This window comes from Bacillus sp. SW14 (assembly GCF_047608225.1).
GTDB lineage: Bacteria > Bacillota > Bacilli > Bacillales > Bacillaceae > Bacillus > Bacillus subtilis_G.
Genome location: NZ_JBLKRW010000001.1, coordinates 540,597 through 655,939, shown reverse-complemented (window position 1 = coordinate 655,939; position 115,343 = coordinate 540,597). Strand labels below are relative to the sequence as shown.

The following is a 115,343-nucleotide window of genomic DNA, read 5'->3' as shown; positions in this document are numbered from 1 at the left end:
CTTTAAAATAGGGACTAATTCGGGATGACTATGACCGAGTCTCTCATTAACATCCCAAAATATTGGTAGCAAGAAAAACAATAATCTAATTACGGCCTGCAACAAAAATTGATAATCCCTAATCAGTACACTGATCGTTGAATTAAACAGACTAAAAGAAAACATAAAAGCAATCATACAAATAAAGTAATAAATATATTGTAACCAATGTAAACTCGGAAAAATACCATTTACCAGAAGTGCAATAATGTAAATCAGCATCATGATAATAAAACTAAATAAGTTAGACGCAATAGCCACTGATGGTAAAGAACTAATCGGAAAGTTCATTTTAGACACCATATTAATGCGCCTAAATACACTGTTTGAACCATCAAGTATGGTAGGACTGATAAAAAACCATGGGATTAATCCTGCCAGCATCCAAAGAATAAAGGGCACTTCGCCCACTCCAGTTGTAATGGGACCACCTTTTCTAATCCCTATGCCAAATACAAACCAGTACGCTAGCATTTGGATAAGCGGATTTAAAAACTGCCATAAGACTCCTAGATAATTCATTTGGTATTTAGATTTGGTTTCATAAGCCGCCAATCTTAAAATTAAAGGAAATGACGTTATTTGCTCTCTGAGTATTCGCAACAAATCATTCATTTTTTATCTTCCTTAGACTTAGTTGTTTTTTGGGGAATCTTTCTGTTTTAGATATTGAAAGCACCGCTGATTATTGTAACAGATCCTGCGTTTTTTTTCACTTCTCAACAAGTATCTAAAAAGCTGCCGAAGTATCGACAGCTATTCATGCTACAAAATAACGGAAATTATTTAGCTTTAAATACAGTAGCAACAACCTTTTCCGATGAACGTCCTGACTCTAAATAGCAGAATTTCTCATAAAAAGGATCAAAAGAAACTGGAAGCTTATAGTTTGGTGATGAGATTTCCTTTATAGCCTCAATCGTTTCTTCAGTTGTTTTTACTAATGGACCAGGAGCTTCTTTTTCAAAGTCAAAATAGAAACCACGCAACTTATCTCGGTAAGTTTCAATATCAGGTACAAAGAAAAGCATTGGACGTTTTAAATTTGCGTAATCAAAGAATACTGAAGAATAATCAGTAATTAACATATCGGAAAGCATATATAATTCTCGAATATCTTCATAAGCAGAAAAATCAAATGCAAATCCTTCAAACGGCCCTAAATCAAAATTCTCAGCTACCAAATAGTGCATTCTCAAAATCACGATATATTCATTACCTAGCTCCTGTCTAAGCTGATGTAAATCTAAATCGAGATCGAACTTATAACGCCCTTTTGCATAGAATTGATCATCTCTCCATGTAGGAGCATATAGAATGACCTTTTTATCAATAGGAATATTTAATCTTCGCTTAATCAATAATATTGTTTCTTCATTGTTATCATTATGAAGAAAATCATTTCTAGGATAACCGGACTCGATCATTGTTTTGTTAAATTGAAACGCGCGTGCAAAGATTTCAGATGAATATCCATTTGGCGAAATCAAGTAATCCCAATTAGAAGCTTCCTTGATAAAATTCCTTTTGTATTTTTTTGTGTTTGTACCAGGCATATGAACTTCTTCCATATCCATTGCAAGTCTTTTTAACGGCGTGCCATGCCATGTTTGTAAATATGTTGTGTGTTTAGGTTTTGGAATCCATAATGGAAGCCTGCTGTTAACAACCCAGTACTCAGCTCTTGCCATAGCGAATAGCCATTTTATTGAGAGCCGACTAATATAAGGAATCCCCTTTTCATCAAATGGTGTTGAATATTGTTTATTTACACTCCAGTACATTTTATACTCAGGGTGATTTTCCCTCATATACTCATAAATCGCTCTTGGATTACAGCTGTATTGTTTCCCGTTAAAACTTTCAAAAATGACTGTTTTACTTTTAACTGGCATTCTGCTAGCCATCATGAATAATGATTTGTATGTTTTCGTGATAACCTTGTTTCTCATTTTTGAGATTTTTTTTAATTTTGATAAAAATTGCTTTTTCTTTCCTTTAACAAAATATTTAATTCTTGTATGAAGACTATAGTCATTTACTCTAATACCTAGGGTCTGTTTTTTCTTTCTCTTAAAGACTTCATAACGAACCGGTGCCTTATTAGACTTTATAACACTTACTAAGCCTTTTAATTTGTTTTTTCGATCTCCTAGAACAAGAGCGGTGCTGTTAAACTGAATATCTGTTCTGTCTTTGTCTGTACATATATATTCCATGAAAAGACGATAAACATAACGTTTTTCATTTGAGAAAGGAATTTCTTCCAGAGGTACTTTCACTTCAAACTCATACAATTCCGGGACAAATCCGTCTGTCCTCATGTTTTCAAGCCCAAGTGTTTTTCTATTAAGCTGGACTGGAAACTTTTCTTCAATAGGTGTTTCTCCGGCCTTTTTTAAAATAAGATTCAAGTCTTTTATCCGGTATTGATTTTCGGAACTGAGGTAACCTGCATAGCCTGTTATGCTTATTTCTTCAGAATTAATCCCAATTTGATTAAACCTTATGATTTTGGCCTCTCTTTTCACCTTAATAGAAAAATTGCCTTTATCAGTTTTGTATGGTAAAATTAAAAGTTCTGCAGTTTGATCAACATGAAAGGCGCGCTCCATTGAATCCACTTCAGAAGAAAGACGCATCAATAGTGGTTCATGCCCCTCAGCTTCATATTTTTTTCGGAATTCAATATAAAAATCATATGTTTGTCCCATTTCAATAGTCATAGGAAAAACATGAATGTTCACATCAGCTTTATACTCAAATGATCCAGTGTTTTGAAGCGAAAATTCAGACTCTGTTCCTGAACGTCTCTCTTTCAGCTTTAAAAATAGCTGATGATCCTCTAAAAATTGTTGTTCTGAATCAATTGAGATCAACATTTCAAGATTTCCCAAATTGTTTTTCAAGCTCTTCAAAATACAATTAATCACAGTGTTTTCAATCATTGCTTTATTCTGCTCCTCTGTATAAAAGCTCTTTCCTTTTTTGCTTCCTTTTATTAGTGTCAACTACTAAAGACATTCCCCAGCAAAATATTAACTCTCTTTTATTTCCGTGATCCTCCAAGAGAAATTCCCTTTAACTGTTGTATAAGGCTCTACTCTATAGCCATTATCAGTCACTATATTGTATTCTGACAACTTTGTTTCTTCACTCGAAAGTCTGCGCATTGTTTTAATATGGCCATTTGCATTGAAAAGAATATAAAAATCAATGACTTGAGTTTTATTAGCTGCTATCTTTTCAATATTTGCATCTTTTTTCAGATCAATTACAAAGAACTGATCATTTTGTAAGTTTGTTGAAAAAATTTCAGCCTTATTCTTTCTGTCCAAGCCCACTAAGCTTACTTCAATACAATCCTCATGATCAAAATTCTCAATGTCAATTTCTATTTTGCTTTTATCAGAATCCTCGTTATAAGAACTAATAGATGGATCCTTTTTCCCAATCTTTTTAGAGAGCTTCTCTCTCTCTACCCGCACCTCAATCATCTGATTAAGAGCAAAAGCCCAATTTTCAATATAGTTGGGTTTTGAATATTTTTCAGCCATTTTAAAGGCTTGTTCTGAAAATTTCCGGTGAGTACTTTCATCTTTCATTAAAGAGATAATGGCTTGTCCCAATTTCTCTATATTATATTGTTCAATGACATATCCGTTTACTCCATCAGTCACTAAACTCCTTGCTCCGTAATCATAATCATACGTTACAACTGGACACCCGTTGCTCAGCGCCTCCATATTTGAAAGACCGAAGCCTTCAAAGTGAGAAGTTGAAATGGTTAGCCAAGCTTTTTGAAACTCTGAGTCAGGATTATCTGTATAACCTTTCAGAAAGACATTTTTTTGCAGTTTGGTATCTTCAATCTCTTTTTTTATTTTTTCAAAATCTTCGCCTGATCCGAATATATCAAGTTTTGCTTCAGGAATTTCTTTTACGACAAGACTAAAAGCCTTTACTGCATGTATCAAATTCTTCATAGATGCAAGTCTTGAAATAATTACAGCTTTGTATTTTTCACTCGGCACATTCAATACATCGGGATTAAGCGGTTTATCAATTGTATGCGGAGTAAAGAAAAACGTCTCTTGTTCCCCTGAAATTAATTTAAAATCTTCTAGCTGTTCCTCAGTTATAAAAAAGACAGCATCCAAATTATACATCTGACTAAAAACTTCTTTATAACGTCCCTTAATTTGATATTTGTTGTTACCGTAATGTTTATTATGAATGATTGCTCCATAATACGAAGAAGGGGATTTTTTCACTTTAAAAACATGTTTGTCTTGCGGCCTGCTGTCTACTAAGAACAACTTAGGTTTATCATTTTCGTTTTGCAAATATTCTATCCAATATTGGCGGAGTTCCGCTTCATCTTTTACTTTTATCTCACCCTTTGGGGAGTACCAAATAATATGAGATAATTGAATATCTTTTTCTTCATTGTTCCATACATAGAGTTTGTCTAAATATACTTGATTTTTTTCATTAATATATTCCTGCAGATACATCTTATTTAACTGCACATCATAATGAGTAACAAGAACTAAATTTCCGTTCTTCGTATATTCCTCTCTCTTTGTATGTTGATTTTTATCGTTCCAATAGTCGACATAACGGACAGTCTCCTCATCTCCATAGTAAACTACAGAAATTTCATTGTTCTTCTTACCAAACAATCTTGTCACAGTTTTTACAAACTTCCCCATTCCAGCTTGCTTTTTTACCTGATCAAGGCCTATCCATTCGTCGTAGGATCTTTTGCCATTTGTTCTTTCACTTAAAAAATCCTCAAATAGATTAATAACACTCGTGAATTTTTTATCAATCTTACCATTGCTGTATAAATCGTCAATCTTTGAGGACAACTCTAGATCAAAACGAAACGTTAAGAAAAATGTATTCTGGTTACACTCTTCCCCAAATAATTTAGAACGCAATAGTAATGATTTCGTCAGACCGCCATAATTACTTGGCAGACCACCAGAGATAAAATAATAATTCATATCAGGAATTTGTTTTATATTAGATTCACTCACAGCATGTAAAGACAATATCTTACTTCCTTTCGGCATTTAGAATATATGATCATTGAATCTAAATCCACCGGATACATTAGCCCACAAAAACCAATGTAAGCATCAAAAAGTACTTCTTATTTCAATAAGAAGTACTTTTATTAGATAATAAACATTGATATCAGGATCCTAAATTACAAACCAGCAATTTCCTCTTTGATCTTTGTTGTAGAGATGCCTTCAGTTCTCGGAAGGTAAACAACCTCACACTGATCTTTGAGAAAGTCGAATTTACCTTCCCAGTCATCCCCCATAACAAAAACATCAATATTATGATCAATAATATCTTGTTTTTTTTGTTCCCAATTTTTCTCAGGGATTACTTCATCCACATATCGAATAGTTTCTAAAATTAATTTACGGTGTTCATAACTGTGATAAGCCTTTTTTTGCTTTTGTAAATTGAATTCATCCGTTGAAATAGCAACAACTAAATAATCGCCAAGCTGTTTTGCACGCTCAAGCAATTTAATGTGACCCCAATGCAATAAATCAAAAGTTCCGTATGTGATGACTTTTTTCATTTAAGAAACGCTCCTTCCTAATGTTAAACACTATTAAAAACACTACTGTCGTTAGCGATTAAATTCTCAAAACCCTGCAATTGTATTCCTTATATCGACATATTTCTCGTATGTCTTCACTGATCATCAATTATAGCATACCGCCTAAAAAAGGTTAAGTACTCACGCGGAGAAAAACATTCCAAAATATGTAATGACATTCAAACTCCATTAGCATCAAGGATTGTTATTCATTCGTTCATTCAATTGTAAAATTGGAAACATATTTAAATTTAATGTAAAGAGAATGTTAAGCCTTTGTTGATGATTTATGTTAAAATATAAGCTAGGCTGATTTTAAGTTTAAATCTTTTAATCTATATAAATAGAATCTTCTCAGGAAGGAGGAGCCAGACATGCAAACAGAGACAATTCATCATATTCCTTATGTTAACAGCAACTTAACATCATTCATCAATTACCTAGAGAAAGATTATATTGATCAGAAGATGGGTGCTGTTATTTCCACCGTAAACCCTGAAATTGCTTATGCAGCAATTAAAGATCCAGACTACTTTGGTGTACTCTCTTCCTCAGACTTCATTTTGCCTGATGGTATCGGTGTAGTCATGATGTCACGTTTGACTAACAACAGGCTTCAGTCTCGAATCGCAGGTTACGATGTTTTTAAAGAACTTCTCGGTTTAGCTGACAAAAAGAAAAAACGTATATTTCTGTACGGAGCAAAGAAAGATGTTTTAAAAGGTGTTGTATCCAAAATCTCATCTGAATACCCAAACATTCAAATCGCAGGTTATTCAGACGGTTATGTTCATGATCGCACTATAGTCGCAAAACAAATTGCAAAAGCAAATCCAGATATGGTATTCGTAGCTTTAGGGTATCCTCATCAAGAGAAATTCATTCATAACTATAGACACTTGTTCCCTAAAGCTGTATCTATAGGTTTGGGAGGAAGCTTCGATGTATTTAGCGGCAATGTCAAACGGGCTCCTTCCTGGATGATACGTTTAAATTTAGAATGGTTTTATCGTTTAATTTTGAATCCATGGCGATGGAAGAGAATGCTTAGCATACCACAGTATGCTTTAGCAGTTTTAAAAGAAGAAAAAAGCAAAAAAACTTTTTATCCAAAGCATGATAAAGATCAAACAAAGCATATATAAATCGGAAATTTTTATATAAATGGATTGATGAAAATGAAAATAAGATCACTTTTGGCGAATTGCTATATGTACTTTTTATCGGTAATCGCCTTTTTTCTCCAATGGGTGAAACCTGAAAACAATGTGACCCTCCTTATCTCATTTGAAGCAAACGCAAAAGCGATTTTGGAGGAATATGAACAAGGTCAATACTCATATAACCTTAACATCCTATATACTCAGCAGGCATCCTCTATCGCCGAGAGATTCCCTAATGTAAAATCATATTTATTACTGGAGAAAAAACCCACTCACCTCATTAAAGCTATATACCTGATGTTTAACAGCAAAATAGTCATAACAGATAATTATTTTCTATTGACAAGTGTGTTAAATAATCGAGAGCAAACCAAATGTATACAAGTATGGCATGCAAATGGATCACTTAAAAAATTTGGTTTAGAAGACATTACAAACATGCAACGGACTAAAACTGATATTAAAAGATTCAAAAAAGTATACAGCTCGTTTGATTATTTAACTGTTGGCTCAGAAGAAATGGCAAATATCTTCAAAAAATCATTCGGAATTGAGAATCATCAACTATTAAAAATAGGTGTGCCTTTAACAGACCCTTATTACAGGGAATATAAAAAGGACATTTCAGAAACTCTAAAAGCACAAAACAAAAAAATAATTTTGTATGCACCAACGTTTAGAGATTATGATATGTACTCAATTCAATTGCCTTTTACAGAAAAACAATTAATTCATGAGTTAAAAGAAGAATATGTTTTATTTGTTAAACTCCATCCTGCAATTCAAAACAATATCACTAATAAATTTACTAGTGATTATATTAAAAATGTTTCTAATTATGCCTTATATGATTTACTCATGGCTGCAGACATATTAGTCACTGACTATTCTTCTGTTCCATTTGAATTTTCTATTTTAAATAAACCCATTCTTTTCTATACTTATGATTTACCACTTTATCAAGAGAAACGTGGATTGATCGATAATTACCTTTCTATAATACCTGGGAGAGCCTGTTATGACAGTAAATCATTAATAAATGAAATAAAAAACTCATTTAATAATTGTAAGATAAAAACTTTTTCTAATAACTGGAATAAGTACTCCAAAGGGTATTCAAGTAAAAATTTGTTAAAATTTATAGAAAATTTAACAAGCTAAGTAGTAAATACACTTGTTCAAAAAGGAACAAGTGTTCTTTTTTTACCTTGACAACCGAACATACGTTTGCTTTAATGTATTTAGTTGCTGATTGCAACAAATAAAATAGAGGTGGTAGATTTATGAGAAAAAAAGAACTGTTTGATTTCACCAGCATCACTCCAAAATTATTTACTGAACTTCGTGTAGCAGACAAAACTGTACTTCAATCATTCAACTTCGATGAGAAAAACCATCAAATTTATACAACCCAAGTGGCAACTGGAATGGGAAAAGACAACACCCAAAGCTATCGCATAACTCGTCTATCTTTTGAAGGTTTACAGTTAGACAGCATGCTGCTAAAACATGGAGGTCACGGAACAAATATTGGCATCGAAAACCGTAATGGTACTATTTATATTTGGTCACTATACGATAGACCAAATGAAACAGGCAAAAGTGATTTAGTTTGTTTCCCTTACAAAGCAGGTGCGACTTTAGATGAAAATTCTAAAGAACTTCAGCGATTCACAAATCTCCCTTTAAATTATAGGGTCACACCTGCTCTTGATTTGAAGAATAGACAGTTGGCACTTAGACAGTACAATACAGATAATAATAAACAGTGGGTAACAATCTTTGATCTGGACGATGCAATAGCGAATAAAAACAATCCTCTTTATACTATTGATATCCCTGACCAACTGCATTATTTACAGGGCTTCTTTTTAGATGACGGTTATTTGTATTGGTATACAGGTGATACAAATAGCAAAGGCTATCCAAATCTCATTACTGTATTCGATTCGGCTAATAAAATAGTGTTACAAAAAGAAATTACTGTTGGCAAAGACTTGTCCACTAGATATGAGAATAATTTCCGTGAACCGGAAGGCATCTGTATGTACACTAATCCTGAAACAGGAGCAAAATCATTAATGGTGGGTATTACAAGCGGGAAAGAAGGAAGTCGTATAAGCAGAATTTATGCATATCATTCCTACGAAAACTTTATGAATCATGTACCAATTCTTCGATCCCCTTTATTAAAAACAGTGGGTCACCAAGATACACCTCCAGAAAGATTTCAACCATATATTCAAACCTTCATTTTAGAGTATAATGCGTCAAACAAAAAATGGATGGTTCCGACTTCAGGTTATTTACCATCTTACACATCAAATTTAGTTCGGAATATTACAATCAACACAGAAGGAAACTTGCAAATTACATTAAATGAACGTTATATTAGTTTACTGCATCAATCGATTGAAGGAGATTTCCGATTAAAACAAAAGGATATCCGTATGGGATCTTGGTATTTTGCTGGCGGAGAAAAATCAAATGTACTTGAAATAGGTTTTATTAAAGGAAGTACAAAAATCAGACCTGATGATGCAGCCATCTCAAATGCTTCAAGGATGAGTATTTTTATGATTGTTGCAGACAAGATTGAGATGTGATATACAAATAGGCTGACGCTATTAAATAGCTTCAGCCTATTAATATGATTATAGCAACTTTCTATTTTACTGGTATTCCGGAACATCAAAGTAAAGCGTATAACCGTCCAGCAATGAATACAGGCTGTACATGCGGTTTACTTGTTTGTACGCCCAGCCGATGTCGGTTGCGTATTGGTGTGCCGCTGTGGCTGACCATCTCATTTTGTATAGTGTGTCCTGGTTGTAGGCTGTGTTGTGAATATATGAAGAGCCTATGAATTGGGCCCCGCCGATAATGGCCGCTTCTGGTGTGAACCAGCCTTGTTCGTACGCGTATTTAGCGCCGTAGTAATTCGGATTTCTGTCGTATGCGCCTATTCCGTACATGTTATATACAGTTTTTCCGTTATAGGTTAAGCCGTTGGCTAAATCAGATGTTCCGTTTCCTGTTTCAAGGAGAGCGTGTGAGATTAAATAGAGCTCGTTGATGCCGTATTGTTTGGCGGCATCGATAAATGCCTTTGCTTCCCCTGTCAGAATGCCTTTGCCCGCAAGCACTTTCTGATTGACTTCAGTGATGCTGAGCCCGGCTGTCTGTGACAGCTTGAGAAATTGGAAATAGTATTTGCTGTCTCTGGAAAATTTATTCGGATCCACGTATTGAACCACTTCATCACTGCTTGCGTTTCGCCAGCCCAAATTGATTTTGGCCCAGCCGTTTGTCTGGCCGATGATTTTCACCTTATCGCCTTTTTTAAATTGGCCGATTACGTTCGTCGGGATGACTGCCGGCGTTGACCGGATATTCAGTACGTCAGCTGTGACTGTTGAAGTTGCTGTATGAATATAAGTGAGCGATACGTAAGCCGCCCCGTCTGTTTGCGGGCTTACTGTCATTTGTTTTTGGACCATATCACGAAGCGAGAGATTATAATTTGTTTTCATGATTTGCGGCCCGTTTTTGATTTTTACGATAGATGATGTCCATCCGTATAATTGTTTCAGCTTCGCTGCTGCCGCAGCAGCTGCATCGTTACCTGTGAACTGTTCGTTTAAGCTGATTTTATAAAGGCGATTGGTCTTGGTTGTGTAACTCGGGCTTAAGTTTTGGGCTTTCAGATAGGTTACCCCATTGTTCAATGCTGTTTTGCTGCTGATCTGGGCTGTTACGATTTTGTATTGTGTATATGCCGTCTTGCCTGTTTTTGCTGTTGTGCCGGCGGCATTATTTTGTTTGAAAAACGCTAAAACACGATCAATATCTTCTTGGCTGATGATGGCTTCAGTTAGCATTTGATAGCTGCTCGCTGCGGTCTGACCGGTTTTCTGTCTTGTTGCTGATATGTGATTCGATTGAAAGAATGTAAGTGCTTGATTGGCTTTGGCTGTACCAAGCAGAGATTCAGTTGTGATTGTAAACGTGTTAGCGATTTGTTTTTTGATTGTTTTCGCAGATACACTCAGCTGATGTTTTTTTAATATGTTCAAGCCCTTTGTCACTTTTACTTGATCTGATGTTTCTTCTGAGATGAGCTGATATTGGTTTTCTGCTGTTGTTCCAGTTGCTTTTTTCGCTGCCTTTACTTTTTTCTGAACAAAAAAGGCTGCGGCTTTGTTTGCCTGCTTCTCGCCTAAAATTTTTGCTGTCGTTATTTGATAGGCTGTAGATGTTGTCGTTTTTCTGATGCTGGATGATGTGCAGCGCCACTTTTTCTTTTTAAAGAAGGTGTCCACTTTTTGCAGTTGCTGTTTCGTTAAACCCTTCATATTCACAATATATGATGTGCTTTTGCCAACCTTTTGATAACTGCCGGATACGCCGGTGTTTTTCTTGATTTGGCTGATGGCGTCCTTGACTGTATTCAGCCCTTTGAAATAAGCTGATTGGACATTGTATGTCTCAGCAGTTGTTTTTTGATTGATTGGCTTGTAGCTTCCTGTAATACCGGTGGTTTGTTTCAATTGAGTTAATAGATTCTTGGCATTCGCTTCGCCTGATACGGCGGCTGTAGTGAATGTATAATAGGCTTGTCCTTTCACCGTTTCTTTTAATGAAGCCTTAAGCCCCGATTCCTTTTGGAAGGCATTTTTGATCTGCTCTGCTTTGCTGTCTCCAACGATTGCGCCTGACTGAATGGTTGTGACAGACACCGTATGTGAGACGGGCTGATACGAGCTTTTAATTCCCGTTTGCTTAGCCAGACTCTGGATAAGCGCCTTCACTTTTGTCTCATCAGGGATTTCTGATGTTATGACGTTCACATAGGGCTGGGCTGTTCCGGATGCTTTTACAGTGCCAGACACTCCCGTCTCTTGTTTAAGCTTGGCCAGCAATGTGTTTGCCTGCTTTTCACCCGAAATGGCGCCTGAGGTGATGGTGACATACGGCTGCTTGCTTCCGACAGGACTTGACTTGCCTGAAATCGCTGTCTGTTTGGCGAGTCCGCTCAGTATTGCTTTCGCTTCTGCTTCGCTATGAATGCCAGCAGCGGAAATTTGGTAAGTCGTTGTAGTGCCTGCAGCTTGATAAGAAGCATCCCAGCCAGTGTCTTTTTCCAGCTTGGCGGCTGCCTGTGCGGCTTGGCTTTCTGTACTGAACGTTTTAGCCGGTTCTATCTCATATATCGAGTAGTCCTTATAGGCTGCAGCCTGTGCGGCAGAACCGGATATGGAAAAAAAGGCAAGGGACGCGGCGGACAGAAGCATCGGTGCGATTAATCTCTTTTTCATTCCTTCTCCTCTTTCATATTCAATGAGTATATAAAACTAGTTTATTTATCGGCACGCGTACACTTCATTTACAGGTGAATCCCTTCCATTTTTTAATAAAAAAAACTTAATCTCGAAGTGAGATTAAGTTTACATATGAGACACGATCAGTGTACAAGTTCCTTTAATCGTAAAATCGGGCATTTGAGCGGGCAAGATCAAGTGATTGCCTTTTTTGAGCGGACATGTTTTGTCTTCATACATCAGTGAACCGCTTCCTTCAATCACGCTGCAAAGCAAGAAGGCTTCATCCTGAGACAGCTCAGCCTCGCCATTTATGTCCCATTTATATACCGAAAAATATTCCCCTTGGACAAACGTTTTAATGGTAATTCCTTTTCTTGATTCGGTCGATTCATCTATATACCCGTCCACATGAGGAACTGTGGCCGCATTGACCGCTTTGGCAAAATGAAGCTCTCTCTGACTCCCGTTGTGATCAAGCCGATCATAGTCGTACACCCGGTATGTGGCATCTGAATTTTGCTGTGTTTCTAACACCAGTGCCCCTTTACACAATGCGTGCAGCGTTCCGCTCGGCACATAATAGAAATCACCAGGTTTAATTTTGATTCTTCGCAGCAGGCCTTCCCAGTCACCGCTGTTGATCATTGTGACAAGTTCTGTTTTTGAGCGGGCCGTATGCCCATAAATAATCTCCGCGTTTTCTTTACAGTCAATGATGTACCAGCATTCCGTCTTGCCGAGTTCTCCCTCTTCGTTTTCTCCGGCATAATAATCATCAGGGTGAACTTTTATCGACATATCTTCCTTCACGTCCAGGAGTTTTGTCAGAAGCGGAAATCGGTCCCCCTCCACGCCGCCGAATACTTCACGGTGCTCTTCCCAAAGCTCGATCAATGTCTTTCCTCTATACGGGCCATTCGCTACAGTGCTCGGTCCTTTTGGATGACCGGAAATGGCCCAGCATTCCCCCGTCATTTCGGAAGGAATACCGTATCCAAATCTATCTCGTAAAGCGGTGCCGCCCCAGATTTTTTCTTTAAAAACAGGCGTTAGAAAAATCGGTGATTGCGTCATGATCCGTACCCCTCCCCTGTAAATAGCTGATCATTATTTTCCCGGTGCGCCCCCCTTACAAACGCCCGTATAAGCTGTCTTATTCCTAAGACAACATATGTATAAAGCATCATCTTTTGACAACCCCTTTAAGAAAACGCTTCCTTTATATTATATCACGTCGAAAAGAAGCTTTGTTTCAGCCTTTTCCTTGAGAAGAATAATTCTCCTTTTTTGATACAAATTAATAAAAACCGTCAATCTGTTTACAAAGGAGAAAAACTATGCACATCGACTCTGATCTCCAGAACAACTTAGATGCATTGAAAAAAAAATGGGGACAAAACGACGATATGATGTTCTATTCATTTGCTTTTGGAGACAGCAGACGGAAGGCGTGTTTACTGTATATTGACGGTCTGACAGAGAATAAAATGCTGGCGCAATACGTCATTTCTCCTTTACAAAGAGAGGCGTTAGCCCATAAGGAAGGCTCGATTGAAGACTTATCCGCCTTTTTTTTCGGTTTTCACCATAGCGTTGTCTCTGAAATGAAAGAAATAGAACAGCTCGTTTTTACAGGGCATGCCGTTTTGTTCGCTGATGGCTATCGCGAAGGATTAGCTTTTGACACGAAAACATTAAAAACACGCAGTCTTGAAGAGCCCTCCTCCGAAATCGTGGAACGCGGTGCGAAAATAGGATTTATTGAAAAGCTGCGGACAAACACAGCGCTTTTGCGTGAACGGACAAGTGATCCTAACCTCGTCATAAAGGAAATGATTCTCGGAAAAAGGACGAAAAAGAAAATCGCTGTCGCTTATATTCAAGATATTGCTCCTGATTATGTCGTCAAGGAAGTGTTTAAAAGGCTGAACTCAGTCAAAATCGATGATCTGCCGGAATCGGGCACACTTGAACAGCTGATTGAAGATGAACCGTTTTCGATCTTTCCCACGATATTAAGCACTGAACGGCCTGATCGGGCAGAAGCTTCTCTATTAGAAGGACGGGTAGCCATATTGGTAGATGGCACCCCGTTCGCTTTGATTGTGCCGGCTACGGTTGATGAATTCATTCATTCGCCTGATGATTACAGCCAGCGCTGGATTCCGATGTCACTTATACGCCTTCTTCGGTATTCCAGCATTTTGATCACCATTTATTTGCCCGGTCTGTATATTTCGCTCGTTTCTTTCCACACTGGGCTGTTGCCGACCCGAATGGCGATCTCCATTGCAGGCAGCAGGCTTAATGTGCCATTCCCGCCTTTTGTAGAAGCTTTTTTTATGATCTTTACGATCGAGCTGATCAGAGAAGCCGGATTGAGACTGCCAAAGCCAATCGGTCAGACCATTGGCCTTATCGGCGGAGTTGTCATCGGACAGGCAGCTGTTCAGGCGCAAATCGTCAGCGCCCTTATGGTCATTGTCGTTTCTGTCACAGCACTGGCATCTTTTACCGTTCCTTCATACGCCTATAACTTTCCTCTGCGGCTGATACGCATTACTGCAATGATAAGTGCAGCAGTACTTGGCATGTATGGCGTCGTTATGGTTTTCCTGTTTGTGATCGGCCACTTGATGCGCCTGAAAAGCTTCGGGCAAGATTACATCATTCCGATCATGGCACAGCCCGGACAGGATTTGAAGGACACCGTCATCCGTATTCCCACGAAGTTTTTTAAAAGAAGACCGACACGAAATGATCCCGAAGATAACATCAGACAAAGGTGATGGCTATGAAAAAATCAGAGCATAAGCTGACTTTTATGCAGACGCTTATTATGATAAGCAGCACACTGATCGGTGCCGGGGTCCTAACCCTTCCCCGCTCAGCTGCTGAAACCGGCAGTCCAAGCGGATGGATTATGATCCTGCTGCAGGGCGTTATTTTTATTATGATCGCTCTGCTTTTTTTACCTTTCCTTCAAAAAAACAGCGGAAAAACTCTTTTTAAGCTCAACAGCATCACGGCTGGAAAATTCATCGGCCCACTATTGAATTTGTTTATCTGTCTATATTTCATTGGGATTGTTTGCTATCAAGCACGGATTTTGGGAGAGGTCGTCGGATTCTTTCTGTTGAAAAATACGCCAATGTCAGTTGTCGTTTTTATATTTCTCGCAGTTGCCATCTATCATGTGGGCGGAGGCGTTTATCCCATTGCAAAGGTATACGCTTATATTTTTCCTATGACTCTTATTATTTTTATGATGCTCCTGTTGTTCAGCTTTCGCTTATTTCAGCTTGATTTTATCCGGCCTGTTTTTGAAGGAGGCTATCAAAGTTTTTTCTCTTTATTCCCAAAGACGCTTTTATATTTCTCAGGATTTGAAATCATATTTTATCTCGTCCCGTTTATGAGAGATCCGAAGCAAGTGAAAAAGGCTGTTGCTTTGGGCATCGCGACTTCCACAGTGTTCTACAGCATTACGTTGTTCATTGTGATTGGCTGTATGACTGTGGCAGAGGCAAAAACAGTGACTTGGCCGACCATTTCCCTCATTCACGCATTAGAGGTTCCGGGTATTTTTATTGAACGATTCGATCTGTTTTTACAGCTAACCTGGACAGCCCAGCAATTTGCCTGTATGCTCGGTTCCTTCAAAGGCGCCCATATTGGATTAACAGAAATTTTTCATTTGAAAAATAAAAACAATCCATGGCTCTTGGCTGCAATGCTGGCTGGGACGTTTTTCGTAACGATGTATCCCAAGGACCTGAATGAGGTATTTTATTATGGAACACTTCTCGGATATGTATTTTTATTTGTGATTGCAATCCCATTCTTCACCTGGTTTTTAAGCTGGGTACAGAAAAAACTGGGGAGGGGGCAGCTTGGATGAAGATCATAACAAAACTCGCAGTCATGTTTCTGATGCTGCAGGTTCTCTCGGGATGCTGGGATGTCAAAAATATTGAGAAATTATCCTTCGCAAGAGGACTGGCAATCGATGAGACAGATGATCATCAGTATAAATTAACGTACCAAAACCTTCTTCCCCAAAGTGAAGACAGCCAAGCATCCGGAAAACCCGAATTTGTTCATGTGACATCCCAAGGGAAAACCATTCTGGAAGCAGTCAGTGATGTATCTGTCAAGGACCCTCCTATTTATAGCGATCATTTAAAATTGATTCTTTTGGGAGAAAAACTGATGAGGAACCAAAACATAGATCAAGTCTTTAACCATTTTATTCGGGATGACGAGCTACGGCGAAGCAGCTATTTGATGGCAGCCAGAGGGAAAGCGGCTGATATCTTTACAAAAGGAAGCCCCAGCCAGCAGCAGCCGATGCCCACTGAAAAACTGATTGATTTGACAACTCATAGAGGATATAACGGTAAGATTATGAGGCCGCTTCGCATCGGCAGGGCTTCTGTCTATAGCCAAAATGGCTACAGTTTTCTCATTCAAGCCGTGAAAAACCAAAAGGGAAAAGCAACGTATGACGGGGCGGGCATTATCAAAAGCGGCAGCAATAAACTCGTTGGATTTCTTTCACCAAATGAAACACAAACGCTGACGTGGGTCGTGGGAACGATTCAAGGCGGCGTTATGCCGACGAAAGTTAAAGGACATCCGATTACGTTTGAGATTAAAAAGTCAAAAACGAAAATTAAACCGTCCATTGAAAACGGCAAGCCAGTCTTTCGAATTTCTGTCAAAACAAAGGGCATCCTGACAGAAGACCAAAACCCGAATGAAAACTCCTTTAGTAAGAGCTATTTGAGCAGGCTGGAGAACATTTTTGAGAAAAAGCTTGAACGCGATATAAAGAAGGTCATGGATAAACTGCAGCATGAGTATAAAACCGATCCGGTCTTTTTATCCGAACACATTCGGGTTCAATACCCAGAATACTGGCATAAAGTAAAAGGACATTGGGATGACCTATTTTCAGAGGCTGATTTCACATACGATATTTCTTTCAAAATCATTAACTTCGGCACAGTAGGAAAGTGAGCAATCAAAAGGGTGCGCATGATCGCGCACCCTTTTTTATGTTGTTTCGGCCGTCTGCTGTTTCCCAGCCGATCCCCCCTGTCCGTTTTTGTCCCGTAAATCCTGCTCAATTTCTTCAAGGCTTTTCCCCTTCGTCTCTGTCACTTTAAACCAGACAAACTTGAACGCCATGATGCCGATCGCGGCATAGATCAGGAATAAATAACTGATGCCGATTGCCTCCATTAATATTGGATAGGTTAGTGAAACAATCAGTGTCCCAACGTGCAGCATCAAGGTCGATACCCCAGTGCCGATTCCTCTGACATGGAGCGGAAACAATTCAGGAAGCATCACCCAGACAACCGGTCCCCAGCTGACCGCAAAAACAACGATAAACACGCCTAAGCAAATGACTGTCGTCCATGAGGCAGCCGCGGTGTTATCGAAAAAGAGATTCACCAGAGCGAGAACGATCAAGCTGATCACCATCCCGGCATTCCCGAATAACAATAGCGGCTTTCTCCCGATCTTGTCGATAATTTTTATCGCTACTAATGTCATGAGCACATTAACTGTGCCGATTCCGACCGTTCCTAAAATCGAAGCGGAGTTTCCAAATCCGACGTTTGTAAAGGTCTTTGGCGCATAATAGATGATCGTATTCGTTCCGATAAATTGCTGTAAAAACGCCAGTCCCAAGCCGGCAATCAGGGCGGGGCGAACCCATGGATCGAACAGCTCCTTCAGACCGCCTTCATCCTGCTTTTCCGCCTCTTGAATATCATGTATTTCCTGATCAATATCTTTTGTGCCACGCAATTTTTCAAGAATCTTTTTCGCTTTGCCTTCTTCGCCATTCGTAAACAGCCAGCGCGGGCTCTCCGGCATGAACAAAATGCCAATCAGCAGGAGCAGAGACGGCACAGTAGCCAATCCAAGCATCCAGCGCCACGCTTCGGCATCGGCAAATATGTAATTGACAATGTAAGAAAGCAGAATGCCGACCGTGATCATCAGCTGATTCAGCGATGACAGCGCCCCGCGCTTATGCTTTGGCGCCAGTTCAGATAAATAGAGCGGCACGATCGTCGTCGAAGTCCCCACTGCAAGTCCTAATATAATGCGAAACAGCACCATGACTCCCGTATTCGGGGCGAGTGCCACACCCAGACCGCCTATACAAAACAGCAGCGCGGCCGCCATAATCGCTTTTTTTCTTCCGAAACGGTCAGTCAGCTTACCGGCCGTTCCTGAACCTAATATCGCCCCAACCAATAAAGAGCTGACAACAAGCCCTTCTGTAAAGGCATTTAATCCTAAATCCTTTTTCATAAATAAAATAGCGCCGGAAATCACTCCGGTGTCATAACCGTATAACGCGCCTCCAAGAGCGCCAAAAAAATAAAGCCATATATTCGACTGCTTTTTCATAACAATGACTCCCTTTCTCCATTCAGCTTCAATGACATTGTTGCGAAGTTTATTAGAAATCTTTTAGCCTCTTTTTCCGGCCATTAAACCTTTTCGTTTTGCAGCCCCTAAGTTTCCAATCATTTACTTGCATTTTTTTCAACGTCATCGAAACATTTTATCTGCTAGAGCGTCCAATATAAGGTGATTCATCACATTTAAAATATCAACTTTCAAGAACAGGAACTTATAAATATAGGAATATTTATCGAAAAATGTCTTTTGAAGAGTTGTCCCATGGCAAAATAAATGGTACTCTTCAAATACTAAAGAAACGAGAGGATATTGATATGGAAGAACGAACGCACCGCAGAAAGAAAAAGAGACGACTTAGAAAATGGGTGAAAATCGTTGCCGGTTTGATGGCATTTCTAGTCATTGCGGCAGGATCTGTCGGCGCCTATGCTTATGTCAAGCTGAACAATGCGTCAAAACAAGCGCATATTGATTTGAATGAGAATGGTCAATCCGTTAAACGTATTAAAGAATTTGACCCGAAAAAAGATTCTTTTACTGTACTGCTTCTCGGTATCGATGCCAGAGATGCAAATGGCGAGACAGTTAATGATGCCCGGAGTGACGCCAATGTATTGGTTACGTTTAACCGAAAAAACAAAACAGCTACAATGTTGAGCATCCCTAGAGACTCCTATGTAAATATTCCGGGTTATGGCTATGATAAATTTACTCATGCTCATGCGTATGGAGGTGTAAAACTCACGGCCAAAACAGTGGAAGATCTGTTGGATATTCCAGTAGATTATGTAGTAGAAAGTAACTTTGATGCCTTTAAAGATGTTGTTGACGAGTTAAATGGTGTGAGAGTAGATATAAAAAGTGAAAAAGTTGCGAATCAAATCAAAAAAGATACAAAAGGGAAAGTTGTCTTAAAAACCGGTGTTCAGACTCTTGATGGTGAAGAGGCACTTGCATATGTAAGAACGCGAAAAGCCGATACAGATTTTCAACGTGGCCAAAGACAAATGGAAGTATTAAATGCAATTATTAAAAAATCCAAGTCCCTAAGCTCTATTCCAGCCTATGATGATATTGTTGATAGTCTAGGGGAAAATTTAAAGATGAATTTATCTTTAAATGATGCCATCGGTTTATTTCCTTTTATAACATCTTTAAAATCAATTGATACTGAACAGCTTACGGGATCAGACACGTACCTCTATAGCTCACGTGAGGGTAAAAAACTGTATTATTTGCAGCTTGATAACGAAAAACTTGAAGAAGTTAAAACTGAACTAAAGGATGCCCTAAATAACTGATTTGAACGGAATGGCAAAGGTCATTCCGTTTTTTTTGCCCATTTTTGTTGAAAATGATCAAAGTAACGTTTAGCCTGATAGATATGGTTAATGTTTCGCAGGAAAGCTGAACATACTACTCGAAGCAGCTTCATTTTTAAGGAGGTACCCTACATATGAAATGTATTGCGATTGATTTAGACGGAACATTACTGAATAAGGAAAGCGTCATTTCTGCTGAAAACAGAGCAGCGATCAAGCGGGCCATTGATGCCGGCATCCTCGTCACCATTTGCACGGGAAGAGCAACGTTTGATGTAAAAGCGCTGCTGGAAGATCTGGATATCCCTATCATTGCGGCAAATGGCGGTACGGTTCATGACAAAGGCTACCGCCTGATCAGCCGGACATTAATGGATCAGGAGGCCGGTAAGGCTATCGCTGATTACTTACTGTCGAAAAACATTTACTTTGAGGTATATACAGATGACCATCTGCTTTCTCCTTTTGATGGTGAGGATAAGCTGCATGCGGAGCTTGATATTCTAAAGAGCGCAAATCCAAGCGAAAAGACCGATGAATTGTGGCAAGGAGCCATGACTCAGTTCAAGCAGTTTGGCATTAAACGGATCCCTCATATCGAATCGGTTTTTGACGGCAGCGAAAACATTTATAAGCTTCTTTGCTTCTCCTTTGATATGGACAAGCTGAAACAAGCGAAGGAAGAGCTGAACCATCATAAAAAACTGGCACAAACCTCTTCTGGAAAACATATTATCGAAATCCTGCCGGCCTCTTCAGGAAAAGGACGCGCGCTGACAGAGCTGGCTGAAATATACGGAATTGAAACACAGGATATCTATGCGATCGGCGACAGTCCGAACGATTTGTCCATGTTTGAAGTCGCCGGACACCGTATCGCTATGGAAAACGCGATCGATGAATTAAAAGAAAAAAGCACCTTCGTCACAAAAAGCAATGACGAAAATGGTGTGGCTTACTTTATTGACCAGCTTCTTTCCGGCCAATACGCATAAAGAAAAGACTCCAGAGATTCTGGAGTCTTTGTCCTGTTATTGCACCCGTATGCTTCCCGCATATTTATCTTTCCAATACGTGCTCGTGTTCATATTGGTGATGGTCACGCCGGTTGATAATGTGACATGAACAACTTGTCCGTTTCCGATATAGATGGCGGGATTTAAGCTTGTTGATTGGAAGAACACAATGTCTCCCGGTTTCAGATCCGCCTTCTCAATCATACTTCCGGCTTTGAACTGGCTTGTTGCGTATCTAGGCAGGGAAATACCGGCTGCTTTCTGGTATACATACTGGACAAATCCGGCTGTATCAAATCCTGTCTCTGGAGCAACTCCGCCCTTTTTGTAGGGAACTTCTCCGACATAAAGCGTTGCCTCGGACACAATCGGATTTTCTTTCGTGATTGCCAGATTGTCAAATCGGCGAATGCCTGTCATCTTCGATATCCAATAATCCTCTGACAAGTAGGAAATGGTTACTTTTTCTGACCGGCTTGCCTGAATAAATCTTCCTCTGCCAGCATAAATGCCTGCATGTGAAATTCCCGTTTTATACGTATTGCTGAAATAGACGACATCACCCGGCTGTATGTTCTGAGGGGCTACCTTCTCTCCCACTGCCCACTGCTGTTCGGCTGATCGCGGCAGATAAATGCCGAGTGCCTGTTGAAACACATATTGCACGAGTCCTGAGCAATCAAAGCCCTCTGACGGTGTGCTTCCGCCAAATACATATGGAATGCCGATATATTTCTCGGCCTCCTGAACGACAGGGACATCAGCAGTTGCCGGATCGGCTGCGATTCGTTTCGCCCCGATATAAGATCCGCTCCAATAGCTGCTCGTTTTGTAATTGGTGATGATAACCCCTTTTGATTGCGTACTGTGAATCATTTGGCCGTCTCCAATGTAAAGAGCAACGTGTGTCGGAGCAGTCCCGCTGCTTCCCTCTTTCTTGAAAAACAAAACATCGCCCGGCTGCAGATTTTCCGGTTTTACGGCCGTTCCGACTTTATACTGGTCGTTCACAGATCTCGGCAGATGAATATCAGCCTTACTGAAAACATATTGAATCAATCCCGAAGGATCGAATCCCTCTTCCGGCGTTTCACCGCCGTATTTATACTGATATCCAAGCAGTTTTTTCGCTTCGCTGATCATCAGTTCAGATGACGTATCAGCCTCCGCAATCCCCGCTTTTGTGATAATTGAACCCAAAAAACAAATGATAACCGCCACAAGCAAAAACTTCTTCCAGTTTGCCAGTGTGTTCACTTTTATTATCTCCTCCTCTATTTGCAGTTTTAACATCGGTATTTTTTTGAATATGTTAAGAGACTTTTTGATATTTTTACAGAATGAATATGCTGGGCAAATAAAAAGAGAATGCCTCATGAGACACTCTCTTTTTTGAATTATTTATTGGCGTTTGCCGGTTCTTCCTGCTGTTGGATTTTGTGCATTTCCGTATCAATTTTCTGCTTTTCCTGATCTGTCAGATGATCATTGAATTTAAAAGCTGACATAAACATGAATACGATAGCTACGGCAACAAACGGCCAGATAACTTTGACAAATTTCATTTTTATCACTCCTATTATTTAGATTTTAGTTTGTCGCTATGATCAACATCAAACGTCAATTTTCCGTCTTCTACTTTCCATGCGAAATTAGAATCTTTCGTGAGTTCGCGAATAATCGTTTTTTGTTTAAGGCTTCCTTTTTTCACCGGTGCGGGCGTCGCTTCATGGATATCAATCGGCATCACTTCAAAGCGGCCTGTTCCGTTTTTCTTCAGGTGATACTGAACCAATGCGCTGTCTCTCGTTCTCGTCCAGCCCTGATCAAAGACAAAGTTTCCGAGGCTGTAGAAAATCACGGTTCCGTTATAAACTTCAATCGGTTCTAAGACGTGCGGGTGATGGCCTACAATGATATCAGCTCCCGCATCAGACATAGCTCTTGCAAGCTGGCGCTGACGGTCGTTTGGATCGTTGTCATACTCTTGTCCCCAGTGTGACTGCACAACGACGATGTCTGCATGTTTTTTCGCTTCTGAAATCATAGGGATAAAGATTTCAGGATCTGCGGGCAGTACGCCCGGCGTATTCTTTTTAGCCGCGAAGCCTTTTCCAGACACGTCGGTAAAGCCGAGCGTCGCAATGGTTACTCCATTGACTTCCTGGTACGAGATATTCTTCTTCGCATCGCTAAAGCTGTATCCCGCTCCAACGATATCAAGGTTTTGCTTCGCAAATTCTCCTAGTGTATCTTTCATGCCCTGAGCGCCGTAATCCATTGCGTGGTTGTTTGCGCTGTTGAGAACCGTAAAGTTCATATCCTTCAAGACTTTCACTGATTCCTTATTCGTCTGCATATGAATTTCTTTTTCTGCTTGTTTGTAATTCTTTTTATAGGTTACCGGATTTTCAAAGTTTCCGGCTACATAATCAGAGGCTTTAAAGAGCGGTTCAACATACTGAAAAATACTGTCTGCCCCTTTTTGATCCGTTACTTTTTCAACATAGCGCCCCATCATAATATCCCCGACAAATGAGGCTGTGAGAACGTCGTCAGAATACGTTTTGACTTTCGGCGTTTCTGCTTTTCCCGCCCACATAAACGCGAACATAAGTACAAAAACGATCGGAATGGCAATAAATACGTGCTTATTGGTTTTCTTTTTTTGCTGTTTTGTCAGCTTCAGCAGCTTTTCATGAAAGCTCAGTTCTTTTTTCATCGTTTGACACACCTTACATTAAATTAAGTAGTAAACAAACATGATAGCAAAGGTCGCTCCGCTCAATAGCAGCGTGCTTCCGAACGTAATGGTTAATCCTTGTTTCTGAATGGTATTGGCAATTAAACCTGGCACGATGATGCCGATTCCTCGAAATTCCGCGATTTCAAATGGTACAATCGGGTATAGAAAATCAAACGCGATTTTCAGGACGATCCCTGTTATCAGCATGGCAGCGAATTTTCTGCGTCCGTACAAAATCATAAATTTCGATAAACCGTATTTCACAATCACATAAGTGAGCAGGCTCACTAGCAAAACAAGTAATATAAAGACCGGCTGATTAAACACAAGTCCTAAATATCCCGGTACAACAAGTCCTGCCGGGACAATCCCTGTTTTTTCCGCAAAAATTAAACTGAGTAGTACACCTAAAATGAGTGCGATGTATAAATCTGATCCGAACATGTCTGCATTTCCTCCTAGCTTACGAGCTGCTTAACCTTGTATTCGTGGATTTTTTCAATTAAAGGCTCTGCGGCGCCATGAATATTGCCGACGCCATATATGACACGGTTGTGCATTCTTTTCTTTAACAATTCCATAATTTCTTCTGTAGACTTGTACTCTAAATCATGCAATTTGTCTGCAGGAATTTTGCCTTCTTCATAGGCTTTTACGATTGGCTCTGTTGTTTCACCGATTAAGATCAGTTCACTTGCTTCAATATAAGGCAATACGTCATTTGCGAATTGCTGTGTCCGATCGACACGGTCTGCCCGGCAGTTCATAATAATGATTGGATCATCAGTTGGGTAACCGATTTCTTTTACACGTTTCCATATATTCAAAGTAGAAGAAGCGTCGTTTGCGGCAAACCCATTAACAAAGTGCCCAGGCTTGCTCGGACTAATCAGCGGGAGAATTCTCATTGCTCCCGGATCTGGCGGCGCATTCAGCATTCCTTTAAACGCTGTTTCTTCGTCAATGCCGAGTGCTTGAGCCACACCCAGTGCCAGTGAAGCATTATCAGGAAATACCATGTATTCAAATTTACGCAAATATTCATCTGTAATTTTTGAGTTATCAGCAATGATGACTTTTGTGTTTCGTTCTTTTGCTTTTTGTTTAAAGAACTCGGTATATTCACTATCTGTAATGACAAGATGGCCATTATAAGGAATAGTAGCAGTAAACGCTTCCGCAATTTCATCGAGCGTCGGCCCCATGACATCCATATGGTCTTCTAAAACGTTGACAATCACGCCGATATTGGCTTGCAGCAATTCGTCCTGAAAGATAATCTGATAATCCGGGTTAACCGCCATGCATTCACTGACAATAGCGTTGGCCCCTCTTTCTACTGTTTCTTTCATGACTTCTTTTTGTTCACCGATATTCGGCCCCTGAGGTTTCCGTTTGATCGGCTTTTCCTCCGGAGTATCCCAGTAAATCATTCTTGCGTCCGTTCCTGTCGTTTTCCCGACAGTTTTGTAACCGGCTTCTATTAATATTCCGGTTGTCAGCCTTGTCACAGTGGACTTTCCTCTGATGCCGTTAATATTCACTCGAACAGGGAGGGCATCAATGTTTTTCTGATGTCGTCGTTTTTCTAATATTCCGATGACCAGTATGACAGCACAGGCTATAATGAGTAACCACATTGCTTTTCGACATCTCCTTCTATATTGTTGTAAATTCATTCATCAGTATATAGAATCACTATGAATTCTCAATCGGCATTATGTAGCATAATCTTCCCTAACCCACTAAGCCAAACTTCTCTTTTGAAAGAGATTTTGTACCTACAAACTGCTTTCTAAATTTGGAAAACGGCAGGACTTACACCTTATCTCTTTTTTTAAAAATCAAAAGGAATGCGCTTTCATTTTCCTCCTGATATCCTTATGGACGTATAGTCACCCCCCGCTGTTCGCATTTAATATGTATTTCAAATCAATCTTTTTTTCAGCGTGTGATATCAAGATTTTCCTGTTATCATGCGTATTTCCGGTTCTTATGAACACAAAATGGTTTTATTCTATTTCTTAAGGATAAGGCCATCATGTCATCCTTTCTGCATGGAAGAGGCAATATGAGGCCTATTCCAAAAAGACTATTGGGGTCATCAATGAAAATGTTAAATATACGGGTCTGAATTCTCTAACATTATTAAACATTTTCTGGGCGGATAGTCTATTCTCTTTCTTCTCATTTACAGGTCTAAACGCATGACTTTGAAACAATTTTAATAAAACTTAATATTTGTTCAAGAAAACTTCATCCAGATTTGTGAAGACTTTGTCAAAAAAAGAGTGAAAACCTTAAATTTCACAATTATATATACAATTTACAATAGATTTCTTTTGATATTTTTATTGCCAACTTCAGATCGCTCATGATAATCTATCTATGTAAACGGTTACATAAACGAGGAGGAGCTGTTTTGGCTACAATTAAAGATGTCGCCGGAGCGGCGGGCGTTTCTGTTGCGACGGTTTCCCGCGTCCTAAATGACAGCGGCTATGTACACGAAGAAACGCGAACGCGTGTCATAGCGGCGATGGAACGGCTGAACTATTACCCAAATGAAGTCGCCCGATCTCTTTACAAAAGAGAATCCCGGCTGATCGGGCTTTTGCTCCCGGATATCACAAACCCTTTCTTCCCCCAGCTTGCCCGCGGTGCTGAGGATGAATTGAACGGGGAAGGCTATCGCCTTATTTTCGGTAACAGTGACGAGGAATTGAAAAAAGAACTTGAGTACCTTCAAACCTTTAAGCAAAATCATGTCGCAGGCATTATTGCCGCAACGAATTACCCGGACCTTGAGGAATACAACGGCATGAATCACCCAGTCGTTTTTCTGGACAGAACACCTGAAGGCGCTCCTTCTGTGTCCAGTGACGGCCGCACCGGGGGAAAATTAGCGGCCGAAGCCATCATTCACGGAAAAAGCCAGCACATTACGCTCTTGAGAGGCCCCGCTCACCTGCCGACCGCTCAAGATCGCTTTCACGGCGCTTTAGAGATCTTAAAGCAGGCTGAAGTTGATTTTCAGGTCATCGAGACGGCTTCATTTTCTTTCAAGGATGCGCAATCGATGGCGAAGGAGCTGTTTGCCGCTTATCCAGAGACAGACGGTGTGATAGCGAGTAATGATATTCAAGCCGCTGCGGTTTTACATGAAGCTTTGCGGCGCGGAAGAAAGGTGCCGGAGGATATTCAAATTATCGGCTATGATGACATTCCGCAAAGCGAGCTGCTGTTCCCGCCCCTGTCTACAATTAAACAGCCCGCATATGATATGGGAAAAGAAGCGGCCAAACTGCTTTTGCGTATCATCAAAAAACAGCCCCTGACAGAAACGGCAATTCAAATGTCCATCACCTATATAAGAAGAAAGACGACAAGAAAGGAAGATCACGATGCGTAATATTTGTGTAATTGGTAGCTGTTCTATGGATTTAGTGGTCACCTCGGACAAACGCCCAAAAGCCGGTGAAACAGTACTTGGCACGTCGTTTCAGACTGTGCCGGGCGGTAAAGGAGCCAATCAGGCCGTTGCTGCTGCCAGACTTGGGGCTCACGTGTTTATGGTCGGTAAGGTCGGAGATGATCACTATGGCACAGCCATTTTGGATAATTTAAAAGCAAACGGCGTTCGCACCGACTATATGGAACCGGTTACACACAAAGATAGCGGAACCGCCCACATAGTGCTTGCCGAAGGTGATAACAGCATTGTTGTCGTCAAAGGTGCGAATGATGATATCACTCCATCGTATGCGATAGATGCGCTTGAACAAATTGAAGTTGATATGGTCCTGATTCAGCAGGAAATCCCCGAGGAAACAGTTGATGAGGTGTGCAGATACTGCCATTCTCTCGATATCCCGATTATGCTCAACCCGGCACCGGCCCGACCGCTGAGACAGGAAACAATTGACCACGCCTCCTATCTCACGCCAAATGAACACGAGGCGTCAATATTATTCCCCGGGCTTACCGTTTCTGAAGCCTTGGCGCTGTATCCGGCAAAGCTCTTTATTACGGAAGGAAAACAGGGCGTCCGTTATTCAGCCGGAAGTAAAGAACGGCTTATCCCTTCCTTCCCCGTTGAGCCCGTTGATACAACCGGAGCCGGTGATACGTTTAACGCAGCCTTCGCCGTGGCTCTGGCAGAGGGAAAAGACATTGAAGCCGCATTGCGGTTTGCCAATCGCGCCGCTTCCCTTTCTGTCTGTTCCTTCGGTGCCCAAGGCGGAATGCCGACAAGAAAAGAAGTAGAGGAGCTGTTGTCATGAAAAAACACGGAATACTGAACAGCCATCTTGCCAAGCTTTTAGCCGACCTTGGCCACACTGATAAAATTGTCATTGCAGATGCGGGGCTGCCTGTTCCTGATGGCGTTTTGAAAATTGATCTTTCACTGAAGCCGGGTCTTCCGGCTTTTCAAGATACCGCGGCGGTGCTCGCAGAAGAAATGGCGGTCGAAAAAGTCATTGCTGCATCTGAAATAAAAACTGCTAATCAGGAGAATGCCAGATTTCTAGAGAACCTTTTTTCTGAACAGGAGATTGAATACCTTTCTCACGAGGAATTTAAGCAGCTGACAAAAGAAGCAAAAGCCATTATAAGAACAGGCGAATTCACACCATATGCCAACTGCATCCTGCAGGCGGGTGTGCTTTTCTAGAAAGGAGGATGGAACATGCAGATTGAAATGAAAGACATTCAAAAAGCATTCGGAAAAAACCAAGTACTGTCAGGCGTTTCCTTTCAGCTCGTGCCTGGCGAGGTTCACGCATTAATGGGAGAGAACGGCGCCGGCAAGTCCACGCTTATGAACATTCTGACAGGCCTGCATAGATCGGATCAAGGGCAAATCCGCATAAACGGAAACGAAATGTATTTTTCCAATCCGAAAGAAGCGGAACAGCATGGAATAGCCTTTATCCATCAGGAATTGAATATCTGGCCGGAAATGACCGTTCTTGAGAATTTATTTATCGGGAAAGAGATAGTCTCCAAGCTGGGCGTTTTACAAACAAGAAAAATGAAAGCGCTAGCAAAAGAACAATTTGACAAACTGTCTGTCTCTCTTTCTCTTGATCAAGAAGCTGGCGAGTGTTCCGTCGGACAGCAGCAAATGGTCGAAATCGCAAAAGCGCTCATGACAAATGCCGAGGTGATCATTATGGATGAGCCTACCGCTGCTTTGACGGAACGGGAAATCAGCAAACTCTTTGAGGTCATTACAGCGTTAAAAAAGAACGGCGTATCCATCGTATACATTTCACATCGCATGGAAGAAATCTTTGCGATTTGCGACAGAATCACCATCATGCGTGACGGAAAAACGGTAGATACAACAAACATCTCTGAAACCGATTTTGATGAAGTCGTCAAAAAAATGGTTGGACGCGAGCTGACTGAACGATATCCAAAACGGGCTCCTTCACTCGGTGACAATATATTCGAGGTGAAAAACGCCTCCGTAAAAGGACGTTTTGAAGATGTCAGCTTTTCTGTTCGTTCCGGTGAGATCGTTGGTATTTCCGGATTGATGGGGGCCGGCCGGACAGAAATCATGAGAGCGCTATTCGGCGTTGACAGGCTGGACTCGGGTGAGATATGGATCGCTGGAAAAAAGACGGTCATTAAGAACCCGCAGGATGCGGTAAAAAAAGGGCTCGGCTTTATTACAGAGAACCGCAAAGATGAAGGGCTGCTGCTCGACACTTCAATTCGCGAGAATATCGCCCTGCCCAATCTGTCCAGTTTTTCTCCTAAAGGCCTCATTGATCACAAGCGGGAAGCTGAATTTGTCGATCTTTTAATCAAACGCCTGACCATCAAAACGGCATCACCGGAAACGCACGCACGCCATTTATCAGGAGGCAACCAGCAAAAAGTTGTGATTGCCAAGTGGATCGGGATCGGACCAAAAGTGCTCATCTTGGATGAGCCGACCAGAGGTGTGGATGTTGGCGCGAAACGGGAGATTTATTCGCTGATGAATGAGCTGACTGAGCGCGGCGTCGCCATCATTATGGTGTCATCAGAGCTGCCGGAAATTCTCGGGATGAGCGATCGCGTTATCGTTGTCCATGAAGGCAGAATCAGCGGAGAAATCCACGCGCAGGAAGCAACACAAGAACGAATTATGACACTTGCCACGGGAGGGCGGTAATATGAAAACGGAACAGCTGCAAACAGAACAAAAACGGATTCACTTCGACGGAGTCATGCAAAAACTCGGCCCGTTTCTCGGTTTATTTATTCTCGTTATCATTGTATCTATTTTAAATCCCAGCTTTCTTGAACCACTGAATATTTTAAACCTGCTTCGCCAGGTCGCCATTAACGGATTAATCGCGTTCGGCATGACTTTTGTGATTTTAACAGGCGGCATTGATCTTTCTGTCGGCGCTATTCTTGCCCTGTCCAGCGCTTTAGTCGCAGGGATGATTGTATCCGGTCTCGATCCGGTTCTTGCGATCATTCTCGGCTGTATCATTGGTGCCGTACTCGGCATGATCAACGGACTATTGATCACAAAAGGAAAAATGGCGCCCTTTATCGCCACGCTTGCGACCATGACTGTGTTTCGCGGGCTGACGCTTGTGTATACAGACGGAAACCCGATTACCGGACTTGGCACAAACTACGCTTTTCAGCTGTTCGGACGCGGTTATTTTTTAGGCATCCCTGTACCGGCCATTACAATGGTTCTCGCCTTTGTCATCCTTTGGGTTCTTCTTCATAAAACACCGTTCGGACGCCGAACGTACGCAATTGGAGGCAATGAAAAAGCCGCGCTTATTTCGGGCATTAAAGTAACACGCGTGAAAGTAATGATCTATTCATTAGCCGGGCTTTTATCCGCCCTTGCCGGCGCCATATTGACCTCCCGTCTGCATTCAGCACAGCCGACTGCCGGAGAATCGTATGAACTGGATGCAATCGCGGCGGTCGTCTTAGGCGGGACCAGCCTCTCCGGGGGCCGCGGGCGCATTATCGGCACATTCATCGGAGTGCTGATTATCGGCACACTGAATAACGGGCTCAACCTGCTTGGTGTCTCATCGTTTTATCAGCTGGTTGTCAAAGGGATTGTCATCTTAATTGCGGTATTATTAGACCGCAAGAAGTCAGCATAGGAGGGTTTTTTATATGAAAAAGGCTGTATCCGTCATTTTAACGTTATCATTGTTTTTATTAACTGCCTGTTCGCTTGAACCTCCCCATTGGGCAAAGCCGGCAAACTCGGGGAACAAAAAGGAATTCACCATCGGTTTATCCGTCTCAACACTTAATAATCCCTTTTTTGTCTCATTAAAAAAGGGCATCGAAAAAGAAGCTGAAAAACGGGGAATGAAAATCATCATTGTCGATGCACAAAATGATTCATCGAAACAGACGAGTGATGTGGAAGATTTAATTCAGCAAGGTGTCGATGCATTGTTAATCAATCCGACTGATTCTTCGGCGATCTCAACGGCAGTAGAATATGCAAATTCAGTCGATGTACCCGTCGTAACAATCGATCGTTCCGCGGAACAAGGAAAAGTAGAAACCCTCGTTGCTTCCGATAATGTAAAAGGCGGTGAAATGGCCGCAGAATTTATCGCCGACAAGCTTGGAAAAGGTGCAAAGGTGGCAGAACTTGAAGGCGTGCCCGGCGCTTCTGCCACGCGGGAACGCGGTTCAGGATTTCATAACATTGCAGATCAAAAGCTCGACATTGTCACAAAACAATCAGCTGACTTTGACCGCACCAAAGGCCTGACTGTCATGGAAAACCTGCTGCAGGGACATCCGGAAATCCAAGCTGTTTTTGCTCACAATGATGAAATGGCGCTCGGGGCTCTCGAGGCAATTAACAGCTCGGGAAAAGATATTGTAGTGATCGGTTTTGACGGCAATAAAGATGCACTCGCTTCGATTAAAGATGGAAAGCTCTCAGCAACTGTCGCTCAGCAGCCTGACTTGATCGGTAAACTGGCTACAGAAGCGGCAGATGATATTTTACACGGAAAAAAGGTGGAAAAAATGATATCCGCGCCTCTCAAACTTGAAACACAAAAATAATTGCCGCGGACCAGATCTTTTTCTGGTCCTTTTTCATGTTTAGGAATCTGTGAAAACGTGAATAGCGAAATAGAATGAATTATTTCTCTACGTGAGGAGAGGAACGAAATGAACAAAACGACAAAAGTATTATCAACTCTCGCACTTGCAGCTGGAATGACTGCGGCTTCTGCAGGGGGCGCAAGCACGATCCATGCACAACAGCCAGAAACAACTGTAAGCATTGATGATTTATACAGCTATCCGATTGATTCCTATTTGGTGTCAACAGAGGCTCTAAATGTCAGAACGAAGCCTTCCGCTTCAAGCCATAAAGCAGCCATACTGCACTTGGGCGACAGCTTAAAGCTGATTTCCTTCGCAAACGCTGACTGGGCAAAGGTTCATTATAAAAACGGCAAAACAGGCTTTGTTTCCACTCATTACATTGTAAAAGCAGCTACAACAGTAAAAACGAAAACAAAAACGCAAGTTTATACATCCGCTGAAGGAAAAAGCATCAAGACTCTTCCGGCAGACACAAGCGTTTCTTTTTTAGGCTGGAGTAAAACGAAAAAAGGCGGTTTTGATTTTAATTGGGTATTCGTTGATTACGGCGGTGCGACAGGCTATATGAAAACAAAGGACTTACACATGACAAAATAACTGAAAGGGATTCCGTTTTTCATGCGGAATCCCTTTTTTCTTCGCAGATCAAGGATTGATTTGTCATATTCCCAAGATATTTCTCAGGAAATATTGTCGTATGCCGTATCGAAATCATACATGATCAACGGTATTTTTGTTCACGTTAAAAGATGGAGGTGTAAGTATGGATCAATTTGAAGCAGCATATGAAACGTATAAAGACCGGCAAACAATCGCGGAGCAGCAAGCTGTTCCATCTGGAAAAGAAGAAATTATTGCAGTCAGAAGAAATGAGGAAGACAATATAATCGCAGTAAAAACGAACACAGGAAGAGAGCTCGACTATCCCTCTGCACTGTCAGAAGCAAAAGCGGGAAAACTCGCTCATGTTGATGTCTTCCATAAATACGGACGAGACATATTGCGAAGTGAACCGGACGGTATAAGAGAAAACAACCTGTCCGAGCTGCCGGATTTTTAATTTTAAAAGAGCCCTGTCGCACGCTGGACAGGGCTTTCTTTTAAGCAAACGGCTGCTGGATGTATTCGGCTAACCGTTTTGCACTGAGGGAAATATCCTCTCCGTTTGCATATTTCACGCCATAGAACACATATGGCGGCAGATATTTCATGCCGATTAGATTGCTTGTGGCCTGAAACGGTTTCAATAGCTCACTGATTGAGTAATGATTTGCTCCGCCCGCTTGATATTTTTCCGCTTCGCTCCCCGTTGATACAGCTAGCATCAGCTCTTTGCCATGCAGGGCTTTTCCTTCTGAACCAAAGGCCCAGCCGAAAGTCAGCACAAGATCCTGCCATTTTTTTAAGAGCGGCGGAGAGCTGTACCAATAAAGCGGAAATTGGAAGACAATCCGATCGTATTCCTCGCACATCTGCTGCTCCTTCGCAACATCTATCGCTTCATCCGGGTATTCCTTATAAAGCTCCCGTACTGTGATATTGTCATGTTTACTCAATTCCTCTGCCCATGCCTTATTAACAACCGAGGTTTCCATATGAGGATGAACTGCCAAAACCAATATTTTCATTAGAACACACCTTTACCGTTTTGACGTTATTTTATCTAAAATCAGGAAAATAGCCAAATAAAAAGAAAGCCCTGTACAAAGAGGCTTTCTTTTTTCTGTTATTCTGGGCTTCCTTCAGTTGTTTCAATATCTTTAGCAAAATCAGGGTTATCCAGATTCGCATTAAAGAAATCCGCTGTATTGGGAAGTCTCAGGTTCATGTTCATTTTTTGTGAAATCGTAACCGTGCAATCCTCAAGCACATAGTCAAAAACGTGTCCGCCTGAATTTCGTCCTTCGTCAATGAAGTGCAGGTGATAGCCAGAAACGGCGATTCCATTTGCATAAGCTGGTGTCAGGAAACCTACGATTGTTCCTCTCACATTGTCGAAGTTGAAAATCGGCTGCGTTTTGACCGCTTCAACCATCGGCACGTAAGGTTTTTCTTGCAATTCTACCGTTCTTGTCTGCACTTTTTTAAACAATCCGTCAATGCGGATCGCATAAAATAAGTTTTTGCTTGGGAGAATGCTGATGATCTCTTTTTCAAATTCTTCACGTGGCATTTTCGCATCAATTTTGTGCGTTATGTCCGGTGTAAAGAACGTAAATGAACAGAACGGAGAACGGTCCCCGTTTTGGACCGGTGTTGCAGTTCCGTCTGAACGGAGACGGTAAAATTCGCCGTCAAACCCAATCAGCTCTCCGTCAAGCTTGTTAAAGGTTCCGATACCGAAGTCTCCGTATTTTGGGATCTCTGACAGTTCAAAATCCCCGTCATATACCCCGTCTAATAGAGAAGTCATTGTTGATACTTGATAAATCTGGCTCACAGGCTGCTCTTTTTGACCGCGGCTGAGCACTTGTATGTTGCTTTCGCGTTTCATAATTCCCTTCACTCCTTTTGTTTAGTGCTGTATCAAACAGTGTCGTGATGCGCAGAGTGCTAGAGAGCTTTCGTTTTCAAGAGTTCCCCGAATTCTTTCGGAAGCTTGTCACTTGCTAAATTAATGTTATCACTGTAGTCAACCGGGACATCAATGATGACAGGACCCTCTGCGTTCATACCTTGACGCAGAACATCTGCCAGCTGGTCTGGTGATTCTACGCGCAAGCCGGTTGCTCCGAAGCTTTCCGCATATTTCACGATATCGATATTTCCGAAATCGACCGCAGATGTACGGTTATATTTTTTCAATTGCTGGAATGCAACCATGTCATATGTGCTGTCGTTCCATACAATGTGTACAATTGGCGCTTTTAAACGAACTGCTGTCTCTAATTCCATCGCTGAGAATAAGAAACCGCCGTCACCAGAGACGGATACCACTTTTTCTCCCGGTTTCACCAATGAGGCACCGATTGCCCAAGGAAGTGCAACGCCGAGTGTTTGCATACCGTTACTGATCATTAATGTTAACGGCTCGTAGCTGCGGAAATAACGTGACATCCAAATCGCGTGTGAACCAATATCGCAAGTCACTGTCACATGATCATCGACTGCGTTTCGCAATTCTTTTACGATTTCAAGAGGATGCACTCTGTCTGATTTCCAATCTGCAGGAATCTGCTCACCCTCATGCATATATTGTTTTAAATCAGACAGGATTTTCTGCTCACGTTCAGCAAACTCCACTTTCACAGCATCGTGTTCGATGTGATTGATTGTAGATGGAATATCTCCGATCAATTCAAGCTCCGGCTGGTAAGCATGATCAATGTCAGCCAGTATTTCATCTAAATGGATAATCGTCCGGTCACCATTGACATTCCAGAATTTCGGATCGTATTCAATTGGGTCATAACCGATTGTCAGAACAACATCAGCCTGTTCAATAAGTAAATCGCCAGGCTGGTTGTGGAACAAGCCGATACGGCCAAAATACTGATCCTCTAAGTCTCTTGTAAGAGTCCCTGCTGCTTGATATGTTTCGACGAATGGAAGCTGAACTTTTTTCAAAAGCTTGCGGACTGCTTTAATCGCTTCCGGTCTTCCGCCCTTCATGCCGACTAAAACGACAGGAAGTTTCGCTGTTTGTATTTTTGCAATGGCCGCACTGATTGCATCATCTGCTGCAGGACCAAATTTTGGCGCTGCGACAGCACGCACGCTTTTTGTGTTTGTGACTTCATTCACAACATCTTGCGGAAAGCTCACAAAAGCGGCTCCAGCCTGACCTGCTGACGCTATCCTAAATGCATTTGTAACAGCTTCCGGTATATTTTTCACATCTTGAACTTCTACACTGTATTTTGTAATCGGCTGAAACAGCGCCGCATTATCCAAAGATTGATGTGTCCGTTTTAAACGATCGGCACGGATCACGTTCCCAGCAAGCGCAACGACAGGGTCACCTTCAGTGTTGGCTGTCAGCAGTCCTGTTGCCAAGTTAGAAGCGCCTGGTCCTGATGTGACTAACACAACTCCCGGTTTTCCAGTTAAACGGCCGACTGCTTGCGCCATAAATGCTGCATTTTGTTCGTGCCGCGCAACGATAATTTCTGGCCCTTTATCTTGTAAAGCGTCAAATACCGCATCAATTTTTGCACCTGGAATGCCAAATACATGTGTGACACCTTGCTCCGCTAAGCAATCAACAACAAGCTCCGCCCCTCTGTTTTTCACAAGGGATTTTTGTTCTTTTGTTGCTTTTGTCAACACCCTCACTCCTTATTATGCATTTTAAACATTAAATTTTAAATATTTCTTGTGATACGTTTCACTATACACTCTTTGGAAATTGACCTCCAATATCGATTCGCCTTATGATTAATATGTATTGCGAATTATTAACCTAAGGAAAGGAATGCATATGAATGGAGCTTCGCCATCTTCAATACTTTATCGCAGTAGCCGAAGAGCTTCATTTCGGAAAAGCTGCGCTTCGGCTGAACATGACACAGCCTCCTCTCAGCCAGCAGATCAAACAGCTGGAAAAAGAAGTCGGGGTGACGCTTCTCAAGAGGACAAAAAGATTTGTGGAGCTTACCGCAGCAGGAGAAATATTTTTAAATCACTGCCGTACTGCATTGATGCAAATTGATCAAGCGATTGAACTGGCCCAGCGAACGGCTCGCGGCGAGCACGGCCATCTCGTCATTGGTTTTGTCGGATCAGCTACATATGAATTTTTGCCGCCGATCATCCGGGAATACCGTAAAAAATTCCCCTCTGTGAAAATTGAACTGAAAGAGATCGCTTCTTACAGGCAGCAGGAGGAATTGCTCAAGGGACATATCGACATCGGGATTCTCCATCCGCCGTTAGAGCATCCGGAGCTGCAAATTGAGACAACCCAAAGCAGTCCATGCATCCTCGCATTGCCAAAACAGCATCCGCTTGCATTAAAAGAATCAATCGACATTACAGATTTGGAAAACGAACCGATCATCACCCTTTCCAAAGAAGCGTGGCCAACGTTATATACCGACTTTATTCAGCTCTGTGAAAACGCGGGTTTTGTGCCGAATATCGTTCAGGAAGCGACAGAATATCAAATGGTGATCGGACTGGTGACAGCGGGCATCGGCATTACCATTGTCCCATCCTCGGCCAGACGGCTGTTTAACCTTGACGTCACATATCGAAGCGTTGATCATTTTCAGCTTAAAGCAGAATGGATCATCGCATATCGCAAAGACAGTCAAAACCCTATACTGGGACAATTTGTGGATATATGCAAATCGTTAAATAAACGGAAATAAAAAAAGGCGCTCCGTTCTCCGGAATCCGCCCGTTTATCGTCAGGATAAAAAATCAAGCTCACTTTTGAGGTAATCAGCTCGTTTTATAATATATTCACATATCACATTTGGCTCTCGGTCAAAACGTTCAATATCGTTCTTTTTATATGGGTCCATCAGGACAAACGGCCTAATCTGTTCATACATCTCCATTATTTTCGGTTTCATATACTCTATTGTAAAAAGAGAGTGGAGCGTTTTTTCTAACAAGTGCTTGTAGGACCTGCGAAAATCGGGTTCATCCAAAATCCGGGCGGTTAGTGTATTAAATCCTTGAATTCTTACGTAATCGGCAGCCATCCGCTCTCCATGGATATCCCTGCCCCAGGTCGCATCATAATCCCAAGGAATCACCTCAAATAATCCGGTTTCACTGTTTCTGTACAACGAGTAGTTGTGGACAAACCCGTCATAGTTTGAGGTGAATACAATGCCGGCGAGCCAGCGCAAATACTTATCGATATCCACATGCCTTGTCACTTCTGATTTAAATTGAGCTTTAGGGACAGTATTAATTTTAAAGATCATATCCTGCAAATAAAAGTCGTCTTCCTCAGTCCCTGTCTTCTTTTCATATCCAAGCTCAAGTGACGTCTTCGTTTCCCTTTCCAAATCGCTCATCAGCGAGAAATTAGCGTCATCATCAACCGCGTAAAAAACCGCCCCGTCCGCCAGCTTCCTTTTCGCTAAATAAAACTCATCGACGGATTCAAGTTCAAGATAAACCCCTTCATTTTTCCCATTCACTTTTAAAAACACAAACTCTGCCTTTGGTGACAGCGTCCCAAGCTCTGAGAAAAAATCCAGAGACAATTTGTTTCTCATCATGGAAGGATCTTTATACTCCGCATTCAAATGAATCTCTCGTGCACCGCGGAATGTTTTCGGCTGATAAAAAGAAACATGGTATGACTTCTTTTTGAAGTCTCTGATATGTGATCCCCGGTAAGCAATGTCAATATCCAGCCTTTTTTGATTGACTTTCATTACAGCCGGCACCGGTTCATCGTCCCATATATCTTTTTTTAATTCACGCAAATCTTTTGGATGAACAAACAGCTGATAAAGCGGTAAATGAGATTGGTTCTTCATCCATAATCCCCCTTACAAATTTTAGGCTTTTATTTTTGTGAGATCTCAGCGGAACACTTATACACTTTTTAAACCCGTGCGTACTATGAGGGTAGTAAGGATCTTCATCCTTAACATCATTTTTAAAAAGGAGGATTTCGAATTGGGCCACTATTCCCATTCTGACATCAAAGAAGCGGTGAAATCCGCAAAAAAAGAAGGTTTAAAAGACTATTTATACCAAGAGCCTCATGGAAAAAAGCGCAGCCATAAAAAGTCGTGCCGCTCTCACAAAAAATCGTATTGTTCTCACAAGAAATCGTATTGTTCTCACAAGAAATCTCGCAGCCACAAAAAATCGTATTGCTCTCACAAGAAATCTCGCAGCCACAAAAAATCGTACTGCTCTCACAAGAAATCTCGCAGCCACAAAAAATCGTACTGCTCTCACAAGAAATCTCGCAGCCACAAAAAATCGTACTGCTCTCACAAGAAATCTCGCAGCCATAAAAAATCGTACTGCTCTCACAAGAGATCACGCAGCTACAAAAAGTCTTACTGTTCTCACAAGAGAAAATCTCGCAGCTACAAAAAATCTTACTGTTCTCACAAAAGAAAATCTCGCAGCTACAAAAAGTCACATCGGACACACAAAAAACCATATTGTTCCCATAAGAAAAAATCTCACAAAAAACACTACAAAAAACCGCACCACCACCATCGCCACAAAAAAGACGATGATTATCACAGCAAAAAAGAATTCTGGAAAGACGGCAATTGCTGGGTAGTCAAAAAGAAATACAAATAAATTTAAAATTTCATCAATCCATAGGCTGCCGGCAGACGTACGGAGCCTATTTTTCGATTTCCCCTGTATTAGATATATGTCATGACATAAGATATGCAACCCTCATTATTTGGTTTCCTTGAAACCATTTCGTTATAATCAAAGTATCCTAACGATAAAGGAAGTTGTTGCTATGTACATATTTCAAGCTGATCAGCTTAGTGCCAAAGACACATACAAGCTATTGTCAGGTGCAGTCATCCCCCGCCCCATCGCCTTTGTAACCACACTTTCTTCTAGCGGAGCGATAAATGCCGCGCCTTTTAGTTTTTATAACGTTATCAGCTCAGATCCTCCGCTTCTCAGTATTTCTGTTAACCGAGCGGCAGGACGCCAAAAAGATACAGCCCGAAACGCGTTGGAGAACGGAGAATTTGTCGTACATGTCAGTGATGAAGCCATCATTGAAGACATCAATGAAACGGCGGCAAGCTTAGGGCCGGACGAAAGCGAACTCACCCGCACCGCGCTTCATCCTGTCGAAAGCAAATCTGTTTCGGTTCCAGGCATTAAGGAAGCCCGCATTCGCTTTGAATGCACATTAGAGCAGCATATGACGTTCGACAATGATCAAGGCGTGACCACAGCTGATCTGCTCATTGGCAGAGTCGTCTGCTTCCACCTCGATGAAAAGGTGTATGATGCAGAAAAAGGATATGTTTTGACAGATGAATTAAAGCCAGTCTCAAGATTGGCGGGCAACCACTATGCGAAGCTCGGCGAAGAATTTACGCTGGTTCGTCCCAGTTGAACAAAAGGACTATTTAAATAGAAGAAACTAGTCAAAAAGACCTCATGATCACAAAGTGTTGCCTATGAAAAGAACACCCGGAGAAAACCGGGTGTTCTTTTATGAAACATTTTTCCTTTTCCTTCGTATAAAAGGTTGATTAGGAGGGATTTATATGTCAGGCACTCATTTTTTGATTGTGATACTGGTCGCAGCTTTGATCAATACTGTTTTTTATGTCTATGCCCGAAAAAAACTAGGCATCTCTAAACCGCCTTGGTGGTATCAACCTGTAAATAGCACACAAGGGTTGGTGGAAGTCGTCTTGCTCATTTTATTAGCGTTTTCTTTATTACGCTTTCCTCCAGAGATTATGCTTATTTTCTATCTATTCGTGATAAATAGTTTCCGTACATTTATGGAATGGAGATATGAGCGTGAAAATAAACAATACGTACACTACGTATTTAGTACTTTCCTTTCGCTAATCATTTTTATTTATATTTGTATTTTCATCTAATACCTCATACCCCCACAGCCGCCCCATCCCCCCGCGGGTCGGCTCCGCCTTGGAGGAAGCCTTCCTCATCCACTTTGATTGCTGCCGCATGCCCCATCAGCGGATCATAGTCACCGACAATCTCCACGAGATGCCCGCTGTCTTTCAGCTTTTCGATGGTTTCCTCTGAGAATCTGCCCTCGACTCTGAGACCTTCATATTCCTCTCCCCACGTTCTGCCCCATACCCAGCGCGGTTCGCTGATTGCCTGCTGCGGATGCATTCCGTAGTCTAGCATTCGGGTAATCAAGGCCGTCTGGGTTTGCGGCTGGCCTTCTCCGCCTTGTGTGCCGTACAGGATTTTCGGTTTCCCGCCTTTGCAGGCCATAGCCGGCATCAGTGTATGGAAGCTGCGCTTTCTCGGTTCAAGCGTATTGACATGATCTTGATCCAATGAGAAAAATGACCCGCGGTTTTGCAGTAATATGCCTGTATCACCAGCAGTGACAGCCGAGCCAAATTCAAAGTACAGGCTTTGAATGAATGACACTGCATTGCCATCCGCATCGATGACGGCCGCATATGCAGTGTCACTTCCCACTGGCCTGCTTTCTGCCGGTTCTGCCAGATAACCGATATCTTCCGCCAATTGTTTTGCATACTTTTTGTCCAAAAGCTTTTCAAGCGGAATGTCAGCAAACGCCGGATCAGTCAAGACCGCATTTCGATCTAGGAAACTCTTTTTCAGCGCCTCCACTAGCACATGATAATACTCAAAAGAGCCGTGCTCAATTTTGTGGAAATCATAGTTTTCCAAAATGTTCAGCGTCAATAAACCGGTAAATCCCTGAGAATTCGGCGGCGCCTGGTACATGCTGTACCCTCGGTAATCACTTGATACAGGCTCCGTCCACTCGCCCCGGTGCGCTTTAAAATCATCAAGTGTCATGCAGCTGCCGTTTTGCTGTAAATATGAGACAATTCGTTGAGCGATATCTCCTTCATAAAATGCGCTTCTTCCTTTTTCGGCAAGCATGTTCAAACTGTCTGCAAGTTCTTTTTGCACAAACCGCTCTCCCGGGACGGGCGCTTTGCCGCTTCTTGTGAAGATGTCGGCCGTGTAAGGCACGGAGGCCAGCAGTTCAAGATTTGTTTCTGTGTGACGGCACTGATCAGCTGATACTGGAAACCCATTTAGGGCATAGTCTCGTGCGGGTTCCAGCACATCCGCAAGAGACATATGTCCGTACTCCTTCAGTATCGCATCCCAGCTATCAACCATCCCCGGAACGGTAATGGCACTATCGATCCCCCGCAGCGGAATCGCGCTTTTTCCCTTATAAACATCTCTCGTCACATTTTTCCCTGAACGGCCGCTGCCATTGTAGATTCTTACCGCCTTTGTTTCCTGGTGAAAGGTCAGCCAAAAGGAATCCCCGCCAAGCCCTGTCATATGCGGATACACAACTGCCAGACAAGCACTTACAGCCACAGCGGCATCAAACGCGTTACCTCCCTTGTCCAGTATGCGATTTCCAGCTTGAGAAGCAAGATAATGCGGGCTGACGACCATTTGCTTTGTACCGATGACAGATTTGTTCATCACAAGTCCCCTTTTTCAAGAGATTTTCTTTAGTATATGGAGCCTGATATTCCACATCTACAAATCCGGCAGAAAAACTGACGAACTTTCTCCCTTTCGAAAACAATAAAACATTATTTTATTCATTTTGAAAACAAATATAAAAATATTCTTTCGAAACGTAACTTTTATGATAAAATGAAGTCTAAAAGGCAACGAAAGCAGGTGGAGCAATTGAGTCATGAATATCAAATCCCCAACCTTGTTCTTGATGAGATCGACAAACAAATTCTCACCATTTTACACGAGGAAGGCAGGATATCTTATACGGATCTTAGCAAAAGAGTTGATTTATCACGGGTCGCCGTACAGGCTCGTATCAACCAATTAATCGAAGCCGGTGTTATTGAAAAATTCACCGCTGTCATCAATCCCGCTAAAATCGGCATTCATGTATCCGTGTTTTTCAATGTCGAGGTCGAGCCGCAGTTTTTAGAAGAGGTCGCTCTTAAGCTTGAGGAAGAGCCTGCGGTCACCAGCCTTTATCACATGACAGGCCCGAGCAAGCTGCATATGCACGGGATTTTTGCCAACGATCAAGAAATGGAAGAGTTTTTAACAAAACGGCTGTATCCGCTGCAAGGCGTCGTCAGCGTTGATTGCCAGATGCTGATCAAACGATACAAAAGCCGTATGGGAATGAAGCTGTAAAAGGAGAGAAACGAATGAAAAATCATCCTTATCGGGATATGACAGCCGCAATGGTGCGTACCGGAATTTTAGGGTTCGGGGGCGGACCTTCCGTGATTCCGCTGATCCGCCATGAAGCGGTCAATAAATATAAATGGATTGACGATGATGAGTTCGGAGAAATATTAGCGATCGCTAATGCGCTTCCCGGACCGATTGCCACAAAAATGGCTGCGTATTTGGGTTTCAAGCTAAAAGGCACATTAGGCGCGATTGTCGCAACCCTGGCCCATATTCTGCCTACTTGTCTTGCTATGGTGGGCTTGTTTGCCGCTGTCAATGTCTTAAGCCATTCAGCAGTTGTTGCCGGCATGATTGGTGCTGTAACACCGGTCATTGCAGTAATGCTCGGTATCATGGCATACGAGTTTGGCCAAAAAGCGCTTAAAGGTTTCGGCTGGGTTACAGGCATCCTGTTTTTTATCATTGCTTTTATCGGCCTGCAAACGCTACAGATCAATCCCGGCCTGGTCATTATCATTTTCCTAGCGTACGGAGCGTTTCATTTTAAATTAAAAGACAAAATCACAAATAAACATTCAAAAGATAAAGGAATGTCGGCCTCATGATTATGATTTATTTATTTATGGCGTTTTTTATCGCAAACGTACTCGGGTATGGCGGCGGGCCTGCGTCTATCCCGCTGATGTTTGAAGAAGTTGTCAACAGATACAGCTGGCTTTCAAACGACCAATTCTCAAATATGCTCGCGCTTGCGAACGCATTGCCGGGACCGATCGCAACCAAAATCGCCGCCTATGTCGGGTACAGCGCCGGCGGGTGGCCCGGCTTTCTGGTTGCGCTGATCGCAACCATTGTACCGTCGGCGCTCGCATTGATCGTCCTGCTGCGCATCATTCAGCGCTTCCGCCAATCACCCGTCATCAAGGGCATGACGCTATCTGTTCAGCCTGTCATCGCGGTCATGATGCTCATTCTTACCTGGCAAATCGGCGCCGATGGCATCAAAGCGATCGGCTGGATCCAATCTATCGTGATTGCGGGGATTTCTCTTCTTGCCATGACAAAATTCAAGATGCATCCGGCATTTCTGATTATCGCGGCATTTTTGTATGGCGGTCTTGTGATTCCTCATTTGTAGAAAAAAGCACCCGGACAGGTGCTTTTTTATTTTGGTCCCGAAATGCCGTTCGATATGACAATTTGTTCTTCGCCTGCATCATTCTTCTTAATGTGCTTGATTTGCAGCGTGGTCCCTGCCATTCTCACTGATTGCTTAATCTGATGCGAATTGGTTTCAATCTGAATCCAATCAGCAGGCGGCGCCTTCCAAATGAAAAAGAATGCCAGCATCAGCATACCAGCAATGACCGACAGCAGAAATTTCATATCGCATCATGTCTTTTCAATAATCGGCTCGCAGCGGACAGCGCCTGATGATCATCAAGAATATCGCCGGGACGATTGCCTTCTCCCAATACATAGCCTTTAAAAGGCATCCTCATGAATGCAAAAATATACTCAAATTGCTGAATCAACGGCAGCCCCTTTATTTTAGGGTTGTCTCCGCCCACTGCTGCCACATATGCCTGCTTCATCGACATTTGCTGTTGAAAATCAGGGAATCGGGGATCTCTCAATGTCTGAGACCAGCGATCAATAAACAGCTTTAACGTTCCTGACATGCCGAACCAATAAATTGGGGTAGCGAATATGAGAATATCGCATGGCAATGTCCGTTCAATGATTGAATCGTAGTCATCTTGAACCGGGCCAAAGCCGCCTTCAGCATGGCGCAAATCTTCAATTGGCTGGATACGATATTTACGCAAATGAATGTGTTCCGTATCGAATCCTTGAACAGTTTTCTCCGCAAGAATATCCGTATTTCCGCCAGACCGCGTGCCGCCATTAATAACCGCAATTTTCATGATGCATCTGCTCCTTTGTTTACGAATGATTTTCTTCATCATATAATGGATTCATTAATCAATACAGATGATTATTTCGATTAACACAATCGATAAAATCGATTTAGAAAGGAAGAGAACAGGTGGAATTGAAGCAGCTGATAACGTTTATTACGGCGGCAGAACAGGTGAATTTCACCCTAACCGCCAAGATGCTTAATTATGCACAATCAAGTGTTACCTCTCAGATCAAATCACTTGAAGAAGAAATCGAGACGCCTTTATTTGAGCGGCTCGGCAAGCGGCTCATCCTGACAGAAGCCGGCAAAACGTTCAAAGCCTATGCAGAGAAGATCATTACTTTAACAGAAGAGGCAAAAATGGCCGCAAATCAAGTTAGAGAAACAACAGGAACCTTAAAAATCGGGGCGACGGAAAGCCAGTGCACATATCGTCTTCCGCCTATCATAAAAGCATTTAAACAGGCTTTTCCCCAAGTAAAGCTCATCTTCAAACCGTATATTTCCAATGAGCAAGCGAAAGAACAGCTCTTACAGGGCCAGCTTGATATCACCTTTATCTTGGATGTAAGCCGGGCGGACGACGCACTGCACGTTGAATCTCTGGTTCAGGATGAAATTAAAATAGTAGCTGCCAACGACCATCCTTTCCCTGCACATTCATCAGTAACATTGAAGGATCTTCAAAACGAAACCCTTCTGCTGACAGAAGACGGCTGCTCTTACCGCACGCTCTTTGAAAACACTTTACATGACGCCGCTGTCTACCCTGACAAATTAGAATTTGTCAGCATAGAAGCCATCAAACAATGCGTGATGGCGGGACTTGGAATTGGACTATTGCCTGAAATGACAGTAAAAGATGATATCGCAGCAGGCCGGATGAAAGAACTCAATTGGCAGAACGATTGCCCCGTTTTTACTCAGTTAGCATGGCACAAGGACAAATGGATGTCTGCGCCATTAAAGGCTTTTATCGATTTGACGAGGAAAACATTCAAATAAAAAACTTGCGGCCTATGTGCCGCAAGTTTATGAATGAACAAGCAATTCATATCGCTAGGCATTCATTGTAAAACCATTTTCTCATTTATCATCCTTACCCCAAATACTCCGCCCGCTGCTGTTCCCTCTTTGGATTTGAACGTGACAGTTACGCTCTCTTTTCCTTTCGTCCATGCAACTGGAATGTCATAACATACATCAAAAAGCTTTCCCGGATGATTTGCCTTCAGCTGCTGTCTGGCGAGTAATTGATCATCTATCATAATCTCAAAATGTCTTTCGTAAGTTTGTCCTTCTGCTTGAAAGGTATCATCACTTCCAAAATATGTGACCAGCAAATACATGGGTTGACTCGGCTCTGTTTTCATCTCATAACTAAAAAAACCATCTCCTCTGCTGTCTCGCCAGCCTCTGTGAACAATATCCGCGTAACCGGAGTAAGAGTTTTCTTTCTTTAGGTGATGTTCGATCTCCTGCTGCTGCTCATGCGGCTGAACGGCATCAACTGTTATGCGTCTGATGATCTCCTCCTTTTCTTTTTCTTCATCTGTATAATCAAGATATTCTTTCTCGGTCATCACATCCCAATAAACGGAATACCGCTGATGATGCACATTGTAGAACGGCATTAATGTGATTTCTTTATTACCCGGCTGGCCAATCGGTTTTGTTCGAAATATGAGTGATGTTTCATCTATCCGCTTCACCCATTGATCCAATTGACGCTGATCCGCAACCAACACAGGGACATCAATTAATGGATGATTATTAAGGGCGAGATGATCAGCAAGTATATCTGTGTCAGGGAATTCCTCTCTCCCCAGTGCTCCTGCCAATACAACCGGCCCATACATCAGGACGCTTTTTTTAGGATCATCCTTCGCTTGATAGATGTGGAGTTTCATCGGCAAATCAATATCAATACAATCTCCTATGTTCCAATGTTTGTGAATAGACAGGTACCCATTTTTCTCAACCGGCTGAATTCGCCTCCCATTGACCGTAGCTTTAAGGCCGCCATTTGTCCAATAAGGAATACGAATATGCAGCGTCATAGGCACATCGTCAGCTTTTTTGACAACTAGTCTGGTTTTTTCGGCTGCTGGAAAAGAGGTTTCCTGTGAGATGATCAGTTGTTTTTCTTGCATGTTTATTTGTGAAGGAATAAATAAATTCACATACAGATCGACTTGGTCTATATGATAAATATGCTGCGTATAGCGAGCGGGGTTTTCCATTCCCGTGCCGGTACAGCACCAAAAAGAATCTTCCGGTGAACAATACACCTTAAAATGGCCCGGCTGTGTGGAAACAAAATAAGTTTTCATGCCCGAATCGGGATCTTGGGAAGCAAGAATATGATTATAAAGCGCGTTTTCATAGTAATCCATAAATCTCGCTTCGTGAAACCACCGGAACAAATGCTTCGTCAATTTCAGCATGTTATACGTATTGCACGTTTCCGCGGTCGTTACCCCTAACTCCTCACTGCCTTTTGCTCCGAAATGCTCTCCGATACTGTTGCCGCCAATTGCGTAGGAACGCTGATAGACAACCTGTTCCCAAAAGAAGAGTGCGGCTTTTCTATATGCTTGTTTACCCGTTATATCATACAGCTTAGCGGCTCCAATCACCTTTGGAATTTGGGTATTGGCATGCTTTCCTTCAAGTTCATCCTTCCCCTCTGCCAGAGGCTGAAGAATGGCGCGATGACAGAAACGTTCTGCAAGTTCAAGATATTCTTTGTTTTTCGTCAGCATATATAGATCCGCCATCGCCTCATTCATTCCGCCATGCTCGCATATCAGCATTCGCTGAAATTGCTCGTCCGTCAGGCGATCCAGCCCCTTTTTTGCCCAGTCAGCCAGCTTGACGACGACTCGTAAAGCCGTCTGATTGCCGGTTAGCCGATACGTATCTATTAATCCCGCAAACAGTTTGTGGAGGCTGTACCACGGCACCCAAGAACCCCCCAGACTAAAGTGGTCCACTCGAAAATCACCGCTGAACACCTCATCAAAACACGCCCTAGAGAAACCGCTTACATATCCCTCTTCATCAAATCGCTGGATATCACTCAGCTCATTCACTGCGTACTCTGCTTTCTTTTTTAGCTCCTCATCCCCGGAAGCCTGGTACATAGCTGATGCGGCGGACAGCCAGTGACCAATTGAATGCCCGGCAATTTCCTTTGCCTCCCACCCGCCGTAGCGCGGTTTTTTAGGCAACTGAGATACAGCCTCATAACACGGAGCCAAAAGACGGTCTACATCCAAAAAAAGCAAATATTCCTTCCCTTTCATCTGAGAATCATAAAACATGCCTTTTAATAATGTTACATTTTCCATCTTGATCTCCCCCTATCATGTTTCATCATTCATAGTGATGCTTTTATTATCCAAATGATCGTAAGGGATGTGAATTCAATATTTATCAAAAACATATCCTTTTTTTAGATGAAACCCGTTACACTGGAGATAAGAATTGCGAAAGATGGTGAAGCCATGTATAAAGTAAAACTCCAAGCCAATCATTTGCCTAAGATCCGTGAGGCCGGACATATGAAGGATATAGAAGGGACTTTACAGCACCCGGACAGGACGATGGATGGAATCAGTGTATTTTTTTACGTAAAACAAGGCGCGATCCATGTATTTGAGAACGAAAACGAGTACCGCATTCAAGCGGGGGGATATCTTTTTCTTAAGAACAATACACCGCATTGGGGAGGCGATTTTTATACACCCGGAACCGAATGGTACTATATTCATTTTTATGCCGAACCTTCCTTGGATCAGGAGGAAGAGTTTTCTCCATTTCACAATTCACCAATGATTCTCGACAGCATCTATTCATCGAAATTAACCTTTCCGAAAAGCAGTTCTGTCTCTCATCGTGAGTACACAGAAAAACAGCTAAGCAGCATTATTCATACCTTTGAATCACCAAGTGCTTTCAGAGCGCTCCAAGCGTGTTCGCTCACTTATCAATTTTTTATTGACCTGTATAGCAATGCGATACATAGTCAGGCAGGCACCCGCTCTTCAAGGATCATCAGCCGAATTATTGAATTTCTTCACCAAAACAAGCATGCAAAGCTGGTTAGTAGAGATTTTGAGGACGCTTTAGAAATGAATTATGCCTATCTTTCTTCCCTTTTCAAAAAGCAAACCGGGAAAAGCATCACAGCTTATAAAAATGAACTGCTGATCGCACAGGCAATTGATCTATTCAAAACAAGCAACTTAAACGTAACCGAAGTCAGCAGCACATTAGGCTTTTCTAATCCTTATTACTTCAGCAGAGTGTTCAAACGGGTCACAGGAGTAGCCCCGTCTGTATATATAAGCGAGATATACAGGAACCAATAAAAAACACTTGCAGTTCTCGGTCTGCAAGTGTTACACGTGATTTTTTTGATAAAATGTTCGCAAGACGTGTGTTTCAAGGTCAGCAAGGCGGACAGGGATTGGCAGCCTGCTTTCTTGATTGATCAGGCTCATCGCGATTTGATAGCTGCTTTCTAAATCAATATGATTTCCGCAAGACAAGAAAATAGGCTTCACGTCCCGCCGCGTCCGCAGTGCCCGTCCATATACCTCGCCGTCAATGATAATATCGGTATATGCACCAACTTCATTTTCAGGCATCACGAAATCACAGCCTTTGATTTTGAGATAGGTTTTCGCAATCCCAATCGTCGGCTTACCCAGAAAAAAAGCCGCATGGGTGGCAACCCCCATATGGTTGTAATGCAGGTACCCGTTGCCATCAAACAAAAACACATCCGGCTCCGTTTCCAGCTTTTTCGCCGCCTCGATGATCAGCGGCAGCTCGCGGAACGCAAGAAAACCGGAAACATACGGCACGCTGATTTTCCCCATACTGTGCACTTTTTCACTGACTTCTTTCGTCTCAGCGTCAATGACGATGATACTGCACACTCCATACGGCTCGCCATCCTGCTCCCAATAAGCGAGGTCGACGCCCGCATAGGTGTTGATGGAGTTTGGATGGATAGTGGGGGATAGGTTGATTTTATGTATAAGGGATTGTTGTGTTTGGACAAAATCCGATTCATCTTTTAGATGAAAATCGTGAATTTGATGTATTTTCATTTCAATGGTTTTCCTCTCTTTACTTCTTAAATTAGACGTCTCTGTTCAGATGCTTTCGAGGCTATAAAACTTCCATGAGGATAATCCCCATTCCATCCATTAAACATTAATACTTAAACCTACTTCCACCAAGTAGTTGTTACTTGTTTTAAATGATGTTCAATAAATAAAATCACTTTATTATAGTCATCAGATGAAAATTCTTTAATAGGATCTTCCCAATCATTATTTTTGACTATCAAAACCATATAATTACCATTAGGAGAAATGTCAGGAACCCAGCCTAAATCAAGCGTTATTGAGGATTGTTCATGATAAAGCTGCAACAAACTGTCTGTGAATAAAAACCAGGAATCATCATTCGGTTCTAAAGTTCTTGGGTCTATTTCATAAAATGATTAAAATTCACTTTCCAACCTTGTGTTATTCTTAGAGGATGTATATTTGCTTTTGGGACATCTAATTTAACATGTTTTCTCACAATCATAACCTCTATAGTAACTAGTTTACTTCTATCTGATGATATTCTAATCTCTGACTTGAGAAGACTCCAGTCAATAGTCTAATTAGACAAATGATGCTTCATAGAAAAAAGCAGGTAGTACAACCTGCTTTTTTATTAGTATTCATTTTTAATTTCTTTCATAAAAATATTATCCAATTGTTTAATTAGTTCTTTAAGTTCTCTGCACATAATATCCTCTATCGGATTTTCCCAATCTTCGTTTTTTATAAGTTCAATACCATAACTTCCGGTTGGATCCCCTTCTGGGTACCACCCTACGTCAAGCAACAAGGTTTTTGTCTTGTGAGAAATCTGTAGGAGATCTTGGTTAAAGTCAAATAACCAAGCATCATCATTTGCCTCTAGGTTCTTAGGATCAGTATCTTTTAATGTAATATAATCAACAGTCCAACCAGCCGGTATCTTTAGCCTTAAGAAATTGGGAATCTGTTGGCTTAGTGGCTGCAAACCCTCTAAAACCCCACTTCCCACACTCCAGATTTGATATTCTAACTCTTCTAATAATTGTTCTATCTCATCAAAAGATTCATCTTTATAAATCTTATCTGTATTTAAGCCAGCTACTTTGATATGGTACTGATTATTTTCAAAAATTGCCTTAATAACAGCATTACGTTTTTCATTTTGTAGTTTTAACAGTTTATATTTTTCTTTTTTTTCTGAGTTTAAATTATTCACTACCACAGTCCATCCATCTAGATACTTTAATGGTTGTATTCTTGAAAAATCATCATTTCTCAAAGTGCATTCACTTCCTATTTTGAATATACTCTTCTCTTGACATCATTTTGTTTAAATAATTTTTTATTCTCTCATCATTCATTGGATGTCCGTGATATTTTCCTCCACTTGTTAATTCTGCTCTTACCCAGTTACAAGGTTTCCCTAAGTCATAACCGACAGGCTGATCAAAGCGGTGAAAAAAGTAAATAGTTCCTTTTCCTTCATCAACAATTTTACCTTGTTGTAAAACTAACTTCTCTAAAGTCTTATTATCTACAGACGCTAAATACTGAGCTTGTTTCCTTCCAGTCTCACTGAATTGTTTTGCCTGCTCATCAGTCTTAGCTTTTATGTGTTTTTTCCCATGATCAAAGTATTCTGCTTCGTTTATTTTTCTTCTAAATTCTTTAGAGCTATAATAATTATTATGAGCGACATAATCATGAATTTTGGAAAAATCAGGAGTTTTACCACTAGCCATCTTCACAATCCCAAGATCTTTCACAGCCGTCTTTTCCACATTTACACGGACTGTCGGGATTCCGAACGTGGAGCCATCCGGAGTTACAGGGCGTTCTGCGTACACGCGGACGTTTGTTGGGACTTTGAATTGTTTTACTTTTTCTAATGTCTTGTTAGCTTTTTGGACTTTTGAATGAGTTGCAAGCGGTATGCCTTTATCTACATGTTTCGCCAGCGCACCTGCACCAACTAAACTCAAAGCCGCTTCCAGCCCACCTTGCTTCCGCTTCTCCTCTGACACTTTGTTGCCAAACATATCCCGTCCTGTGACCGCTTCAGAGAATCCGTTCGATGCAACAAGGCCGTATGCGCCCATTTCTGACATTTTAAGAATATCTAGGGATTTTCCGGTTTTGTAGGCATCTAATGCGTGTTCGGCTGCGATAGCTGCTTTTCCGGTTTTGTAGATGGCTTTTCCGCCTTTGAAGGCGCGGCCTGCCCAGCCGACGACCGGGATGTACCCTGCGGCTGCCATGGCGCCGGCTGTGACGCGTTCGGCTGTGGAAAGTTTTTCTCCTGTGACAGGATCGTAGCCTTCGGTTGCTCTTATCGTATCATAATAGCCGGTGACTTCGCCTGTGAAGGTGCAGACGCCATCCCATGTTTTTTCGTACCATGGTTTATTCGCTTCTTCTTCCGCTTTTTCTTGAAGGCGTCTTGCTTCTGCTTGCTGTTCTTTCGCCTCAATATAAGAAGTCGCTTGTTTTTCCGCTTCTATCGCACCTTTATACACTTCGCTTGAGGTGAATGCTTTTTTGTTGTAGTGAATGGGAGAGGCGCTTTTTCCTTTGCTTGTTGCTTGCATTAAAGCGGTGTACTTAGCAAGCACGGCATTATCGAGCGACTGCAGATTTTGATATTCTGTGGTCAGTGACTCGTCCAGTTCATCAACCGCTGTAATCGTATCGCGCCGGATTTTTTGTGCGTCGTACATCTTGTCTGCGTAATCGTTAAGAGAATAAGAGGATAAATCCAAAATGCCGACAAGATCGGCGAGAATGTTATCAATCTCCAATTTGTGCGCGGAGACGATTTCAGACGCTTTCAAACTCCCGTTTGTCAGCTCATTTTCCAGATATGACGTTTCCACATAATGATCTTTCAATTCTTTTTCTTTGATATCCCCTGAAATCCCTTTTAAAAAAGCGATTTGGGCTGAGACAAGTTTCAGCCACGTGTCTACAATATCAGCCTGTCCTTGAAAAAAATCTTTGATGTTGTCTGCGCCTTTCCCTGTAAAATCTTGGCCTAGATTGGCTACAGCCTGAAACGCTTTTTTTAGGGTTTCTAACTGCTCTTCAAGCGTTTCATATTGCTTTTTTCTGCTCTTCGCTTCTTCGATTAAAGTCTTTGATTCGAATACTTTACTCATTGCACAGCCCTTTCTATGCTATTTTGCGCCAATTGCCTCGTCCTGCTCCTTCAGTGAGTCAACATTGTCTTTCGTGTCTTCTATGTTTTTTTGGACAGCTTTTTTATAATCGCCCAGCATGGTTTTAATGCTTGCCTCGCGCTCATGGTACTTTTTTGTATATTCCAGGTTGTTCTTGCCATTGGATCCGGCGGCGCCGATTGATACACCAGCCAGCGCATCTTTGACAAAATCCAATGTTTTAATAACAGTATCGTATTTCAGCTTAATTTCTGACATAAAAAAAGATCACCACCATTTTAGTTGTCTAATTGTATTTCCGACTTCTTCCGCGAATTCTTCTCCCTTTTTAAGAAGATCTGCTGCACCATTTGCTATGAACAATTCCGTCGCATAAGTGGCTTTATTTAATTCTAGACTAATAATTTCACCACTAATCGAAGCCATATACTCGTTATACTTATCATTCACAATCTTGGAAGCTTCCGATTTCGCCTCTTCTCTGCCCTTGTCGAAATCATCCGCTTTTGTTCCCGTCCAGTGCTTGCCCAATTCCGGTTTCACAATGTCTTTGATTTCTGTAATGGCCTCTTCTTGCAGTGTGTCTATGTCCTTTTTTGCTTTTTTCAGCTTTTCGATCTTGTCTTCGATATCGGAAATTTTTCCGTTGAGCGAACTTTTGATATCCGCCAGCTTACTTTCATAACCCATCTGAATCACCTCTTAATACTCAAAAAGTCGTATGGAGGAGTTGATGAAGATAGACTTTTCCATACTTTATTTCCATATATTATATTTTAAAATAGCCAGAAGGCGGCATAAATAGGGTAAATGGCTTAATTTAGGCATATAACACTTTCTATGTGTAGGTCTATGATCTTGTTTTTGTTCGTTATACAGCTAAGGAAAGCACTTTGTGATATTGGAGCACCTAAAGTCATAGTTATAAAGGCACTTGAAAGAGACAGATATTGATGATCTGTCTCTTGTTGTAAGAGTACATTCTGCTTTTGTTATTTTTCGTTTTAGACCTTAGCAGAAAAGAAAAAAACCGGCTCCCAGCCAGTTTTCTCTTTTCCAACTATTGAATTGCACCTACTGGAACAACCGCCTTCCGTCCCACAGAATAATATTCCACCCCTGCAGCGGCTGCTTCATCCAATGTGTAGCAGTTTCTGCCGTCAAAGATGAGCGGCGTTTCCATCAAGTTCTGATAGGCCGCTAACGGGAATTGTTTAATGTCGGCCCAGTCGGTTAAAATCATGACGGCGTCAGAGCCTTTGACAGCTTCCTCGATTGTCTCTTTATATTCAACGGCTTCTGGCAGAACACGCTTTGCATGGTCCGCGGCAATCGGATCATAGGCTTTAATATGGGCGTCGAGCGCAGCGAGACGGTCTGCGATGACAATCGACGGCGCTTCCCTCAAATCATCTGTATTCGGTTTAAATGACAGTCCCAAAAGGGCAATCGTTTTTCCCGTCACCCCGCCGAGCCTGTTCAGCGCTTTATCTACCAGGATCGCCTGCTGATTGTTGTTGACTTTGATGACCGATTTCAGCAGCTCAAAATCATGTTCGACATTGCCGGCAATTTGCACGAGGGCGTTTGTGTCCTTCGGAAAACAAGAGCCGCCGTAGCCTATGCCCGCTTTTAAAAACTGGCTCCCGATCCGCTTATCCTGTCCCATGCCGTACGCGACTGCTTCAATATCGGCGCCGACCTTTTCACATATATTTGAAATTTCATTTATAAAACTGATTTTAGTGGCCAGAAAAGCATTTGAGGCATATTTGATCATCTCGGCGCTTCTGATATCTGTTTGATAAATCGGAATTTGGAACGGGCGGAAAATCTCCTCAAGCGTCTTGGCTGTTGTCTGATCCGCTGTTCCGATCACGATCCTATCGCCATGAAACGTGTCAGAGATCGCTGACCCTTCACGTAAAAATTCCGGATTGGACGCGACCGAAATGCTGACAGGCTCCGCAAGATGTTCAGTGATCAGCCCCTTAATCAAATCGTTTGTCCCGACGGGCACTGTGCTTTTCGTTACCACGATGGCATCCTGTTTGACATGCCGGGCGATGCGTTTGGCCGCATCTGTAATATGCTCCAGATTCGCGTGCCCGTCGCTTTTCTGCGGTGTGCCGACCGCTATAAAAATAATGTCTGCCTGTGCCAAGCCTTTCTCATAGCTCATTTCAAAGTTCAGCCGTCCATCAGCTGTATTTTTCCTCATCAGCTCTTCAAGACCCGGTTCAAATATGGGGGAAATGCCCTTTCTCATTTCATCAATCTTGTGAGCGTCAATATCAATGCAGGTTACATGATATCCAATCTCAGAAAGAGAAACACCTGTCACAAGACCGACATAGCCTGTTCCGATGACTGTTATATTCATTGTTTCCCTCCAACAGTTAAATTGCTGCTTTGCAGCTTCCATAATATCGTATGAGAACATCCTATCATGAATGCGGATGATCTCCCGCATAGCCTGTCGGGTTCAGCCTGTACAGATTTCTGAAATGTGATTCAATCATACAATATACTATTATATCGCGCACAAAAAGGAAGTGGTGAAATAAGAACCGGCTGTTTAAAAGAGCCCAAATAATTTTCTTCTCTTGACCTGCCGCGGAGGCTGTCTGAAGATCGTCTGATTCTGCAGGAGAAGCTCAGCGTTTTCCGTCAGTATATAAGGAAATTCCCGACCGAATTCTTTCTCAAGAACATCAAGGGCTTCCCGGCAGCGAAAGTCTCTTGTTTTCAGATTATGAGCATCTGAGGCTACGAAATGAATCAAATTGGCTTCAGCCAGCCGGAGAGAAAATGCTTTCATCTGTTTTCCGAAAGTCCCCGCAAGACTTCCTGAAGTAATCTGAGATACCGCTCCTTTCTCCACAAGATGATACAGTAAGGATGGGTTTTCGCGAATTTCCCTGTTGCGTTCAGGATGGGCGATAACCGGAATATATCCTTTCAGCTGCAACTCATAAAAGAGCCGCTCCGCATAGCGGGGAACCTGATCAAACGGAAATTCAATCAGGATGTATTTTGTATCATTCAGCGAAAGCACCTGCCGTTCAGCAAGGTCCCGCTCTAAATCGCCGTAGATTCTGATTTCCTGCCCCGGAAGCACGGTTAAAGGGATATTTTCTTTGATTAAACGTTTGTTTAACTGATCTGCCGCTTCTCTGACTGCCGCCGGCTCGTTTTCATACACACCGTTCTTATGATGCGGTGTCGCTACAATCGTCCGGATTCCCTGACGAACAGCAGCTCTTGCCATTTCTATGCTGTCGGCTGAAACGCTTGCCCCGTCATCCATTCCAGGAAGAATGTGACAGTGGATATCTATCATGTCTTAGCCCCCTTTTTCCGCAAAAATAAATAACGGGCAATATGCACGTTATTTATTTTGTATGAAGTTATCCTTGTTTCCGTAGTATCCATATGCAGAATCCCTCGAAAACTTTTTGCCGTTCATAATCGCCCCAAGGAGCTTGCTATTGCACGATTCAAGTGCCTCTTTCGCTTTTGCGGCTTGTTCTTTTTCTGTTTTACCGCTTGAAATAACCAAAATAGAACCGTCTGCCACGCTCCCTAAAATCTGTGCATCCGCTACAGCGAGAATAGGCGGCGTATCAAAAATGACCATGTCATATGCCGCACACGCCTCGTCGGCAAGTTCTTTCATCCACTTTGAGGAGAGAAGCTCGGCCGGGTTTGGCGGGATCGGACCGCTCGTCAGCACGTCAAGCTGTTTTTCATTAGATGTTTGTACAGCCTGTTCCAGTGAACTTTTCTTTAATAAAACAGATGTTAAACCTATTATATTTTCAAGATGAAAGGCTGTATGTACTGTTGGTCTTCGCAAATCAGCGTCAATCAGGAGCACTTTTTTTCCCTGCTGGGCAAATACGACAGCAAGATTAGCGGCCGTTGTTGATTTTCCTTCTCCGGGACAGGCCGATGTAATCATCACTGATTTCATTTGACGATCCACTGAAGCAAATTCTATATTCGTACGAATCGTCCTATATTGTTCAGAGTTCAAGGATTTCGGCTCTGTCATCGCAATGACATTCCTGCGCATCCAAGAGCCTCGGCTTTTTTTAAGCGCCAAAATGCCCACTCCCCGCTTTTTCAGATTGGATACCGTGTAATCTTGCCGCTTTTTTCTGCTCATTTGCAATGGTGGAAACCGTCCCTAAAACAGGTATGTCCAACAAGGATTCGAGCTGTTCTTCCGATTTGATCGTATTGTCCAAATACTCAAGCAGGAACGCCAGTCCGATGCTTCCCGCCAATCCCGCCGCGAACGCGATAGCAATGTTTAGGAGCGGCTTTGGCGATACAGGTGACGGATGTCCTGAAACCTCGGCTTTTGACAAAATACTGACATTGTCAACATTCATAATGGTTGTGATTTTGTCTTGAAAGACAGATGCGATGGTATTGGCAATATGAGCCGCTGTTTCCGCATTTACATCCTTGACTGATATGTTGACCACTTGGGAGTCCTGCTCGCTGGATACGGTAATTTTGTCATTCAGCTCTTGAGATGTCATCGACAGGCCCATCTCTTTAATGACTTCGTCTAAGATGGCAGGGCTCTTAATGATGACGTTATACGTATTGATTAACTGAAGATTGGTTTGGACATCATTAAATTGGACTTCTTTTCGGTCGTTTTTCGATTGATTGACCAGAATCTGAGTTGATTTTTCATAGATGGGTGTAAGTGCGAAGAAACTGATAAGTCCGCCGGCAGCAGTGGCAGCTGCGGTTACAATCATAATCAAAAGCATGCGTTTTCTTAACGTTGATAATATCTCTTTTAAACTAGTAGATTCTCCCATGATACCTCCAAATCTCTTATAGCATCCTTTTCCATATACGATTATACAACGTAGAAACCGCATTTCTCCAGATTTTCACGTGACATTATTCGACATTTTTTTACAAAACCTTATGTTGCGATCATTTATGAAAGCGCTCTATTTTCTGTCTTGACAAAACTGCCCCTTTTGCTCCATTCAGGCGTTCACGTCTTCTCGCATAAAAAAACCCCGCATCAGGCGTGCGGGATTCTTATGTTGCATATCCATTTTTAATATGAGAAATTAAATTTTCAAGCATTTCCTTCGTCGTCATCTCAGATGACCGTTCACCAATCTCATGTGCATGCATCAAAATTTTCAGAAATTCCTCTTGATTCAATTTCTTTTCACTCATCTTCTTGTTCCTTTCAGCTTCCATTAAGTTGAAAACACGATTATTATATGATGCTGGTTCTCAATTTGCAATCTCTAATACATCATTCGACACATCCCATTTTTTATGTCCTTTTTTAGGAAAAACTTTTTCAGGCCGATGTGTTGCGATATAATAGAGAAATTGGATCTTTTTATTACGTGACTCGGTTAGGAGCGATAATCATGCTTCAGAATATGATATCCAAAGACGATGTGCTGGCATCCGCTGAACAGTTGAAAGAACTGCTTCCTTACAATGAGGAACATGTTCAGCTGATTAAAAAAGCACTTATTTTATATCGGCAGGATTCAGTCTATCGTTTACAAGCAGTGAGTCCGACGGAAGTTACGGCTTACGTGCAGGATGTTGTGCCTGTGCGGGTCACATTGAACTTGTTTGCCATAGCCAAAAGCGGCTGTTCATGTCCGTCCAGAAGAATCTGCCGCCATATGCTGGCTGTTTTTTTATATGTATATGCAATGTTCGAGCGAGTGGGTACCTTTACAGAGCATTGGCTGGAGAGGGAAAAGCTCGAGGAAAGCAAAGAGCTCGTCCGCCGGCAATTTCAGGAAAAAGTGCTTCCTAATGAAGAATCGCTTTCTAGCTGGCTTGCTTTTTTTGATTCAGAGTTCTCTCTCTGGCAGGCGCGCACGCCGGAAGGCAGCCAAAATATGCAGGGCCTCTATTACGGCTACCTGTCCGCTTTAAAAAAGCACACGCCAAACAAGCCGGAGCTAAAAAACCTGTACCAGATTCATTCCGCGATTGCGGTGTGGCTTCGCATGTTTACATTGATTGAAGCGGGCAAACTGAACCCCGATCAAGACTTTTATTCCCTCAATCCGTATGTTGAACAGCTGATGGATACGATCTACAGCTCTATTGATAAATTAAAAACATACGCGCTGTCATTTGCGCTTGATCCGTTTTTGGAGAAAACACCCGATGTTATCCGGCATTTGCTCTTGAAAGAAGATATTTTCCAATATGAACGCATCCGCATTTTCGGTGAAATTTGGAGCGCGTTGCTGTCGCGGCCAAAATGGGTGGCACGTGAACAGGACATTTTGAAAAAAGAGGCTGGACGGCGCTTTTCTCCTGAATTGCAATTCGGGCGCCTGCATTTGGAATTCCTGCAAAAGAATGATGATGTTATTTTTGCAGAAGCTGGTCAATTCCCGCCGGATGCGCTGCCATATACGTTTCAATGGCTGAGTGAAATCACTGCCAAAAAAGATTGGAAAAGGCTGAAAACATGGTATCAGCGAATTGAACCGATTGCGATGGGTTATACGAAACTCGATAAGCCGTTTAAAGAAATTCGCGACGTGATCGGCGAGCTGTTTCTTCTGCTGAATGCCTATGTGAAGCAAACCAATGACCAAGCGCTGTTTGAACGCTATGCTGCAGGCTGCCTGCCGTATACGTTCACAGAATACAGCCATCATTTATATGAGCAAAAACGATATGCCGAGTGGATCGAAATTCACAGCCTTGTCGGCTTTTCCATCTATGAAATGGATAAAATGATGCTGAAAGAAATTGCAGCGGGCGACCCGGAGGCGCTTATCCCGGCTTACCACAGAGAAGTGGCCTTTTTTATCGATCAGAAAAACCGCAGCTCGTACAAGGAAGCCGCCCGGCATTTAAAAAAACTGCGCACCCTGTACAGAAAAGCGAAGAAATTGAAGGTATGGGAGCGGTATATTCAGCAGCTGAGCTCGCATTATAAGCGCCTGCGCGCGCTTCAAGAAGAACTGCAGAAAGGAAAGTTGATTGATGGCGAGTCTTAAAGAAATACTCATTCACGTCGAACAAATGGAAGATGGGTCATTTACGCTCTCAGCCTTTGATGAGAATGAGCAGCCCCTTCCCTACAGCCATATGAAGAGGCATTTGTTCCAATGGCATGAATCCTCATTTTACGGAACCTTTCTTGAGGATGTCAGCTTCATCGGGACAACCGCTGTTTTGCTTTCTCCATGGATGACTGTAGAGCTTCTCGGCAAAAACTCGTTCAACTCATTCAGCTCCGTGCAGCTTACAGAAGAAACGGAGCCGCTGATTGAGGCGGCATCAACCATCTATGAATTTATCGCAGACGGTGATTACCTGCCTGACTATGAAGCATGGACAAACGGTGTTTTTCGCTGGAAGGACCGCGATAATATGCTGGATGGCTTTACGGCGGATTGGTTTTCCGCCGCAGTGCAGGATTACATCCAATACGACGATGACCTGCAGGAGAAATGGGAGCACATCAAGGAGAAATCGCCTGCGGTCACGTCATTCCGCGGACATTTTCTTGATGAAGAGGATTTTCTTGAAGGCATCGGCTGGATTGACGATCAATCTCCATTTACAGTCGGCCTGCGCTTAAATGAGCCGGATTTTGACGGAGACGATTGGAAAATCGAACTGTTTTTACGCGATAAAAAGAACGGCGCTGTTGAATTCTTTGACGGGCTGAAAAGCCTCAAAAAATCATGGCAGGCGCACAGCGATAAAATCGCGCGTGAGCAAGACCGCTTTCACAGAACGGTTCCGTGGCTGTCATTTGATTCCGGGACCACTCTGATCTCGGAGGAAGAAGCCTGGATCTTTCTGTCAGAAGCGAGTGAAACGCTTGTCGATATGGGCGTTGAAATTCTCCTGCCGTCCTGGTGGCAAATTGTCAGAGACAGCAACATGATGCTGAAGGCAAAGGTGTCATCCGCCCCACGCGGCGAGTCATTTGTCGGCATGAATGCGCTGCTTGATTTCAACTGGCGGTTTGCAACAAATGGAATTGAGCTGACTGAGGCCGAATTTAATGAGCTTGTCGCCAGCAACAGGCGCCTTGTTAATATCCGCGGGCAATGGGTCAAAATTGATCCGCAGTTTATCAAACAGATGAAACGCCTGATGGAAAAAGCGGAATCAGAAGGACTCCACATGTCTGATATTCTGTCGCGAGAACTAATGGATCAAGAGGAAGGCGGGCTTGAGGATTCAGATCTGATTGATACATCCGCTTTTGCCGGCATTCAATTCGATCTGTCCAAACAGCTCCGGTCACTGATTCGGAAGCTTACTGCCGCTGAAAACCTGCCGGATCACGAAGTCAGTCCTTCTTTCAAAGGCACGCTCCGCCCCTATCAGAAATACGGCATGAACTGGCTGCTGTTTCTGCGGGAAAGCGGTTTTGGCTCCTGTCTGGCTGACGACATGGGCCTTGGAAAAACGATTCAAATGATCGCCTATTTCCTTCACGTGAAGGAAAGCGGCCGGCAAAAAACGCCGAATTTAATTATCGCGCCGACATCCGTACTCGGCAACTGGCAGCGGGAGCTTCAAACCTTTGCTCCTGACCTGACTGTCGCGCTCCATTATGGGCCGCGCCGGCCAAAAGGTGATGATTTCGACGCGCATTACGAAAACGCAGATGTGGTACTCACTTCATACGGACTGTCTCATGCCGATTCGGAAGAGCTGTCTTCTGTGACATGGAACACAATCTGTCTTGATGAAGCGCAAAATATTAAAAACGCGCATACGAAGCAATCACGCGCAATCAGAAAGCTTAAAGGGCTTCACCATATCGCGCTGAGCGGCACGCCAATGGAAAACCGTTTGACCGAGCTGTGGTCCATTTTTGACTTCATGAATAAAGGCTACCTCGGCAGTCTGACGGGCTTCCATAAACGCTATGTGCTGCCGATCGAAAAAGACCGGGACGAAAAAAGAATCGGACAGCTTCAACAATTAATCCGGCCATTCCTTCTCAGGCGGACGAAACGGGATGAAGAGGTCGCGCTTAATCTTCCTGAAAAGCTGGAAGAAAAAGAATTTATCCCGCTGTCAGCCGAACAGGCGTCACTTTATGAGCAACTTGTCAAAGACACATTTGACCATATGACATCACTGACCGGCATGCAGCGAAAAGCGCTGATCCTCAGCATGCTCGGACGGCTTAAACAAATATGCGATCATCCCGCGCTTTATTTAAAGGAAGATCAGACCGAATTGTTGGCCGGCAGATCAGTTAAGCTCGAAAAATTGCTGGAACTCATGACAGCGATCCGCGCCCAAAACGAAAGCTGCCTCATTTTCACGCAATACATTCAGATGGGGAACATGATGAAACGGCTGCTTGAAAAAACGTTCGGCGAACCCGTGCAATTTTTAAACGGGAGTCTCTCCAAGCAGGAGCGGGATACACTCGTTGAGAAATTCCAGAAGAAAGAATACCCGACACTGATTCTTTCATTAAAAGCTGGAGGCACCGGGCTCAATTTGACCGCCGCCAATCACGTCATCCATTATGACAGATGGTGGAACCCGGCGGTTGAAAACCAGGCCACTGACCGGGCATACCGCATTGGCCAAGAGCGCTTTGTCCACGTTCATAAAATGATTACGACGGGAACAATCGAAGAAAAAATTGATGTCATGCTCGAATCAAAACAAACCCTGAACGACCAAATTATCCAAAGTGAAAACTGGATTACCGAGCTTTCCACACAGGCACTCGAAGAATTGTTTACATTAAGCGCCTCAGCGCGATGATCATGACTATAAAAAAGCTGGCTCTTTGAAAGAGCCAGCTTTTTCCCGTTCGTAGCCGTCACGCCGGAATGTCCAGAGAATCCGTTACGCCGGTTATTAATAGGATGCACTTTTGATGCAGCATATAAACCTACAGTAAATGTTTAATCATATGTGCGACGCCGTGTTCGTCATTGGTCAAGGTTACAGCGTCGGCCATCGCTTTGATATCTTCCCGCGCATTGCCCATCGCTACACCTTTTCCCGCAGCCTCCAGCATCGATTTGTCGTTTAAGCTGTCACCGACAGCCGCGGTTTCTTCGATCGGAATATTCAGCCGTTCCGCAAGCCGCGCCAGCGCCTGCCCCTTGGAAGCTTTGCGGGAAGAAAGCTCAAAGTTATGCTCAGCCGAACTGACAAGTGTTAAATCTTCAGCATGTTCATATCTTTTCCAGCCTGCCTCAAGCTTCTCTTTGAAGAAAGAAAAACCGAGAATATTATAAAAGTCGATCTGCTGATCAGTTTCAAACAGCTCTTGAAACGAGCCAATGTAAGCGAAGCCCGATTGGCTGTATTGCACTTCGGCCGCCTGCATAAGGACAGAAAGATCCGCTTCCGGATTTGCGCTTCTGAATCGGTCCAGTTCAACTTCAAGAAGCTCTCTGCCGTTTTGCGGCGTATAAATGGCTGAATCTGTGAATACCTCGTAATAATAGTTTTCCGACGCAAGCCATGAGAGAATGTCATACGCCCGTTGTTTCTCAATGGTTTCCTGATGATAAAGCCTGCCGTCAGGATCGTGAATGACGGCGCCATTCGCGCTGATGACCCACGTTTTGATCCCGAGCGGCTCAAAAATCGACACGACGTCAAAATGAGCGCGCCCAGTTGACACCACCACTTCAATGCCGTCCCGCTGCGCCTGCCGCAGCGCGTTTTCATTTGCCAAGCTTACTTGATGCTTGCTGTTGAGTAAGGTTCCATCTAAGTCAATCGCAATTAATTTCACGTTTGTCAGCCCTTTCCTTCATCCTGCTCTGTTACGAGAAGTTCCACCCCGTTACGGTCAAGCAAATCACAAAATGCCTGATTCGGCAGCCTGTCTGTGACCAAGAGATCGATTTCGCTCAGCTCCGCATACTGATAAAAACTGGTACTTCCCAGTTTCGAATGATCTGCAAGCGCGATCACCTGCTTTGCCTGCTGAATCATTTTTCGCTTCACCATGCCATCTTCTTCATGTGCAATTGTAATGCCATGCTCAGAAATGCCGACCACACCGATCAGCGCTTTATCGACGTGATAGCTTGAGAGCTTTTCAATCACAGAGGCACCGTACAGAAAGCGGTGCTCCTTTTCCAGCTTGCCTCCCAACAGGTAGATTTCAATTCCTTCTTTATCGGACAGCACTTCGGCCAGATTAATCGAGTTGGTAATCACCGTGCAATCATCCGCATTCAAATGCTCTGCACATGCCTGAACGGTTGTAGAGGCATCTAAAATCACCCGGTCACCATTATGAATGAGCGATGCGGCAAGCCTGCCGATCTCGCTTTTTTCCTCGGACACTGTATTCAGGCGGCCGGAATAACTTTGAATTTTCTGATGCACAGTCGGCAAAATGGCACCGCCCCTTGTGCGGATGATGGCATTCTGTTCCTCCAGCTTCACAAGATCCCGTCTGGCTGTATCTCTTGAGACTTGAAGAAGCGTACAGATCTGCTCCGTTGTAATTCGGTTATGCTGTTTTAAAAAATCCAAAATCGCTACTAATCTTTCTTCTTGATACACGCCCTCATTCCTTTTCTGATCTATCATCTTTAAGTAATTATAAGTTTTTTGAAAAATACAATCAATGATTTTAAGTGTTTTTAAGTAAAAATGCATCATAAGAACCAATTTATCCTAAATGTCATAAAAAGAAAGACCAGCCTGGTCGACTGGTCAATTTTGAGGGGGATGATGCGGAGATTCGAATAATCGTGAAAGGATAGAAAACGGGAGGATCAGGGGTCTGTCAATCGGCAGCTTTTTCACGGGGTTTAGGGTCCATAAAACGAACAGTGTCAGCCAACACTTCTGTTACATACACGTTAACGCCTTCTGCGTTTTCATAGCTCCTTGTCTGAATCCGTCCGCTAACGCCGACGAGAGAACCTTTTTGGCAATATAACGCTGTGTTTTCAGCGGTTTTTCTCCAAAGCGTGCAATTGACGTAATCGGCTTCGATTTCACCTGAAGCATTCTTGAAGCTGCGGTTTACTGCGAGCGTAACGTGTGCGACTGCCGCACCGGCGGAAGTGTAGCGAAGCTCAGGATCTTTTGTAAGACGTCCGACAAGCATAACCTGATTGAACATGCGATTCCTCCTCTCCTTGCGCTTATATGTATTGTAGATGATGCAATGAGAAAAGAAAAACGCTTAAAAATGACTTTCAGCCTCTGTTTTTATCTTTCGTTTTCATTTTTCCTTCAGCTAAAAACATCTTTTGTTTTTTCCCTTTAAAGAAATATGTACTTTTTAAAAACCGGAAAAATATTTGCTTTGTCAGCCAATTTTGCGTATTCATACACACATAGGAAGAGCCATCCCACGCAAACCACTGAAAGCTCAGTTTTTTTTCCGGCATTGACAGCTCGATTTTATATTGCTCCATGCCGTCTTGCGTTTCGTATAAAAAGCTTATCCTTCTTTTTTTGTTCAGATGGACCTCAAAAACTTCTTTACGGCTTAACATATATGTTACTTCCTTTTGAATTAAACAGTTTTCAGAAGGAGTGCCGTCAATATAAATTTCTTTTAAGCGAAATTGATTCATACACATCTCTCCGTAATCCATAGTCAGTTACAGTATAATGAAAAAATTGAAATTATTAAATGTTTCGCCAATACAAAGTTCTTTAGTCCCGGCATTGCACGTTTTTTCCTCTAAAACGTTTATGTTATAATGGAAGGCAAGAAATCTTTGGAAATAATCGGGGTGAGAATAGAAATGAAAACCTTTAAACTGGTTGACCTGAATGTGGAACGAGTGGACAAGGAAGAGAAATCAATTGAACAGTTTCCCCTTATTGACGGACTGATTATAAATAAAGAAGACGGTGAAAATCACTGGCTGATTGAAGCGCTTGTAGCGAAAGAGCACCTGTCTTTTTTTGAACAGCTTCAAAACAGCCAAACTGAAGCCACAGTATTTGTAACGATCACGAAAAAAAGCAATCGCCCCGCCCAGTTGACAGCGGCAGTGAAAAATATTGTCAAGCTGGAGGAAAGCATACAGGTTTTAATCTACGGACAAATGGTCACAAGAAAACAGCATGGCACTGAAACCCTTCTGGAATCCCTTGTAAAAGAGGGCTATACAGGAACAAAACTGATTGAGGCGTTTAAGCAAAAAATATAGGGGACATTTCCCCCAGAACCGGCACAAAAGCGAAGAGCCTCAAAATATGTTCTGCATTAAAAAAACTGCCGTTTTGAACGGCAGCTTTTATTTTCGAGATTTTCACTCTTGTATATTTAACTTGTATGGCCAAAAGAATCAACCAATTCTCCTTTAACAACGAGGCGCCCTTCGGTATTGACCGCCTTGTCACATGTGATTAACGTAATCTCCTTTTTGTTTGTCTCCTCAATTACATCCGCATCCATTTCCGATATGATGTCTTTCGATGTCACAGAATAGATATAATCCTTTTTAAAATCAGTGATGACAATTTGGGCACCTGTTTTTATGTTTTCCAGAGGTCCGAAAAGAAGGCTCTTTTGCTTCAGATGATGGCCCGCCAACGGATAATTCCCCCCGCCCATTTTCTGATCCGGGCGCATTGTTGCCGCCCCGATCAAAAGATTTTCGTTGGTAGTGCCTTTTAGGATCGGAAGCTCCAGATCGACACTTTTAATGGTTATCCGTCCGATGATCGCTTTCTGATCGTGATCAAAGCCAGCCTTTATGGCTTCCATCAAATCAGGCGGCTGGATTGAGTCAAATTCAAAAGCAGCTTCTTTCTCATTATTTTTTTTCAACTGCTCCACAGTTAATGCCGACTCATTCTGGCTTTTGCTAAGATAGACTATGATTCCTCCTTTCAAAAAAGGGGAACAGATAAGCAACAATCCGAAAAGAATGAACACCGTAATGATCATTTTTTTGTACATGCAAAAATTCCTTTCTTATGCTTCATTCAAAATGAGTGTCACTTTTAAAAAAGCACCTGATCGATTCTTCAATGATCAGGTGCTTTCATATTTATCCCTTTCTTTGCTTCTTTCTTGAGGCAACAGCTAAGCCTCCGCCTGCCATAAGCAGCAGAATACCGATCATTACTGTCAGCGTGCTGTCCGCATCTCCGGTTTTTGGAAGGGGATTTTCTGTTTTCGAATCACCCGATGTACCATTGGTTTTCGAATGATGTCCATCTTCCTTCACATTTCCACCCGGTGCAGGATTGTCAGGTTTGTCAGGTGTTGGCGTTTTTACTTTTTGATTCGAAACAACGATCTCTACAGCTTTTGACTGTCCTTTTTCAATTGTGAATTCGATCGGTGTTTCATCTAGTTTGTAACCTTCGGGTGCCTTCGTTTCAATAAACTGATAGCTTCCCGGCGCAAGGCCTTTTACTGTGAACTGCCCTTTATTATCTGTTTTCCAGAGCTCAGGCAGCCCTTTGCCAAAGCCGTCAGTTTTTACAGGCTTGCCGCTTGCGTCCAATAACTTGAATTCAGCGCCCGCCAAAACTGTATTTTTATCGTCTTGATCCACTTTCGTCACATTCACGTCACCTGGTGCCAATATGTTCTCCACGGTGATGTCGATTGGTTTCGTTTCTGTATTTGTGATCTTGAACGATATAGGTGTTTGATCCAAATGATAACCCTTAGGCGCTTTTGTTTCGACAAACTGATATTCGCCAGCTTTAAGGCCGTGCACGGTAATTTGACCTTTTTCATCCGTCGTCAAGCCGGATTTCAGCACTTTTCCGTTGGCGTCTGTCAGATTGAACTCCGCGCCTTGCAAAACTTTATGCTGATCATGCTGATCCACTTTGGTAAGTACGACAAGGTTCTTCGTATTAACCGCTGTTACTTTCACTTGTTCAGGTTTGCCGCCATCTTCAGCTTTAATGGTGAATGACACTGGTTTTTCGGATAAAAGATATCCATCTGGCGCCTGTTTTTCAACAAATTGATAGCTTCCCGGCGCTAACCCGTCAACTTCAATTTTGCCGTCTTCTTTTGAGACTAGATCATCTCTCACTGTTTCCCCATTGCTGTCAGTGATTTTGAATACCGCGCCTGCTAAGCCTTTTCCATCTTGATCTTCTTTCGTCAGCTGAACCGATCCTTGATAGTTCATGACGATCCCGGCATCCGCGGATTTTGGCTTTCCTGTTGCTGATTCAGAAATGGTAAACTCTTTTTTCTCCGTGTTTAGCACATAACCGGCTGGCGCTTTTGTTTCAACAAAGGCGTAACGGCCCGGCGCAAGGCCTGAAGCTGTGATATTCCCGTCTTTATCGGAAGTCAGCTCTTCTTGAACCGTTTTTCCTTCTTGGTCAATGATTTTAAAGACGGCTCCTTCAAGTTTTTGGCCTTCAGCATTCTCCTTCGTGAGCTGAGCAGAGCCTTTATGGTTAATCGCGATCCCAGCATCCACTGGCAACGGCTTTCCTGCTGCGGAATCAGAAATCGTAAACTCTATTTTCTCCGTGTTTAACACATAGCCGGCTGGCGCTTTCGTTTCAACAAAGGCATAGTGTCCCGGCGCAAGGCCTGAAGCTGTGACTTTCCCATTTTTATCTGATGCCAGCTCTTCTTGAACCGTTTTCCCTTCCTTATCGATAATCTTAAAGACGGCTCCTTCAAGTTTCTGACCATCGCCATCTTCCTTCGTTAACTCAACCGCGCCTTTATCATTTACAGCAATCCCGGCATCTGCGGATTCAGGCTTTCCTGCTGCTGATTCTGAGATCGTAAATTCTTTTTTCTCCGTGTTCAGCACATAGCCGGCTGGCGCTTTCGTTTCAACAAAAGCATAGCGTCCCGGTGCAAGACCCGAAGCCTCTATTTTTCCGTCCTTATCCGAGGTCAGCCCCTCTTGAACAGTATTTCCATCTTGATCGACAATGTTAAATACTGCGCCTTCAAGTTTCTGGCCTTCACCATTTTCCTTCGTCAGTGAGACTTTTCCTTGATAGTTGGTCATTTTCCCCAAATTAACGTCGGACACTTGATTCTTTTCATTCTTTGCGATGGAGAAGTGAATCGCTTTTGTATTTACGATAAAGCCTGCAGGAGCTTGTGTTTCTGTCAAGCGATAGTAGCCCGCCGGCAAACCGTTCATTTCTACTTTTCCGTTTTTATCAGATTTTATATCTGTTCGTATGAGAGTATAGGTGCCGTCATTTGACTTTTTCTCCAGTTTGAAAACAGCACCTGCCAAAGGATTGTTTTGTTCGTCTTGTTTGATAAGCGTCACCTTGTTCTGTTGATTTACGACTTTGTACAGCGCTCCTGTCTTGGAGGAGTTGCTGTCTATCTTCACAGAGACTCCTTTTGCATAAGCATCACTGATGGTATATCCGTCAGGCGCTTTTACTTCTTTTAATACATAGGAACCGTAGCGAATATTTCCGAATGTAAGCTTCCCGCCGGCATCCGTTGTGCCAGTGCGGAGGAGCTGTTTGGAGTCCTCAGACCATAACTGGAATTCTGCTCCTTCAAGAGCTTTATCGTCCTCTCCAGTCTTAAAAATCGTCAGGCTTCCTTTTTCTCCAGATCCGGAACCGTCACCGCTTGAAATGGCAACAAAGATCGAGCTGCTGTTTTCCTGAGTCTGCTCCTTCACATTTGTTCCTGAAATGGACACCTTATTTTTAACATGGCCGCTCGTGCCGGCTATGTTAATCAGAGACCGGTATTTGATCACATAGGCACGGTCAATTTGCTTATAGCTGCCTATGAATGTCAGGACAAACGATTGTTCACCTGTTGTATTGTTGGTTTTGATGTCTAACGTGTAATCTTTGTCTTTTTGAAGCTCGACATCGCCCGCGGTCAGATTCCCGCTGCTGTCTTTGACCACACCGTTTTCATCATATTTTGCTTGATATACTTTAAAAGAATCTGCATCTAGTATTTGATTTTCGTCCGGCGTGTCAGTAACTTTTACGTCATCCAGCGTTGATTGGCTGGAGTTGACATTAATGTTCCAATCGATATAGCTTCCATTTTGTTTGCCGCCTTTGAAAACCAGGTTTCCTCCGTTCGTAACTGAAACAGAGCCCGTCAACGTGCGGTCTGCATAGCCGGCATTATAGTAGGTTGCCTTGTTTGTGTACTGGTTCTGATCTATGACCTGCCCCTTGAGTGATGTCTTAAACTTAATCAGATATGGTACAGAATCGCCTGTTTTAAGATGTACCGTCAGAGTGTGTTCATTTTTCTCTGAAGGCTCTTCGACATCATACTTGGAAGGGTCAAGTGCGTCTCCTTCTGTGATGGAGCCGTTTTTATTGATCGTATAACTCTTAACGACAACGGAACCCGGCACAAATTGCTGAGGATCTGTTATGGCATCTTTGATATAAGGATTTTTCGTCGGCTCGCCGTTATAGTTGACGCCGATTTTCCACGTGATTTCCTTTGAAACCGCGTTATATGAACCGTTTTTAAATCCATTATTTGAAGTCTGATGATTCGGCGTAAAACCGCTTGATACCTTATTCGTGCGCTCATTGCCGTTTTGATCAGTCCATGTCGACTGAGCTGTATTCTTGACGCTTTCGTTAGAATAATCGGCATTAAATGTTGTCGTATAAGTGATCTTAAATTGACTGTCTGTTTTTGCATAATCCCCGATCAATGCCAAAGTAAAGCCTTTATGATCCGGTTTTTTTGTTAACGTGTAGTCTTTGTCTTTCTGCAATGTTTTGTTGTTCGTTATGTCTTGAAGCTTGAACGATTCATCAAGAAGAACCATTCCGCCGCTTTCAAATTGATCATCCAAAGTCCAATTATTCATCAAGTATTTATTTTTATTAACTGTAATCGTCCAATCAACCGTCTTCTTCTCATAATCTACGTTTGAATATCCTTTGATGAGATTCTGCTGAATGGCTATTCCGGAAGCTTCTTTTGAATCCCCTGTTCCGGTCACCACGCTGTTGGTGTATGTTGTCGATTTATCAATGATCACGCCGCTGTTGACCTTTGTTTGATATGTGATTTTGTAAGCGCTGGTAACGTTTTTATTAAATTTGATTTCAAATCCGCTTCCATTATCGATCAGCGTGTAGTCCTCGCCTTCCTTTAAAGGCGTGCCCGCTTGCTCGCTGCCGTTCTGTCCAAAGGTAATAGGAATAACCTTCAAGGAATCTTTTACAAGATGCAAATCGCCAGTTCCAAAAGAATCTTTAATGCTGGCCTTGGATTGGTCGATCTGTTTCTCACCGTAATTGTATGAAAGAGCCCAGCTGAATGTTTGAGATTCTCCATCATAGCCGGTCGATGATTTCGCGATCATTTTTCCATATTTGGCTGCAACAGTGGCTTCGGCAGAAATGGGTTCCAGGTTGTCTCCGCTGAATGCCGCCTTGTTCGTCAGCGTTAGATTTCCGCCTTCACTCGGCTTCGCACTATTGTCAATGTCAGTTTCGTATACAAGGCGGTAGGCTGAATCAATTGTCCCGTCAAATGTGACATTTCCTTTTGAATCAATGCTGTAGCCGGAAGAAACTTCATTTCCTTTGCTGACAGAACCATCAATGTTCACATTAAGTTCATACACTTTAACTGAAAGGTAGATTAAGCCCTCTGGAAGGCTTTCCATGAGTTTGGCATTTTTGACTTGATCCAATTTTTTATTGACATCGACCGTCCATGTTACTTTGCCGGGGTTGATTCCTTTATCCAAAACTCCTGATTTATCAATGGTTTTACTCACATTTGGTTTAAAATAAACCGTTGTCTCAGGAGTATCGGAATTCACAGGGAATGGAATCTTTTGTGTTGTCGAACCCGTTATTTTTTTCTCGTTGAACTGCGTATTGATAACCAATGTGCCTTTGACATTAGAAGTTTCTTTTACCTCGCCGTTAAATGTCATCACCACATGTCCGTTCGTATCAATAGAAAATGTCCCGTAGGTGGTGTCGCCGGCGCTTAATGGTACGTTCACAATGTCATTATGCATAATAAATTCTTTAGGCAAATCAAATTCATACGTATCGCCGGCATTGATTGTTTTTCCTAAATCGTCGGGAATGGCCCAATCAATTGAAATTTTCACCGGAGAATTCGTATTGGCGCGATTGTCCTTGTCATATGGCTTTCCGTTTTCGTCCGTCAATGTCACGCCAGTTAAAATATTTTTCGTGATTTGTTTTTCTTCAGTTTGCAAGCTTTTGAAAGCTGATTGACTTGAGGATGACACTTTTTTGGAATCATCACTCTTAGAGGAGTCGCTGCTCTTAGAGTCGGCTGATGGCTGTTGTTCCTCCTCTTTTTGCTCCTTGCTGACTGAAGGTGTAGATTTGTCATCTGTCCCTTCCTGATCACCCGCAGTTTCAGAAGAGTCGTTTTTTGGCTCTTCCGCCTCTGCATCTGGTGTCTCATCTTTCTTAACAGGGATGATCACCTGCTGGGTTATGCCTCCTCCTAACTGAAAAAGGGCTGCTGCTGTATGTTCATCGTCTTTTACATCTGCAGTAAACTTAGCTGGCAGTGTAATGGTCCCCTTGGCATCAAGAGAATCTCCGGATGCAGTTGTTAATTTTACCGTCATGGTGCTGCTGCCCGCCGGCACTTGATAGCTGCCGATGACCTGATCAGCAGATTTGATCTCACCTTCTGCACCTTTATCAAATGTAAAGCTTTTGGGTATCTCCACATTGATATCCTGTTCACTATCTGCATTTTCGTCTTTTTTCAATGACCATTCATATGTCAGTGTCACTTCGTCCCCCGGTGTTAGTGCCGGTTTGTTTCCTTTTGATCCGTCAACAATCTGGCCCTTGGCGTCCTTAACTGTTACCGAATCGAAGAATTGACTGTCACTTGGCGTTACGCCTACTGCCTGTGCTGTAAGAGTATAGCTGGCGATCTGGCTGAAGAAGAAAAAGATGGCAAGGCTTATGATCATGACGATCCGCCCGCTTTTTTTCAGCCCTAAGGGAAAACTCCTCGTTCTCAACTTTTCATTCCTCCCTCTCATATCTATTTTTCACTTGCCGATTGATCCGCGAGACCATAACATCATGTCTCATCCCCCAAAATGAACTGCTAATACCGAATGTGCTCCAAAACTAAGATTTGCCATCCGAACCAAACTACATTGTATGAAATGGAACTATACAATTTCTGTACAACTCAAAAATCATGTATGATTGAAGTGAATTGGAGAGTTGATGATTCAACCAGGAGACATATAGCGAGGGTCTTCTCTTTAGCTGACATGCACAAAAAAACCAGTGTGCATCGAAAGGCAATCGACACATACTGGTTTGGAGTTCTTTAATTAATTTGATCCTTCATTTGTTTGTAACGCTGATATTCTTTTATCGCCTCTTCTACCTTCCCATTTTTGTTGAATAGCTGCAGCTTGTATTGCATAATTTTATGATCGCAAGGCTCAATTTTCTCGGCTTGCAGGCAAACGTCCATCGCTTGATGATCGTTCATTTCCTGAATATGATAATCGATCAGTTCATAGGCCTTTCCAAGCCAAAGCTGGGAAAGACGCGTCTTTTCCGGCTCTGCCCAGAGATAGCCGTGCTCCATTAGATAATGAGTTTGATAGGACAGGAAAATATCCATGTGCAGATGTAATGTAGCTGCATTGAGCGGAGGCGCCCCTTTGAGTGATTTTTCCCATTCCGCAACATCGACTTTTGCGTCCGAAAGCCGAAGAATATATCCAGTATCAGTCTTCTCGATTGTTTGGCTGAAAGGGATCTGGCTGAATAATTTTCGTATTTGATAAATGGTGGAGTAAAGTTGGGTGCTTGCTTTTGAAACATCATAATGAGGCCAAAAAAGATCGATTAGCATGTCTTTACTGACCACACGGCCGTGATTGTGAAGTAAATATAAGTATATTTCACGTGCTTTCGACGTTCTCCACTTGACTGGAATGTTTGTTTTGACACCCTTTAAGATTTGATGAAACTGCAGGCTTCCAAAGCATTGGATCGAAAAATGCGCCTCGGTGTTTTCTGCATTTCGCCTGAGCATATTATTCGTTTTGATTCGTTCAACAGTAGTCTCAAGCCGCTTGTATATGACAGGCTTCAGCAAATAATCAATGGCATTCAGCTCAAACGCTTTGATAGCAAACTCATTATAAGCCGTAATGAAAACGACTTGGATATTTTCATTCATCGATTGAATGGCCTCAGCAAGCTCAATGCCGTTTACCCCCGGCATTTCAATATCAAGAAACACCGCATCTACAGCAGGAGTCTCAGGATGCTCCAAGGCTTCAACCGGATCTTGATACGCCATAATAGATTGAAAGGCGTTTGTTCGTTCAAGCATTTTCTTAAAATGAAGCAATGCCAAGTGCTCATCATCAACAATTAACGCTTTCACAAAACATCCCACCCTATATGTAAAATCGAGATATCAGTAAATAACTTCTATTATATCATGACAAATAGCCCCTTTATCTGGATTCTTTTTCTTTCTATTGTAGTTTTTTAAATTTTGCACTTACAATATTTATAAAAAATAGGAATTTAGAATGATCCTATTTTAATAAAGGAGCCATGATATGAAAGAAAAATTCATCTTTACTTCGATTATTTTCGGTTACGCTGCATTCTTTGTTGTTTTTATTGGCATTGACCATTTTTCCGGGTCAACGTTTCCCGCGGCAAGGCATGGGGTCATGAACTTAGAGAATTGGGATTTTCAGAAGAATGGGAATGTACAGCTGAACGGAAAATGGGCATTGTATCCAAATCAGATTCTGTCACCAAAAGAAATCGCTTCAGCAAAAGGAAAAGATCCTCTCTTCGTTGATGTCCCCAGCAATGTAAAGCTATCCAAACAAGGTATTAATGTGGATTACGGAACATATAAGCTGACCATCAGATCAAAGCAAGACCATCAGGTATTTGGGATCAGCACGTCGTTTATTTACAGCGCCAATCGCATCTATTTTAACGGACAACGCATTGGCCAAAGCGGAAGCCCTTCAGATAATCCTGATTTTGCTGCACAAAACCGCCCCTATACGAGCTTTTTTACGCTTCACAAGGGTGACAATGAACTTGTCGTACAATTTTCGAACTTCGGAAAAACGCCGGGATGGGGAATCGCAAAGCCAATTACTTTTGGCACTCAGGACCAAATAGTGCGGGAAAACAAAATTTCCTTTCTTAATGATACGATCATGATTACAGCTTTTTTCATTACCGGATTATATTTTCTGGGCTTTTTCCTGCAAAGAAAAAAAGATAAACATTTGTTGTTTTTTTCTGTTATGTGTCTTCTGTTTTCGTTCATTATTCTGATGATCGGAAAAGAGCGGATTATATTTCTCCTTTATCCGTCAATTTCATTTTCATTGCTAAATTCATTGAGGGCCATCTCTACAGTGCTTGTCAGCATTGCGGTTTTTCTCTATCTCTATTTTGCTTACAGAGAGATTGTTTCAAAGCGTTTTATTCGCATAGCCACCGTTTCTTCCGGACTGGTCTTAGTCACAGATTTTTTAACCGTCGGTTTTATCGGCCATACCTCGTACATCTTACATTCTGTGCTAGCCGTCTCGACTCTGGTTTATATTACATATATTTTTACGATTGCTGCGATCCGCAAAATGGAAGGAAGTCTGTATCTGACCATCGCCTCTATATCAATGAGTGCTTTTGTCATTTTAACCACCATTTCAGCTTACAGCGGCAAAACAGCCTTTTCCTTTAATTCGATTTATTCATTGCCAACAGTTATCGCTTTGCTGGCGATCGTTCTGCTAATGGCACAGCAATTTGCCGGAGCATTCCGTGAAAATGAAGTGCTCTCGTGGAAATTGCTCAGAAGTGACCGTTTAAAAGATGAATTTATCGCCAAAACATCACATGAATTCAAAACACCGCTGAACAGCATCATTAATATATGCCAGACCCTGCTGGCCGGCAAAAGAAAAAGAACGATAGAAGAAGAGAAAGATAACATGCAGCTCGTCATCCGCATGGGCTACAGGCTGTCCAATCTGGTAAATGACATCCTGGATTTAGAAAAAATAAAGCAGGACATGCTTCAAATCCACCCGGTTCCTGTTGATATTTATACTTTAGTTTGTTCGGAAATGAATTTTTACAATCTTTTATCGAGACATAAAAACTTGAATATGATGAATCATATCCCGGACGATCTTCCTTTAGTGCTCGCGGATGAAAACCGCTTCCGCCAAATATTAACCAATTTAGTCGATAATGCAATCAAATATACAACAGAGGGCCAAATCACACTTTCTGCTTCAAGACTGAACGACAGCATGATCAAAGTGACAGTAACGGATACGGGAAGCGGCATTTCAGAAGCTGATCGCCAAACCATCTTTGAGTCTTTTCAGCAAGCCGAAACGAATAAAGACGATGGTGCCGGTCTTGGCCTCAGCATTGTCAAACAGCTGGTTCAGCTCCAAAACGGAGACATTTGGGTCGAATCGAAAGAGGGAAAAGGTTCGGCATTCCATTTCACATTGCCAATCGCCCAAAATGAATCTGTATCTGAAACAAAAAAACGTCTTCCTGAATTACAATCCGGGAGAGATCTGTCGGATATCTCATTTAGCACGCCTTATTACTCTGAGCGTATTGACGCTCCAACCATTCTGATAGTCGATGATAACATTGACAGTTTAAAAATTTTGAGTGATATGCTTGAAGGTGTGCCCTACAATGTGATTGCGGCGAAAAACGGAAAGGAAGCCTTAGAAATCATCTCTTGCACGAAGCTTGATTTGGTTATTCTGGACTTGATGATGCCGGATATGACTGGTTTCGAAGTCTGTATGAGAATTCGTGAACGATTCAGCATGGTTGATCTCCCGGTTCTGATGATTACAGCAGCCATTATCGGCCACGACAAATACAAGGCTTTTCATGCCGAAGCGAATGACATTTTGCAAAAGCCTTATCATTACTCTGAATTTATGGCGCGTATCAAAAACCTGATTATGATGAAACATACAGCAAATCAAGCCACAAGAATGGAAATGGCATTTCTCCAATCGCAAATCAAGCCTCATTTTCTTTACAATGTATTAAACACGATCATTTCTCTCAGTCATTTGGATATTGAAAAAGCAAGGGAGGTAACAGAGGAATTTACCAACTATTTAAGAATGAGTTTCGACTTTCAAAATACATCAGCCATCAGTTCATTCAAACATGAGCTTTCTATTATCAGTTCCTATCTTTCCATAGAAAAGACGCGCTTCGGCGATCGGCTTGAGGTTTTTTTCGATATAGACAATGACATTGACTTTATCCTTCCGCCTTTAATGATTCAGCCCTTGGTGGAAAATGCCGTTCTTCACGGCGTCAGCAAGAAAAGAGGCGGAGGATGGATCAAGCTGACAGCTAAAAAACAAAACAGGAACGAGTATTACATCAAAGTAGAAGATAACGGTATCGGCATGGCTCCGGAAAAACGAAAAGATCTCTTATCTTCGGGTTTCGACCGCAGCGTCGGATTAAAAAATATCAACCAGCGGCTGAAACATTTTTGCGGAAGCGAGTTGAAAATCAGCAGCACTCCGGATGCCGGCACCTCTGTTTCGATGCTTATTCATCTTGCTGAAACAACGGAAAGCCCCGCAGCATTAAGTGAAAGGAATTGAAAATAAAAAAAGACCGCCGTTTCAGAACGGCAGTCTTTTTTATTCCGGCGACCTTGTTTGCTGCTTCAGCAGATCTCTGATTTCCTTCAGCAGCTCCTCTTGCGCATCCGGCGCTTCCGCCGCTTCTTCTTCTTCTGCTTCTTTTTTGCGCCTTAATCCATTTAAAATCCGAATCACAATAAAAATGGAAAACGATATGATTAAGAAATTCACAATCGTCTGTATAAAGCTGCCGTACTTCACTACAGCATCGCCAAATGTAAACGAAAGGTTTGAAAAATCAAGCCCTCCCAGCAGCAAGCCCACCAAAGGCATGATGATATCATTGACTAGAGATGTGACGATCTTGCCGAACGCGCCGCCTATTACAACACCGATTGCGAGGTCAACAATGTTCCCGCGCATGGCAAAGGCCTTAAATTCTTTCCACATACAATCACCTGCTTTTTTCATGTTTTGAACGAAAAAAGACAAATGTGCCGCTGCCCATCTGCCTTATTTCAGTTATTCTCCGAGAGCAAAAGTCAGTTCGACTTCGCAAACGACTTCGCCATCGACTGTAGCAACGCCTTTTCCGCGCCCGATTGTTCCGCGCGCACGAGTGATTTCCACTTCGAGATGAAGCTGATCACCAGGCTTGACTTGTTTTTTAAACCGGCAATTATCAATGCCTGCAAAGAATGCCAGTCTGCCGCGGTTTTCTTCTTTAATCAGCATCGCAACAGCTCCGACTTGAGCAAGCGCTTCTACGATTAACACGCCGGGCATGACCGGATACTGAGGAAAATGTCCGTTAAAGAACTCTTCATTTGCGGTTACATTTTTATAGCCTTTTGCCCGTTTGCCCTCTTCAACTTCCGTAATCCGGTCTACAAGCAAAAACGGATAACGGTGAGGAATAATTTCTTTAATTTGCTGAGTATCAAGCATTCTCTTGACATCTCCTTCATCTGCATTAGTATGTATAGCAATCATCAAAGATCCATTCTGTACATTTGAAAAGTATATTATGAATTAAACTCTTTTTCAACAGGCGCTAAGATGTAACCAACTGTCAATGAGAGCCGTCAATAGTTATGATATGATAATTATAGATTTTACCAATAGCAAAGAGGTAGGAAAATGATTTCGAAGTTTATTGAAAAAAGGATGCAAAACATGTTAAACGAGTGGTATTCCGCAATAAGCAAACGCAAAATGAATCACGTTTGCTCAGTGAAAGAAAAAATTGACCAGCACCTTCCGAAGTTCAAAAAGAACACAAAACTTTGGATGCGTTATCAATTGTTTCAGGCCCGGCATCAGCTGCTTTTCGAAAACCAGAACGGACTTAATGCATTGTTCGATGATCTATACGGTCTGGAAGACAAAATGGATGATGAATTGAAATATTATCTGTATTTTTTCTCAGGATTATACGAAATGGTAAAAACAGCTCCGAAATATGCAGTGAATCATTTTAAAAAAGCTGAACAGTACCTGGCCGCCATCCAAAACACGTTTGAAGCCGCTGATTTATATTATCAAACTGCCGGCGCCTACTACTTGATGAAATCACCGCCGCTTTCCATCCAATACGTCAAAAAAGCATTAGACATCTATTTACAACAATTCGGCTATATCAAAAAGGTGATCACCTGCAAGCTTTTGCTTGCCGTTAATTATATTGATCAAGAACGGTATGAAAAAGCTGAGCAGCTTTTCGAAGAAATCATTAGGAAAACCCGGCAATTACATGACGAAAACCTGCTATGCCACGCTTATTATAATCTTGGCTTTTTAAAAGCGACCGAAAAAAAAGACCAGGAAGCGCTTCTTTACTTTACAAAAGTATTAAAGAATCAAGCATTTGAAACGAATTCTCCAGTCTCGTATCTGCACTGTGTGTACGAATCTGTCAGAGCGCTTTTTAAAACAGGACAGATCACAGAAGCGAAAGCCATCCTGCAAAAAGGGAAAGAATTATCTGAAAAGGTAGACATTCAAACCATTTATTTAAAATTAAAAACGCTTGAGGCGCTCTATACATCAGTTGAAGACCCCTATGATCTGCTGCTCGAATATGTGCTTGAGTTAGAAAAAATTGAAGCTTGGGTGGATTTAGAAGTGCTTTTAGAAGACATCACGGAATACTACAAAAAAAAGGACGATTTCGAAAAAGCCGCTTTTTTTATCATGCGCGGCTGATTGAAAACGCCCATTTCTTATTATCTGACTGAATTAATTAAACCGAGCATTTGATCTCCCATTGTAATCGTTCTGCTGTTCAGCTGATAAGAACGCTGGGACGTGATCAAATCTGTCATTTGTTCTGAAATATCAACATTGGACATCTCAAGCGAGCCCTGCTGCATGCCGATATCCTGTCTATTAGCGCCATTCAGCTCTTCAAAAGCTGCCGCATTATCAATAGAGAAAAGGTTATTCCCTTCCGATTTCAGCTCTTGAGGGTTATTCACTTGGACAACTCCGAGATTAAACCGCTGGACCGCGTTTCCATCAGATGCGGTTAAGGTGCCGGTTTCATTGATGGTGATATTCTTCATTGAGCTGTCGATGTTCACTGTATTGCCGTTTTCATCAAGCACCGGATGCCCATTTCCAGTTACGAGCTGAAGCTGGTTGGCATTCGCAGCTGAAGGCGTTACATACAGTGCTCCGTCCCTCGTGTACTGGCGGTTTCCATTTACGTTCACCTGAAGATATTGGTATGGAGACGTAAACGCGATATCCAGGTCGCGATCCGTCTTCTGAATGCTTCCCTGATCAGACACAAGGCGTGAATTCATCATCGCCCCAGCGCCAAGGCGCAAGCCGGGCGGTGTTTTTCGGGCTTTTGCCACGTCCTCATTTTTTTCATCAACCTGATCGAATTGCTGTCTGACAAGCTCAGAAAAATTCGTATCTTTTGCCTTATAGCCGGTTGTGTTGCTGTTTGAAAGGTTGCTGCTGATTGTGTCAATTTGCTGCTGCAGCTGGTTTAAGGTTGTTGATGCCGTTAGCATTGACCTTAGCATAGTTGATGTCCCCCGTTTTTTCTTCCGTTATCTTAGATTTTTCCGATTTCATTGGCTGCTTTATCCATACTTTTATCGTAAGCCTGAATCACCTTCTGATTGGCCTCAAACGATCTGTACGCTTCAGTCATTTCTGTATAGGCGCTTGTCACATCCACGTTTGAAAGCTCAGAGACGCCTTGGTTTAATGAATAGGAGACCTGGTTATTTCCAGCTGCGCTTGGCAGATCATTGCCGTCCGCCGTGCTGTACAAATCATTTCCGTCCCGTTTCAGATCGCGGACATCCTCCGCCATTCTGACATCAATCTGGCCGGCTGTACGCCCGTTCGTTGTCACAGTACCGTTTTCAGACACAGTGAAATTCTCATTATCAACAGTGATTGGCTGGCCATCCGTTGATAAAATAGGATTTCCATTGATCGTCAGCTGATTATTCTCATTTAGTGAAAATGTGCTGCTTTTTGAATAACGGATTCCGTCCGCTGTCTGAACCGGATAAAAAAGAGCCGCGTTTTCATTGGTTTCCGCATGAACCGGCACTTGATTTTCGACCAATGTGATGTCTGTAGGCTGATCTGTGGACTTCAAGCTTCCTTGTGTGAAAAGAGGCTTCAGTTCCTGCATATACACACCTGTATTCACAGAACCGATTTCTGTCTTCGATGTTCCGGCCGGAGATTTTGATTCTATTCTGTTTAGCAGCATCTCAGGAAAGGCGCGTACGGAGCCTTGTTCTGCTTTATATCCTGATGTATTGGCATTTGCGATATTATTTGAAAGCATTTCCGTTCTGCGCTGCTGGGCAATCATTGCGGATGTTGCTGTATATAATCCTTTTAACAAATTTCCCACCTCTAAAATGGCATATTTTCCAGTTGTCATATAGGAACGTTCGTTCTATAATAAAAATCAGTATTTTATCCTATTATCGTCATTTATCATCCATTCGTGAAGGCTTTTCCATAAAAAAACCTCATTCTTTTTCAGAATGAGGTTTGTGAAATCAGCTTAGTTTGCGTTTAGGAAGCTTGTCCATATTATCAAGCATGACACCTGTGCCGATGGCTACGCAATCCATAGGATTTTCAGCGACGAGAACCGGCACCTTCAGCTCTTCTGCAAGCAGCTGGTCAAGGCCATTTAGGAGCGCGCCTCCGCCGGTAATGATAACACCGCGGTCAATAATATCAGCGGAAAGTTCAGGCGGTGTTCTTTCAAGCACTTGTTTCGCAGCCTGCACAATAACAGCGACAGATTCACGAAGGGCTTCTTCAACTTCTTTACTGTTTACTGTAATTGTTCTTGGAAGACCGGAAACCATGTCCCGCCCGCGAATGGAAATTTCCTCGTGACGTGCGTCTGGGAAAACCGTTGCGACTTTAACCTTAATATCTTCCGCAGTACGTTCGCCGATCAGCAGCTTGTACTCGCGTTTGATGTAATTTAAGATTTCCATGTCAAACTTGTCCCCAGCCATTTTAATAGAAGAGGAGGTGACAATATCGCCCATTGAAATAACCGCGATATCCGTCGTCCCGCCTCCGATGTCTACAACCATGTTACCGCTTGGCTGGAATATTTCCATACCCGCGCCGATAGCGGCAACTTTAGGTTCTTCTTCAAGGTACACATGTTTACCGCCGCTTTTTTCTGCAGCTTCTTTGATTGCTTTTTGCTCAACGGATGTGATATTCGTCGGGCAGCAAATGAGCATGCGCGGTTTTGAGAACAGGCCTTTTACATTCAGCTTGTTAATAAAATGCTTGAGCATTGCTTCTGTTACTTCAAAATCAGCGATAACTCCGTCTTTCAGCGGGCGAATCGCAACAATATTCCCAGGTGTACGTCCAACCATTCGTCTTGCCTCTTCGCCAACCGCCAGCACTTTGCCGCTGTTTTTATCAAGTGCAACTACGGAAGGTTCATTCAAAACAATTCCTTTACCTTTAACATGGATCAGTACATTTGCAGTACCGAGGTCAATACCAATATCCCTTGCAAACATCTATTTATATCCTCCTTGAAAATCTGTTTCACAGTAAATATCCACATTGTGCCCTAATTATATATATTATCATAAAATATAGAAAAAAAGTTGGAAGCACATTAAGTTCTTTACAAATTTTTGCGGATGTTTTATGAACGATTTCAGGGAAGACACTGCTGGCTGATGACAGCAGGTGATTACGATTGCTGAACAGGTTCTCCTTCGAGAATATCGTCTTTTTTATATTTCAGTTTTGTCGCTTCTCCTCCTCTTAAATGCCTGATGGATTTATGATAATCGAGTATTTCTTTCACTTCGTTTGCCAAGTCAGGATTAATTTCAGGCAGACGCTCTGTTAAATCCTTGTGTACTGTACTTTTGGAAACACCAAATTCCTTCGCAATGACACGAACGGTTTTCTTTGTCTCCACGATGTACTTTCCTATCTTGATTGTTCGCTCTTTGATGTAATCGTGCACACCACTCGACCTCCCTAAAATGGATGTGAGAAGTGTGAAATGAGATCCGTATTCTGTAAAGAGTCGTTCAGTATGCCGCTTCTTCGTTGTATGGTTTTAAAAGTAAGTTTATGAAATATGCCCACGATCCCTCACCTCAAACACTCTCTTTGTTAGGTTTGTAACAGTGTATTAGCATTCTTTTGGGAATATGCTAAAAACTCAATAAGGACAAGGGGTGAAACAAACTTTTTCAGCTTCAGCAAACTATTTCGTGTCACTACATTTTTATCTTTACATCCCTTCACCGCTCCTGTAGAATTAAAAAAGCAATTAGTTACTTAGGTAAGTTTTTTAGAAGGAGACCGAAATGACCTACGTCAACAGACACCTCATTCATCAAATCAACCAAAGCGCCCGCCTGATTGCCAAGAAAGCCAATGAACAGCTGGAGCCATTCGGCCTTTATTCCTCTCAATGGTCAGTTTTATATTGCTTGCGTACGATCGGACCAATGACTCAAAAAGAGATTTGGTCCTATTTAAATGTGGAAGCGCCGACTGTGACACGGACGATCAAACGCCTGGAAGAAAACGGCTGGGTACAGAGACGGCAAGGTGAAGACAAACGGGAGAAACTTGTTGTCCTCACAAAAGAAGCTGAGAAAAAATACGAAGAAATCAATGTGAAAATGCTGAAATTCGAGGAAGAGCTGCTTGCGGATTTCCCGGATGAAGATAAGGAAGCTTTTTCTCATTTATTTCGCATGTTTTTACAACAATGAAAATAAGGAAGTGACATACATTTGAAAAAAGCGGATGCGATATGGACCAAGGATTTTATTATGGTCCTGCTTGTCAATTTATTTGTGTTTGTGTTCTTTTATACATTTTTAACTGTCCTGCCGATTTATACGATTCAAGAGCTTGGCGGCACAGAATCACAGGGCGGGCTTTTAATCAGCCTGTTCCTTCTGTCTGCGATCATTACACGGCCTTTCTCCGGAGCCATTGTTGAACGTTTCGGGAAGAAAAGAATGGCGATCGTCTCTATGGCGTTATTCGCCCTTTCGTCTTTTCTGTATATGCCGATTCATAACTTTTACCTGCTGCTCGGATTGCGTTTCTTCCAAGGGATTTGGTTCAGCATTTTAACGACTGTTACAGGTGCAATTGCAGCCGACATTATCCCGGCCAAACGCCGCGGTGAAGGGCTTGGATACTTTGCCATGTCTATGAACCTCGCCATGGCAATCGGGCCTTTCCTTGGGCTGAACTTGATGAAGGTCGTAAACTTTTCTGTATTCTTTACAGCCTTTGCGCTGTTTATGGTTGCAGGCTTGCTTGTTTCGTTCTTGATAAAGGTGCCCCAAAACCAAGACAGCGGCACGACTGTATTCCGTTTTTCCTTCGCGGATATGTTCGAAAAAGGCGCACTTAAGATCGCGACGGTCGGTTTATTTATTTCTTTCTGTTATTCAACTGTCACAGCGTATTTGTCTGTATTCGCCAAATCAGTTGATCTTTCGAATGTCAGCGGATATTTCTTTGTTTGCTTCGCGGTGACAATGATGATTGCACGCCCGTTCACAGGGAAATTGTTCGACAAAGTCGGACCGGGCATTGTCATTTATCCATCAATCATGATTTTCTCAGTAGGGCTCTGCATGCTGTCCTTTACACATAGCGGCATGATGCTTCTGCTTTCAGGAGCGGTTATCGGTCTCGGATACGGTTCAATTGTTCCTTGCATGCAAACATTGGCGATCCAGAAATCTCCGGCTCACCGCTCTGGTTTTGCGACGGCAACGTTCTTTACCTTCTTTGACAGCGGAATTGCTGTAGGTTCGTATGTGTTCGGATTGTTTGTAGCGTCCGCCGGCTTCTCTGCCATTTATTTATCAGCGGGGCTGTTCGTTCTGATTGCTCTGCTTCTCTACGCGTGGAGCCAGAAACAACCTGCTGAGGCTGAAGGGAAAGTGTCTATTGCGGAATAACTCTGAGACTGCCGGAAAATCCGGCAGTCTTTTTTTGCATATAAAAATCGGCGTCCTGCTCCGTTGAATGGCAGAGGACGCCGATGATTGTATGTTATTCAATGACCGGCCGCGCAGGTGAATCAGGATCTAACGTAAAGTCATAGGACTCTTCATCACGATACATCGGATCGGCATAAATGGATTGCTGATCGTTATTTGTCGCTTTTCGATACGCTGAAAACGAATCGTATTCATTCTTTTTCCACATCCATATACCGTCTTGATCCGTTTCCTTATGGTACACGTTATGATTGACCGTATTGCCTTCATTTGCCGTAAAATCGTTTCCGATAAATAATCTTGAGTCGCTGGCCGTCAATATATTCTTTTCGATTGTGTTGTTTTTTGTGTCGTACTGCAGCAGCAGCTGGCCGCCATACAGCCCCTTAGTGTCATTCCGGTACATCATGTTGCGGGCAATCAGAGAATTGCTGGTGCCGCCCCGCTTTTTGTCATACCCTCCGATTGAAATACCGGTGTACGCATTGTTGTACACTTTGTTGTCTGTTATCTGAATAGCGGTTGCGTATTTCCCTTTGTGTTCAGACGTTGCTTCAATCCCAATATCATTATGGTAAACTGTGTTTTTCTTAATCTCGATACTGTGCCCTCCATCGACATATATCCCGCCCGCTGAGTAATCATCTCCATAAGCAGGATTTCCGTAAGTTGAGTTTTGATAAACCGTATTGTTTTCTACGACTCCGTTTCGCACGTAATCGTTTTTGGCCGCGGTTCCCTCATAACCGATAAGGTCGATCCCGATGTTGTTATTGTTGCGGACCACATTGCCCGCAACGGTGAAGCCGTCAATATTTCCGTTCAGCACAACCGCTTCACTCGCTCCAAGCGTCAGATTCTCTACAGTATTGTCCTCGATTTGAATGTCTTTCATGCTGCCAGTCCCATAGACTGCGATTCCGTGGGCATTTCCTTCATCCGCTGTTGTCTTAATGTCCCGGACATGATTGTTCTGAATCGCAATATGACTGCTGGAGCCCGATACATAAATCCCCATAGCAGTTGCTTCCTCAGATGAAACAGAAAGATCTTGAATCGTTAAACCGCTGATGGCAATGTCGTGTTTATCGTGAATATGAATGAGCGGTGTTTCATATTCTGCGTCCGCAATGGATTCTCCGCTAATCACGACTTTTTCATTTTCATAGTTTCGGAACGTGATCGGTTTTCCGTCTGTACCGCTGTGCTTTACCTCAAGGGTTTCATGATACGTGCCTCCCCGAATCATCACGGTTGTGCCGGCGGCAGCCTCCTCGGAAGCATGTGCCAGTGTACGAAACGGCTTGTCTTTTGTTCCTTCATTTTGATCACTGCCATTTGGCGAAACATAGATGCAGTTCCCTTGCTCCTCCCCATTCGCTTTTGTCTTATCAAAAACAAAGGCAAGGATGACGGACGTTAACACACCTGCCAACAGAATAAAATACCATTTTCTCATATTCGATTCCCATTTCGTTTTAGAATAGATTTCTAAACCATTATAAATGTTCTATTTATGGAAAACCATTTCAAAAATATGAAAATATACCGTGAGATAGATCTTATTCAGCCCGACGAACCTGCCCAGATTCAAACGTCTCAATCGTCGACGAAGCCGGCGGGTGAACACGCATCAGAACAATATAGAAAAGAAATGAAATCAGCACACCTACAAACCAGGAAATATCGTATAAGCTCTTCAATACAGGAACATACATACCAATCAGTGAGATCAGTGCACCCAAAATCGTGGCTGCAAACGCACGGTAATTGTAGCCTTTAAAATACACATAACGCCCTGTTTCAGAATACAGGTCATCTACCGAGAGCTCCCGTTTGCGAATGATAAAGTAATCAGCCATCATCACGCCAGCCACCGGACCAAGCATGCCGCCAATTAAGCCCAGAAACGCATATACGCTTGTCGCGCTCTCCATCAGCTTCCACGGAACCGTAAATAAAGCGAGCAACGCAGTGATAAAACTGCCGCGTTTGAAATTAATATATTTCGGCAGGGCATTCGCTATATCATAAGCCGGCGATACGATGTTCGCGGCGACGTTTACAGAGATCGTGGCGATGCAGAGCGTAATCACGGACAATACAATAACGTATGGGTTATCAAATCTCGCCAAAATATCGACAACGTCCCAAATCGGCTCACCGAAAGCAACCTGCGAACCGGAGGTCACTGTAATACTGGCAAACGCAAACAGCGCGAAGGTTCCCGGCAAACCGTAAAATTGCCCTTTGATTTGCTCTTTTTGCGTTTCAGCAAATCGTGTGAAATCAGGTATATTTAAGATCAATGTCGCCCAGATGCCGATAATGCCGGTAACCCCAGCAGCAAACGGCCAGAACGTTTCTGAAAACGTATGGAACTTTCCCGGCTGGGAATAGATCGGCCCCAATCCTCCGGCAATATCAACGGCCCACCATACCATGCCGCCAAATACCAGATACACTAAAGGACCAGCCCATACCTCAAAGCGTTTAATCGATTCCATGCCGTGATGCAATACGAGTAAATGAATGGCCCAAAAGAATACAAATGAAAGCAAACCAGACAAGTGAATGCCGAGAAGGTTCCACTCGCCGCCAATTTCTCCCCAGCCCGGCCACATATTTAAAAGCAAAATGTTCAGCGCCGTGCTTCCGGCAAAGGTCTGAATGCCGAGCCACATGATCGCTGTAAACGCCCTTAGAAGCGCCGGAATATTCGCGCCGTATATTCCGTAAGAAGCCCGGATGATCACCGGAAACGGCAGCCCGTATTTTGTCCCCGCATGACCGTTTAAAGCCAAAGCGCCAAACAAGATAAGCGATGCCGTAATAATGATTGCCAGCACCTGCCAAGGCGAGAGGCCGATCGCAATTAATCCGCCCACCGTCGCGTAGGTCGGTATATTATGTATACATCCCATCCAAATGGAGGCAAAGTTCATTGCTTTCCACGTTCGTTTTTCCTGTCCTAAAGGCAGCAGATCTTCATTGCTCAGTCTGTTGGATTGATGCTGGCTCTCTTTTAATGTCATAGCCGGCTCCCCTTTCAATATTGTCTGTTTTTCGTTACATGTTCAGTTTTCTGACATTTGATGTCACTTAATATAACTAAAAAGTCAGACAATAACATTGGCTATGATATACAATTTTCCTGTTTCTATTTGAACAGCTTAAACAAGAAAAAGAGACAGACCCAGCGCCTGTCTCTTTTCTCACGATGCAGTTTTCATTCTTGGCGCAAATCCCCCAGCTATAAACAGGCTCGCTCCGCCCGCAATGATCATGATGATGCCCATCCTATCAAAATGAGCTGCCATAATTTCTTTTCCAAAAAAGAAGCCAAGGATCACCGAAGACAAAGTCGACTCTAAATAATGGCAGGTTTGAAACAGCCCTGAAGTCGCCCCGCCAGGTTGGAAGGACTTGTTTCCAGCATTGCCGCTTGAAGCGCGACACTTCCAAGTCCGCAGCCTATACCCAAATTCCCAGAATGTCGAGCTGCCGGATAATCGTTTTGATTTCTATCCCTGTTTTCTGATCTTTCGGGGAACATATACATGCCCAATAAGACGCTTGTGAAATACCCAGAAGGAGCATTTTTCTCATGATTTTTCTTTTATGTAAAAGTAGCAGGTCGTGCATACGAACAGACCGGCAAGCACTGTCATCATAAAGGGTGTCATCGCTTCATCACCTGCCCGCCGTTTAACGGTTCTTGCCTGAAAATGCCCATGAATTTACTGCGGTCCACCCAAAGCAGGACGAGACACATCACCATTAATATCGTGCTAAGATCCTGCACGCCAATGTCAAAACAATAGTTAATTAAGACGATGTTCATAATAATCGGCATAAATACAACCGCCCCTAACGCAGCTGTTCGCGGGATCAGCAATAAAACAGCTGCAATGATTTCACCGAAACCTATGAACAGTTCATAAACATGAGAATACCCGAAAAATGTCCACGCAATAGTAAACCCTTTCCCAGCAGCTGCCTCGATTTCAGGCGTTACCTCACCAAACTGGCCGATCACTACTTTCGCCAGGCCGTATACGAAAAAATTAAAGGCTAAAAACAATCGGAACGTCGCTGGAATCGATTTACTTATCGCTCTCCTGAGCCTGCCGCCTTTGTTCATAACGAATCTCCCCTTAGTGTATTATTCGAGTTAGTACACTTAATACAGTATGAAATATTCTAATAAATGTAAATCCTCATTTCTGCTCATACGGACAGCTCTTTTTATAGATATAAAGTCTCGTATCGTAAAAATGCCATTTTCCATTCATTACATCCCTCGATAACATTCCCTAAAAAACCATGTAAGGAAATCTTACATGAAAATGTTTTATCATTCTTTTTTCTCTATAATGAGGAAATATAATAATTCTTTTATTCTGAAAAATACGGAGGAATGAGACATGCAAATGGGCGATACAGTTTTTATGTTCTTTTGCGCTTTACTCGTGTGGCTGATGACCCCGGGATTAGCGTTATTTTATGGAGGAATGGTAAAAAGCAAAAATGTGCTGAGCACTGCTATGCACAGTTTCTCTTCCATTGCCATCGTTTCCATCGTTTGGGTGCTGTTCGGATATACACTCGCCTTCGCACCAGGCAATTCAATCATTGGCGGACTGGAGTGGGCCGGTCTGAAAGGGGTTGGATTTGATCCGGGAGATTACAGTGATACCATTCCCCATTCATTATTTATGATGTTCCAAATGACGTTCGCTGTTCTGACAACAGCCATTATTTCCGGCGCTTTCGCAGAACGGATGCGATTCGGCGCTTTTCTTTTATTCTCTGTTTTATGGGTTTCCTTAGTTTACACGCCGGTTGCGCACTGGGTATGGGGCGGCGGCTGGATCGGCCAGCTTGGCGCGCTCGATTTCGCCGGCGGCAACGTTGTTCATATTTCCTCCGGTGTGGCAGGCCTTGTTCTCGCTATTGTGCTCGGAAAACGGAAAGAAGGCACAGCGCCTTCTCCGCACAACCTCATTTACACCTTCTTAGGCGGGGCTTTGATTTGGTTCGGCTGGTTCGGTTTTAACGTCGGCAGCGCCCTGACCTTAGATGGCGTGGCCATGTACGCCTTTATCAACACAAACACTGCCGCGGCAGCCGGGATTGCCGGCTGGATCTTAGTAGAATGGATCATTAACAAGAAACCGACAATGCTCGGAGCGGTATCCGGCGCAATCGCCGGGCTTGTGGCGATCACGCCGGCTGCCGGATTTGTCACACCATTTGCATCCATTTTGATTGGCATTATTGGCGGTGCGGTTTGTTTCTGGGGGGTTTTCTCGCTCAAAAAGAAATTCGGATACGATGACGCACTTGATGCCTTTGGCTTGCATGGCATCGGAGGCACATGGGGCGGAATCGCAACAGGATTATTCGCGACTACCTCTGTTAACTCGGCGGGTGCGGACGGATTATTCTACGGTGATGCCAGCTTAATCTGGAAACAAATCGTAGCCATCGTCGCCACTTACGTTTTTGTATTTGTAGTCACTTTCGTTATTATTAAAATTGTAGGCCTCTTCCTTCCCCTTCGCGCAACCGAAGAAGAAGAGTCACTTGGGCTTGACTTAACGATGCACGGGGAAAAAGCATATCAAGATACTATGTGAGGAGTGACGCTATGAGCGGTCAAATGTTCAAGGTGGAAATTGTAACGCGTCCGGCAAATTTCGAAAAGCTGAAGCAGGAACTCGGAAAAATCGGAGTAACCTCTCTGACCTTCTCCAATGTTCACGGCTGCGGCCTTCAAAAAGCACATACGGAGCTCTATCGAGGGGTCAAAATAGAAAGCAATGTATATGAGCGTTTAAAAATTGAGATCGTGGTCAGCAAGGTTCCTGTTGATCAAGTGACTGAGATCGCTAAAAGGGTCCTAAAAACGGGATCACCCGGAGACGGAAAAATATTTGTCTATGAAATCAGCAATACGATCAACATCCGCACCGGCGAAGAAGGACCTGAAGCACTGTAATCGTTGTGAAGAGATTCGGAATTCCGGATCTCTTTTTTTTGCACATAGAATCCCCCCAGAAAGACTGTCTCCCCTTCGAATCCTCTTCAAGCATCACGCTTTCCGGCAAACTTTTTTTGATTTGAAACTTTTTACGAGTATAATGAGTCTACTATTAAAAATGCAAAAGGTGATTATTTGAATTACGAACTATTTAAAGCCATCCATGGACTATCTCATCACAATTCGGTTCTCGATTCCATTATGGTCTTCATAACGGAATATGCCATTGTCGCTTATGCCCTTATCCTGCTGGCAATCTGGGTGTTCGGGAACACGCAAAGCAGAAAAAATGTGCTTTACGCAGGCCTTACAGGAATTGCGGGTCTTATCATCAACTATTTGATTTCGCAAGTTCATTTCGAACCGCGCCCGTTCGTCGCGCACACAGTGCATACGCTGATTCCGCATGATGCTGATGCATCATTTCCGAGTGACCACACGACAGGCGCGTTAGCGATTTCTATTGCGATGCTTTTCAGAAACCGCAAAATCGGCTGGCCGCTTGTCATTTTCGGGCTTTTGACAGGCTTTTCGAGAATTTGGGTAGGGCATCACTATCCGGCAGATGTATTGGGCAGCCTCGTTGTCTCTATCATTATCGGGTTCCTATTCTTTAGGTTTTCAGATCTGCTTCGCCCATTCGTCGATTTGATTGTAAGAATCTATGAAGCCATCATTAATAAGCTGACGAAAAAACCAACCGATCAAAATTTCTAAACACGATAAAAGCCGGCGTCTGAATCCAAGACAGCCGGCTTTAATATTTTTCATACATCTCATGTTTTCTCCGCTTCGCCAACACATATAAACCACAAAACAATACAGTTCCAACAGTATCAATGAGCACATCCCGAATACATCCGTTCCTGCTGAAGAAGAGCTGAAGAACTTCTGTGAAAAACGCAAACGCGAATGAGCCGGCTGCAGCTGTTTTTATGCTGCCCCGCTGTTTCCACAGCAAATAGGTCAGGACAAAGAAGGAAAACGCGTGCCCGATTTTTTGAATAAACGCTTCAGGTACAGCAAGCTCAGCAAAATCCATCACTAAGAATTGAGACAGATCGGGATGCGGCTGAAAATGAAAAGCTACCGTTTGCGATACGACCATGCCGCTGAAGCTTTCCGTACAGACAGAAAGGAGAATAAAAAGGGTCCAGCCTCCGAGAAATAGACGGTTCATGACATAACCTCCTTTATAGCATACATGTCAATGTGTAACGACATAGACGGTGAAACAAAGCAAAAAGTAACAGAAAAAAACGCCCATCACACGGATAGACGTTTTCTTCATTAAGACTGCTCAGTGTCTTCTGTTGTGCTGCTTTCTTTAGAACCAGATTTGTCAGTTGAATCATCCGTTTTTTCACCGGATTTTTCTTCTTTTCCTTTATCAGTTGATCCGTCCTTTTTCTCGGAAGATTGCTGAATGGATTCTTCTGTTTCTTCAGTGGCAGCTTTTTCTTCAGCTGCTGCTGCTTTTTCAATAGAAGAAACCGGCTTGTCCATAAAGTTCAGCGGGTTCATTGCGACTCCGTCTTTACGGATTTCAAAATGCACGTGGTTTCCGCTGTCTTCACTGTAAAGGTTCTTGCCAGACTTTCCAATCACTTGGTTTTGTTTTACCTTGTCACCTTGCTCAACACTTACTTCAGAAAGAGATTGATACACAGTTGATAAGCCGTCTGCATGTTCAACTTCAATCACGTATCCCAGCACTGGATCTTTTTCAGCTTTGACAACCGTACCGCTCAGAGAAGCAGAAACATCGAAATCTTTTCCGTCTTTCTCAGCTAAGTCAATTCCTTTGCTTAGGCTGTACGTGTTATTATAGGTAACGAGTGCTGCTTCTTTCTCTTCTTTTGCGGCATCGGTTTCATAGAACTTTTTCACAACAGATACGTTTTCAGAATCAATAACCGGCATAGCGACATTTTCCATTGACTTTCCTACTTCAACTGCATCGTCGTTGTTGTCATATGCGGAGTTTCCGCCGTTATCAGCCAACTGATCCTTTACATCATCATTTGATACAGATTGATACCAAAGGACAGCTGTTAAAATGACGGCCGCACTGACTAAGTAAATTGCAGGGAACACCCAGCGTTTACGAAAAAACTGCTGAAGTTTTTTGACTTGAGAAGTTTTCTTTTCTTCCTCTCTCATTGTTTCATCACCTCAGCAACATTCTGAACACTTTTCTGAAAATATATACACCTATACAAAAAAACTTTTTTAAAATGTAGTTTGCGCAGGCTGATACGAAAATATGTGATTTTTTTGAGAGGAGTGCCAAATACCTATGGACATGACATTGCGTCTTGCTGAACATAAAGATCTGGAGGCTGTTGTCGCGATTTATAATTCAACGATTGCTTCGCGAATGGTAACAGCCGATACTGAACCGGTAACACTTGAAGACCGGATGGAGTGGTTTATGGGACATACAGAGTCACGGCCGCTCTATGTTGCCGAAGACGGAAGCGGGAACGTTGCTGCCTGGATCAGCTTTGAAACATTTTACGGAAGGCCCGCCTATAATAAAACAGCGGAGGTCAGCATATACATTGACGAAGCTTGCCGCGGCAAAGGCGTCGGATCGTATTTGCTCCAGGAAGCGCTTCGCATTGCGCCGGAACTTGGCATCCGCTCACTTATGGCCTTCATTTTCGGACATAATAAACCAAGCCTGAAGCTGTTTGAAAAGCATGGGTTTGCAGAATGGGGATTGTTCCCCGGCATCGCCGAAATGGACGGCAAAAGATACGATTTAAAAATTCTAGGGAGAGAGCTATCATGATTAGTCTGGATAAAGATGAAAACGAGATTGAAAATCATAATGAAGGAAATGGAGCCGCCGAACAGGAGCTTGCGGCTGAGAAAAGCGAGAACCGCCAGCTGAGCGCCGCTGCTGTCAAGTCGCTATCAGACATTGCCAAGTGGGGCAAACTGTCGGGCATTTTGCTGATCGTTATGGGATCGCTTGCCACACTGACTACCCTGATGACAGTGATCGGCGCCATTCCGGGCGTGCTGCTCATTATTTCAGGCGTCTTTCTAATGCGTTCAGCAAAAGCAGCCGCGGAAGCCGAAGGAAATCTTGCCGGCAGCGCTGGTGAAAGCATGCTTGAGAATTACGGAAAGTTTATAAAAATGCAGTTGTTCTACGCTGCATCCAGTATTATTTCGGGCCTGATCGGGATCGTTATGGTCATTTTCATACTGGTGATTATAGGAATTGCCGCTTATGAAAGCACCGATACGTATGAAGATACGGATTCTTATTACTATGAAGATGATCCGGTGTTTGAATAAAAGCATCAAATGAGGAGACAGTACCGGGCATGAGTTCCAAATAAAACGGAACCGTGCCCTTTTTATTTGTCCATCCCCTCTTCTTGAGTATCTTCTAAAAAAACACCCGATTGTCAGGAAAATCCTAACATTCCGGGTGCAGTTCTTATTTAATACAATTTCTTGCGTCTGTCTTCCTCAGTCAAAAATTCCACAAAACTCCGCATCGCAAACGGTTCTTCCTTAATCTGGCGCGTATAGGAGTCTTTCCGCTCTTCTGAAAGGATATCGCTCTTTTTGATCCTGTTCAGCATATAGATGCGAACCGTTTTTTGGACCTGTTTATGCTGGTAGCCCGCTTCTTTGAAAAATGCCAATCCAAGCGCCGCCAGAAGGGCGAATATTCCTGCGCTGATCAAGGACTCCCTGTCTGCTGAAGCGTGAAATAGAAAAGCGACCAAATTAAAGAGAGAGAATGCTGCAAGCGGAAAAGCAAGAAAACGGTAAATGACGGTTTTCTTCATGAAAGGCTGTACAGCCTTTTGAATTTTTTGCATTTCTGTTTTAATGAACCCCGGCATTTGTTCGACTCTGTAAAAGTTCATGTAATCCTCCCCCTTTATTTGATGTTGCAAAGCTTCACGAACGTTATCATATGTGTTTATTTTAACGCAGGTGCAAGCTGGTTTTAAAGAAATCTGCCCGACTTTTCGGCGAAGAATCTGGAGCGCCGCTCTTTATTCTTTTAAAATGGGAGTGTTATAATTTGTAATGGGAATCAGATCGCTGTTAATCATGGAATACTAATGGCAATCTTCTTGATAAATATTGAATGAGCGGGGTTACAAATTGAGTATTTCTTCCATCCTTTTATCACTTTTTTTCATTTTGAATATTCTTTTGGCCATCATTGTCATTTTCAAAGAACGGCGCGATGCCAGCGCATCTTGGGCTTGGCTGCTTGTTCTTTTCTTTATTCCCGTTTTAGGCTTTATTTTATACTTATTATTCGGCCATAATCTCAGGCGCAAGCAATTGTTTCAATGGGAGGACCGAAAAAAGATCGGAATCGAAAAGCTGCTGAAGCATCAGCTTGAAGACTTAGAAACCAGGCAATTTCAGTTCAACAACCGGGCAACATTTGATAATAAAGATTTAATTTATATGCTTATTATGAATAATCATGCTGTGTTTACAGAGGATAATTCAGTTGACGTGATTACAGACGGCCGGGATAAGTTTCAGCGGCTGCTGCATGACATCTCAAAGGCTAAGGATCATATCCACTTACAATATTATATTTATAAAGGTGATGAATTAGGCAAAAAATTACGGGACGCTCTCATCCAAAAAGCGAAAGAAGGCGTTCAGGTCAGGGTGCTATATGATGAACTCGGGTCCAGAACACTGAGAAAAAAATTTTTTAAAGAGCTCCGCGAGGCCGGCGGGCATGTGGAGGTCTTTTTCCCTTCAAAACTCAGGCCGATTAACTTGCGGCTGAATTATCGGAACCACCGAAAGCTTGTCATCGTAGACGGAGTGATCGGTTATGTTGGAGGATTTAACGTCGGAGATGAGTACCTCGGGCTTAATCCGAAATTCGGCTATTGGCGTGATACGCATATCCGGCTGCAAGGAACCGCCGTGCACGCCATCCAGACACGTTTCATCCTTGACTGGAACCAAGCTTCCCATCGCCATACGCTGACATATATTCCGAATCACTTTCCTGATCACGGCCCAAAAGGCAACGTCGGGATGCAGATTGTCACAAGCGGACCGGATTCCGAATGGGAACAAATTAAAAACGGCTACATTAAAATGATTTCGAATGCCAAGCGTTCTATTTTAATTCAGACGCCTTATTTTATCCCTGACGCAAGCCTGCTCGATGCTTTAAGGATCGCGTGCCTGTCAGGCATTGATGTCAACATCATGATCCCGAACAAGCCTGATCATGCCTTTGTATACTGGGCGACACTTTCGTACATCGGCGATCTGTTGAAAGCCGGAGCCACTGTCTATATATATGATAACGGCTTTATCCACGCGAAAACCATTGTAGTGGATGACGAAATTGCATCAGTCGGGACAGCGAATATCGACGTTCGAAGCTTCAGGCTGAATTTTGAGGTTAATGCATTTATTTACGATATCTCCATTGCGAAAAAACTGGTTTCTACATTTAAAGAAGATTTGCTCGTATCCAGAAAATACACCTATGAAGAATACCTGCAGCGCCCCTTATGGATTCGAATGAAAGAATCCATCTCGCGGCTGTTGTCGCCGATTTTATAAGATGCGCCAAAACCCCGGCTTTTACGGCCGGGGTTTTTCCTGATAGTCACAGTAGATGATCATCGCTTCCCGCAAAAAAGCGGCAAGGCCATCTCCATATTGATTGATCGAATCGGTAAATCGTTCGTCAGTGATATACACTTCTCCAAGCCCTCTGAAAATGTCGAGCGTGCAATCGTAATGATATTGACAAATATGGTCGCGAAACGCTCCCACAGCGGCCTGAACCTCTGCATCACCGGGACCGTGCTCCATTCGCGCCGCGATTCTCCTGTAAATCGAATCAAATTCAGCCATGATCGTACGCCAATCGTCTGCCGAGTATGCGGATGTCTTCTTCTCTGTTTCTTCCACGATTTCCTTTCCATAGAGCTTTCTGACTTCATCAGCGTATGTCTGCTGGTGCTCTTCAATGTCTTTCATGCTCAACCCGGCAAATAAATCCCGCTTATTCATTTGTTCTCCTCCCTCAATGGACTGAATCGTCCTGTCAATCGTTTGAATCATCTCTTCCATTCTTTGTTTTTTCTTCATCAACATATCCTTTTGCGATTGAAGCGCTTCTTTCCGGTCAAAATTCGGATGATCCAGCAATTTTTTAATATCATCCAAACGAAAACCTATTTCCTTAAAAAATAAAATCTGCTGCAGTCTTTCTAGATCTGAATCACTGTATAAACGGTATCCCGCGTCAGTAACCGTTGAAGGATTCAGAAGCTGAATATCGTCATAGTGATGAAGAGTCCGAATGCTGACGTCCGCTATATCCGCCACTTGTTTGACCTGATATTTCATATTTGCTGCCTCCTCGTCTTTTATCGTAAACAATCACGCAGCGTCAGGGTCAACCCCAAAATTGTTAATTTTGATATACAAAACTTCTCACAAATAGTGTATAAAAGAAAAGTGAGTATTTTTTTGTAAAGGGGAGCCAGTGTACATGAATCCTGAAACAATGAACAAAACCCTCGTTAGCATTTCGAAGTGGGGAAAAGCAACAGGCATTTTATTTATTATTATGGGCGCAATTACCGCGCTTTCAGGCGCGTTCTTTTTTCTTATCGGTGCCGTGCCGGGCGTACTGCAAATTATCGCTGGAATCTTTTTGATGCGGTCAGCTAAAGAAGCAGGACAAATGGCTGACCACAACAGCGGACAGTCTGAAGACTTAATGCTGGAGAATTACGCGAAGTTTGTGAAGATGCAAGGGATTTATTTAATCGTAAGCATTGCTGTATCTATTCTTGCGGTTATCGCCTTCTTCGTCTTCTTGATGCTTGGGATTGCTGACGGCCTTTTCAGCGATTATGATACGTACAGCACTTATTAATCATAAAAACCCGGAGGAAGCTCCGGGTTTCAGATTGTTGACAAAAACCTAAAACGGTTTAGTTTTAGGTTTTTTGTCATCTTTTCAGCGTGGTTGAAAACCCTTGAAGTCTAGGAAAGGCGAGCATTGGAGCGGAGCGAATGTCCTAATTCGTGAGCACCAACGCACAGGCTTGACAACGAATGCAAGGGTTTGTCGACACGCTGAAACCCGGAGGAAGCTCCGGGTTTTTTATTATTATTCCGCTTCGCTTACCACTGTAAAGCGTTCATTTTTGTGTGCAGGATGTTCAAGCTCATCCACTACAGCAATAGCATAATCCGCATAGCTGATATAGCTATCGCCTTTCGCGTTAACGATGACATTGTCTTTTCCTTTTTGATAAGAACCCGTCCGTTTTCCTGCCGGATCAAAAAATGCCGCAGGGCTGAGGAACGTCCATGAAACGGAGTCTGTCTGCTGCAAATCTTTCAGATTCTCCCCTTGGTTTGATGCAGTCGGCACATATTCTTTCGGGAATTCCGGTGTATCCATTAAACGGGTTTTTTTCGCTTCATCAACAAACAGGCTTCCTGCTCCGCCAACGACAAGCAATCTTGTGTTTTTCGCATCCTTTAAAATGCTGATTAGCGCTCTGCCTGCCTCAACGTGAAGATGTTCCTGGCCAGCCGCAGCTCCAAAAGCGTTGACGACCGCATCGAAAGGCTTGATGTCTTCTGCAGTCAGTTCAAACACATCTTTCTCCAAAATCGCTATATCCTGTTCCTTCACTTTTGAAGCGTTTCGGACGATGGCAGTTACTTCATGCCCTCTTGTTTTCGCTTCTTTCAAAATCTCGTTCCCTGCTTTTCCGCTTGCGCCGATAATTCCAATTTTCATTTTTCATGCCCTCCCTATTGTAACAATTTCAGTTACATGTTGGCGGTGAGAAGTCATCCCTTTTGATTAAAAGAGATGATTCATAACATCTTTTAATGACTTGCTTGCCAGTTCATTCTCCATCGCTTTTTGCACACTTTCAAATGTTTCATCCAGTGCGTTCTGAATTTTTTTCCCTACCGGACAGTTCGGATTCGGGTTTTCATGAACCGCAAAGAGTTCATCTTGCTTTTGGACAGCTCGATATACTTCTAAAAGAGAAATATCAGCCGGATCTTTTTTGAGTCTTGCACCCGGCACCCCGGCGCGTGATGTGAGAATATCCGCTTTTTTCAGCAGGCTGATCATTCTTCGCACGACAACCGGATTGGTGTTGACGCTGCCAGCGATGATTTCTGAAGACTCTTTTTCATCCATCGAAATGAGGGATAAAATATGAATGGCAACAGCAAGACGGCTGTTAATCATGTTTTTCACCACCGTTGTAACTATAATAGTTACATTTGATTCGTTTGTCAACATCTAATATACACTAAATGCGGGGTTCTTGTGCACCGTTTTGAGTCAATAGTACGGCCGGGATGCACCCCGGCCGCGTCTTGTCAGAATAAGAAATATCTTTGCCCAAGCGGAACATAATCGACAGGCTGGCAAGACAGTTCCTCTCCGTCAGCGAAGACCTGATAGGTTTTTGGGTCAACTTCGATCTTCGGCAAAGCTGAGTTCAATTTCATATCCAGCTTGCTGAGCTTTCTGATATTTTTGACAGGAGAAATTCTTTTTTCCAGCCCTAAACTTTCCGCCACACCCCGCTCAATGCTTGCCTGAGACATAAATGTGATGGATGTTGAGCGGTTGGCTTTTCCGTATGACGCATACATTTGGCGCATAAACACCGGCTCAGGCGTCGGAATGGACGCGTTCGGATCTCCCATTTGCGCACGTGCAATCATGCCGCCCTTTAAGACCAGTTCCGGCTTAACGCCGAAAAATACCGGGTCCCACAAAACGAGATCAGCAAGCTTCCCTTTTTCCACCGAGCCGACTTCATGGCTGAGCCCGTGAGTAATTGCCGGATTAATCGTGTATTTGGCAATGTAGCGTTTTGCTCGCACATTGTCGTTTCCGTTTTCGCCAGCAAGAGCGCCGCGCTGTTTTTTCATTTTGTCGGCTACCTGCCACGTTCGGATGATCACTTCACCGACCCGCCCCATTGCTTGGGAATCCGATGATGTCATGCTGATCGCGCCGATATCATGGAGAATATCCTCTGCCGCAATGGTCGCAGCCCTGATTCTGGAATGGCTGAATGCCACATCTTCAGGCACTTTCGCATCTAAATGGTGGCAGACCATCATCATGTCAAGATGCTCCTCCATCGTATTAACAGTATAAGGAATGGTTGGCGTTGTGGATGACGGCAGAATGTTTGCGTAAGAGGCGAGCTTCATAATATCCGGAGCGTGGCCGCCGCCTGCTCCTTCAATGTGATAGGTATGAATGACCCGGTCCCCGATCGCGTCGAGCGTGTTTTCCAGGAAGCCCGCTTCGTTAATCGTATCGGTATGGATGGCGACTTGAATATCAGCCTCATCCACAACTTCCATACACGTTTTGATGGCGCTTGGCGTCGTGCCCCAGTCTTCATGAAGCTTAAGGCCGATGGCGCCTGCTTCCACCTGTTCGATCAGCGGCGCTTTATCGGATGCATTCCCTTTTCCTAAGAAGCCGACATTGATCGGAAACGCCTCGGCCGCTTCCAGCATCCTTGCCATATACCACGCGCCAGACGTACATGTTGTCGCTTTGCTTCCTGTAGCGGGTCCTGTCCCGCCTCCCAAAAGGGTCGTCACACCTGAAGAAAGCGCAACTTCCATCTGCTGAGGGCAAATAAAATGAATGTGCGTATCCACTCCTCCGGCTGTTAAGATTTTGCCTTCACCGGAAATCACCTCTGTACCCGCGCCAATGACCATATGCGGATCGACTCCATCCATGATATCAGGGTTTCCGCTTTTTCCGACGCCGACAATCCGTCCGTCCTTAACACCGACATCCGCTTTAACAATGCCTGAGTAATCCAAGAGCACGACGTTGGTAATGACCAAATCCAAAGCGCCGTCTCTCCCTGTGATTCTGCCGTTTTGACCCATGCCGTCACGGACCGTTTTTCCGCCGCCAAAGACCATTTCTTCACCGTATACTGTGAAATCCTTTTCAACTTCGATCCATAAATCCGTATCGCCCAATCTGATTTTATCGCCCGTTGTCGGGCCAAACAGCTCCGCATATTGCTCCCGTGACATCTTCATCGGATTACACCCTCCATCCAGCCGGCTTGTTTTAAGTTGGCTAACGTCTTTTCTTTGCCGCGTCCATCGATATATGTATCGGCCATTCCGTTCAGTCCCCGTACTGTTTTTCGTCCGCTGAATTCAACAAGCGTGACGGTTTTCTCCTCACCTGGCTCAAAACGGACCGATGTGCCTGACGGAATGTCGATACGCATGCCGATGGTTTGTTCACGATCAAACGATAATGCACGATTGGCTTCCGCAAAATGAAAATGCGAACCGACCTGAATGGAGCGTGATCCGGTGTTTTTCACCGTTACCTCCCGTGTCTGGCGGCCTTCGTTAATCGTAATCGTTCCCTCAGCAATTTGAAATGCTCCCGGCTTCATGACGTCACCTCCGCAGAAATTGGCTGATGTACCGTAACTAGCTTCACTCCATCCGGAAATGTGGCTTCCACCTGAATGCTGTCGAGCATCTCAGGCACACCCTCCATCACGTCTTTTTCCGTTAACACATGGCGGCCGGCTTCCATCAGCTCCGCCACTCTCTTTCCGTCACGTGCGCCTTCCATGATAAAGCAGGTGATATAAGCGGCGGCCTCGGGATAATTCAGCAGAACGCCGCGCTCCTTTCGCTGTTTGGCTAGTTCTCCCGCTGCAAAAATGAGCAATTTCTCTTGTTCAACCGGTGTCAGTTTCATCTGTAGTCCTCCTTCTTTTTTCATATAAAGCAGATGTGGTTACTACGAATTTGCGGAACATGCAGGCGGGACATCACCTCCCTTACTTCAGCATAAAAATCATACAGTAAGATGCCTTTCAAAGCGGCGTGCCGTTTCTTCATCGGCCTTCCCATCGTCAATAACCGTTCCCCTGTCGATCACATAAAGGTAGTCAGCACATGTTAACGCATTTTCCAGACTGTGCTCGACTAACATAACAGAAATGTCCTTTTTTCTGGCAATTTCCACGATAACTTGTCTGATTAGTTCGACAATTGACGGCTGGATTCCTTCCATTGGTTCATCAAGTAAAATAATTTTTGGATTTCCCATCAGCGCTCTGGCAATTGCAAGCTGCTGCTGCTGCCCTCCGCTTAAATCGCCGCCTTTGCGGTCAAGCATCTCCTTTAAAACGGGAAACCACTGAAAAATTTCTTCCTTGATCTGCCCCGTCCTCTTTTTCTTCGGAAGCGGCTCCTCCCCGAGCAGCAGGTTGTCACGAACGGTTAAGGAGGAAAAGATATCTCTTCCCTGCGGAACGTACGCAATCCCCGCTCTTGCCCGTGTTTCCGCCTTTTCGTTTTGAACAAACGTTTGATTAAAACAAATATCCCCCTGTTTAGCCGGAAGCAGGCCTATGATTGTTTTCAGCAAAGTGGATTTGCCAACTCCGTTTCGGCCTAATACAGCGACAATCTGCCCCGGACGAACCATCATGCTGAGGCTGTGCAAAACCATCGATTGATCGTAACCGGACGTTACATTGCTGACGGTAATCATGACACACTTCTCCTTCCTAAATACACCGCTGCCACCTCTTCATTGCTTGTGATGTCATCCATCGACCCTTCACAAAGCACTTTGCCTTCATGCATGACCGTGACTTTTCTTGAAAACGAACGCACAAAATCCATATCGTGCTCGACAATCAGAACAGAGCACGTTTTCGCGATCTCTTCAAGCAAGGCTCCTGTTTTTTCCCGCTCCTTTCCCGTCATGCCGGCAATCGGTTCATCCAGCAGCAAAAGCTTTGGCTCCATGGCGAGCTGCATGCCGATTTCAAGCCATTGCTTCTGTCCGTGTGACAGGCTGCCGGCTGTTAGATCCCGTTTGTCATCTAACCCTATCAGCCTCAGGATGTCTATCATCTTGTCACTTTGCTCTTTTGTCATACGCGCTGTCAGCAATGAAAGAATCGTTTTTTTCTGTTTCATGGCAAGTTCGAGGTTTTCAAACACTGTCAGCCGCGTAAAGACACTCGGGGCCTGAAACTTTCTGGCGACCCCCAGTTTCGCGATCTGATATTCCCGAGTCTTTGTCAATTCATCCACTTCCTGAAAAAGAACTTCACCCGAATGCGGCTTTGTTTTTCCGCAAATGATGTCCAGCAAAGTCGTTTTTCCGGCGCCGTTCGGCCCAATCAGAAAATGGATATCACGTTCCTGCACACTGATATCAGCGCCCCGCAAAGCCCAAAACCCGTCAAACTTAACCTTCACGTCACGGCAGGTAAGTATCGGTTTCATAAGCAGCCGCTCCTTTCTTTTTTGAGGAGGAAAGCTGGTTTATAAGCTTCTCGAACAGCCCGACAATCCCTTTTGGCATATAGAGCACGACGATGATAAACAGTGCGCCGAGGAAGTACAGCCAAATGTCAGGATAATATTCGCTTAAATAGCTTTTCATTCCGTTCGTTAGAAGTGCGCCAAGCACCGCCCCGAAAATGGAGTGCCTGCCGCCGATCGCCACCCACAGCACCATTTCCACCGAAGGAATGATGCCCATCATTTCCGGCGAGATCATCCCGTCCTGAAGCACAAACAGCATCCCGGCAATCCCGGCCATCGCAGCGGATACACTGTAAATAAACACTTTAAAAACGGTGGAATGATACCCGAAAAAACGGACTCTGTTTTCTCCGTCGCGCACCGCCTGCAATAGCCGCCCAAAACGGCTTCTCGTCAGAAACAAAGCGAGCACGACAGAAGCACCGAGGAAAAAGAGTGCCGTAAAATACAAAATCCGCTTCATTGCGGGATCGGCCAGAGAATACTGGAAAATGGAATAGAAATTCGTGAGGCCATTCGTGCCGCCTGTAATTCCCTGGCTGCCGATGAACAATGTGACAACCACCACAACAACAGCCTGAGAGATCAACGAAAAATAAACGCCCTTTATGTTGTTGCGGAAGGTAAAGTAACCGAGTAAAAAGGCCAGAAAGACAGGCACAGTGACTGCCGCGGCAATCGCAGCTAAAGGGTTCCTGAACATTGCCCAGATCCACGGCAGTTCAGTGACCCCTGTCCACTCCATAAAGTCAGGAATGCCTGACGGCGAGGCTTCTATTTTTAAATACATAGCCATGCAGTAAGCACCCAATCCGAAAAAGACGCCATGTCCCAAACTCAAAATGCCTGTATATCCCCAAATCAGGCAAATGCCGACCGCTACAATCGCAAAGCACAAAAACTTTGCCAACAGCCCTAATCGAAACTCCTGCAGCAAGAACGGAGCGGCGATAAGAAGAGCAAACATCACTAGATACGGACTGAATTGTGAAAACCGCTTCATCCGGTTCCCTCCTAATCAAGTAATCTCGTTCTGACACTCGCAAGACCTGAAGGCCGCCATTGCAGAAAGAGAATAATAAATGCAAACACGACAACCTTGGCAATCGTAGCACTTGTGGAATACTCAACGAATGTGCTCAGCAAACCGACGGTCACCGCGCCTATAATGGTGCCTTTCAATTTTCCGATTCCTCCTAAAATAACGATCATGAAAGCATCGACGAGGTAAGATGAACCGAGAGTAGGCCCAATTGAGCCAAGCAATGTGAGTGAACTCCCCGCGATACCGGCCAGTCCGCTTCCGAGAGCGAAAGCAAGTGTATCTGTTTTTCTCACAGATACACCGAGACACGATGCCATGCTCCGATTTAGCGTGACAGCCTGCATCCGCCGCCCCGCAGAGGTTTTAAACAAATAGAATCCGAGCAGCGTAAGCGTAAATAGTACAAGCGCCAAAATAAACAGCCTTTTATACGGAAAGGTGACGGAAAACAGCGTCACTCCTCCCGTCAGCCACTCAGGAGACTTGACGGCCACATTCGGCGCGCCAAAAATCGATCGGGCCGCCTGCTGCAGAATCAAGCTCACTCCCCACGTCGCCAAAAGGCTGTCGAGCGGACGGTCATATAATCGCCTGACGATCACTTTTTCAATGACAATCCCAATAAGCGCCGCAACCGCAAACGCCATGATGATTGCGATTAAAAAATAGTAAGAAAACAGGGAAGCCGGCAAATAGCTGATAAATAGCTGCTGAACGACATATGTCGTGTAGGCTCCTGCCATAATCAGCTCACCGTGCGCCATATTAATAATGTTCATCAAACCGAATGTAACGGCCAACCCAATCGCAATGAGAATCAAAATAGAACCGAGACTGATCCCGTTAAATAATTGAGTCATGACGACAGACATGTTCCGCCTCCTCTCCCGCAAACGGCTTTGATTTATTTAGATAACCCCTTTGCCCAATCGTACGATTTTAAATACGGATCAGGTTTTACCGGATCACCTGAGTTCCATACTTCTTTAAACTGTCCATCCCCCGTGATTTGCCCGATTCTGACCGTTTTGTACAGATGCTGTGTATCTCCGTCAATTTTCACTGTGCCGCCCGGGGCATTGAATGCAATCCCGTCAGCCGCTTTCTTCACCTTATCGATATCAAAGGACTTCGCTTTTTCAACAGCAGCTGCCCAAAGATAGACCGCATTATAGCCAGCTTCAATCGGGTCGCTCGTCACCCTGTTATCGCCGTTCATCTTTTTATAGTTCTTCACGAATGTTTGATTTTCGCTCGTATTGGTTGTCTGAAAGTAATTCCACACCGCATAATGTCCTTTTAGCACATCAGGGCCGATCCCCCGAATTTCTTCCTCAGCGACACTTGCCGACATGACAGGCATATCGTCAGCCGAGATGCCCGCATCTTTCAGCTGTTTGAAAAACGCCACGTTGCTGTCGCCGTTTAATGTATTAAAAATGACATCAGGCTGTTTTTCTTTGATTTTGCTGACGAGCGTACTGTAATTCGTGTGGCCGAGCGGCGTATACTCTTCACCGGCAATTTCTCCTCCGGCCGCTTTCACCTGCGCTTTAATGATTTTATTGGCTGTTCTCGGGAACACGTAATCTGATCCGATCAGAAAGAACTTCTTACCTTTATTCTTCAGCAGCCAATCAACAGCCGGAACAATTTGCTGATTCGTCGTTGCTCCGGTATAAAAAATATGAGGTGATGACTCCATTCCCTCGTACTGCACCGGATAGAACAGCAGCCCGTTGTTTTGCTCCACAACCGGAAGCATAGCTTTGCGGCTCGCTGATGTCCATCCGCCAAAAATAGCAGCGGCTTTATCCTGCTGAAGCAGTTTTCTCATTTTTTCCGCATAAACAGGCCAGTCTGAAGCGCCGTCTTCCACGACGGGTTCAAGCTTTTTGCCGAGAACTCCGCCTTTTTGGTTGATTTCTTGAATCGCCATTAACTCCGCATCATGGACGGACACTTCGCTGATCGCCATAGTCCCGCTTAACGAGTGAAGAATCCCAACCTTCACTGAATCACCGCTTGTGTCGATATCAACTGTTTTTTTCGCATCCCCGCTGGCTTCCGACACTTTCTTCGGCGCAGCGCATCCCGTCATCAGAACCATGAGCAGAAACAACAGAAAAACAGCCTGTATTCCAACCCCTTTGTTTTTCATTCAAAACCTCCCTTTGTGTGATTCCACCAACTTATGTAATAAAAGTTAACATCTCATGTCATCATTATATAGAAGAGGGCCAATAATTCAAAGAATATTTTAAAAATTTAGACACTTTAACCAAATCGATTGCTTTTTTTGTTACATTTATTAACACATCCAAACAAGCCCCACAAAAAAGGCAAGAAACATATCGTTTCCCGCCTCTTCCGCATGATTAATCTTTATTGAATTTATCCTTCGCTTCCCCGATATCCTTTTGGATCTCGCCTTTTGCCTTATCTTTTTTGCCTTCAGCCTGCATATCCGCTTTATCGGTCATATCTCCGACTTTATCCTTCGCTTCTCCTTTGGCTTTATTGAAGCCGCCTTTCATTTTATCTTTTACACTATCGTTACCCATGTTGATTCTCTCCCTTCATATCTGTGTACTTGTTACCTTCCCGATCTAAGAGGGGGTAAACATTTGAATGTTAATTATCGATCTCATAGCGCTCTCCGTAGCGAAGCACCTTATAAATCGCCAGCCCGTCTGATGTCTTTTTCTCAGAATATCGAACCGGCAGCAGGGCGAAGAACACATAATACGTAGAAAAATAGACAAACTGATAGAAAAACAAATTCGGTTTTAATACACTGTGTATAATCAGCAAATTGACCGCGAAAATCGTTATCAGGTTAAACAGGCTGCCCCCGGCATACACGAGTGCATGTGAGAACCGATTGTCGGTTTTCAGCTCACCAAACCTGCAAAAAGAATCGATGAAATAAATCGCTCTGATCCGTATCGGCCCAACCTTAAACAGCGTTTTGCCCATCCCAATATCCAATGATCCTTTTCCGCCAAAAATTAAAGCCATAAAGCTGTGCCCTGAAACATGTATGATCTGTACAAGCGGCAGAACAATGAGGAAAGACCATAAAAACTTCACAATATCATTGAAACCAAACATCGAATTCCCCCTCACGCTTGTCAATGACTCAGGCACCATCTGAACCCGGCCATGTCAAGTTGTTCAAAAGCATATGTAGCGATTTTTCCTGTTTCGTCCGGAAATAAACGTTCCGATACTCCCCTTTTTTTGTATATAAAAAAACCATCTGGCAGCAGATGGTTTCGTCTTACACTTGATATAAACAGTCGTTCCTTTGGATCATCTCTCTCATGCTGACCGCTTTTTCATAAAAATACACCGCTTCTTTGTAATGTTCGCGATGACTGAAATAGGCGGCAGCATCCAAAGCGAATTCTTCAATATATACATACAGGGCTTTTTCTTCCATATAGTCAAATACTTCATGAATCATATCCACATTGACACATTCCACATATAAAGCCTGCAGAAATTTATATTTTGCCAGACTGAAGAAATCGTTTCGTTTTTGAGCGATGGCAATCCCTTTTTCATAGTACCGCATCGCAGCTTGGGCATCTTCTTTTTTGAAAAGAACGCGAGTCAGGCTGAAGAGCGCTTTCGGAAGCTGTTCCAGCTGATGCTCCTCAAAGACAGGCAGCGCTTTTTCAAAGAATGCCGCAGCTTGATCCAGCTCGCCTTTATCGTCATAGCAATTCCCCATATTGTAGAGGGCAGATCCGATCAAACGGGGCTGTCCTTCCAATAAAGCCAGGCGATACGCGTCATCCAAATGCTCAAGCGCCTTTTCATAATTTCTGTAGTCAATGTAGTTTCCTGATATCACGAAATGGCATTGAATTCTTCTGACTCTGTAAAAATCGTGATCCTTGTATGTCTCAAGCGCCTGTATGGCATGGTTCATGGAAAAGTGTGTCTGCTTCATGACATAAAAAACTTCAGCCACTTTAAAATGATATTCCGCTCTTTCAATTTCATCTTCCACAAACGCAAGCATCTTTTCAGCTTTCCGATAAAAGGATATGGCTGAAATATAATTGTTCTGTTCAAATTCGTACATTCCCCTGAACAAGTGAAAATAATACTCAGATAACCCGGAGATGCTGTTCTGATTGCTTTCCAGCGTTTTGATCAATTCACGATATTGAAGCTGAGATTCCTCGTGCAGGTCAGGTTTTACATAATCCAGCATAATTTGGTGACGGTAACTGATCAGCTGGTAATACAGCAGAAGCAGCTGATCCTCTTCCATATGTTCGATGTTCTGATCAATCTCTTTCTTCAGCTTAACGGCATCAGCCACTTGAAATGCTAAAATGTGCTTATACCACTTATTGATTTTCACTCCTACTTGAGATGACGGGATCTCGTACGCGGCCATGCCCCTCCAACCCTTTCTATTTTCTAATTGGTTATATTTTATCATAATGTATGGCATTGGAATTAAAAATTCTTACAATGATTCCTTCTTTATGCCTATCCTTATATATTTCGGTGTTTGTAACTATTTTTTGCCCTTGGACTCTTATAAAAAAAGCTTACCGGACAGTGCCGATAAGCTTTTTACATGAAATTTAGCCGCCAATATAAGACATTTCCACTTTCTTTTTGCCTAATGCTTTTGATAGAGTACGATCGACCGAATACTGATCGATCCGATTTTTCCATACTGTGCCGATCATCTCCGCCAGTTCGTCATCACTTAACTCCTGCCGCACCGGCGCTCTGAGGTCGAACCCGCCTGCAGCGAATAAGCAGGTAAACAGCTCCCCTCTCGCAGAAAGACGGGCCCTGTTGCATGATCCGCAGAACGCGTCAGATACAGATGATATGACGCCGATTTCCCCTGATCCGTCCAAGTAGCGGAATCTGGAAGCCACTTCGCCTATATAATTAGGCGCTATCGGTTCAACCGGCATGTGTTCATTGATCAAATCAATGATTTCCGCTTTTGTCATAACATCCTTCTTTTCCCATTGGTTGGTGTTCCCAACATCCATAAATTCGATGAATCTCAGGATATGCCCTTTTTCTTTAAAATAACGCGCCATAGGCATTATATCTTTTTCATTGACGCCCTTTTGGACGACCATGTTGATTTTAACACCGAGCCCCGCTTGCTTCGCCGCTTCAATGCCTTCAAGCACCTTGCTGACAGAAACCCCGCGCCCGTTTATCTTTTTAAACCGCTCGTCCTCTAAGGAATCAAGGCTGATCGTGACCCTTTTCAGCCCGGCTTCCTTGAGCCTCTCCGCATAAACAGGCAGCAGTGATCCATTTGTCGTCATCGCAATATCACGGACACCCGGAATACGGGCCAGTTTTTTGATTAATTCGGGCATATCCTTTCTCATAAGGGGCTCTCCGCCGGTTAAGCGGATTTTTTCAACGCCGAACCTTGTGACAAACAGCGTCGCAAGCCGTTCCAGCTCCTCAAATGAAAGCAGCTCCTCTTTCTTTAAAAAAGGATAATCCGGGCCGAATAATTCGGCGGGCATACAGTACGTGCATCGGAAGTTGCAGCGGTCTGTAACAGAAATGCGAAGGTCTCTCAGCGGCCTGTTCCTTTTATCCAACATCTGACGCGATTCTGTATTCATAGCTACAGCCCCTTCCTATCCCCCGATTCTCTCAGGGTGTGTATATACATTAAATGATCCGTTCCTGACAAATCCGATCGCTGTGATATTTAATTCTTCCGCCATTTGAATCGCAAGCTCCGTTGGGGCCGATTTGGAAATCACAAACGACACGCCGATTTTTGCCGCTTTTAACAGGACTTCTGATGAGATTCTGCCGCTAAACACAATCAGTTTGTCGCGGACAGATATCCCGTTCAGCAGGCAGTGTCCGTATAATTTATCAAGCGCATTGTGCCGGCCGATATCTGCGCGCATCAAGAGCAGCTTCTCTGTGTCGCAAAGCGCCGCATTGTGGACGCCTCCCGTATCCTGAAACGTTTCGCTCCCTTTCTGTAAATCTTTCATAAGCGCCAGACATGCTTCAGGCGATATTTTCATTTGGCTGACAGCCGTTTTTGCGGTTTTGACATCCTGCTGAAAATAAAAATGACGGCCCTTTCCACAGCATGAGCCGATCACCCGTTTTGTATAATCCTTTTGATCCAATGCCTCAGGATGAATGAGATCGACATAAACAAAACCGAGACTTTCATCTATTGTAAACCTTTTAATCTCTTTTTGAAATCGTATAACACCCTCTGATGCGAGAAATCCGATGACAAGCTCTTTGATATGCTCCGGCGTACAAACGAGTGTCACAAATTCACTCCCGTTCAGTATCACTGTCAAAGGATATTCCGTCACTATCCGGTCTTCAATTTTGCTTATTTCCCCTTGTTCATAGCGCCATACATCCCTGACCGCAGTTACTTTATCGTTCAATTTCTCTTCCCCTCCGCAATGTTCCCTGCCTTTATATTTTTTCATACTCCCCGGATTTTGTCGAATTCTGAGACATAAAAAGAGCCCTCTATATAAAGGGCTTTCACAGGATGTGATGACGGCGGTGTATAGGCAGGACGCCTAAGCATTTAGCCGCCGTTCGTTTCATAACACGTGAGCACCGAGGTGCATTGACAATAATGCGGGGTTTGTCGACACGCTGAGAGCCCTCTATATAAAGGGCTCTATGTTTGATTATGCTGATTCTTTTTCACGATCACAAACAGCACAACAGCTGCGATCAAGGTGAGAATGCTGACAAAAAAGAAGGCTGCCAGTTTTAGAAAAACACCGAGCAAGACAAACGCCACGGCGGCTATAAGAAAAATCATTCCTAATAATCTCATATGTTCAACCCCTTTTAAGGGTATCTTTCCCGCACAGATCGTTTTTAAACCAATAGAAAAAGGCGCCTGGGGGAGCGCCTTCATACAAGCGATTACTCAGTAAATTTTTGTGCTTCTTTTTCCCAAGTCTGTTCGAACTCATCCGCGCTGTTCGCTGAAATATATTCTCCGCCGCCAGCAACAGCCGCCTGTTTCATCTCTTCGTTTCCTTTCACATCAAAGTTAAATCCGATAATGTTTACAATCGTATCCACATTCGCTTCACGAAGCTTTTCAATTTCAGCCGCTGGATCTCCGCCGCACGTTTCTTCACCGTCAGTGATTAAATACACCACGTTTTTTCCGTCTGCGTCGAATGCTTCAAGTTCTTTTCTTGTATCTGAAAGTGCTTTGGCAATCGGTGTCCAGCCAGTAGGCTTGATCTCGCTCAATGAATTGTCAAACAGTGATCCTTCATATGGATGAAGGCCGTAAATGGTTTCCGTCGTGCTGCATGAAAGAGCTTTACCGGACAGTTTATTGTTTCCAGCATGTCCGAAAACGCGAAGCATGAGATTTGTATCCTTCGGAAGCAGCTCGGCAAAAGACTTGACGGAATTTTTGGCAATATCTATTTTGCGCTCTCCTCCTGTTTTTTGAACCATGCTTCCGCTTCCGTCAAACAAAACAGCCACATTTGTGTCCGCCTGTTTCTCAGCGGCAAAAGACGGGGAGGCAAAGGAGACAGTCAGCAATCCAATGATACCGGCAGCCAGCAATTTTTTCACGTTTAATCTTCCTTTCTTTATCATATTTTCCAACTTTATGTTGGATTATCCTTTATGCTAGAATATGAAAATACAAAAAGATATAGGGCAAGCTGCCTTTTGTACCGCTTTCACTTTCTGTACAAAATCGCTTGATATGCCGGTGATTTTTAGCTATTTTCGCCCATAAAGTATATACAGACTGTAACACCATTCATTCTTTTTTCTCCTTGGTCAAGACAGAGAAACGGAAATCTGCTACTATGCTACAGGCTGACAGCGAATCACTTTTGAACATTTTGTTACATACAAAAAAGAGGCTGACCATTATCAGCCTCTCTTTTTTTCTTATTCAGATAACATCAATGATTGCTGAGTGAAGATTTTCTCAACATCTTTTTGAGTATACGCAGGGAAGTATTCACCGCCGCCTACTTTCGCAATCGCGTTCAGCTGGCCTTTGTATCCCTCTTTATAATCAAAACCGATCACATTAACAGTGATATTGTCTTTGTGCAGTTCTTTTGCTGTTTTAATCGGATTTCCTCCGCACGTTTCCTCACCGTCTGTCAGCAGATACACTACTTTTTCTCCTTTAGTATCAAGCTGATCAAAAGAAGATTTCGCCTCGTTCAGCGCTTTGGAAATTGGCGTCCAGCCAGTCGGCCCGATTGCATTAAGAGAATTGAGGAAGCTTTGTTCGTTAAAGCTTTGGAAGCCGTATACGTTGCGGATAGATTCACATGACTGAACCTTTCCGGAGTTTTTATTGTTTCCTTCTGAACCAAACACGCTCATTTTCACCTGAGTGCCTTCCGGCAGTGAGCTTGCAAACTTTGAAATTTCTTTTTTAGCTGAATTAAATTTAGATACACTGTCTATTCTTTTCGCCATACTTCCGCTGGCATCAAGCAAAACTGCCACGTTTGCCGGAGCTTCCGCCTCCGCTTCTTTCTTTTCAGCTGCAAAAGCAGGTGAGGTTAATCCAAATAACAAGCCTGTCATCATGATCAGTGAAAATCTTTTCTTCATGCTCGTACCCCTTTACAAGTTTGTTTCTGCGTGCAGATGTTCAACGCTGAACATCATTAATCGTAATCGACAAAAACAGAGAAATAAATAGGGCGGGCTTCCCCATTGCTGTTGTTTACTTTTGCATAGAAACCTTTGTTTTTATTAGTGATTTCCGCCTAACACTATTAAGAAAAAAGAAGATTGTCGGCCTTTCGGCTTTCGTTATATGAGTCTGTCGAAGTCTGTCGATATATGTGGATTACTTTACCACAATCTCAAAGTGAGCAATCAGGAAAAAGGAACTGATTCCCTTGTCGCCCTAAAGGCTGTCAGGAGCTTCTCTAAACCATTTCAACCGCTCTTAGATAAAAGACATTTAAGAACAGAAAAAGACGCTCAATGAGCGTCTTTTTCTACTTCTTCGCCATATATTTATTCAAAAACGAATCTGCTTCAGAAATTTGTGTACCTTGGTAATAGTACTTCACAATGTCATCAACCGTTTTTCCTTCTTTCGCCATAAAATTCGCGCCATATTGGCTCATCCCGACACCGTGGCCAAATCCTCTCGTCGTGACTGTAATCGAGTCTCCGCTTCGCTTCCATTCAAAATCGGCTGAATTGAGGCCCAGTTTTTCGCGTATGTCTCTTCCTTTCAGCGTCTTGCCGTTAATAACAGCCGTTGCGACCTGGCGGCCCGGTGTTTCTCCGGTAATCTGTCCGACTGTGCCAGACCCATCCAGCTTGACGCCAAGCTTTTGTTCAAATTCTGAGGCTGTAAAGGTTTTCGTTGCCTTATATTTCGGAGACTTTTTATCCCAAGCGCTTTTGACGCTTTTTAAATATGGTATGGCACTTGTCCAATAGGCTTCAGCATTTTCTGTGTAGCCGTTGCTTGTGGAGAAAAAGGAGGCTTCAATCGGCTGGTTGTTGTACGTTAGGATTTTGCCTTGCGTGCTGGCAACCGCATCTGTGATTTTCTTCAAATCCTGCTCGTAGCTCGCGCCCCACTGTTTTTTCAGCTCCGCTTTGCTTTTATACACCTGAAACATCTGTGTATCATCCACCAGTGAGCCTTTAGGAGCCTCTACCGCTGAATTTGAGACCATCAGTCTGACAATAAACGTTCTGGCGGCGAGAGCCTGAGCTTTCAGCGCTTCAGATTCAAAGGTTGCCGGCATTTCGGAGGCGACGACTCCAATCACATACTCTTCAAGCGGAATGTTTTCTACGGATTGATTTGCGGTTCGATAGACGGGAATAGAAACAGGCGATGCTTTCAACGTTTCCGCTCCTTTTGATGCCGGTTTCGTGCTGACTGCTGTCTTTCCTGATTCTACACTGGCCCCCGCCTCTTTGTTATGCTGGAACGGTATGACCAAGAGTGTGGGAACCAAGAGAATCAATGCACATAGTACAGATAGTGTGATTACGAATTGTTTCATATTCAGCTGCCTCCTGCTCGGAATTCGACTCTAGTCTAGTCTATGGGCAGGGACAAGCTAATATGACTCTCGTTTTGGACAGAAACTTTATTTGTCATTTACGTATTCTTTTTTGCTATTTTGCGCATAATGATGATAATACACGAAAAATAAAAAACCAGTATGCCAAAGTGACATACTGGTTTTTAGGTAAGTTTATGCGTTTAAGTCAGAAACGACTTCTTTGTTCTCTTGCTCAGAAGCAGACTCATCATTTACACGTTCGATGTCTGCGCCAATACCTTCAAGCTTCTTATGGAAATCAACGTAACCGCGGTCTAAGTGCTTCAGTTCAGTAACACGCGTATGACCTTCAGCCACTAACCCCGCAAGAATCAGCGCTGCACCTGCACGCAAGTCAGTCGCTGCAACTTCAGCTCCCTGAAGCTGTACAGGACCGTTAATGATGACAGAACGTCCTTCAATCTTGATATCACCATTCATACGGCGGAATTCTTCCGCATGCATAAAACGGTTTTCAAAAACAGTTTCTGTAATCATGCTTGTGCCGCTTGCACGAAGCAGAAGCGCCATCATTTGTGACTGCATATCAGTCGGGAAGCCCGGATGAGGCATCGTTTTAATGTCAATCGGTTTGAGTTCTTTCGGGCCGATGACACGCAGGCCTTCACCTTCATCCTTAATCGTTACACCCATCTCTTCCATTTTTGCAATTAAAGAGGTGAGGTGTTCAGGAACCGCTCCTTTAACTAATACGTTTCCTTCAGTGATTGCAGCAGCAACCATAAATGTGCCCGCTTCAATGCGGTCAGGAATAATATGGTGTTTTACGCCGTAAAGCTTTTCGACACCTTCAATTTTGATGGTGCCGGTGCC

The 115,343-nt window shown here is 43.2% G+C and carries 109 protein-coding genes and 3 pseudogenes (2 of these 112 cut by a window edge); 40 read left to right on the top strand and 72 right to left on the bottom strand.

Features of this window, described 5'->3' with window-relative positions:
* From tagG to tagD, 4 genes and pseudogenes are all read right to left on the bottom strand, one after another.
* Positions 1–654, bottom strand: the 5' portion of a protein-coding gene (gene tagG / locus ACMX2I_RS03360) for a teichoic acids export ABC transporter permease subunit TagG (protein WP_148962609.1). Its footprint begins 174 nt before the window's first position; 654 of the gene's 828 nt are visible here — the first part of the coding sequence; the start codon lies at positions 652–654; its stop codon lies off the left edge, out of view.
* A gap of 167 nt (positions 655–821) precedes the next feature.
* Positions 822–3,063: pseudogene (locus tag ACMX2I_RS03355) on the bottom strand (CDP-glycerol glycerophosphotransferase family protein).
* A 14-nt stretch (positions 3,064–3,077) separates the two neighbouring features.
* The gene (locus tag ACMX2I_RS03350; protein WP_414956167.1) at positions 3,078–5,099 is read right to left on the bottom strand and encodes an alpha-glucosyltransferase N-terminal domain-containing protein; all 2,022 of its coding nucleotides are present in this window, start codon (positions 5,097–5,099) and stop codon (positions 3,078–3,080) included.
* Between the two features lie 158 nt (positions 5,100–5,257).
* On the bottom strand, positions 5,258–5,647 hold the full coding sequence (gene tagD / locus ACMX2I_RS03345; protein ID WP_003227921.1) for a glycerol-3-phosphate cytidylyltransferase: 390 nt from the start codon (positions 5,645–5,647) through the stop codon (positions 5,258–5,260).
* Positions 5,648–6,042: 395 nt separating this feature from the next.
* On the opposite strand from tagD, the gene ACMX2I_RS03340 reads away from it, so the two are divergent.
* The 3 genes from ACMX2I_RS03340 (at position 6,043) to ACMX2I_RS03330 (ending at position 9,437) form a co-directional block, all read left to right on the top strand.
* Complete coding sequence (locus tag ACMX2I_RS03340; RefSeq protein ID WP_414956166.1) at positions 6,043–6,813, top strand: WecB/TagA/CpsF family glycosyltransferase; 771 nt, start codon at positions 6,043–6,045, stop codon at positions 6,811–6,813.
* A 33-nt stretch (positions 6,814–6,846) separates the two neighbouring features.
* Positions 6,847–7,992, top strand: a complete 1,146-nt coding sequence (locus ACMX2I_RS03335) for a CDP-glycerol glycerophosphotransferase family protein (protein ID WP_414956165.1) — start codon at positions 6,847–6,849, stop codon at positions 7,990–7,992.
* Positions 7,993–8,114: 122 nt separating this feature from the next.
* On the top strand, positions 8,115–9,437 hold the full coding sequence (locus ACMX2I_RS03330; protein WP_414956164.1) for a teichoic acid biosynthesis protein: 1,323 nt from the start codon (positions 8,115–8,117) through the stop codon (positions 9,435–9,437).
* A gap of 66 nt (positions 9,438–9,503) precedes the next feature.
* Here ACMX2I_RS03330 and ACMX2I_RS03325 read toward each other — a convergent pair whose 3' ends face one another.
* Entirely contained in the window at positions 9,504–12,149 is a 2,646-nt protein-coding gene (locus tag ACMX2I_RS03325) for an N-acetylglucosaminidase (RefSeq protein ID WP_414956163.1), read from the bottom strand.
* A gap of 129 nt (positions 12,150–12,278) precedes the next feature.
* Positions 12,279–13,229, bottom strand: coding sequence for a mannose-6-phosphate isomerase, class I (gene manA / locus ACMX2I_RS03320; RefSeq protein ID WP_414956162.1), 951 nt, complete (start codon positions 13,227–13,229; stop codon positions 12,279–12,281).
* 263 nt (positions 13,230–13,492) lie between these two features.
* Between manA and ACMX2I_RS03315 the strand changes: the two genes are divergently transcribed.
* The 3 genes from ACMX2I_RS03315 to ACMX2I_RS03305 are packed head-to-tail and all read left to right on the top strand — an operon-like array spanning position 13,493 to position 17,177.
* A complete protein-coding gene (locus tag ACMX2I_RS03315) occupies positions 13,493–14,944 on the top strand; it encodes a spore germination protein (protein ID WP_414956161.1) in 1,452 nt (483 codons plus the stop codon).
* 5 nt (positions 14,945–14,949) lie between these two features.
* Positions 14,950–16,056 carry a spore germination protein gene (locus tag ACMX2I_RS03310; protein ID WP_414956160.1) on the top strand — a complete coding sequence of 369 codons (1,107 nt, stop codon included), beginning with the start codon at positions 14,950–14,952 and terminating at the stop codon, positions 16,054–16,056.
* Complete coding sequence (locus tag ACMX2I_RS03305) at positions 16,053–17,177, top strand: Ger(x)C family spore germination protein (RefSeq protein ID WP_414956159.1); 1,125 nt, start codon at positions 16,053–16,055, stop codon at positions 17,175–17,177. The genes ACMX2I_RS03310 and ACMX2I_RS03305 overlap by 4 nt, the downstream gene beginning before the upstream one ends.
* A 36-nt stretch (positions 17,178–17,213) precedes the next feature.
* Here the strand turns inward: ACMX2I_RS03305 and ACMX2I_RS03300 are convergent, their stop codons facing one another.
* Complete coding sequence (locus ACMX2I_RS03300; protein ID WP_414958287.1) at positions 17,214–18,596, bottom strand: sugar porter family MFS transporter; 1,383 nt, start codon at positions 18,594–18,596, stop codon at positions 17,214–17,216.
* A gap of 323 nt (positions 18,597–18,919) precedes the next feature.
* On the opposite strand from ACMX2I_RS03300, the gene ACMX2I_RS03295 reads away from it, so the two are divergent.
* The gene (locus tag ACMX2I_RS03295) at positions 18,920–19,906 is read left to right on the top strand and encodes an LCP family protein (RefSeq protein ID WP_333561112.1); all 987 of its coding nucleotides are present in this window, start codon (positions 18,920–18,922) and stop codon (positions 19,904–19,906) included.
* A gap of 155 nt (positions 19,907–20,061) precedes the next feature.
* Positions 20,062–20,922, top strand: a complete 861-nt coding sequence (gene ywtE, locus ACMX2I_RS03290; protein WP_414956158.1) for a 5-amino-6-(5-phospho-D-ribitylamino)uracil phosphatase YwtE — start codon at positions 20,062–20,064, stop codon at positions 20,920–20,922.
* A 36-nt stretch (positions 20,923–20,958) separates the two neighbouring features.
* Here ywtE and ACMX2I_RS03285 read toward each other — a convergent pair whose 3' ends face one another.
* The 5 genes from ACMX2I_RS03285 to pgsB all read right to left on the bottom strand — a co-directional run bounded on the left by ACMX2I_RS03285 (position 20,959) and on the right by pgsB (position 25,329).
* Positions 20,959–22,200, bottom strand: coding sequence for a C40 family peptidase (locus ACMX2I_RS03285; RefSeq protein ID WP_414956157.1), 1,242 nt, complete (start codon positions 22,198–22,200; stop codon positions 20,959–20,961).
* Positions 22,201–22,340: 140 nt separating this feature from the next.
* The gene (edmS, locus tag ACMX2I_RS03280) at positions 22,341–22,508 is read right to left on the bottom strand and encodes an extrachromosomal elements maintenance protein EdmS (RefSeq protein ID WP_087991733.1); all 168 of its coding nucleotides are present in this window, start codon (positions 22,506–22,508) and stop codon (positions 22,341–22,343) included.
* Positions 22,509–22,522: 14 nt separating this feature from the next.
* Positions 22,523–23,665, bottom strand: a complete 1,143-nt coding sequence (gene pgsA / locus ACMX2I_RS03275) for a capsular polyglutamate synthetase PgsA (protein ID WP_414956156.1) — start codon at positions 23,663–23,665, stop codon at positions 22,523–22,525.
* An 18-nt stretch (positions 23,666–23,683) separates the two neighbouring features.
* Complete coding sequence (gene pgsC / locus ACMX2I_RS03270; RefSeq protein ID WP_003227889.1) at positions 23,684–24,133, bottom strand: poly-gamma-glutamate biosynthesis protein PgsC; 450 nt, start codon at positions 24,131–24,133, stop codon at positions 23,684–23,686.
* A gap of 14 nt (positions 24,134–24,147) precedes the next feature.
* Positions 24,148–25,329, bottom strand: coding sequence for a poly-gamma-glutamate synthase PgsB (gene pgsB, locus ACMX2I_RS03265; protein WP_087991735.1), 1,182 nt, complete (start codon positions 25,327–25,329; stop codon positions 24,148–24,150).
* 782 nt (positions 25,330–26,111) lie between these two features.
* On the opposite strand from pgsB, the gene ACMX2I_RS03260 reads away from it, so the two are divergent.
* The 8 genes from ACMX2I_RS03260 to ACMX2I_RS03225 all read left to right on the top strand — a co-directional run bounded on the left by ACMX2I_RS03260 (position 26,112) and on the right by ACMX2I_RS03225 (position 32,870).
* Entirely contained in the window at positions 26,112–27,101 is a 990-nt protein-coding gene (locus tag ACMX2I_RS03260) for a LacI family DNA-binding transcriptional regulator (RefSeq protein WP_414956155.1), read from the top strand.
* Positions 27,094–27,972 (top strand): ribokinase, encoded by an 879-nt coding sequence (gene rbsK, locus ACMX2I_RS03255; RefSeq protein ID WP_414956154.1) that lies wholly within the window; start codon positions 27,094–27,096, stop codon positions 27,970–27,972. The genes ACMX2I_RS03260 and rbsK overlap by 8 nt, the downstream gene beginning before the upstream one ends.
* Entirely contained in the window at positions 27,969–28,364 is a 396-nt protein-coding gene (rbsD, locus tag ACMX2I_RS03250) for a D-ribose pyranase (RefSeq protein ID WP_289348436.1), read from the top strand. Before rbsK ends, rbsD begins: the two co-directional genes overlap by 4 nt.
* Before the next feature lie 15 nt (positions 28,365–28,379).
* Positions 28,380–29,861, top strand: coding sequence for a ribose ABC transporter ATP-binding protein RbsA (rbsA, locus tag ACMX2I_RS03245; RefSeq protein WP_414956153.1), 1,482 nt, complete (start codon positions 28,380–28,382; stop codon positions 29,859–29,861).
* 1 nt (position 29,862) lies between these two features.
* Positions 29,863–30,831, top strand: coding sequence for a ribose ABC transporter permease RbsC (gene rbsC / locus ACMX2I_RS03240; protein WP_414956152.1), 969 nt, complete (start codon positions 29,863–29,865; stop codon positions 30,829–30,831).
* A 13-nt stretch (positions 30,832–30,844) separates the two neighbouring features.
* Positions 30,845–31,762 carry a ribose ABC transporter substrate-binding protein RbsB gene (gene rbsB, locus ACMX2I_RS03235; protein ID WP_333561023.1) on the top strand — a complete coding sequence of 306 codons (918 nt, stop codon included), beginning with the start codon at positions 30,845–30,847 and terminating at the stop codon, positions 31,760–31,762.
* A gap of 108 nt (positions 31,763–31,870) precedes the next feature.
* A complete protein-coding gene (locus ACMX2I_RS03230; protein WP_414956151.1) occupies positions 31,871–32,407 on the top strand; it encodes an SH3 domain-containing protein in 537 nt (178 codons plus the stop codon).
* Positions 32,408–32,573: 166 nt separating this feature from the next.
* Positions 32,574–32,870 (top strand): DUF3892 domain-containing protein, encoded by a 297-nt coding sequence (locus ACMX2I_RS03225; protein WP_414956150.1) that lies wholly within the window; start codon positions 32,574–32,576, stop codon positions 32,868–32,870.
* 40 nt (positions 32,871–32,910) lie between these two features.
* On the opposite strand, the gene ACMX2I_RS03220 is transcribed toward ACMX2I_RS03225, so the two are convergent.
* From ACMX2I_RS03220 to alsS, 3 genes are all read right to left on the bottom strand, one after another.
* On the bottom strand, positions 32,911–33,438 hold the full coding sequence (locus ACMX2I_RS03220; RefSeq protein WP_148962585.1) for an NAD(P)H-dependent oxidoreductase: 528 nt from the start codon (positions 33,436–33,438) through the stop codon (positions 32,911–32,913).
* 98 nt (positions 33,439–33,536) lie between these two features.
* Positions 33,537–34,304, bottom strand: coding sequence for an acetolactate decarboxylase (gene budA, locus ACMX2I_RS03215; RefSeq protein ID WP_414956149.1), 768 nt, complete (start codon positions 34,302–34,304; stop codon positions 33,537–33,539).
* Between the two features lie 59 nt (positions 34,305–34,363).
* Positions 34,364–36,076: an acetolactate synthase AlsS gene (gene alsS / locus ACMX2I_RS03210; protein ID WP_414956148.1), complete on the bottom strand. Its 1,713-nt coding sequence runs from the start codon at positions 36,074–36,076 to the stop codon at positions 34,364–34,366.
* 158 nt (positions 36,077–36,234) lie between these two features.
* Here alsS and alsR point away from each other — a divergent pair, with 158 nt between their 5' ends.
* On the top strand, positions 36,235–37,122 hold the full coding sequence (gene alsR / locus ACMX2I_RS03205) for an acetoin biosynthesis transcriptional regulator AlsR (RefSeq protein ID WP_414956147.1): 888 nt from the start codon (positions 36,235–36,237) through the stop codon (positions 37,120–37,122).
* 39 nt (positions 37,123–37,161) lie between these two features.
* Here the strand turns inward: alsR and cotH are convergent, their stop codons facing one another.
* The gene (cotH, locus tag ACMX2I_RS03200; RefSeq protein WP_414956146.1) at positions 37,162–38,253 is read right to left on the bottom strand and encodes a spore coat protein CotH; all 1,092 of its coding nucleotides are present in this window, start codon (positions 38,251–38,253) and stop codon (positions 37,162–37,164) included.
* A gap of 142 nt (positions 38,254–38,395) precedes the next feature.
* On the opposite strand from cotH, the gene cotG reads away from it, so the two are divergent.
* The 3 genes from cotG to ACMX2I_RS03185 all read left to right on the top strand — a co-directional run bounded on the left by cotG (position 38,396) and on the right by ACMX2I_RS03185 (position 40,329).
* The gene (cotG, locus tag ACMX2I_RS03195; RefSeq protein WP_414956145.1) at positions 38,396–39,040 is read left to right on the top strand and encodes a spore coat protein CotG; all 645 of its coding nucleotides are present in this window, start codon (positions 38,396–38,398) and stop codon (positions 39,038–39,040) included.
* A 172-nt stretch (positions 39,041–39,212) separates the two neighbouring features.
* Entirely contained in the window at positions 39,213–39,830 is a 618-nt protein-coding gene (locus ACMX2I_RS03190; RefSeq protein WP_414956144.1) for a flavin reductase family protein, read from the top strand.
* A gap of 154 nt (positions 39,831–39,984) precedes the next feature.
* Entirely contained in the window at positions 39,985–40,329 is a 345-nt protein-coding gene (locus ACMX2I_RS03185) for a DUF4181 domain-containing protein (RefSeq protein ID WP_414956143.1), read from the top strand.
* Positions 40,330–40,333: 4 nt separating this feature from the next.
* On the opposite strand, the gene ggt is transcribed toward ACMX2I_RS03185, so the two are convergent.
* Entirely contained in the window at positions 40,334–41,911 is a 1,578-nt protein-coding gene (ggt, locus tag ACMX2I_RS03180; RefSeq protein ID WP_414956142.1) for a gamma-glutamyltransferase, read from the bottom strand.
* Between the two features lie 213 nt (positions 41,912–42,124).
* On the opposite strand from ggt, the gene chrS reads away from it, so the two are divergent.
* From chrS to chrA, 3 genes are read left to right on the top strand one after another with little or no spacing between them, the layout of a single operon-like run.
* On the top strand, positions 42,125–42,601 hold the full coding sequence (gene chrS, locus ACMX2I_RS03175) for a chromate efflux transcriptional regulator ChrS (protein WP_414956141.1): 477 nt from the start codon (positions 42,125–42,127) through the stop codon (positions 42,599–42,601).
* A 14-nt stretch (positions 42,602–42,615) separates the two neighbouring features.
* The gene (gene chrB / locus ACMX2I_RS03170; protein ID WP_003221733.1) at positions 42,616–43,209 is read left to right on the top strand and encodes a chromate efflux transporter subunit ChrB; all 594 of its coding nucleotides are present in this window, start codon (positions 42,616–42,618) and stop codon (positions 43,207–43,209) included.
* On the top strand, positions 43,206–43,742 hold the full coding sequence (chrA, locus tag ACMX2I_RS03165; RefSeq protein ID WP_394715261.1) for a chromate resistance efflux protein ChrA: 537 nt from the start codon (positions 43,206–43,208) through the stop codon (positions 43,740–43,742). The genes chrB and chrA overlap by 4 nt, the downstream gene beginning before the upstream one ends.
* A gap of 26 nt (positions 43,743–43,768) precedes the next feature.
* On the opposite strand, the gene ACMX2I_RS03160 is transcribed toward chrA, so the two are convergent.
* Complete coding sequence (locus tag ACMX2I_RS03160; protein WP_333518011.1) at positions 43,769–43,990, bottom strand: hypothetical protein; 222 nt, start codon at positions 43,988–43,990, stop codon at positions 43,769–43,771.
* On the bottom strand, positions 43,987–44,532 hold the full coding sequence (locus ACMX2I_RS03155) for a flavodoxin family protein (protein ID WP_414956140.1): 546 nt from the start codon (positions 44,530–44,532) through the stop codon (positions 43,987–43,989). Before ACMX2I_RS03155 ends, ACMX2I_RS03160 begins: the two co-directional genes overlap by 4 nt.
* Before the next feature lie 122 nt (positions 44,533–44,654).
* Here ACMX2I_RS03155 and ACMX2I_RS03150 point away from each other — a divergent pair, with 122 nt between their 5' ends.
* Positions 44,655–45,536 (top strand): LysR family transcriptional regulator, encoded by an 882-nt coding sequence (locus tag ACMX2I_RS03150; RefSeq protein WP_414956139.1) that lies wholly within the window; start codon positions 44,655–44,657, stop codon positions 45,534–45,536.
* 62 nt (positions 45,537–45,598) lie between these two features.
* Here ACMX2I_RS03150 and ACMX2I_RS03145 read toward each other — a convergent pair whose 3' ends face one another.
* On the bottom strand, positions 45,599–47,884 hold the full coding sequence (locus ACMX2I_RS03145) for a beta-L-arabinofuranosidase domain-containing protein (protein WP_414956138.1): 2,286 nt from the start codon (positions 47,882–47,884) through the stop codon (positions 45,599–45,601).
* A gap of 156 nt (positions 47,885–48,040) precedes the next feature.
* Here ACMX2I_RS03145 and ACMX2I_RS03140 point away from each other — a divergent pair, with 156 nt between their 5' ends.
* Positions 48,041–48,907: an AraC family transcriptional regulator gene (locus ACMX2I_RS03140; RefSeq protein ID WP_414956137.1), complete on the top strand. Its 867-nt coding sequence runs from the start codon at positions 48,041–48,043 to the stop codon at positions 48,905–48,907.
* Positions 48,908–48,937: 30 nt separating this feature from the next.
* On the opposite strand, the gene ACMX2I_RS03135 is transcribed toward ACMX2I_RS03140, so the two are convergent.
* The 10 genes from ACMX2I_RS03135 to ACMX2I_RS03090 all read right to left on the bottom strand — a co-directional run bounded on the left by ACMX2I_RS03135 (position 48,938) and on the right by ACMX2I_RS03090 (position 58,038).
* A complete protein-coding gene (locus ACMX2I_RS03135) occupies positions 48,938–49,654 on the bottom strand; it encodes an endonuclease V (RefSeq protein WP_414956136.1) in 717 nt (238 codons plus the stop codon).
* A gap of 619 nt (positions 49,655–50,273) precedes the next feature.
* Entirely contained in the window at positions 50,274–50,921 is a 648-nt protein-coding gene (locus tag ACMX2I_RS03130) for a hypothetical protein (RefSeq protein ID WP_414956135.1), read from the bottom strand.
* Positions 50,922–50,928: 7 nt separating this feature from the next.
* Positions 50,929–52,797 (bottom strand): ribonuclease YeeF family protein, encoded by a 1,869-nt coding sequence (locus ACMX2I_RS03125; protein WP_414956134.1) that lies wholly within the window; start codon positions 52,795–52,797, stop codon positions 50,929–50,931.
* Between the two features lie 18 nt (positions 52,798–52,815).
* Complete coding sequence (locus ACMX2I_RS03120) at positions 52,816–53,076, bottom strand: YwqI/YxiC family protein (RefSeq protein ID WP_414956133.1); 261 nt, start codon at positions 53,074–53,076, stop codon at positions 52,816–52,818.
* Between the two features lie 9 nt (positions 53,077–53,085).
* Entirely contained in the window at positions 53,086–53,508 is a 423-nt protein-coding gene (locus tag ACMX2I_RS03115; protein WP_087992643.1) for a YwqH-like family protein, read from the bottom strand.
* Positions 53,509–53,878: 370 nt separating this feature from the next.
* The gene (gene uglF, locus ACMX2I_RS03110; protein ID WP_414956132.1) at positions 53,879–55,201 is read right to left on the bottom strand and encodes a UDP-glucose 6-dehydrogenase UglF; all 1,323 of its coding nucleotides are present in this window, start codon (positions 55,199–55,201) and stop codon (positions 53,879–53,881) included.
* A 195-nt stretch (positions 55,202–55,396) separates the two neighbouring features.
* On the bottom strand, positions 55,397–56,161 hold the full coding sequence (locus tag ACMX2I_RS03105) for a tyrosine-protein phosphatase (protein ID WP_414956131.1): 765 nt from the start codon (positions 56,159–56,161) through the stop codon (positions 55,397–55,399).
* Between the two features lie 48 nt (positions 56,162–56,209).
* Positions 56,210–56,926: a CpsD/CapB family tyrosine-protein kinase gene (locus ACMX2I_RS03100; protein WP_087992646.1), complete on the bottom strand. Its 717-nt coding sequence runs from the start codon at positions 56,924–56,926 to the stop codon at positions 56,210–56,212.
* Entirely contained in the window at positions 56,916–57,662 is a 747-nt protein-coding gene (locus ACMX2I_RS03095; protein ID WP_414956130.1) for a YveK family protein, read from the bottom strand. The genes ACMX2I_RS03100 and ACMX2I_RS03095 overlap by 11 nt, the downstream gene beginning before the upstream one ends.
* A gap of 232 nt (positions 57,663–57,894) precedes the next feature.
* Positions 57,895–58,038 carry a hypothetical protein gene (locus tag ACMX2I_RS03090; protein WP_003221769.1) on the bottom strand — a complete coding sequence of 48 codons (144 nt, stop codon included), beginning with the start codon at positions 58,036–58,038 and terminating at the stop codon, positions 57,895–57,897.
* Positions 58,039–58,241: 203 nt separating this feature from the next.
* Here ACMX2I_RS03090 and ACMX2I_RS03085 point away from each other — a divergent pair, with 203 nt between their 5' ends.
* Both ACMX2I_RS03085 and ACMX2I_RS03080 read left to right on the top strand, forming a co-directional pair.
* Positions 58,242–59,852: an SWIM zinc finger family protein gene (locus tag ACMX2I_RS03085; RefSeq protein ID WP_414956129.1), complete on the top strand. Its 1,611-nt coding sequence runs from the start codon at positions 58,242–58,244 to the stop codon at positions 59,850–59,852.
* Positions 59,839–62,607, top strand: a complete 2,769-nt coding sequence (locus ACMX2I_RS03080) for a DEAD/DEAH box helicase (protein ID WP_289348476.1) — start codon at positions 59,839–59,841, stop codon at positions 62,605–62,607. Before ACMX2I_RS03085 ends, ACMX2I_RS03080 begins: the two co-directional genes overlap by 14 nt.
* 130 nt (positions 62,608–62,737) lie before the next feature.
* Here the strand turns inward: ACMX2I_RS03080 and ACMX2I_RS03075 are convergent, their stop codons facing one another.
* The 4 genes from ACMX2I_RS03075 to ywpG all read right to left on the bottom strand — a co-directional run bounded on the left by ACMX2I_RS03075 (position 62,738) and on the right by ywpG (position 65,405).
* Entirely contained in the window at positions 62,738–63,595 is an 858-nt protein-coding gene (locus ACMX2I_RS03075) for a Cof-type HAD-IIB family hydrolase (RefSeq protein ID WP_394715275.1), read from the bottom strand.
* 5 nt (positions 63,596–63,600) lie between these two features.
* The gene (gene glcR, locus ACMX2I_RS03070; RefSeq protein ID WP_414956128.1) at positions 63,601–64,377 is read right to left on the bottom strand and encodes a transcriptional regulator GlcR; all 777 of its coding nucleotides are present in this window, start codon (positions 64,375–64,377) and stop codon (positions 63,601–63,603) included.
* Positions 64,378–64,603: 226 nt separating this feature from the next.
* On the bottom strand, positions 64,604–64,945 hold the full coding sequence (gene ssbB / locus ACMX2I_RS03065; RefSeq protein ID WP_014665657.1) for a single-stranded DNA-binding protein SsbB: 342 nt from the start codon (positions 64,943–64,945) through the stop codon (positions 64,604–64,606).
* Between the two features lie 76 nt (positions 64,946–65,021).
* Positions 65,022–65,405 (bottom strand): DynA interaction protein YwpG, encoded by a 384-nt coding sequence (gene ywpG / locus ACMX2I_RS03060; RefSeq protein WP_087992650.1) that lies wholly within the window; start codon positions 65,403–65,405, stop codon positions 65,022–65,024.
* Between the two features lie 174 nt (positions 65,406–65,579).
* Between ywpG and ACMX2I_RS03055 the strand changes: the two genes are divergently transcribed.
* Positions 65,580–65,990, top strand: a complete 411-nt coding sequence (locus ACMX2I_RS03055; RefSeq protein WP_087992807.1) for a YwpF-like family protein — start codon at positions 65,580–65,582, stop codon at positions 65,988–65,990.
* A gap of 116 nt (positions 65,991–66,106) precedes the next feature.
* Here ACMX2I_RS03055 and ACMX2I_RS03050 read toward each other — a convergent pair whose 3' ends face one another.
* From ACMX2I_RS03050 to ACMX2I_RS03040, 3 genes are all read right to left on the bottom strand, one after another.
* Positions 66,107–66,745 carry a class A sortase gene (locus tag ACMX2I_RS03050; protein WP_414956127.1) on the bottom strand — a complete coding sequence of 213 codons (639 nt, stop codon included), beginning with the start codon at positions 66,743–66,745 and terminating at the stop codon, positions 66,107–66,109.
* Between the two features lie 91 nt (positions 66,746–66,836).
* Complete coding sequence (locus tag ACMX2I_RS03045; RefSeq protein WP_414956126.1) at positions 66,837–72,779, bottom strand: SpaA isopeptide-forming pilin-related protein; 5,943 nt, start codon at positions 72,777–72,779, stop codon at positions 66,837–66,839.
* A 320-nt stretch (positions 72,780–73,099) separates the two neighbouring features.
* Positions 73,100–74,176 (bottom strand): response regulator, encoded by a 1,077-nt coding sequence (locus ACMX2I_RS03040; RefSeq protein WP_414956125.1) that lies wholly within the window; start codon positions 74,174–74,176, stop codon positions 73,100–73,102.
* A 181-nt stretch (positions 74,177–74,357) separates the two neighbouring features.
* On the opposite strand from ACMX2I_RS03040, the pseudogene ACMX2I_RS03035 reads away from it, so the two are divergent.
* Positions 74,358–76,295 (top strand): annotated as a pseudogene (locus ACMX2I_RS03035) (ATP-binding protein); the annotation flags it as partial.
* 177 nt (positions 76,296–76,472) lie between these two features.
* Positions 76,473–77,438, top strand: a complete 966-nt coding sequence (locus ACMX2I_RS03030; RefSeq protein ID WP_414958286.1) for a histidine kinase — start codon at positions 76,473–76,475, stop codon at positions 77,436–77,438.
* Positions 77,439–77,477: 39 nt separating this feature from the next.
* Here the strand turns inward: ACMX2I_RS03030 and mscL are convergent, their stop codons facing one another.
* Together mscL and fabZ are read right to left on the bottom strand one after the other, a co-directional pair.
* Complete coding sequence (mscL, locus tag ACMX2I_RS03025) at positions 77,478–77,870, bottom strand: large conductance mechanosensitive channel protein MscL (protein ID WP_414956124.1); 393 nt, start codon at positions 77,868–77,870, stop codon at positions 77,478–77,480.
* Positions 77,871–77,942: 72 nt separating this feature from the next.
* A complete protein-coding gene (gene fabZ, locus ACMX2I_RS03020; RefSeq protein WP_003235662.1) occupies positions 77,943–78,368 on the bottom strand; it encodes a 3-hydroxyacyl-ACP dehydratase FabZ in 426 nt (141 codons plus the stop codon).
* A 192-nt stretch (positions 78,369–78,560) separates the two neighbouring features.
* On the opposite strand from fabZ, the gene ACMX2I_RS03015 reads away from it, so the two are divergent.
* Positions 78,561–79,625: a tetratricopeptide repeat protein gene (locus ACMX2I_RS03015; RefSeq protein ID WP_414956123.1), complete on the top strand. Its 1,065-nt coding sequence runs from the start codon at positions 78,561–78,563 to the stop codon at positions 79,623–79,625.
* Positions 79,626–79,645: 20 nt separating this feature from the next.
* Here ACMX2I_RS03015 and flhP read toward each other — a convergent pair whose 3' ends face one another.
* From flhP to ACMX2I_RS02990, 5 genes are all read right to left on the bottom strand, one after another.
* Positions 79,646–80,455, bottom strand: coding sequence for a flagellar hook-basal body complex protein FlhP (gene flhP / locus ACMX2I_RS03010; protein ID WP_414956122.1), 810 nt, complete (start codon positions 80,453–80,455; stop codon positions 79,646–79,648).
* 32 nt (positions 80,456–80,487) lie between these two features.
* Positions 80,488–81,300, bottom strand: a complete 813-nt coding sequence (flhO, locus tag ACMX2I_RS03005) for a flagellar hook-basal body complex protein FlhO (protein ID WP_414956121.1) — start codon at positions 81,298–81,300, stop codon at positions 80,488–80,490.
* A 160-nt stretch (positions 81,301–81,460) separates the two neighbouring features.
* Positions 81,461–82,462 carry a cell shape-determining protein Mbl gene (gene mbl / locus ACMX2I_RS03000; RefSeq protein ID WP_003221803.1) on the bottom strand — a complete coding sequence of 334 codons (1,002 nt, stop codon included), beginning with the start codon at positions 82,460–82,462 and terminating at the stop codon, positions 81,461–81,463.
* Between the two features lie 179 nt (positions 82,463–82,641).
* Positions 82,642–82,923, bottom strand: a complete 282-nt coding sequence (spoIIID, locus tag ACMX2I_RS02995) for a sporulation transcriptional regulator SpoIIID (protein ID WP_019715977.1) — start codon at positions 82,921–82,923, stop codon at positions 82,642–82,644.
* A 14-nt stretch (positions 82,924–82,937) separates the two neighbouring features.
* Positions 82,938–83,048, bottom strand: coding sequence for a protein usd (locus tag ACMX2I_RS02990; protein WP_087992655.1), 111 nt, complete (start codon positions 83,046–83,048; stop codon positions 82,938–82,940).
* A gap of 224 nt (positions 83,049–83,272) precedes the next feature.
* Here ACMX2I_RS02990 and ACMX2I_RS02985 point away from each other — a divergent pair, with 224 nt between their 5' ends.
* Together ACMX2I_RS02985 and ACMX2I_RS02980 are read left to right on the top strand one after the other, a co-directional pair.
* Positions 83,273–83,686 (top strand): MarR family winged helix-turn-helix transcriptional regulator, encoded by a 414-nt coding sequence (locus ACMX2I_RS02985; RefSeq protein ID WP_414956120.1) that lies wholly within the window; start codon positions 83,273–83,275, stop codon positions 83,684–83,686.
* Positions 83,687–83,707: 21 nt separating this feature from the next.
* Entirely contained in the window at positions 83,708–84,898 is a 1,191-nt protein-coding gene (locus ACMX2I_RS02980; RefSeq protein WP_394715285.1) for an MFS transporter, read from the top strand.
* 94 nt (positions 84,899–84,992) lie between these two features.
* On the opposite strand, the gene ACMX2I_RS02975 is transcribed toward ACMX2I_RS02980, so the two are convergent.
* The 4 genes and pseudogenes from ACMX2I_RS02975 to ACMX2I_RS02960 form a co-directional block, all read right to left on the bottom strand.
* Positions 84,993–86,399, bottom strand: a complete 1,407-nt coding sequence (locus ACMX2I_RS02975; protein ID WP_414956119.1) for a nitrous oxide reductase family maturation protein NosD — start codon at positions 86,397–86,399, stop codon at positions 84,993–84,995.
* Between the two features lie 103 nt (positions 86,400–86,502).
* Positions 86,503–87,975 (bottom strand): allantoin permease, encoded by a 1,473-nt coding sequence (pucI, locus tag ACMX2I_RS02970; RefSeq protein ID WP_414956118.1) that lies wholly within the window; start codon positions 87,973–87,975, stop codon positions 86,503–86,505.
* Positions 87,976–88,155: 180 nt separating this feature from the next.
* A pseudogene (locus tag ACMX2I_RS02965) lies at positions 88,156–88,424 on the bottom strand (MFS transporter); the annotation flags it as partial.
* A gap of 198 nt (positions 88,425–88,622) precedes the next feature.
* Positions 88,623–89,084: a hypothetical protein gene (locus ACMX2I_RS02960; protein WP_414956117.1), complete on the bottom strand. Its 462-nt coding sequence runs from the start codon at positions 89,082–89,084 to the stop codon at positions 88,623–88,625.
* A gap of 283 nt (positions 89,085–89,367) precedes the next feature.
* Here ACMX2I_RS02960 and amtB point away from each other — a divergent pair, with 283 nt between their 5' ends.
* The 3 genes from amtB to ACMX2I_RS02945 all read left to right on the top strand — a co-directional run bounded on the left by amtB (position 89,368) and on the right by ACMX2I_RS02945 (position 91,703).
* Positions 89,368–90,582 (top strand): ammonium transporter AmtB, encoded by a 1,215-nt coding sequence (gene amtB / locus ACMX2I_RS02955; protein WP_414956116.1) that lies wholly within the window; start codon positions 89,368–89,370, stop codon positions 90,580–90,582.
* A gap of 11 nt (positions 90,583–90,593) precedes the next feature.
* Positions 90,594–90,944, top strand: coding sequence for a P-II family nitrogen regulator (locus ACMX2I_RS02950; RefSeq protein WP_014665678.1), 351 nt, complete (start codon positions 90,594–90,596; stop codon positions 90,942–90,944).
* 177 nt (positions 90,945–91,121) lie between these two features.
* Positions 91,122–91,703, top strand: coding sequence for an undecaprenyl-diphosphatase (locus tag ACMX2I_RS02945; protein ID WP_087992662.1), 582 nt, complete (start codon positions 91,122–91,124; stop codon positions 91,701–91,703).
* A gap of 40 nt (positions 91,704–91,743) precedes the next feature.
* Here ACMX2I_RS02945 and ACMX2I_RS02940 read toward each other — a convergent pair whose 3' ends face one another.
* Together ACMX2I_RS02940 and spoIIQ are read right to left on the bottom strand one after the other, a co-directional pair.
* Positions 91,744–92,166, bottom strand: a complete 423-nt coding sequence (locus ACMX2I_RS02940; protein WP_414956115.1) for a VanZ family protein — start codon at positions 92,164–92,166, stop codon at positions 91,744–91,746.
* Positions 92,167–92,276: 110 nt separating this feature from the next.
* Positions 92,277–93,149, bottom strand: coding sequence for a stage II sporulation protein spoIIQ (spoIIQ, locus tag ACMX2I_RS02935; protein WP_414956114.1), 873 nt, complete (start codon positions 93,147–93,149; stop codon positions 92,277–92,279).
* Positions 93,150–93,291: 142 nt separating this feature from the next.
* On the opposite strand from spoIIQ, the gene ACMX2I_RS02930 reads away from it, so the two are divergent.
* Together ACMX2I_RS02930 and ACMX2I_RS02925 are read left to right on the top strand one after the other, a co-directional pair.
* On the top strand, positions 93,292–93,783 hold the full coding sequence (locus ACMX2I_RS02930) for a GNAT family N-acetyltransferase (protein ID WP_414958285.1): 492 nt from the start codon (positions 93,292–93,294) through the stop codon (positions 93,781–93,783).
* On the top strand, positions 93,780–94,298 hold the full coding sequence (locus ACMX2I_RS02925) for a DUF5362 family protein (RefSeq protein WP_414956113.1): 519 nt from the start codon (positions 93,780–93,782) through the stop codon (positions 94,296–94,298). Before ACMX2I_RS02930 ends, ACMX2I_RS02925 begins: the two co-directional genes overlap by 4 nt.
* 149 nt (positions 94,299–94,447) lie before the next feature.
* Here the strand turns inward: ACMX2I_RS02925 and ACMX2I_RS02920 are convergent, their stop codons facing one another.
* A complete protein-coding gene (locus tag ACMX2I_RS02920) occupies positions 94,448–94,882 on the bottom strand; it encodes a DUF5392 family protein (protein ID WP_087992667.1) in 435 nt (144 codons plus the stop codon).
* A 244-nt stretch (positions 94,883–95,126) separates the two neighbouring features.
* Between ACMX2I_RS02920 and cls the strand changes: the two genes are divergently transcribed.
* Positions 95,127–96,575 (top strand): cardiolipin synthase, encoded by a 1,449-nt coding sequence (cls, locus tag ACMX2I_RS02915; protein ID WP_087992668.1) that lies wholly within the window; start codon positions 95,127–95,129, stop codon positions 96,573–96,575.
* A 21-nt stretch (positions 96,576–96,596) separates the two neighbouring features.
* On the opposite strand, the gene ACMX2I_RS02910 is transcribed toward cls, so the two are convergent.
* Positions 96,597–97,370: a MerR family transcriptional regulator gene (locus tag ACMX2I_RS02910; protein ID WP_414956112.1), complete on the bottom strand. Its 774-nt coding sequence runs from the start codon at positions 97,368–97,370 to the stop codon at positions 96,597–96,599.
* A gap of 145 nt (positions 97,371–97,515) precedes the next feature.
* Here ACMX2I_RS02910 and ACMX2I_RS02905 point away from each other — a divergent pair, with 145 nt between their 5' ends.
* Positions 97,516–97,905, top strand: coding sequence for a DUF5362 family protein (locus ACMX2I_RS02905; RefSeq protein WP_414956111.1), 390 nt, complete (start codon positions 97,516–97,518; stop codon positions 97,903–97,905).
* 237 nt (positions 97,906–98,142) lie between these two features.
* Here ACMX2I_RS02905 and ACMX2I_RS02900 read toward each other — a convergent pair whose 3' ends face one another.
* The 20 genes from ACMX2I_RS02900 to murA all read right to left on the bottom strand — a co-directional run.
* Entirely contained in the window at positions 98,143–98,784 is a 642-nt protein-coding gene (locus ACMX2I_RS02900) for an NAD(P)-dependent oxidoreductase (protein ID WP_414956110.1), read from the bottom strand.
* A gap of 66 nt (positions 98,785–98,850) precedes the next feature.
* A complete protein-coding gene (locus ACMX2I_RS02895; RefSeq protein WP_087992672.1) occupies positions 98,851–99,252 on the bottom strand; it encodes an Rrf2 family transcriptional regulator in 402 nt (133 codons plus the stop codon).
* Between the two features lie 134 nt (positions 99,253–99,386).
* On the bottom strand, positions 99,387–101,096 hold the full coding sequence (gene ureC, locus ACMX2I_RS02890) for an urease subunit alpha (RefSeq protein ID WP_394715299.1): 1,710 nt from the start codon (positions 101,094–101,096) through the stop codon (positions 99,387–99,389).
* Entirely contained in the window at positions 101,093–101,467 is a 375-nt protein-coding gene (gene ureB, locus ACMX2I_RS02885; protein WP_148962534.1) for an urease subunit beta, read from the bottom strand. Before ureB ends, ureC begins: the two co-directional genes overlap by 4 nt.
* Positions 101,464–101,781, bottom strand: coding sequence for an urease subunit gamma (gene ureA, locus ACMX2I_RS02880; protein WP_148962533.1), 318 nt, complete (start codon positions 101,779–101,781; stop codon positions 101,464–101,466). Before ureA ends, ureB begins: the two co-directional genes overlap by 4 nt.
* Before the next feature lie 99 nt (positions 101,782–101,880).
* A complete protein-coding gene (urtE, locus tag ACMX2I_RS02875; RefSeq protein WP_414956109.1) occupies positions 101,881–102,582 on the bottom strand; it encodes an urea ABC transporter ATP-binding subunit UrtE in 702 nt (233 codons plus the stop codon).
* The gene (gene urtD / locus ACMX2I_RS02870; protein WP_414956108.1) at positions 102,579–103,328 is read right to left on the bottom strand and encodes an urea ABC transporter ATP-binding protein UrtD; all 750 of its coding nucleotides are present in this window, start codon (positions 103,326–103,328) and stop codon (positions 102,579–102,581) included. Before urtD ends, urtE begins: the two co-directional genes overlap by 4 nt.
* Positions 103,303–104,373: an urea ABC transporter permease subunit UrtC gene (gene urtC / locus ACMX2I_RS02865; protein ID WP_253268622.1), complete on the bottom strand. Its 1,071-nt coding sequence runs from the start codon at positions 104,371–104,373 to the stop codon at positions 103,303–103,305. Before urtC ends, urtD begins: the two co-directional genes overlap by 26 nt.
* A gap of 11 nt (positions 104,374–104,384) precedes the next feature.
* The gene (urtB, locus tag ACMX2I_RS02860; protein ID WP_394715301.1) at positions 104,385–105,287 is read right to left on the bottom strand and encodes an urea ABC transporter permease subunit UrtB; all 903 of its coding nucleotides are present in this window, start codon (positions 105,285–105,287) and stop codon (positions 104,385–104,387) included.
* Between the two features lie 32 nt (positions 105,288–105,319).
* On the bottom strand, positions 105,320–106,576 hold the full coding sequence (gene urtA, locus ACMX2I_RS02855) for an urea ABC transporter substrate-binding protein (RefSeq protein ID WP_394715302.1): 1,257 nt from the start codon (positions 106,574–106,576) through the stop codon (positions 105,320–105,322).
* Positions 106,577–106,793: 217 nt separating this feature from the next.
* Positions 106,794–106,979: a CsbD family protein gene (locus tag ACMX2I_RS02850; protein ID WP_087992681.1), complete on the bottom strand. Its 186-nt coding sequence runs from the start codon at positions 106,977–106,979 to the stop codon at positions 106,794–106,796.
* A 70-nt stretch (positions 106,980–107,049) separates the two neighbouring features.
* On the bottom strand, positions 107,050–107,529 hold the full coding sequence (locus tag ACMX2I_RS02845; RefSeq protein WP_414956107.1) for a hypothetical protein: 480 nt from the start codon (positions 107,527–107,529) through the stop codon (positions 107,050–107,052).
* Between the two features lie 169 nt (positions 107,530–107,698).
* Positions 107,699–108,832, bottom strand: a complete 1,134-nt coding sequence (locus tag ACMX2I_RS02840) for a tetratricopeptide repeat protein (protein ID WP_148962526.1) — start codon at positions 108,830–108,832, stop codon at positions 107,699–107,701.
* Positions 108,833–109,025: 193 nt separating this feature from the next.
* The gene (gene moaA, locus ACMX2I_RS02835; RefSeq protein WP_202327924.1) at positions 109,026–110,051 is read right to left on the bottom strand and encodes a GTP 3',8-cyclase MoaA; all 1,026 of its coding nucleotides are present in this window, start codon (positions 110,049–110,051) and stop codon (positions 109,026–109,028) included.
* Between the two features lie 15 nt (positions 110,052–110,066).
* Entirely contained in the window at positions 110,067–110,855 is a 789-nt protein-coding gene (fdhD, locus tag ACMX2I_RS02830; protein ID WP_333561068.1) for a formate dehydrogenase accessory sulfurtransferase FdhD, read from the bottom strand.
* Between the two features lie 245 nt (positions 110,856–111,100).
* Positions 111,101–111,262 carry a hypothetical protein gene (locus tag ACMX2I_RS02825; protein WP_087992686.1) on the bottom strand — a complete coding sequence of 54 codons (162 nt, stop codon included), beginning with the start codon at positions 111,260–111,262 and terminating at the stop codon, positions 111,101–111,103.
* A 92-nt stretch (positions 111,263–111,354) separates the two neighbouring features.
* Positions 111,355–112,029, bottom strand: coding sequence for a vWA domain-containing protein (locus ACMX2I_RS02820; RefSeq protein ID WP_087992687.1), 675 nt, complete (start codon positions 112,027–112,029; stop codon positions 111,355–111,357).
* Positions 112,030–112,356: 327 nt separating this feature from the next.
* Complete coding sequence (locus ACMX2I_RS02815; protein WP_414956106.1) at positions 112,357–113,040, bottom strand: vWA domain-containing protein; 684 nt, start codon at positions 113,038–113,040, stop codon at positions 112,357–112,359.
* A 395-nt stretch (positions 113,041–113,435) separates the two neighbouring features.
* A complete protein-coding gene (gene spoIID, locus ACMX2I_RS02810) occupies positions 113,436–114,467 on the bottom strand; it encodes a stage II sporulation protein D (protein ID WP_414956105.1) in 1,032 nt (343 codons plus the stop codon).
* Positions 114,468–114,662: 195 nt separating this feature from the next.
* Positions 114,663–115,343, bottom strand: partial view of a UDP-N-acetylglucosamine 1-carboxyvinyltransferase gene (gene murA, locus ACMX2I_RS02805; protein ID WP_414956104.1) — the 3' portion only. 630 nt of this gene lie beyond the right edge of the window; only the last 681 of its 1,311 coding nucleotides appear in the window; its start codon lies beyond the right edge, outside the window; it ends in the stop codon at positions 114,663–114,665.

Coding starts and splice junctions, on each gene's coding strand:
- ACMX2I_RS03085 (WP_414956129.1), top strand. CDS start 58,242: ATGCTTCAGAATATGATATCCAAAGACGATGTGCTGGCATCCGCTGAA.
- ACMX2I_RS02950 (WP_014665678.1), top strand. CDS start 90,594: ATGAGCGGTCAAATGTTCAAGGTGGAAATTGTAACGCGTCCGGCAAAT.
- pgsC (WP_003227889.1), bottom strand. CDS start 24,133: ATGTTCGGATCAGATTTATACATCGCACTCATTTTAGGTGTACTACTC.
- ACMX2I_RS03340 (WP_414956166.1), top strand. CDS start 6,043: ATGCAAACAGAGACAATTCATCATATTCCTTATGTTAACAGCAACTTA.
- ACMX2I_RS02925 (WP_414956113.1), top strand. CDS start 93,780: ATGATTAGTCTGGATAAAGATGAAAACGAGATTGAAAATCATAATGAA.
- ACMX2I_RS03155 (WP_414956140.1), bottom strand. CDS start 44,532: ATGAAAATTGCGGTTATTAATGGCGGCACGCGGTCTGGCGGAAATACG.
- tagD (WP_003227921.1), bottom strand. CDS start 5,647: ATGAAAAAAGTCATCACATACGGAACTTTTGATTTATTGCATTGGGGT.
- amtB (WP_414956116.1), top strand. CDS start 89,368: ATGCAAATGGGCGATACAGTTTTTATGTTCTTTTGCGCTTTACTCGTG.
- ureB (WP_148962534.1), bottom strand. CDS start 101,467: ATGAAGCCGGGAGCATTTCAAATTGCTGAGGGAACGATTACGATTAAC.
- pgsA (WP_414956156.1), bottom strand. CDS start 23,665: ATGAAAAAAGAACTGAGCTTTCATGAAAAGCTGCTGAAGCTGACAAAA.
- ACMX2I_RS03120 (WP_414956133.1), bottom strand. CDS start 53,076: ATGTCAGAAATTAAGCTGAAATACGATACTGTTATTAAAACATTGGAT.
- ACMX2I_RS03055 (WP_087992807.1), top strand. CDS start 65,580: ATGAAAACCTTTAAACTGGTTGACCTGAATGTGGAACGAGTGGACAAG.
- ACMX2I_RS02895 (WP_087992672.1), bottom strand. CDS start 99,252: ATGATTAACAGCCGTCTTGCTGTTGCCATTCATATTTTATCCCTCATT.
- ACMX2I_RS03095 (WP_414956130.1), bottom strand. CDS start 57,662: ATGGGAGAATCTACTAGTTTAAAAGAGATATTATCAACGTTAAGAAAA.
- ywtE (WP_414956158.1), top strand. CDS start 20,062: ATGAAATGTATTGCGATTGATTTAGACGGAACATTACTGAATAAGGAA.
- mscL (WP_414956124.1), bottom strand. CDS start 77,870: ATGTGGAAAGAATTTAAGGCCTTTGCCATGCGCGGGAACATTGTTGAC.
- ACMX2I_RS02960 (WP_414956117.1), bottom strand. CDS start 89,084: ATGAACAAAGGCGGCAGGCTCAGGAGAGCGATAAGTAAATCGATTCCA.
- ACMX2I_RS02930 (WP_414958285.1), top strand. CDS start 93,292: ATGACATTGCGTCTTGCTGAACATAAAGATCTGGAGGCTGTTGTCGCG.
- mbl (WP_003221803.1), bottom strand. CDS start 82,462: ATGTTTGCAAGGGATATTGGTATTGACCTCGGTACTGCAAATGTACTG.
- ACMX2I_RS02850 (WP_087992681.1), bottom strand. CDS start 106,979: ATGGGTAACGATAGTGTAAAAGATAAAATGAAAGGCGGCTTCAATAAA.
- urtD (WP_414956108.1), bottom strand. CDS start 103,328: ATGAAACCGATACTTACCTGCCGTGACGTGAAGGTTAAGTTTGACGGG.
- ACMX2I_RS03305 (WP_414956159.1), top strand. CDS start 16,053: ATGAAGATCATAACAAAACTCGCAGTCATGTTTCTGATGCTGCAGGTT.
- manA (WP_414956162.1), bottom strand. CDS start 13,229: ATGACGCAATCACCGATTTTTCTAACGCCTGTTTTTAAAGAAAAAATC.
- ACMX2I_RS02905 (WP_414956111.1), top strand. CDS start 97,516: ATGAATCCTGAAACAATGAACAAAACCCTCGTTAGCATTTCGAAGTGG.
- ACMX2I_RS03325 (WP_414956163.1), bottom strand. CDS start 12,149: ATGAAAAAGAGATTAATCGCACCGATGCTTCTGTCCGCCGCGTCCCTT.
- ACMX2I_RS03015 (WP_414956123.1), top strand. CDS start 78,561: ATGATTTCGAAGTTTATTGAAAAAAGGATGCAAAACATGTTAAACGAG.
- rbsC (WP_414956152.1), top strand. CDS start 29,863: ATGAAAACGGAACAGCTGCAAACAGAACAAAAACGGATTCACTTCGAC.
- ssbB (WP_014665657.1), bottom strand. CDS start 64,945: ATGTTCAATCAGGTTATGCTTGTCGGACGTCTTACAAAAGATCCTGAG.
- ACMX2I_RS03030 (WP_414958286.1), top strand. CDS start 76,473: ATGCTTGAAGGTGTGCCCTACAATGTGATTGCGGCGAAAAACGGAAAG.
- ACMX2I_RS03135 (WP_414956136.1), bottom strand. CDS start 49,654: ATGAAAATACATCAAATTCACGATTTTCATCTAAAAGATGAATCGGAT.
- ACMX2I_RS02845 (WP_414956107.1), bottom strand. CDS start 107,529: ATGTTTGGTTTCAATGATATTGTGAAGTTTTTATGGTCTTTCCTCATT.
- ACMX2I_RS03105 (WP_414956131.1), bottom strand. CDS start 56,161: ATGATAGATATCCACTGTCACATTCTTCCTGGAATGGATGACGGGGCA.
- ACMX2I_RS02900 (WP_414956110.1), bottom strand. CDS start 98,784: ATGAAAATTGGAATTATCGGCGCAAGCGGAAAAGCAGGGAACGAGATT.
- ACMX2I_RS02815 (WP_414956106.1), bottom strand. CDS start 113,040: ATGAAGAAAAGATTTTCACTGATCATGATGACAGGCTTGTTATTTGGA.
- ACMX2I_RS03225 (WP_414956150.1), top strand. CDS start 32,574: ATGGATCAATTTGAAGCAGCATATGAAACGTATAAAGACCGGCAAACA.
- ACMX2I_RS03080 (WP_289348476.1), top strand. CDS start 59,839: ATGGCGAGTCTTAAAGAAATACTCATTCACGTCGAACAAATGGAAGAT.
- ACMX2I_RS03160 (WP_333518011.1), bottom strand. CDS start 43,990: ATGAAATTTCTGCTGTCGGTCATTGCTGGTATGCTGATGCTGGCATTC.
- ACMX2I_RS03125 (WP_414956134.1), bottom strand. CDS start 52,797: ATGAGTAAAGTATTCGAATCAAAGACTTTAATCGAAGAAGCGAAGAGC.
- rbsK (WP_414956154.1), top strand. CDS start 27,094: ATGCGTAATATTTGTGTAATTGGTAGCTGTTCTATGGATTTAGTGGTC.
- uglF (WP_414956132.1), bottom strand. CDS start 55,201: ATGAATATAACAGTCATCGGAACAGGCTATGTCGGTCTTGTGACAGGT.
- rbsD (WP_289348436.1), top strand. CDS start 27,969: ATGAAAAAACACGGAATACTGAACAGCCATCTTGCCAAGCTTTTAGCC.
- ACMX2I_RS03295 (WP_333561112.1), top strand. CDS start 18,920: ATGGAAGAACGAACGCACCGCAGAAAGAAAAAGAGACGACTTAGAAAA.
- urtE (WP_414956109.1), bottom strand. CDS start 102,582: ATGATTACCGTCAGCAATGTAACGTCCGGTTACGATCAATCGATGGTT.
- edmS (WP_087991733.1), bottom strand. CDS start 22,508: ATGAAATTTGTCAAAGTTATCTGGCCGTTTGTTGCCGTAGCTATCGTA.
- ggt (WP_414956142.1), bottom strand. CDS start 41,911: ATGAACAAATCTGTCATCGGTACAAAGCAAATGGTCGTCAGCCCGCAT.
- budA (WP_414956149.1), bottom strand. CDS start 34,304: ATGAAACGCGAAAGCAACATACAAGTGCTCAGCCGCGGTCAAAAAGAG.
- ACMX2I_RS02920 (WP_087992667.1), bottom strand. CDS start 94,882: ATGAACTTTTACAGAGTCGAACAAATGCCGGGGTTCATTAAAACAGAA.
- ACMX2I_RS03315 (WP_414956161.1), top strand. CDS start 13,493: ATGCACATCGACTCTGATCTCCAGAACAACTTAGATGCATTGAAAAAA.
- ACMX2I_RS02840 (WP_148962526.1), bottom strand. CDS start 108,832: ATGGCCGCGTACGAGATCCCGTCATCTCAAGTAGGAGTGAAAATCAAT.
- ACMX2I_RS02940 (WP_414956115.1), bottom strand. CDS start 92,166: ATGAACCGTCTATTTCTCGGAGGCTGGACCCTTTTTATTCTCCTTTCT.
- ACMX2I_RS03220 (WP_148962585.1), bottom strand. CDS start 33,438: ATGAAAATATTGGTTTTGGCAGTTCATCCTCATATGGAAACCTCGGTT.
- rbsA (WP_414956153.1), top strand. CDS start 28,380: ATGCAGATTGAAATGAAAGACATTCAAAAAGCATTCGGAAAAAACCAA.
- pucI (WP_414956118.1), bottom strand. CDS start 87,975: ATGACATTAAAAGAGAGCCAGCATCAATCCAACAGACTGAGCAATGAA.
- ACMX2I_RS02910 (WP_414956112.1), bottom strand. CDS start 97,370: ATGAAATATCAGGTCAAACAAGTGGCGGATATAGCGGACGTCAGCATT.
- ACMX2I_RS03230 (WP_414956151.1), top strand. CDS start 31,871: ATGAACAAAACGACAAAAGTATTATCAACTCTCGCACTTGCAGCTGGA.
- ACMX2I_RS03330 (WP_414956164.1), top strand. CDS start 8,115: ATGAGAAAAAAAGAACTGTTTGATTTCACCAGCATCACTCCAAAATTA.
- urtA (WP_394715302.1), bottom strand. CDS start 106,576: ATGAAAAACAAAGGGGTTGGAATACAGGCTGTTTTTCTGTTGTTTCTG.
- ACMX2I_RS02825 (WP_087992686.1), bottom strand. CDS start 111,262: ATGAGATTATTAGGAATGATTTTTCTTATAGCCGCCGTGGCGTTTGTC.
- urtB (WP_394715301.1), bottom strand. CDS start 105,287: ATGTCTGTCGTCATGACTCAATTATTTAACGGGATCAGTCTCGGTTCT.
- ureC (WP_394715299.1), bottom strand. CDS start 101,096: ATGAAGATGTCACGGGAGCAATATGCGGAGCTGTTTGGCCCGACAACG.
- ACMX2I_RS03190 (WP_414956144.1), top strand. CDS start 39,213: ATGTACATATTTCAAGCTGATCAGCTTAGTGCCAAAGACACATACAAG.
- ureA (WP_148962533.1), bottom strand. CDS start 101,781: ATGAAACTGACACCGGTTGAACAAGAGAAATTGCTCATTTTTGCAGCG.
- spoIID (WP_414956105.1), bottom strand. CDS start 114,467: ATGAAACAATTCGTAATCACACTATCTGTACTATGTGCATTGATTCTC.
- ACMX2I_RS03090 (WP_003221769.1), bottom strand. CDS start 58,038: ATGAGTGAAAAGAAATTGAATCAAGAGGAATTTCTGAAAATTTTGATG.
- cotH (WP_414956146.1), bottom strand. CDS start 38,253: ATGAAGAACCAATCTCATTTACCGCTTTATCAGCTGTTTGTTCATCCA.
- ywpG (WP_087992650.1), bottom strand. CDS start 65,405: ATGAATCAATTTCGCTTAAAAGAAATTTATATTGACGGCACTCCTTCT.
- chrB (WP_003221733.1), top strand. CDS start 42,616: ATGAAAAATCATCCTTATCGGGATATGACAGCCGCAATGGTGCGTACC.
- ACMX2I_RS03115 (WP_087992643.1), bottom strand. CDS start 53,508: ATGGGTTATGAAAGTAAGCTGGCGGATATCAAAAGTTCGCTCAACGGA.
- ACMX2I_RS03335 (WP_414956165.1), top strand. CDS start 6,847: ATGAAAATAAGATCACTTTTGGCGAATTGCTATATGTACTTTTTATCG.
- ACMX2I_RS03050 (WP_414956127.1), bottom strand. CDS start 66,745: ATGTACAAAAAAATGATCATTACGGTGTTCATTCTTTTCGGATTGTTG.
- ACMX2I_RS02975 (WP_414956119.1), bottom strand. CDS start 86,399: ATGAGAAAATGGTATTTTATTCTGTTGGCAGGTGTGTTAACGTCCGTC.
- chrA (WP_394715261.1), top strand. CDS start 43,206: ATGATTATGATTTATTTATTTATGGCGTTTTTTATCGCAAACGTACTC.
- urtC (WP_253268622.1), bottom strand. CDS start 104,373: ATGAAGCGGTTTTCACAATTCAGTCCGTATCTAGTGATGTTTGCTCTT.
- rbsB (WP_333561023.1), top strand. CDS start 30,845: ATGAAAAAGGCTGTATCCGTCATTTTAACGTTATCATTGTTTTTATTA.
- flhP (WP_414956122.1), bottom strand. CDS start 80,455: ATGCTAAGGTCAATGCTAACGGCATCAACAACCTTAAACCAGCTGCAG.
- pgsB (WP_087991735.1), bottom strand. CDS start 25,329: ATGTGGTTACTCATTATAGCCTGTGCTGTCATACTGGTCATCGGAATA.
- ACMX2I_RS02985 (WP_414956120.1), top strand. CDS start 83,273: ATGACCTACGTCAACAGACACCTCATTCATCAAATCAACCAAAGCGCC.
- fabZ (WP_003235662.1), bottom strand. CDS start 78,368: ATGCTTGATACTCAGCAAATTAAAGAAATTATTCCTCACCGTTATCCG.
- spoIIQ (WP_414956114.1), bottom strand. CDS start 93,149: ATGAGAGAGGAAGAAAAGAAAACTTCTCAAGTCAAAAAACTTCAGCAG.
- alsR (WP_414956147.1), top strand. CDS start 36,235: ATGGAGCTTCGCCATCTTCAATACTTTATCGCAGTAGCCGAAGAGCTT.
- ACMX2I_RS03145 (WP_414956138.1), bottom strand. CDS start 47,884: ATGGAAAATGTAACATTATTAAAAGGCATGTTTTATGATTCTCAGATG.
- ACMX2I_RS03310 (WP_414956160.1), top strand. CDS start 14,950: ATGAAAAAATCAGAGCATAAGCTGACTTTTATGCAGACGCTTATTATG.
- ACMX2I_RS03185 (WP_414956143.1), top strand. CDS start 39,985: ATGTCAGGCACTCATTTTTTGATTGTGATACTGGTCGCAGCTTTGATC.
- moaA (WP_202327924.1), bottom strand. CDS start 110,051: ATGAATACAGAATCGCGTCAGATGTTGGATAAAAGGAACAGGCCGCTG.
- ACMX2I_RS03140 (WP_414956137.1), top strand. CDS start 48,041: ATGTATAAAGTAAAACTCCAAGCCAATCATTTGCCTAAGATCCGTGAG.